Origin of the sequence: Aeromonas sp. 600479, assembly GCF_049175515.1 — a bacterium.
GTDB lineage: Bacteria > Pseudomonadota > Gammaproteobacteria > Enterobacterales > Aeromonadaceae > Aeromonas > Aeromonas veronii_A.
Genome location: NZ_JAAKVF010000009.1, coordinates 1 through 115,343 on the forward strand (window position 1 = coordinate 1; position 115,343 = coordinate 115,343).

Genomic DNA, 115,343 nt, shown 5'->3' on the forward strand with positions numbered 1-115,343 from the left:
CAATTAAGGCGGCTCAATGAATTGCTGAATTAACTGCTGCAACTAAAAGTTGCTTTGGTCACTTCATCAGACATTGAAAATCAAAAATTGTTTTTGATGCTCGATGCTGTGAGTGCCCACACAGATTGCTTGATTCAAATTGTTAAAGAGCGATGCAGCTTTTGGCTGCTGCGGGAGTGGCATTCTACTCAACCGCCTTCTCGAGTCAAGCCTTATTTTCAAAGGCTTTTCGAGGCTACCGACGAGGTTGTTTACGTTGCCGCTTGCCCTGTCGATGGAGGCGCATTATAGGGAGTGAATTCGTTCTGACAAGGAGATAATTGCAAAAAGATGGCTTTTGCTGTTCGTTCGCTCACAAAGCCACCAATCAGCATATTAAACCGGCGAAATCAGCTTACTGCAGGCACCTCAATAGCCAAATCAGGCTATCGGCCACGGTTTATCACAGCCCTCTCACTTCTTGCCCTTATCAGCATATCAGTTTTAATTGAACATTTGAAAAGCCAATTTATAATTAGCTTTTCAAATGTTCAATTAAGGTTTCGTCATGCATCAGATCCTGGATAGCCGTAAAGAGGAGAACATTGTTCCTCTGTTCCGCCTCGGGTTTCGGCCTTTCTTCCTGCTCGGCGCCTTGTTCTCAACATTGGCAATGCTGGGCTGGCTTGGGCAGCTCAATGGCTGGTTCGTCCTGCCGGGGATTGGCAATCCCATCTGGTGGCATGCTCACGAGATGTTGTTTGGCTTCGGAGCGGCAATTGTTGCAGGATTTCTGCTGACCGCAGTGCAAAACTGGACAGCTCACCCAGGGGTTAGAAGCTGGCCGCTTGTGCTGATCGTGGTGCTGTGGGCATTGCCGAGGGCATTGCTGCCCTGGTTGGGCGAGCACAATACCCTGCTGATGGCGGCAGATCTGCTCTGGCTGCCTCTTTGCGCCTGGTATCTGGCCAAACCGATTGTGGTCACCAGGCAGTGGCGCAACCTCTTCTTTGTGCCTCTGCTGGTCGTGCTGACACTGCTAAACGCCGCCAGCTGGCTGTGGCAGGCACAGTGGGCTGATATGGAACATCTGCTCATTACCACAGTGCTCTTGCTTACAACCCTGATCGCCGTGATGGGAGGACGAGTCATCCCCTTCTTTACCGCCAGGGCCACCGGGATGGAAAAAGCCGTCCCTATTCTCTGGCTGGAGCGCGCAGCTCTTGCCACGCTGTGGCTCACTCTGGTGAGCTGGCTGCTGCTGCCCACCCCATGGGCCACCAGCCTCTACCTGCTTCCTCTATATATAGTGGCGGCTGTTTTGCACTTGTGGCGCCAATTGCGCTGGCGACTGCCTTCCACTCTTGGACAACCCCTCTTGTGGTCACTGCACCTCGCCTACCTGTTTATTCCTCTCGGCCTGCTCGCCCTTGGTGCTCTGGCTGCCGGCCTACCCATCAGCCTGTCGCTGGCCAGCCACCTGCTCAGTGCCGGCTGCATGGGGACCATGATCCTGGGGATGATAGCCAGGGTCTCCCTTGGTCACAGTGGCCGGGCCTTGCAGGTAGGTCGCAGGATCCAGTACGCGTTCGCGCTGGTGATCATGGCGGCCCTGATCCGGGTCGTGATCCCGCTGCTTTGGCCGGCCCATACCTTGCACAGCTGGAACCTGAGCGGCCTGGCCTGGAGCCTGGCGTATGGCCTGTTTGTCTGGGTCTATGCTCCCATATTGACCAGCCCTCGGGCTGATGGGCGCCCAGGCTGACCCGGAGGCCAAGATCTGCTGGCCGGATAGTGGATAAGATTGTGGAAGATAGCCGGGGCCACCCCCTGATTGCGATAGCCATGGGGGCGGTCGGCCGCAAAACGCACCGCCTCCCCCTGCGTCAAGGAGTGCCACTCCTCCTCCACCAGCACTTCCATCTGGCCGTTGATGACGATGACATGCTCGGTCACTCCGGGTTCATGGGGTTCTGATTCTCGCTGATAACCAGGCAACAGTGTCAACTCAAACAATTCGAAACCAAAGCGCCTCTCATAGGGGAAGAGAGGCGCAACCTGCATACCCTCTCCCGCCGGCTGCTGGCGAATAGCATCGGCGGTGCGGTAGAGCACCTCGTTCTGCGCAGCAGGTGCAGGCTCGATGAAGCTGGAGAAGGAGACCCGAAATCCGGTCGCGATCTTCCACAAAGTGGCCACCGTCGGGCTCGATTCCCCTCGCTCAATCTGGCCCAGCATCGCCTTGCTGACGCCAGTCTCCCGCGCCGCTACATCCAGACTCCAGCCCAGTTCGCTGCGTAACCCCTTCAGACGTTGGGCCAGATGCTGATTCATCTCTTGCATGACTGCCTCTTTGTTGCGCTTGCTTGAATCGCCTTGTGCGCTATAGCGCACACCGATATAGTCTGGTGCAATATTGTACGTAATAACGCACAAACCGCCACAACCCCACAAGGACGTTATATGCCCTTTGCCCTTCCCCATCTGGTCGCCGGCTTCATCGCCGTGATGGTCGGTTATACCAGTTCGGTCATCCTGATCATTCAGGCAGCCACGGCAGCGGGGGCCGATGCTACCCAGCTCGCGTCCTGGTTATGGACGCTGGGTATCGGCATGGGCATCAGCTGCATCGGCCTCTCCCTCTATTACCGCATCCCCGTCTTGACTGCCTGGTCGACCCCGGGGGCCGCCCTGCTCATCACCAGCCTGGGTAACTTCACCCTGGCCGAGACCATCGGTGCCTTCATTATCTCTTCCCTGCTGATCACCCTGTGCGGCATCAGCGGCTGGTTCGATCGGCTGATGCGCCATATCCCGGCCCAGCTGGCGGCAGCCATGCTGGCTGGGGTATTGCTCAAGTTCGGGCTGGATCTGTTCAAGGTCGCCCCGGCAGCCCCCTTGCTGCTCGGCAGCCTGTTGCTAGCATTCCTGCTCGGCCGCCATCTCTGGCAACGCTATACCATGGTACTGGTGTTGGCAGTCGGCATCCTCATCTGCCTGTTGAGAGGAGAGCTGCAGCTTGACACCATTCACTGGCAACTGGCCGGCCCGGTCATGACCTGGCCAGAGTTTTCCCTTAGTGCCCTGTTCGGTATCGCTCTGCCACTGTTCATCGTCACCATGACCTCCCAGAACATGCCGGGCATTACCATTTTACGGGCCCACGGCTATCAACCCGCCACCTCATCTCTCATCACCTGGACCGGCCTGACCGGTCTGCTGCTGGCTCCATTCGGCGGTTACGCCTTCAACCTGGCGGCCATCACCGCTGCCATCTGCATGGGGAAAGAGGTAGATCCGGATGCCAACCGGCGCTGGCCCGCGGCAGTGTGGGCTGGCTGCTTCTATCTGCTGACCGGCTGTTTCGGGGCCACGGTGGCGGCGCTGTTCACAGCCTTCCCGGTGACACTGGTGACCTGTGTCGCCGGGCTAGCCCTGCTCGGCACCATCGGCAGCAGCCTGCACACCGCATTGCAACACGATGATACCCGTGAGGCTGCCCTGCTGACCTTCATCATCACAGCTTCCGGGATCAACCTGCTCGGCATCGCTGCCGCCTGCTGGGGACTGCTCATCGGCATGGGGCTCTATGGCATCCAAATTTATCGACAAAGGAATCAATTGGATCACAAACCGTGAACCATTCCACACTCTCCGTACAAAATAGTTCACAACTGAAACTAATTTTAATCTAGTGGCATCAGGCGGCATCTTCTTCCCAATTTGCCGCCTGTCAGGTTCATATAACGGAGAATAAAAATGAAAAATCAGGCTGTCTTGTTATTACTGGCCATACTGGGCGCCACGAGCGTCCAGGCTGCCGATACAGATCGGGAGCTGGCGCGCCAGCTCGCGCTACAACAGAAGAGTTTGCTGCCTCTGGTGAGCAATCCTCAGTACCAAAGCCCGCTGCCCGAGTTGTTGAAGAAAGCGCCCACCCGCCTTAAACGGCAAGCAACCGATGCCAATCAGGCAGCGATCGCCCGACAAGGGCTCGACGGGGAAGTGAAGCAGTTGATGCAGCTGCGACTGGCCAACCCGGAACAGGCTGCAGCCTTGCAACAGGGGGTTGAACCGCTGGTCGCTTATGTCCCGAGCGGTGATGAGAAGAGCTGGAGTGCCATCGAAGCGTTCGACAGCGCTGGCAATCCGGTCTATCTGGATGTCGACAAGGCACCGGCCCGACCCGTGCTCGTGGTCGAAGCAGATCCGGTGAAAGCCAAAAATGCCGGTCTGCAGGTGATGCGCAAGGCGTTTGCCGCAGCCGATATGCAGGCAGCCCCCCAACCCAAGGCTTCTGCCAGCACAGCTCCTCTCAAGACCAGCATTCTGAAAAAGATCAGACTGAAAGATGATCAGGAGCCCTGGCTGCTCGGTGCTGCCGAGGTTTATGCCGTCGTCGCCGGGGTCAACCCCAGTCGGGATGAACCCGTGGTCGATATCGTCGATATGCCCTACCTCGACTATGACAATACCGACTACACCCCCAACCAGATCCTGGTTTACTGGGATCGTTACCGCTGGGGTGCGGTTGATATCGTGATGATGGAGCAGGATGACAACGTCAACTACAAGGAGCTGGCCGACCTGCTGATTGAGGCGCTCAAGCTCGGCTTTACCGCTGGCGGAGTGCCGGAGGGACTCCCCTTCCTCGATCTGGGCGGTCGTATCGTCAAGGCGCTGCCCGACTCCTGGATGACCAACGACGATGACTATCTGGATACCTTCTACACCCTGGAGCAGGACCAGAGTTATCACCAGTATCCGGGAGCGGCAGGCAATGCCGTGATCGATCTCGAGCCGAAAGAGATCGCCCCGACCAGACCCTGACGGGTCGCCATAACAAAAAAGCCAATGAGCAACTCATTGGCTTTTTATCCCTCTGCCGATTACGGCTGACCTTTCGGTCGCACCCCAAGGGTGTGGCAGATGGCATAGGTTAATTCGGATCGGTTCAGGGTATAGAAGTGGAAATCCTTGACCCCCTCCTGACTCAGCACCCGCACCTGATCGATAGCGATACTCGCCCCCACCAGATTACGAGTCATCTGATCGTTCTCCAGCCCTTCAAAACGCTGATGCATCCAGCGCGGGATCTTCACGTTGGTGAAGCCGGCAAACTTGGCCAGGGTCTGGTAGTTGGAGACCGGCAGGATCCCCGGCACGATTTCGGCATCAATACCGATAGCGGCACAACGATCCCGAAAACGCAGATAGGTCTCCACATCGAAGAAGAACTGGGTAATGGCACGGTTGGCACCAGCATCGATCTTGCGCTTAAGGTTGAGCAGGTCCGACTGGGCGCTCTTTGCCTCCGGGTGGCCTTCCGGATAGGCCGCCACCGAGATATCGAAGTCAGCTTCAGCCTTGAGCAGGGCAACCAGATCGGTGGCATACATCTCGGGCTTCTCCAGCCCCTGAGGCAGATCACCACGCAGCGCCACAATATGGCGGATACCGCTGTTCCAGTAGTCGCGGGCAATGGTACGCAACTCGTCGCGGCTGGCATCGATACAGGTCAGGTGGGGCGCGGCAATCAGGCCGGTGCGCTCCTTGATATCCTTGATCACCTTGTGAGTACGGTCCCGGGTACCTGAATTAGCGCCGTAGGTCACGGAGACAAACTTGGGTTCCAGCACTTTCAGTCGCTCAATGGACTGCCAGAGCGTGTTTTCCATCCCTTCACTGTTGGGCGGGAAAAACTCGAAACTGACCGATATATCGCCATTCAAATCTGCCAGACTCTGGTTGAGCGCTTCAACCTGACGTGCACTGTGAAATCCCATCTGCTCTTCTCCCTGTCCTGCAATCCATCTGTCTACGTCAAAACGGATGTTTGGACGTCTAAACGTCTTTATATTTATGAGCAAAACGGGACAAAGTCAACAGGGAATTACCTCACATCCGATCTGACGAACTTCATATTTATAAAATTAACGGTACGTAACCGAACAGTGCCCATCCCAAAATCGCACCAGTCGAGTTATGATGAGGGCAGATCGTCCTGGACGTTCTGAATCTGCGTGTGATTGTTTGGCCGGAGGCTTCTCCGGCCCCTTTTCATCTATTTCCCACTCCTGCCGATAACAGAATGAGTCTTTGCAGGAGCATCATCATGGATACCCACCCCGGCTTTGCCACCGACTTGCTGTTCGATCGCTATCAAGGCGAGGTCGTTCAGCACGATCAGTTCTGGGCGGTTCGCACACCGGATGCTCCCGATTACTACTTCGGCAACTACCTGCTGCTCCCCACCCCACCGAGCGACCGTGACAAAGGCTGGCTGGAAGCCACATTTGATCAGCTGATCGGCCAGGATCCTCGAGTGCGCCACCGAACCTTTCAATGGCCACTGGTAGCCGGGCAAAACAGCCGGATCGCCGGTTTTGTCGCAACCGGATACCAATACATGGAGTGTGTGGTGCTGGCACTGGATAAGCAGAGCTGGCAACCTCATGGTGATATCAATAGCCCCCAGGCTCGCACCTTCGCCACTGCTGATTGGCCTGAATGGCTCGACTTCGAACTCCATGAGCGGGATGAGGGGTACTCGGAACAGAGCTATCTTCCGTATTTGCGTTCCCGTCAGGCGCTCTATCAGGCCATGATTGCCGATGGTCTCGGGGACTGGTGGGGGATCTGGCAAGAGGGGCAACTGGTCGCCAGCTGTGGTTTATTCTTTTGCGGCACACTGGGGCGCTTCCAGTTGGTGCGCACTCACCAGGCGTGGCGAAACCAGGGGTTATGCCGCCAGTTACTGAGTCAAGTGGCTCGCGCTGGATTGTCGCGCGCCAAACAGCTGATCATAGTGGCTGACGAGCACTACCATGCCCAGCGCATTTACCGCTCTCTGGGGTTTGCCCCGGTTGCCCGCATCGGCAGCCTCTGCCGCTGGCCACACGACACACAATAAAGCGATTCGCTCTGGCCGCAAACCATCAATAAAAGCGGGAGGCTGATGCCTCCCGCTTATCATTTATGCTGATGAGTTATTACTGCGAAGCCTCCAGCTCGTTCGAGAGTGCCTGCTCCACCTCATCCGACGGCGCCGGTAATGGCGCCGCGGCGGCTGATACGGGCTGCTCTGCGGGTGCTACCACTGCAGGCGCGTCACTGGTCGCTGGGGCTGCGGACACCTCAGTCGCCGGCGCTGAAGCCGAAGCAGGGGCAGGGGCAGGGGCAGGGGCAGGGACAACCGCATCACACTGACAATCCGCGCTCTTGGCCTTGTTGCCCTGATGAGGGGCATACCAGCTCTTCAAGCCACTTTCCAGTCGATCCGCGGCAGCCTTGGGCTCCATCTTGCCGAGCAACACAGCCTGACTCACCTCGGCCAGCTCATCCCCCAACTTGGGCGTACCACGGGAGAGGATCTGAGTCGCCACCCGAATGGTCGAGTCACACTGATCCCGCCACTCCATCATCTCTTTAGCCGCCGGATTGGTGACATCGAAGAAGTGGTTGGAGAGGGAAAAGAATCCAGGCAACGAGTTGGTATAGAGCTCGGCAAATTGCGGCGTCGTCAGCCACTGCAGGAAAGCCATCGCCCCCTCTTTGTTCTTGCTGGCCGGATTCATCCCCATACCGATATCGGTGTGGTCGGTAAAGAAACAGCCATCACCCTGTTTGGCCACCGGCGGGCGCATGACGCCAAAATCGACCTTGCCGGTGAAGGGGGCAATCTCCCAGGATCCTGCAACATAGAAAGCGGCCTTGCCGGAGGTAAACAGTTCGTTGCTGGTCGCATAATCGCGGCTCTCGGCCCCCTCGCCAAGGTAGGAACGCCAGCGGGCCAGCTCATCGAACACCTTCACATAATGCGGGTTATCCAACCGCTCCTGCCCGCCGATCAGAGCCAGACGGCCGTCCTCTCCCTTCCAGTAGTTGGGGCCAATATTCTGGAAACCCAGTTCGGAGGCAACCCAGCTCTCGGCACCGCTCATGGCCAACGGCACATAGCGCCCATCAGCCTTGATCTTGTCCAGCACGGCAAAGAACTGATCGCGGGTTTGCGGCAATGTCAGCCCCAACTCACTGAAGATCTTCTTGTTATAGAAGAAGCCATGGATAACCGACGCCATGGGTACACAGAAGGTCTGGGCACCGGAATCGGTCTGCCAGGGTGACTGGGCAAAACTCGGGAAGTTCTCCATCCCCGCCATCTCGGTCAGCTCGGCCAGATGTCCCGCCTTGAACAAGGCAAGCGAGTCATCAAACGGACGACAGGTAATGAGATCACCCGCCTTGCCCCCTTTCAGGCTCTCCCACAGAGTGGGCATGTAGTTGACGTTCTGCACCGGATGAAAACTCACCTTGATGCCGGGATGCGCCGCTTCAAACGCCGGGATAATCTTCTGCTCCCACAACGCCTTGTCATCGGTTCGCCAGCTTTCAATCACCAGCTCGCTGGCCATCAGCTGGCCACACAACAGGAGACTCAGGGCTCCAATCCACTTTTTAGACATAAGCCCTCCTAGACCTTGAAATGTGAGATCAATTGCTGCTGTTTGGCGACCAGGTCGGCCAGCACTTCACTGCTGCTGGCGGATTCGCGCGCCTCCCGCTCCGTTTCGTATGCCACATCGGCAATACCGGCGATATGACGAGCTACCCCCTGACTGACGGAGATCTGCTCCTGAGCGGCATGGGCCACCTGATCAGCCATCGACTTGATGGCACTCATCCGATCGGCAATCGATTGCAGCGCAACATCCATCTCGCGAGTCTGCTCGACACAGCTCTGGGTCTGCTCTTGGCTGCGCCCCATCACTTCAACCACATGCTTGCTGGAGCTTTGCAGGTTCTCAATCATCCCCTGGATCTCTTCGGTCGAGGTCTGGGTGCGATTGGCCAGCGCCCGCACTTCATCGGCCACCACCGCGAAACCGCGGCCGGCATCGCCAGCACGGGCGGCTTCGATGGCGGCGTTCAAGGCCAGCAGGTTGGTTTGCTCGGCAATACTGCGGATCACATCGAGAATGCTGCCGATATTGTTACTGAATTCCCCAAGTTTGTAGGTGATGCCGACAGCCTCCTCCATGGCGCCAGCCAGCTGCTCGGTGATCCGGCGAGTGGTGGCCACTTTCTGGCGACCATTGCGCGCCTCTTCGTCAGCCAGATCCACTTCCCGCTTGGTGCCATCGGTAGACCGGGCCACCTCGGTCGCACTCACTTCCAACTCGGTAATGGCGGCGGCTACCTGATCGGTCTGGCTCTTCTGCTCCTGCACCCGGGACATGGCCCGTTCGCTGATCTCGGCAGCGCGACTCGCCTCGTCCACCAGATGGCGGGAGCCCGCATTGATTTGGGAGAGCAGCTCGCCAGTCTTGCCCGCCAGCGTATCAATGGAGCGAGAGAGGCTGCCAAATTCGCAACTGCTGCGGTAGTTGATGCGCCGTGTCATGTCGCCGGCCGCCATGTAATCGAGCTCCTTGTTGATCATCTGCAACGGACGCTGAATGCTGCGTGCCGTGGTATAGCCGATCACCAGTGCGGCAGCAGCCGACATCGCGGCAACCACCAGGATCCAGAAGCTGGCACTGCTGACCGCCTCATCCGCATTGACACGGCTCTCGCTGGCGATGGCTCCGGCAGACTTGCCCATCTCATCGAGCAAATTGAGGCTGTTGACCAGACTGGCATCCAGCTGTTGATTCTGAGTAGCCAACGACAGCTCCAGTTGTTGGGCCTGACGCATGGTCGCCAGCAAGCCCTGAGCGCCGAGCGCCAGCTCCTGCATCCGATCCAGGTTGGAGACAAAGCGCGCTTTCACATCATCGGGCACCAGTACACGCTCCAGACGCTTGCGGGCCATCTCGATATCCTTGCTAAGTACCTTTTCCAGCTCGTTCAGGTCGGTTTTGGCATCGGCACGGCGGATATTCTTCAGATCGCGGGCGATCCCTGAGGTAATGAGTTCCGCCTTGTTGCGCATGGAACGCTTGCTGGCCGTCTGTTGCAACAGCAGATCAGCCGCCCACTGGTAGGTATCCTCAAGGCGGATAAATTCCATCTCCAGCTTGTGGCGCTGATCCAGTGCACTGACCCACTGCCTATGCTGGGCCAACACCTGATCCGCCAAGCCATAAAATTGGGTGGTGGCACTCTCGACCTGCTGGAAACGGGCTCGGGCATCCGCTACGCCGGTAAATTTACCCATCTCCTGACTCAGCCGGGCAAAGCGGTTCTGCTGCTCCTTGAACTGATTGGCCAACTGCGGCAACTGGGCGGCATCTTCACTGGTACGGTAGACCAGCACCCAGCGGTTACTATCCTGCAGTGCCCCCTTGAGGCCTGCGACAGCGACTACCAGCGGGGTTGCACGGTCAGATACGGCAGAGAGACCGTCATTTATACCCTTGATTTTAAAGGTACTGATCACTCCAAGCAGGATCAGCAACAGCAGCATCAACACGAATCCGGCGATGATCCGCTGCACGATAGATAAGCCCATGGAGACATCCTCACTCATTGGGGGAAGGTAAAGTGAACATAGTCACTATCGGCAGGGGTGGCGAATAACTGAAATAAAGCGGCAGGTATTTAATTGATTTGTATCGGGTTGGATCACAGTCCAGACAAAATCAGCCATACGAAAAAAGCCCGGCACAAGCCGGGCTGAAAGAGACGTACTTTGCTATCTTTCGCGGTCCGTTCAGAACCGCAGTCAGAATCATTAGAAGCGGTAGCCAACACCCACCATAAAGGCCATTGGGTCGACCTTGGTATTAATGGTGCCAATCGCTGTATGCACATCGGTATCGATATCCATGATCCAGGCTGAACCGTTGACAAACCAGCGGTCAGTGATCGCCATATCGATACCAACTTGTCCGGCAACACCCCAGGAGTCATCGACTTTGACATCGGTTCCTGACAGTGCACCACGACCCTCTTCATCAAAGAAGGTGGTGTAGTTCACGCCAATACCGACATACGGGCGAACCTTGCTTTGAGCATCGCCAAAATAGTACTGACCCATCAGAGTCGGCGGCAGATGCTTGATCTTGGCAACTTCAGCGCCACCTAGTTTGACTGAATGAGAGAAGGGGGTTGCAGCCAGCAATTCGACACCCCAGTTATCAGTAATCATGTAAGAGAGAGTCAATCCCAATTGCATGTTGTCATTAATTTCCAGCTCTACAGGCGTGCTGCTTTCCTGCGGCGATACAAATGCCAAACCACCACGAACCAGAATATCACCAGCCTGATGGGCCATGGCGAAAGGAGAGGTCACTGCAGCGGCAATCATCAGAGGAAGTAATTTTTTCATCACGTAATCCCTTTTTTTGTTTTCATTTGATGCTGTAAGCCCGCTGACTATATGCCTTTGTAAATGCAAAGTTATTGACTTGGAGCAAAGGTTGCACAGAAATAAATCGATTGGTGTGACATCTTTGCGCGCCATCCCAATCTCGTTGAGTCCCCAGACAACAAGCCGAAATACCTGTTTCGACAGGTTGTAACTACCCGCATCCAGAGACAAAAGGAGCAAACAAACCGCATCTTATTGCGCGGCAGAGCGGCGATTAATTGTTGTTAACATGGGCAAATCAGCGTATTTTTTGCGCCATACAAGTTACTGGGAAGTAATGGTTTATTTATGAAAAATGAGTCGAAATGGCAAAAGGTGGGAGCCTTTCTCGCGGCCGTGTGGGGAATCGGATCCTTTCTCTTTATCCTGCTCGGTTTTATTGTCGCCCTAGCCTATCTGGTATTGGTACGGCAGGGTTAATCCGGATTGACAGAGTGCAGCAGGGTGATATCTCCCCCTTCGGCAAGCTGTTCCGGAGTCTGGCCCATGCCCTCCGCAGAGAGGGTACCAGCATAGCCAAACCACCGATTTCGCCCGCCGACTTTGGCCTGGTACAGCGCCATGTCCGCCAGTTTGAAGCTGTGACTCCAGAATGAATCCGGACACTCCGGGTGCAACGGATAGCGGCAGAACCCCAGCGACACCGTCAACCAGAGTGGCGCATCCTCTCTGCCAAAGCGGTGCTGAGCGACACGCTGGCGCAGATATTCGACCCGCAATGCCAACTCTTGCTCGTCATCCACTTGTAGCAGCAACAAGAACTCCTCCCCGCCCAACCGGATGATCGGCTCGCGCTCTCCTGTCACCACCTTGCGCAGCAGATCCGCCAGCTGTTTCAGCACCAGATCCCCGATGTCATGGCCAAGGCGATCATTGATCCGCTTGAAATGATCCAGATCCAGCAGCAATAACAGACAAGGTTTAGCCCGGTTGGCCTGCAACCAACCATCGAGATAGCGACGATTGAAACAACGGGTCAAGGGGTCGGTGAATGCAGCCACCTCCATCTGGCTGGATTTTTCCAACAAATCATCGTGTTGCTGACTGACCTTGCCGGCCATCTCCCTGAACTTGCCGCTCAGGGTCGCCATCTCGGCGCTGCTGTCGATATAGGGGATCAAGGTGGCATCTGGCCGATCGCCAAAGCGTTGCAGCGCCGACACCAGCTGCTGCAACGGAGTAAGCACAATGCTGTTGAGCCGATACATGGCGATCATGACGCAGATAAAACTGATAAACAGCATGCCGATAAAGGTCCAGAGCGCCCCCTCCATGACGCCACTCAAGATCTTTCTCTCCTCCTCAATCACCAGAGTCAGCACCGGCTGGTTATCGCTGTTGAGCAGTCGCACCTCTCCCCTGAGCCGGGTGAGCCCAAGGTCGATCAGGCGATACGTTATTTGCGGTTTCAGTGGTTTGAAGGTAGCGGTGACATCCAGATTGGCGTGGGAGATCGCCAGAGGCAGCGCGGTACGCTCCGATACCTGCTCGAGATAGGCCTTGTCGAGCCAACGTACAACCAGCAAGAAACCGTTGAACGGTGCCGACTCGTCACTGTTTCTGATCGGCTGCCACGAGTACATCAGCGGCCCCCACTGGGAAGCACGGATCCCGTGCAGATTGATGCCCCCTTGCGCCACCGAGCGCGCCCTTAACTGCTTTTTCAGTTCATCCAAGAAGTAGGGAAACTGGTCCGGATTGATCCCCGGCGCATCGGGTAGCAGGGTGCGCGTCCAGATTTCGTATCCGGTGAGATCCATGAAGCTCATCAGGTTGAGACTAAAATCCCGCATCGGCATATCACTGAACAGGTTGGATTCGATGTACCCCCTGCTTTTGTTGTCCATAAAACGGTGACTGTCATCCCAGATGCCCCAATCCCGACTGAATGCATCCAGAGCGGCCACATCCGCCTGCACAGCCTTGGTCACGCGCAGCAGATGCTCCTTCATTCGCTACTCTTCAATCCGGCTGGCTGCCGGGATTTGGGCCCACGCCAGCAGGACCAGCAATAGCAAGATCGCCCCCAGCCAGATGGGGAACATGGAGTAAGCCAACTGATGATCGATGGTGCGCGAAGCCTGAGCCATAAACCGACATATCCATTGCAGTGATGCTGCGATGCCACGCACCGCCCGAAACCTCCACGCTCCCGATTTTCATCATAAAAAAGGGGCCCAAGGCCCCACGATTATAACGGTTTATCTCTCCAGCAGGGGCCGTAAAAAGCGTGCTGTATGAGACTCTTTATTGGTGCAAATCTCCTCCGGGGTCCCCGTCACCAGAATGCGGCCACCACCAGCGCCCCCCTCCGGTCCCAGATCGACGATCCAGTCGGCGGTTTTGATGACGTCCAGATTGTGCTCGATGATGACGATGGTGTTGCCGCGATCCCGCAGCTGATGCAGCACCTTGAGCAGTTGCTGGATATCGTGGAAGTGCAGCCCGGTGGTCGGCTCGTCCAGAATATAGAGGGTCTGACCGGTATCCCGCTTGGAGAGCTCCCGCGCCAACTTGACCCGCTGCGCCTCACCGCCCGACAGGGTGGTGGCCGACTGGCCAAGGCGGATATAGGAGAGGCCCACATCCATCAGGGTCTGCAGCTTGCGCGCCACCGCCGGCACCGGATCGAAGAACTCGCGGGCATCTTCCACCGTCATCTCGAGGATTTCGTGGATGTTTTTGCCCTTGTACTTCACCTCCAGCGTCTCGCGGTTGTAGCGCTTGCCCTTGCAGACGTCGCACGGCACGTAGACGTCCGGCAGGAAGTGCATCTCCACCTTGATGACCCCATCCCCCTGACAGGCCTCGCAGCGCCCCCCCTTCACGTTGAAGGAAAAGCGGCCCGGCTGGTAGCCGCGCGAGCGGGCCTCCTGGGTGCCGGAGAGCAGCTCGCGGATCGGGGTGAACAGGCCGGTATAGGTGGCCGGGTTGGAGCGTGGAGTACGGCCGATGGGGCTCTGATCGATATCCACTACCTTGTCCAGGTGCTCCAGCCCCTCCACGCTGCGATAGGGCGCCGGCGTGGATTCGGTGGCCTTGTTCAGCTCGCGGTGGGCGATGCGGAACAGGGTGTCGTTGATCAGGGTCGACTTGCCGGAACCGGAGACGCCGGTGACGCAGGTCATCACCCCGATCGGCAGATCCAGGTTGACGTTGCGCAGGTTGTTGCCGCTCGCCCCCTTGAGCTTCAGCCACTTGCCGGTAAGCGGAGTCCGCTCGGCAGGAATGGCGATCTGCTTGCGACCGGAGAGGTAGTCACCGGTGAGTGACTCGGGGTTATTGATGATCTCTTCCGGCGTGCCCTGGGCGACGATGGCACCGCCATGCACCCCGGCCCCTGGGCCGATATCGAGCACATGGTCGGCGAGGCGGATGGCATCCTCGTCGTGCTCCACCACGATCACCGTGTTGCCGAGATCTCGCAGGTGAGTGAGAGTCTTGAGCAACCGCTCGTTGTCACGCTGGTGCAGGCCGATGGAAGGCTCGTCCAGCACATACATAACCCCCACCAGACCGGCACCGATCTGGCTGGCCAGCCGGATCCGCTGGGCCTCGCCGCCGGAGAGGGTCTCGGCGCTGCGCGAGAGGCTCAGGTAGTTGAGGCCCACGTTCACCAAGAAACCGAGCCGCTCGACGATCTCTTTGAGGATTTTTTCGGCAATCTGGGCGCGCTGGCCGGTCAGATTCAACCCCTCGAAGAAGGCGAGCGCATCGCCGATGGACTGCTCGGCGATGGCCGGCAGGTTGCGGTTGTCGACGAATACGTGGCGCGCCTCCTCCCGCAGTCGGCTACCACCGCAGCTGGCACAGGATTTGTTGGCAATGTATTTGGAGAGCTCTTCACGCACCGAGTTGGACTCGGTTTCCCGGTAGCGCCGCTCCATGTTGTGCAGGATCCCCTCGAACGGGTGCTTGCGCACCACCACGTCCCCGCGATCGTTCATGTAACGGAACTCGATCTCGGTGCGACCGGAGCCGCGCAGGATCACCTCCTGGGTCTTCAGCGGCAGATCCTCCCACGGAGTCTCCAGATCGAACTTGTAGTGCTCGGAGAGGGATTTGAGCATCTGGAAGTAGTAGAAGCTGCGCTTGTCCCAGCCGCGGATAGCACCGTTGGCCAGACTGATGGCCGGATCGCCGATCACCTTGGCCGGATCGAAATATTGCTGCACCCCGAGGCCGTCGCAGGTCGGGCAGGCTCCGGCCGGGTTGTTGAAGGAGAAGATGCGCGGCTCCAACTCCGACATAGAGTAGCCGCACTCCGGGCAGGCGAAGTTGGCGGAAAAGGTCATGGGGGCGACCCCCTCCTCGCCGTCCATCGGCACTACCAGTACGATGCCGCCGGAGAGGGTCAGCGCCGTCTCGAACGACTCGGCCAGACGCAAAGCAAGGTCATCGCGCACCTTGAAGCGGTCCACCACCACCTCGATGGTGTGCTTCTTGTGCAGCTCCAGAGTCGGAGGATCTGAGAGATCACACACCTCGCCGTCGATGCGGGCACGGATGTAGCCCTGAGCCGCCAGATTCTCCAGCAGCTTGGTGTGCTCCCCCTTGCGATCGCGCACCACCGGGGCCAGCAGCATCAGCTTGCTCCCTTCCGGTTGGGCCAGTACCTGATCCACCATCTGGCTGATGGTCTGGGCGGCGAGCGGAATGGCGTGGGTCGGACAGCGGGGCTCACCGACCCGGGCAAACAGCAAACGCAGGTAGTCGTAGATTTCGGTGATGGTACCGACGGTCGAGCGCGGGTTGTGGGAAGTGGATTTCTGCTCGATGGAGATGGCGGGCGAGAGCCCCTCGATATGGTCGACGTCCGGCTTCTCCATCAGGGAGAGGAACTGGCGGGCATAGGCGGAGAGGGACTCCACATAGCGGCGCTGCCCCTCGGCATAGAGGGTATCGAACGCCAGAGAGGATTTGCCCGAACCGGAGAGGCCGGTGACCACGATCAGCTTGTCGCGGGGCAGGGTCAGATTGATGTTCTTGAGGTTGTGGGTGCGAGCACCCCGGACCACGATCTTTTCCATCTTGTTGCACGCTCGATACAGAAACCTGAGCGAGTCAGTATGGCATAGAGACTACTGGATGAATAGACAGGCATTATCTATCGCAGTTATCCTTTTTTACGATGGATAGCCCCTTCGTCACACCCTGACCAAGGCGGCGAGTTTGCCCACAATCCACACCAGCAAGCGCTCGCCCGCAGAGTGATCAACTGTTACTATTGGGGGCTAAACCTGAATCAGAACACGCGAAACGAGTACTCTGATTGCTGCAACGGTTATAGAAAAACCATGCTGTTCAATATGATAACGACATGGTCATGAAAAAAGCGCGGTAACTTATTTAGTGGGTCCAGGCCTTGCCTGACCGGAATATAAAGGTGGAAGAGAGATTATGGCCAGTCGAGGCATCAATAAAGTCATTCTGATCGGTAACCTCGGGCAAGACCCGGAAGTACGCTACATGCCGAGTGGCGGTGCTGTGACCAACATTACTCTGGCCACCTCTGAAACCTGGCGCGACAAGCAGACCGGTGAGCAGAAAGAGCGCACCGAGTGGCACCGCGTCGTCTTCATGGGCAAGCTGGCCGAAGTGGCTGGCGAGTACCTGAAGAAAGGCTCACAGGTCTATGTCGAAGGCAAACTGCAGACCCGCAAGTGGCAGGATCAGAGTGGCCAGGAGCGCTATACCACTGAAGTGCTGGTTGACAGCTTCACCGGCGTCATGCAGATGCTAGGTGGCCGTCCGCAAGGCGGTCAGGGCATGGGCCAGAACATGGGTGGCCAGCAAGGTGGCTGGGGTCAACCGCAGCAAGCCATGCAGCAGCCGATGAACCAGCCGCGCCCTGCGCCGGCTCCGCAGCAAAACATGCAACAGCAAGGTGGTTATAGCCGCCCGGCCCAGCAGCCGCAATCCGCGCCACCGGTCTATAACGAGCCGCCGATGGATTTCGACGACGACATTCCATTCTAAAAAGAACATGACAAAAAAGACCCTGTCAAATCAGGGTCTTTTTATTGGAACAAAGCCACCTGCTCAACTCAAGAGAGGTATAACTTTTAGTGGCCACCCATTTTACAGTGGCAGATATCCTCAACAGGAGCACTTTGTGAGAGGTGCGATGAAGCCTATTACCCTGTTCGTCCTGCTGCTGGCGAGTGTGCTCTCCGGAACATTGCTGGCGCAACCACTCAAAGTAGGGGTCAGCTTTGCGATCCCGCCTTATGTGATCGAACAAAATACCCGTGGTATAGAGCTGGACTTGCTGAAAGAAGCATTTGCCGGGAGTGGCTATGAACCCAGTTTTGAGTTTTTGCCACTGGAACGCACTTTCCGCCTGTTCGAGTCAGGCAAGCTGGACGCCATCATCAACGTCCGACCAGGCATGGTTGATCCTCTCTTTCTTACACGCCCCGTCATTACTTTCCATAACCGGATTTTCACCCTGCGCAGCAGCCAGGTCAGCACACTGGACCAGCTCTCCACCATGAGGGTCACCGCATTTCAGCGGGCAAGGATCATTTTGGGAGAAACCTTCGCCAACATGGTTAATCAGAATCCTCACTACGAGGAAGTAGCCAAACAACAGGTACAGGTTCATCAACTGCTGCGCGGTAGAGTCGATGCCATTGTGTTGGAAGAGCGGGTGTTCTACTACTATCTGGATCAGCTTGTTGCCTCGGGTCAGAGTGGCGAAAAATATGACCGCGATCAGATAAGACAGCTGGATCTCTTCTCACCAACGGTTTATCACTTTGCCTTTCGCGCGGCAGATGCCCGCAACCTGTTTAATCGAGAGCTTGAGAAGATGCACAGTGATGGTCGCTATCGGCAAATTTTTGCGGCATATGGCGCTATACCTTGAACCACAAACAAAAAAGCCAGCCGGTAAGGGCTGGCTTTGTACTGGCTCCGGAGGAACAACAGTAGGAGGAGCGTTACTTCATTGCGCTGCCGTTTTTCAGTTCTGCTTTCTGACGTTTGGCTTCGCGTTTCTCTTTCAGTGACATCTGCGGTTTTTTCTTGGCATCTTTGCCGTTGTGATGTTCTTTGTTACTCATCATCAAACTCCAAAAATGTTACCCAGACAGTTGGTTCCCAAGGGAGCCAGCATGCCATCCGAATTATCGACTTCAGTACGCTTGGCGCGATGGTGCAAGACCATCACCAGACCCAGCATACCCCCCAGTGGCATCCGGATCCAGTCTCATGGTCGGCCAAAAAATGCAGTGAGCTACTCCTGAGTGCCGAATCCAAACAACCTCGACAGGAAAGACCAAAAAAGAGTAATTCGCATTATTAAATGTTGTCATGCTTATATTAAGGCATCGCCTCCGAGATATTTTCACGGATAAATATAAATCCCTCTTGTTATTTATTGTCATTCAAGTGACCACTGTTTTAATAAGCATTCGCAATATCACTGGAAACATCAAGTTACAACTCTGAATAGCGTTATTTGCTGTCAGGTCGATATAATGCCCACCGCACCGAAATATCCTTTTATATGCAGGAAGCTGTGACATGAACAGAAAAACCAGGGCAGCCATGGTGTCGGTCTGCTCCAATATCAGCCTGATCACCATGAAAGTGGTGGCCGGTTTCGCCAGCGGCTCGGTCAGTATCATCTCGGAGGCGATCCACTCCGCCATGGATCTGGTGGCGGCCCTGATCGCCCTGTTCGCGGTGAAAAAGTCTGATCTCCCGCCTGATGAACGGCACCCCTATGGCCACGACAAGATTGAAAATGTCTCCGGCGTCATCGAAGCACTGCTTATCTTGCTGGCCGCGGGCTGGATCATCTTCGAAGCCGTCGACAAGTTGATCACCCCCAGTCCCATTGAGAGCATTGGCTGGGGCGTGCTGGTGATGGTGATCTCGGCGCTGGTCAACAGCGGCGTCTCGGCTTACCTCTACAAAGTCGCCCGAGAGGAGGAGTCGGTCGCCCTGGCAGCCGATGCGCTTCATCTCAAGGCGGACGTGCTCACCTCAGCTGGCGTGGCAGTCGGTCTTGGTGGTATCTGGCTGGCTGGCCTGTTTGGCCACTCCCTCGTCATCCTCGACCCGCTGGTCGCCATTGCGGTCGCCATCTTTATTGTCAAAGAGGCGATAAGTATGCTCAACGAGGCCTTCCAGCCGCTGATCGACCATAGCATGAGCCCGGAAGAGCTGGCGATGACCAGCCGCATCATCACCGAATGCTGCCCTGCCGCCAGCGGTTTTCACGACCTGCGCAGCCGTCGTGCCGGTCGCCGCCGCCATATCGACTTCCACCTCACGCTCCCCCCTGAGATGAGCATCAGCGAAGCCCACGATATCTGTGATCGCATCGAGCACGCCATCATGCAGCAGCTGCCCCACGCCATCGTGCTCATCCATGTCGAGCCGGAGGAGCAAGAGCTGCCCTCGCCGCTCGCCATAAACTGAAATGTGGCAAACAGGCGGGAAAGTAGCAGCGAAAGAACGGAAAGTTGGCACAAACCCGCATTTTTACTGCCGGAAAGCCGATTGCATAAGAAGTGATCGGCACAACTGTGTTAGGGTGTCTAACCACCCTGCCGCAGGAGCGCGCCGTGAAAAAGCTGGAAATGAAAGATCTGACCGAGGCCGAAAAGGCCGAGATAGCCTTGTTATTGCAAAAAGCACAAGCCAATGCAGACCACCAGCTGACCAACGGAGAGCGGAACAAGATCCGCGAAGAGGGTCGCCTGAAAATTGTGGCGGATCGCGCCGAAGCGGCAAAGGCAGCCTCCAAGCTGGCTCGCGAAAAAGCCAAAGAGCGCGCCAAGAATCAGGTACTGCCGGAAACCTTCAGCTGGATTGATTCGGTCAGCAACAAGTTTCGCAGCAAGCGCTGACCCCTTCTTGCAAAACGCCCGCAGGCACTTGGTGCCTGCGGGCGTTTGCATGTCTGGGCGATGCTCGATGATCCCGATTGGGCGCGGCCATTGATTTGCTTCTCAGTCGCTAATCGCAGCAGCTGAGAGGTGATTCACATTATGGGTTAGAGAGAACGCAAACTGACAATCCCCGTCTATCGCCATTTTTTCTTTTTCCTCATCTTTTTTGCCAGAACTGGCTACACAGTCAGGGGAAAAAAGCCGAATCTGACTTTCTACAGAATGGCATGTGTCTCGGATGCTTTTCCTATACCATTGAAATACATCATTTTTACTACGAAAAATGAGATTTCAGGCTGTTACAAAACATTAATATCGAGATAAAGTTTGCTTTAAAAATGAGAGCGTGTTTTAATCTTTCTCGATGGTTCGGCAGTTCAGACCTGATTATGTTAGGCAGTCATTTTAGTAAAGCAGTGATTAGTATAAGTGTTATCTTCGATAATTCTTATCAAATAATTCTCCTTCTTTAGTGCTCCCCATACGTATTGCTGACGAAAAATCAAAAATTGCCATCTAGATGGCATTCAACACTATTTAAGGAAATTATTATGTCTAACAAAATGACTGGTACCGTTAAGTTCTTCAACGCTGAGAAAGGTTTTGGTTTCATCTCCCCGGCTGACGGCAGCAAAGACGTGTTCGTACACTTCTCCGCTATCCAGTCCACCAGCTTCAAAACCCTGGACGAAGGTCAGCGCGTTGAGTTCACCATCGAGCAAGGCCAGAAAGGCCCGGCTGCTGCCAACGTAGTTGGTCTGTAATTCAAGCCGGAGCATGCTGCTGATGGCTCACGCCAACTGCTGACAGCTCTGCAAGAATTAAAAAAAACCCGCTTCGGCGGGTTTTTTGTTGTTTCCCGCATTTTCCTCACTGCTCTCCCCTCCCACCGACCGTTTGATCCCAGCCTTACACGCTCTCACCGCTTGAGTCCGACACAGAGCTTCGAATGGACTCGAAGTGTAAAATAATGACGAAAAAGTCAGGTTATCCGCTGCATTTGCCGCGAATTCTTGCTATTTTGCGCGCCACTAACGCAAACGATTTCCTTCACACTTTCAGGATTAGTTATGGCAAAGCAAGATATGGCCGCCCAGTCAGGGAACGGCGGCTTTCTGGACTCTTATTTTTCCATTTCTGCGCGCGGTAGTAGTGTGCGCCAGGAGCTGCTGGCCGGTTTGACCACCTTCCTAGCGATGGTCTACAGCATCATAGTGGTGCCGAACATGCTGGGTGCTGCCGGTTTTGAGCAGGGTCCCGTCTTCGTGGCCACCTGCTTGATCGCCGCCTTCGGCTCCCTGCTGATGGGTCTGTGGGCCAAGCTGCCGATGGCCATCGGTTGCGCCATATCCCTCACCGCCTTTACCGCATTCAGTCTGGTTCTGGGTCAGGGGCTGAGCATTCCGGTCGCCCTGGGCGCCATCTTCCTGATGGGGGTGCTGTTTACCCTGATCAGCGTCACCGGTGTGCGCCAGTGGATCCTGGATAACCTCCCCTCCGGCATCGCCCACGGCACCGGCATAGGCATCGGTCTGTTCCTGCTGCTGATCGCCACCAACGGCGTCGGCATGGTGATCAAGAACGAAGGGGCCGGCATGCCAGTGCAATTGGGTGAAGTCACCTCTTTCCCGGTCATCATGACGGTACTGGGTCTGGCTGCCATCTTCGGTCTGGAACGTCGCAAGGTGCCGGGTGGCATCCTGATGGTGATTATCGCCATCTCCATCCTCGGCCTTATTTTCGACCCGAAAGTGACCTGGCAAGGCTTCTTCGCCATGCCGAGCCTGACCGGTGAGAAAGGCTCACTGGTAGGCAGCATGGATCTGCTGGGCGCCCTCAATCCGGTGGTGATCCCCACCGTCTTGGCGCTGGTAATGACCGCCGTGTTTGACGCCACCGGCACCATCCGTGCCGTGGCCGGTCAGGCGGGCCTCATCAACGAACGCGGTCACATTATCAATGGCGGCAAGGCCCTGACTGCCGACTCCGTCAGCAGCATGGTGGCTGGCGCGGTGGGAGGTGCTCCGGCTGCCGTCTACATCGAATCCGCCGCAGGTACTGCAGCAGGTGGCAAGACCGGCCTGACCGCTGCGCTGGTCGGCGTGCTGTTCCTGCTGATGATATTCCTCTCCCCGTTGAGCTATCTGGTACCGGCTTACGCCACCGCACCGGCCCTGATGTATGTCGGTCTGCTGATGCTGGGCAACGTCACCAAGCTGGACTTCAGCGACTCGGTCGATGCCCTCGCCGGCATGCTGTGCGCCGTCTTCATCGTACTGACCTGCAACATAGTCACCGGCATCATGCTGGGCTTCGTGGCGCTGGTCGTTGGCCGCATCTTCGCTGCCGAGTGGAAGAAGCTGAACATCGGCACCGTCATCATCGCCCTGGCGCTGGTGGTCTTCTATGCCGGTGGCTGGGCCATCTAACCCGTCCGCATATTCCGGTTGTAGCGAAGGGCCCTGCGGGGCCCTTTTTCATGGCTGTGAGGCCGCTAACAGTTTCCCGCCCGTTTGCCCCACATCGTTTCAAATTGAAACACCAACCTCCCTTCAGCTGTTTCAAATCCGAACCAAATCACCCGTCATTTTTATCCCTTTTTCTGTCGTTAGACTGGCTCCATCAACCATCTGCCCACCCGAGCGGTGGCAAGCCAAGGAGTGAGCTATGAAGAAACTGATCAATGCCGTCGATGCTGTGGTCCGTGAACAACTGATGGGGATGGCAGCCGCCCACCCCGAGCTCAAGGTACGTATCGAACCCCACTATATCACCCGCGCTGACTCCCCCGTGATGGGCAAGGTCGCACTGGTCTCCGGCGGTGGCAGCGGCCACGAGCCGATGCACGGCGGTCTAGTAGGCAAGGGGATGCTGGATGGCGCCTGCCCCGGCGAGATTTTTACCTCCCCGACCCCGGATCAGATGTACGAATGCGGTCAGGCCGTTGATGGCGGCGCGGGCGTGCTGTTTCTGGTGAAGAACTACACCGGCGATGTGCTCAACTTCGAAACCGCGGTCGAGCTGCTACACGGCGACGGCGTCAAGGTCGGCTTCTCGCTGATCGATGACGACGTGGCGGTCAAAGACAGCCTCTATACCGCCGGTCGCCGTGGCGTTGCCACGACCGTTCTGTGCGAAAAACTGGTGGGGGCCGCTGCCGAAGCGGGCTATGACCTGACCCGCTGCGAGGCGCTGGCCCGCCGCATCAACAACCAGAGCCGCACCATCGGCGTTGCCACCCACGCCTGCACCGTGCCTGCTGCTGGCAAGCCCTCCTTCACCCTGGCGGACAACGAGCTGGAGTTCGGCGTGGGCATTCACGGCGAGCCGGGCATCGAACGCCGCCCCTTCACCGACCTCAATACCCTGGTGGATGACATGTTCAAGGAGCTTGCTGACAACACCCCCTATGGCCGCACCCTGCGTCACTGGGACAGATCCTCCGGCAGCTGGCAGGAAGAGCACACCTTTATCGAACCGCTCAACAAGGGTGATCGGGTCATCGCACTGGTCAATAGCCTCGGCGGCACCCCCATCTCCGAGCTTTATGGCGTCTATGGTCGCCTCGCCACCCTGTGCGAAGAGGCGGGCATCCATCTGGTGCGCAACCTGATTGGCCCCTACTGCACCTCCCTCGACATGACCGGCATCTCCATCACCCTGCTCAAGGTGGATGATGAACTGATGACCCTGTGGGATGCCCCCGTTCACACCCCCGCCCTGCGTCGCGGCTGCTAAGGAGAACCCATGTTAAGCAAGCATCACATCGTCAACTGGCTGCTCGACTGCGAACACATCTTTACCGAGCAGCGTGACTACCTCACCGCACTGGATACCGACATCGGCGACGGCGACCACGGCCTCAACATGCAGCGCGGCTTTGCCAAGGTGGCCGAGAAGCTGCCTGCGGTGGCGGACAAGGATATCGGTCAGGTGCTGAAAACCACCGGCATGACCCTGCTCTCCTCGGTCGGTGGCGCCAGCGGCCCGCTCTACGGCACCTTCTTTATCCGGGCGGCGGCCAGCAGTGACGCCTGTCAGAGCCTGAGCCTCAGCCAGCTGTGCAAAATGCTGAGTGACGGAGTCGAGGGGATCGTCTCTCGTGGCCGTGCCGAGCCGGGCGACAAGACCATGTGCGATGCCTGGTGGCCAGCGCTGGCCGCCCTGCAACAGGCGCAGCAGCAAGAGCTGCCGCTCAACGAGGCGCTGGACAAGGCGGTGGCAGCTGCCGCAGCCGGTACCGAGGCCACCATCCAGATGCAGGCCCGCAAGGGGCGCGCCAGCTATCTTGGCGAGCGCAGCATCGGCCATCAGGATGCCGGGGCCACCTCGACCCTGTTGCTGCTGACCGCCCTGCGTGACAGAGCGAGGTTGTGACATGATCGGAATCGTAGTTGTCTCTCACAGCGCCATGCTGGCAGCCGGATTGAAAGCGCTGGCCGACCAGCTCGGCAGCCCGGCCAGATTGCTGCTGGCGGCCGGGGTCGATGACCCCGACCACCCCATCGGCACCGATGCCATCGCAGTGATGAGTGCGATTGAAGAAGCGGACGACGGTAGCGGCGTGCTGGTACTGATGGACTTGGGCAGCGCTCTACTGAGCGCCGAAACCGCCCTCGAACTGCTGCCCCCCGAGTTAAGCGCAAGGGTTCAGCTCTGCCCCGCCCCGCTGGTCGAGGGTACTCTCGCCGCCGTGGTGGCGGCCGGTTCCGGCCTGACGCTGGATGAGGTAGCCGCCGAAGCGCTCGGTGCCCTTGGCCCGAAACAGGCGATGCTGCCTGCCAGTGCAGCGCAGGCCGCCACCGAGACAGCCCCTGTTTCCGACGACGGCTGGCTGCGCTGCGAGGTGGTGGTGGATAACCCCCACGGCCTGCATGTGCGCCCCGCCGCCCGACTGGTGGCCGCCCTCAAGCCCTTTGCCGCTGAACTCAAGCTGCAAAAGGGGGATAAAGAGGCCAATCCCCGCAGCCTGACCCGGCTCGCCATGCTCAACGTGCGTCAGGGCGACACGCTCACCCTGCTGGCGCGCGGGGAGGATGCCACCGCCGCACTGACCTGCTTCCAGCAGCTGGCCGACGAGCGCTTTGGCGACTGACGCCACTGTTTCAAGGGGCTGCACTCGCTCGCTGAGCCAGTGCAGCACCATTCAAGACGAAGGAGTCCCCGGCACAGCCGCCCCTTCGCCCCGATTCTTAATAGATAAAGAGAGAGGGATAGAATATGGACCGCATTATCATCAGCCCCAGCAAATACGTGCAAGGCAACGGGGCCCTCGCCAATATCGGCAACTACGTCAAAGCGCTCGGTAGCAAGCCGCTGATCCTGGCCGACGCCTTCGTCACCAAGCTGGTAGGCGATACCGTGGCCACCAGCTTCCACGGCGCGGGGATCAAGCCCGAGTTCGACTGCTTCAACGGCGAATGCTCCCGCCCCGAGATCGACCGCCTGCTAGCCCGCTGCCAGCAGACCCCGTTTGACGTCATCATCGGCATCGGCGGCGGCAAAACGCTGGATACTGCCAAGTCGGTCGCCTTCTACCAGAAGGTGCCGGTGGTCATAGTGCCGACCATCGCCTCCACAGATGCCCCCACCAGCGCGCTGGCGGTCATCTACACCCCGGAAGGGCAATTCAGCGAATACCTGATGATCCCGACCAACCCCAACATGGTCATCATGGATACCGGCGTGGTCTCCCGCGCTCCGGTGCGGCTGCTGGTCTCCGGCATGGGGGATGCGCTCTCCACCTACTTCGAGGCGCGCGCCAACAAGGTTTCCGGTTGCCAGACAATGGCCGGTGGCGCCTCCACGCTGGCGGCGCAGGCCATCGCCGAGCTCTGCTACAAGACCCTGCTGGCCGATGGTTACAAGGCCAAACTGGCGGTGGAACAGGGACTCTGCACCAAGGCGGTGGAGAACATCATCGAGGCCAACACCTATCTGAGTGGTATCGGCTTCGAGAGTAGCGGACTGGCCGCCGCCCACGCCATCCACAACGGTCTGACCCAGCTGGCCGAGTGTCACCACCTCTACCACGGTGAGAAAGTGGCATTCGGTACTCTGGTGCAGCTGGTGCTGGAGAACGCCCCGATGGCGGAGATCGAGACAGTGCTGGGTTTCTGCCGCTCGGTAGGCCTGCCGACCAACCTGCATATGATGGGAGTCAAGGAGCTGGATATGGCGCGCCTGATGGAGGTGGCCAAAGCCTCCACCGCCGAGGGCGAGACCATCCACAACATGCCGTTCAAGGTCACCGCCGAGGATGTGTTGGCGGCCATCGTCACCGCCCACCAGCTGGGGCTGTAACCACGCCACGACTGATCTAGCCATATAAGACGGCCCCGCATCTGCGGGGCCGTTTCATTTTCTACGGGTCGGTTCGCAACGGCTCGCCGTCAGCCGTGATAGTCGGCGGGATCGATCTCGAGCAGTTTGAGCCGCCGCCAGAGGGTGGTGCGACTGATGCCCAGATGCAGAGCCATCTGGCTCACCTGCCCCTTGCAAGCATGGGCGCAGCGCAAGATGGCTTGCCGCTCCAGCTCCGCCAGCGTGAGCAGCGGTTGCCCCACTACCTCGTCTGCCACCTGCTGATAGCCGTGCCGAATGGCGGCAGGCAGCGCCTCGGGCGGGATCGGCCCCTGACCGGCGTGAAGCAGCGCATGCTCGATGGCACTGCGCAGCTCCCCCAGATTGCCGGGCCAGGGGTAGGCGAGCAGGCAATCGAGGGCCGCCGGGCTGAACTGGCGTACCGGCTCGCGCCCCTGCGCCGCCAACTGCTGGCTGATCAGGCCCGGCAGATCCGCCGTGCGCTCCCGCAGCCCCGGCAGCCAGAGCTCGCACGCCTGCAAGGCATAGAGCAGCTGACGACCAAACAGCCCCTCCTGCACCAGCTGCTCCAGCGGGGCGCTGCTGGTGGCAATGATCCGCACCTTGAGCGGCAGGATACGGGCCGAATCGAAGCGCTGGATGCGGCCGGTCTTGAGCAGTTGCAGCAGCGCCGCCTGCATGGGGGCAGAGAGGCACTCCACCTGCTCCAGCACGAGCGTGCCGCCGTGGGCCAGCTCGAACTTGCCCGCCCGCTCCTGCCCCGCCTCGTCGGAACCCATCAGCTCCAGCGCCATCCGCTCGCTCGGCAGCGCCTGACAGTTGAGGGTAATGAGCGACCCGGCAGCCCGCTCGCTGCCAAAGTGGATCGCCTCCGCCAGCTGGGCCTTGCCCACCTCCTCCTCGCCGCGCAGCAGGATCGGCCCCTGACTCTGGGCCGCCTGCCGGGCGTAGCGCAGCAGCTTGCGCATGGCGCTCGATTCCCCCACCAGCGCCGACAGCTCGGGCACCGTCTGGCGCAGCTGGTGAATGGCCCGCAGCCGATCGACCGGGTGCAGCAGGGCGATAAAGCTGACCCCCTCCGGCCCCGGCAGCGGCTTGAGGCTCACCAGCGCATTGATAAACTCCCCCTCCTGAGCGCCGAGTCGTTCCAGCGTCACCTCCACATGACTCAGTGGCGTCTGCCCCTTGATGGCCAGCTGCAACCGCTGGGGCAGCAACAGGTGCTGCTCCAGCGGCTGGCCAAGACAGAGCGCCGGATCGAGCCGCAGCCGGTGTGCCGCCAGCGCGTTGAGGTAGCGCAGCCGGCCCTGGGGATCCCAGGCCAGCACGCCGTCATCCATGCCATCGAGCAGGGCGTACAGTTCGCTCAGGTGGTGCTGGGACTCCTGCATCAGGGTCTCCATCTGCAGCAGATGGGCCAGCTCACGCCCGGCACTGACGGTGAGCGCCAGATCGCCAGCGCTCGCCTCCTCCACCTTGCAAATCAACGCAATGATGGCGACCTGACGGCCATTGCTGTTGTAGACCGGGCTGGCGCAGCTGTGCCACGGGTGCAGGGTCTGATTGAAGTGTTGGGGGCCGCTGACGCAGAGCGGTACCCCCTCCAGCGCCGCCAGATTGATGGCATTGGTGCCGATGCGCCCCTCGCTGAAGAAGGCACCGGGGCCAAACCCCAGCGCCGCCAGCTCGCGCAGGGTGTCGGGGTGGCCGGTCTGGGCCAGCAGGCAACCGCTCTCGTCGGTGAGCAGCAGGGCGCAGGGGCGCCCCTCCATAAATTCGTAGAGATCTTCGAGGGCCATCTCGCCGGTGGTGAGCAGGTCGCGCTTGCGCTGGCGCAGGCTCTGCAAGGTCTGCCCCTTGGCGCTGTGGGGCGGATGCCAGAGGGTGGCACTGGTCTGGTGGGCGCAGCGCAGCCAGGATGCCTGCAGATAGTCAGGCCAGGCGAGCAGCGGCTGAAGGTCAGATGGCATGGTCACAGCAATATCCGGCAAGATGTGAGCCGACCATTTAACCACGCCAGCGCCCCCGATTCAGTGACCTGCCTCAGACGGTAGCAACGTTTAAAGACACCAGGTTGCCGCTAAGCGGCACGTACACTCCTGACTGCCCGCAGTACGCTCTGGCGCCCCTGCCAGTAGCCCTGTAGATAACCGGACTCCAGCTTGGATGGATCTCGGGTAAAACGGGAGACCGGAAAACCGGCCGGTGGTGCGATCACCTCGATCTCGCAATCGGCGGGTGGCGTCTCAATAAAATCGAGAGCCCGGTTATAGGCCACATCCCGTACCAGCATCGCCTGCGCCAGCGCTGGTTGAGTTTTCAGCAAGGCTTTGACCATCCAGCAGAAACGGGCCGGTTTCTTGCGATAGCCGCGGGGTTCAGAGAGCACCACCGTCATCCGCCGCGCCCCGCGCCGATAAGCCTCGATCACCGGGATTGAGTCACTGATACCGCCATCCGCCATGAGACGGCCATCGACACAGGGGGTCTCGTGCTGCACCACCGGCAGGGCGCAGGTAGCTGTCAGCACTTCATCCATATTGTCGGGGTACACAGGCAGGTAGACAGCCGCGCCAGTCGCCACCTCGGTGGTCACCGCATAGAAGGGAATACGACAGGCGGAGAAAGTGTCCAGGTCGAGGGGAAAGCGGTAGCGGCTAGTACGCCAGAGCCAGCTGACATCCACCAAATCCCCCCCCTTGACGAAGCGCAGCGGGTCGAGAAAGTCGCTGCTGCAAGCCAGTTCGGTGATGATGTGATGGCTGCGGCGCGGCTGCTCGCTCAGGTAAGAGACCAGATTGGTCGCGCCGGCCGAGACCCCCATGACGAAATCGAACGGGTAGTGGTGACTTTCCACGAAGGCATCTAGCACGCCGCTGGCGAAGATGCCGCGCATGGCGCCCCCTTCGACAATGAGTGCGCTGGTAGCAGAAGAGAACATGTGAAGGCTCCGTCAGCGGTAAAAAATTCGGGGCATACCCCGATCGGTGATGGACGCCTTCATGCTGGGCACCAAGACGCCTGCTGGACGGATAGGACAACTGGAGTGCGCCGATACCGTCAAGCGACTACCAGTATATGCAGCGAACAAACCTGCAAAAAATGAATTTAAATAATAAAAAACATTCCATTTAGGCATGATTTTTACTGTAAAAAGGCCAGCCGCAGGGCTGGCCGTGCGCTCAACTCACTCAGGGCAAACCGGGGCCGAAACGCCCCATCACCGGATCGTAGTGATAGGCGTCGTAATCAAAGTCGATCCCCTTGAGCAGGGGGTTGGGCAGCTCGAACAGCTTGCGCTCGTGGAGCCTGGCCCGCTCAAGGGAGGGTTTGAAGTGGTGCAGCCAGAGCCGCTGCAGCGAACCATCCTGCCACGCCAGTTTGAGCCCGGTCTGAATGCGCCGGATCCCCGCCTGATTCCCCTTGAAGGTGTAGAAGAGATGGAGGAAGGGGTAGTGCAAGGCGATACGCTGCTCCACGATGAGGCCGGCCACATCACGGTGCTGCTCCAGCTCGGCGAAGAGCTCGTTGGCGCCGCGGCAAAAGAGGTCGGCCCGCCCACGTGCCACCAGCTTGAACAGCCGCTCGTAGCCGTCCACCTCCTGCACTTGCAAACCGGCCGCCCGCAGAATGGCAACATCCTGCCAACCACGCCCCTGCACGTTCTGGTACTGCTTGAGCTGATCGAAGCGGGTCACGCTGGCAATCGTCTTCGCTTGCTGCGGACTGACAAAGCAGATGGGATAGCCGAGGATGCCGAGCTCCACCGGGAAGCGGACATAGTCGAGGGCCTCGCCGCTAGCGGGCTGTGGCGTATCGACGGCAAACAGATTGGGATAGAGATTGGTTTGCAGCACCTGTCGCAGCCGGATCCGGTTCATCGGCGGCGCCGCCCGCAGCTCGTAGTCACCGAAGCTGTCGCGGGTCTTCTCCAGCGCAAGTTGCAACAGGTCGCGAAAATAGAGGGTACGCAAGTCCCGGTCGCTCTCCGGGCTGATGTGGGTAAAAACGTTGCTCGCCCGTAGGGGACTGGCAAAGAGGAAGAGACTGCACAGCAGCAAGCAGGAAGCGAGGCGATGAAAGGTCATACTGCTCATCCCGGAAATACACGCTCACTAGAGTGTAGCGCCGGGACGAGCAGCCTTGTAAAGGGAAGCTCGGCCTACCAGAACATCCGGCCCAGCAGGGGCGCCAGCAACACGGTCACCATGCCGGCGATCATCATCACCATGCTGGAGACCACCCCCTCTTCGTTGCCCATCTGATAGGCCCTGGCGGTGCCGGCGCCGTGGGCCGAGGCACCAAACCCCGCCCCCTTGCCGAGACGACTGCGAATGGCCAGCACGGTGAGCACGCTCTCCCCCACCGCCATGCCGATGACGCCGGTCAGCACCACAAACAGCGCGGTGAGGTCGCTCTGACCACCGATGGCGCGGGTCGCCTCCACCGCAAACGGCGTGGTGATGGAGCGCATCGCCAGACTGCGTTGCAGCATGTCGGAGAGATCCAGCCAGCGGGCCAGCAGCACGGTGCTCCCCACCGCCATGATGACCGAGGCGACCACTCCGACCGACAGCGACAGCCAGTGGCGACGAATGAGCTGGCGGTTCTCGTAGACCGGCACCGCGAAGGCGACGGTGGCGGGGCCCAGCAGCCAGAGCAGCCAGTGGGATTCCGCCATGTAATCCTGATAGGGGATGTGGAACAGCAGCACCACGGCCACCAGCAGGGTCGGCGCCAGCAGCAGCGGCATCAGCGGCAGGATGCGCTTTTTGCCGTAGAGCCATTTGCTGGCGTAGTAGAAGAGCAGGGTGAGGGCGAAGCAGATCAGCCCGAGCAGGGTATCAGACATGACGACGACTCCGGCGAGCCAGTTTCAGTTCGAGGCGGTAAACCCGATCCACCACCAGCGCCGTGGTGCCGAGTACCAGCGTGGTGCTCACCAGCAGCACCACCATGATGCGCCACCCCTCCTGCAACAGCAGATCCTGATAGTTGACCACCGCGACTACGGCGGGCACGAAGAAGAGCAGCATCTCCGCCAGCAACCAGCGCGCACCGGCCCTGAACCACTCGGCCTTGACCACTCCGAGCAGGATGCAGGCCAGCAGCAACAGCATGCCGGTCAGGTTGGCGGGCAGCGGCAGGTGGAGGGTACGCACCGCGGTATCGGCCAGCAGCCAGATGGCTGCCAGCAACACAATCTGGAAGGGTGTCTGTAACCAGCGCAAGCAGAGGGCTTTCATGATCATCGTCTTTCTGTGAACCGGCTCACAGTATAGAGTTGAGCGAAACCTGCCAGAAATGAATTAAAATTATCGAATTCATGCCACATAGGCATACTTAATCCCGTAACCGCCAACACGAGTCGAGAGAGTCCATGGATATTCGCGCCCTGCGCTATTTTGTCGAACTGGTACGGGAAAAAAGCTTCACCCGCGCCTCTGAAAAGCTGTTCGTCACCCAGCCCACCATCAGCAAGATGATCCGCAATATCGAAGAGGAGCTGGGCCAGCCCCTGCTCAACCGGGAGGGGCGCCGCTTCACCCTGACCGACAGCGGTCAGGTGCTGTTCAACCGTGCCCAGACCATCTTGGCGGAGATGCAGCAGTTGGAGGCCGAACTGGCGGATCTGCAGAGCCTGCAACATGGTCGCCTCACCCTCGGCATTCCCCCCATGGTAGGTCACGTCTATGCGGATCTGATCCGCGCCTACCGCACCCGCTATCCCAAGGTGGAGCTGACCCTGGTGGAGTACGGCGGTCGCCGCATCGAACAGGCGGTGCTGGAGGGGGAGCTGGATCTCGCCATCACCATGCTGCCGACCAAAGAGGGGGGTGCCCTCAGCGCGCTGGAGCTGGATCAATACCCGATCCGGGTGGTGCTGCCTGATCAACCCCGCTGGCATGGCGACGCACCGCTGCGGCTGGAGTCCCTGCAGGAGGAGCCCTTCCTGCTCTATACCCAGGCATTTACCCTGAGTGAGCGGCTGGAGCAGGCATGTCAGGAGGCGGGCTTTGTGCCACAGGTGGCGGCGCGCAGCAGCCAGTGGGATTTTCTCACCGCCATGGTACGCAGCGGCATGGGGATCGCCTTCTTGCCGGAGCCGGTCTGCCACCGGCTGACCCCAGATGGTCTGGTGCTGCGGCCACTGGAGCCCGAATTGAGCTGGCGACTCGGGGTGATCTGGCCGAGCGAGCGCTATCTGTCGCGCACCGCCGAGGCCTGGCTGGCCCTCTGCCGCCAGCGGCAGGCACCTCAGTAATCGCCGAAGCGATCGGTCTGCGGATTGTAGAAGTAGGGGCGGTAATCGAAGCTGATCCCGTCGAGAAAGGGATTATCCAGCCGCAACAGTCGGCGCTGGGAGAGCTTGGCAAAGGCGATGGCCGGGCCAAAGCTCTTGCGCCACAGCGCCTGTAGCGAGCCATCCTGCCATGCCAGCTGCAACCCCCGCTCGACCCGCTGCAGCGCCTCGCGATTGTTGGGATTGGTGTAGAAAACCCGGGGCAGCGGGTAGTAGATCAACAGCGCGTCATCCACCAGCAGATCCGTCATATCCTTGTGGGTCAGCTGCTCGCTGCGCAGCTCGCTCACCCCGCGGCAGAAGAGATCGAAGCGGCCCCGCGCCACCATTTTGAACAGCTTTTCGTACCCCTCCACCTCCACCACCTCCATCCCGGCGTAGCGCAGGATATCCACATCCAGCCACCCCTTGCCCTGACCGAAGGTGAACTGCCGCAGTCCCTTGAGGTCGGTCACTTTGCTCACCGCCGCCTTTTGCTGCGGGCTGACAAAACAGATGCGGTAGCTGACGATGCCCAGATGGATGGGAAAACGGACATAGGCGAGCCCCAGATCCTCGCGGGTGCTGCTGTAGCTGTCCATCACAAAGAGGTTGGGGTAGCTGTCGAGCTGCATGCTGAGCCGCTCACGCGCCTTGGTCATGGGCGGTGCAGGCTCCAGCAGATAGTCGCCAAACTGGTCGCGGGTCTTGTCGAGGGCGAGCCGCAGCAGCTCCCGATCATAAGTGGTACGCGGATCCCGCTCGCTCTCCGGGCTGATATAGGTAAACCGGGTGGCCGCCTGTCCGGTCAGCGACAACATGCAGAGCAGAGCGGCAGCAAGCAGATGCTGGGGTGACATAAACCGCACCTTGGCTGAAGGGGTACTTTCAGTGTAGCCCCTGAGCGTGGCTGCTCGGCCCTGCCACCACCCGCGCTCTCCTCCCCTTTTCGGCCAGTTGCATCCATCAGCCTACTCCCCCACCGGAGGCGTGCTTCTGAGCGAGGTGGCATAACGCTGATAGGCAGCAGAGTCGCGCACCTGCTCGATGGCATCCCATACCTGCCGGCTTTGTCGGGGATAGGCCTGATAGAAGCGGTGAGAGAAGACCAGATAGTAGGGCTTCTCCACCAGCACCGGCGACAGCCGCTCGATGCGAGCCTGCAACGCGGGATGGGCCGCCAGAATGCTGTCGGCCACCTCGGTCTGGATGGCGGTCGCCTGCGCCCGATCCATCACCAGCTTTTTCAACATGATCAGCGGGTCACGGCTGGAGTCATCCACCTCGGCTCCCGCAGCCTGCAACAAGTCGACGATGGAAAATCCGGACTGGGCCGCAACCACGCCATTGACCCAGAGGGTGGTGCCATCCCACTGGCTCTTGCCCCCCTTGAGCTGGTAGAGGCTGTAGCTCTCGGTCAGCAGCCGCTTGGCAGGGTCGGGTTTGCCCTCACGCATGGGATAGACCCCCACTGTGGTCGCCCGCTCGACGCTGTAACTCATCTTGATGGCCGCATCCATCTGGCCACTGCTCACCTGAGAGAGGCAGCGTTTCCACGGTAGCGGCGTCAGCACGATCTCGGCATCAAGAGCGGTAGCAACCGCCTTGAGGTGATATTGCACAACCCCCTCCCCCGATTGCAGCAGCCAGGGGTAGGAATCACTGTTTTCAAAGCAGGTACGCAGCGTAAAGGCTGGGGTCGCACTGCCGGTGGCGGGCAGCAGCAACGCAATAAAGAGCAGATAGCGGGCAGATACGCGCATGGGCCATATCCTTGGCGGCATTGATCTCTCCCTTACTCTATCAGAGCCTGCGCACCTGATAACTCGGCTCAGGGCAGTGAACCGAAATCATCCGCCAGCGGGTTGTAAAGATAGGGACGATAGTCAAAACCGCCCTTGGGTAACTGCGGATTGCCGAGCCGGAAAATCTGGCGAGCACCCAGATTGGCAAACACCAGCGAGGGTTGGAAGTGATGGCGCCAGAGCCGCTTGAGCGAACCATCCTGCCAGGCCAGTTGCAGACCGCGCGCAAGGCGCTCGCGCTCCTGAACGTAGCGGGCATTGCTGTAGAACACGTGGATCAGCGGATAGAAAATGGCCAGATGGCGATCGACCGTCAAACCGGCCACCTTGCCCTGATGAGATTGCAACTCCGGCAGGATCTCGTTGGCCCCACGGCAGAAGAGGTCGATGCGCCCCCGCGCCACCATACGAAAGAGCGACTCGTAGTTATCCACCTCATGCACAGTCAGCCCTCCATGGCGCAGGATCACCGCATCCTGCCAGCCGGTGCCCACCCCTTGAGTGAAGTGGCGCAACTGATCCAGGGTGTTCACCCGCGCCAGCTCGGCAGCACGATCCGAGCCGACGAAACAGACCCGATAGCCGAGGATCCCCAAATCGATCGGGAACGGGATCGATATCACCTGATCCGCGCCCCCCTCCCCCTGATAAGGCCAGCTGTCGACAATAAACAGGGCGTTTTTGCCCTGCTCCTGTACCTCGATCCGCATCCGTGCCTTGTTCATCGGCAGGGAGTCCAGCAACTCATAGTCGCCATATTCGGGGCGAGTTTTCTCCAGCGCCAGCTGCATCACCTCACGGTAATAACGCATCCGCATATCCTGACTGTTTTCAGGACTGAGCAGGGTAAAACGGGTGGCAGCCAGCAAGGCAGAGGGGAAGAATAAACAGAGGTAAACGAGGTAAAGCAACAGAAGTCGGTACATCATGGCTGAACTCATACAACGGGGTTCACCCAGTATAGACTGGCATACTCCCCCTTGAGCACTGGGCAGTACCGGCTTGCGCGCCCGATCACAAGCGGAGGAAATCCGGGCCGCTACAGGCCCGGAGAGCAGGTTAATACCGTGCCCGGCACTACTCTTCGCCAATGGGCGCGGCGATCCACTTCATCAGCGTCAGCATATCCTGCGGTGCTACCCCCACCGAGAGGCCGCGCTTGCCACCGCTCACCAGGATCTCGTCAAACTGCAGCGCCGACTCGTCGAGCACAGTGGGCAACAATTTCTTCTGGGCCAGCGGGCTGATGCCACCCACCTTGTAACCGGTCAGCTTCTCCGCTTCCGCCGGTTTCATCATCTCCACCTTCTTGAGACCGGTCGCCTTGGCCAGCTGCTTCAGGCTGCACATGCCGGATGAGGGAACGATGGCCACCACCGCCTGCTTGTCGTGATGAGCAACCAGGGTCTTGAACACCTGCGCCTCCGGCAGCCCGAGCTGGGTCGCGGCATGCTTGCCAAAATCGTCGTGGGCTTCGCACTCGTAGGGGTAGAGCTTGTGGGGGATCTTGAGCTTCTTCAGCAAGTTGATGGCAGGAGTCATGATGGTTGCCTTGAATCGAATCGCATAAAAACAAGGCCAAACAGTCTGCGCCTGCATGGCGAGGGATGCAAGCCGGAGGGGAAATCTGTACCCATCACCGGTAATGAGTAGAGAGCAATGAACAAGGTGAATTGTGCTGCTTGCCGAATTAAACGCAGTACGAGTCAGGGCTAAAATCATTTCCCAGCCGTACAATGCGCTGCGCTTGCTGCACCCTACAAAATACAGTCCAAAACATGGGTGGGGTTCCCATCGAGCCGAATTCTGCTGGGCAACAAAAAACAAAGGGCGCCGTGTCGGCGCCCTTTGGCTTGATGGATATTGCTGAAGCCTGCTGGCTTGGGCTGGCTATCAACCGGTGTTGCGCATACCTGCGGCAATACCGGCGATGGTGACCATCAGCGCCTTGTCCAGCTCGGGGTGCAGGGTCTCCGGGTGGTTGCGGGAGCGGTTGAGCAGCTCGGCTTGCAGCACGTTGAGCGGGTCTGTGTAGGGGTTGCGCAGCTTGATGGACTCCTTGATCCAGGGCTGATCCTCCAGCAGATCCCCGCGCGGGCTCAGTTTCAGCACAACCTCGATGGATTCGGCGAGCTCCTGACGCAGCTGTTTGCCAAGGCCCCACAGCTCCTGCGGCACCAGACGGGTGTCGTAGTATTCGGCAAGCCAGACGTCCGCCTTGAGGAACACCATCTCCAGCATCTCGAGGCGAGTGCGGAAGAAGGGCCACTGGGCGCTCATCTCTTCCAACACCGCCAGCTTGCCGCCGTCGATCGCCTGTTGCAGCGCCTTGTGGGCACCGAGCCAAGCCGGCAGCATCAGGCGGTTCTGGGTCCAGGCGAAGATCCACGGAATGGCGCGCAGGCTCTCGACGCCGCCGTTAGGCTTGCGCTTGGAGGGACGGGAGCCGAGCGGCAGCTTGCCGAGCTCCATCTCCGGGGTGGCGGCACGGAAGTAAGGGACGAAGTCCGGATGACCGCGCACAATGCTTCGGTAGTGATCGCAGGAGTCGGCGGCCAGCTGTTCCATCACCTCGCGCCAGCACTCTTTCGGCTTGGGCGGCGGCAGCAGGTTCCCTTCCAGCACGGCGCTGGTGTAGAGCTCCAGACTCTTGATCGCCACTTTCGGCAGACCGAACTTGAAGCGGATCATCTCCCCCTGTTCGGTGGTACGCAGACCGCCGCGCAGGGATCCCGGCGGCTGGGAGAGGATGGCCTGATGGGCAGGCGCACCACCACGACCGACGGTACCGCCACGGCCATGGAACAGGGTGAGTCGGATGTTGTTGGCTTCGGCCAGCCCCACCAGGGATTCCATGGCGGCGTACTGGGCCCAGCCAGCGGCCATCATGCCCGCATCCTTGGCAGAGTCGGAGTAACCGATCATCACGTACTGACGGCCCTGAATGTAGCCGCGATACCAGTCCACCGAGAGCAGACGCTCCATCACGGCGGTGCCTGCCATCAGGTCATCCTGGGTTTCAAACAGCGGGGCGACCGGCATGCGGAACTTGCAGCCCGCCTCTTTGAGCAGCAGTTGCACCGACAGCACGTCGGACGGCGCACCGGCCATGGAGATGATGTAGATACCGAACGCATCGGGGTCGTGCTCGGCGATGACCTGACAGGTATCCAGCGTCTCGCGCACCTCGGCGCTCGGCTCCCAGTCGTGGGGAATGAGCGGGCGGCGAGAGTTCAGTTCGTTGAGCAGGAAGGCCTGCTTGTCATCTTCGCTCCACTCGGCGTAGTCACCCAGACCCAGATAGCGGGTCAGCTCGGAGAAGACCAGCCCGTGGCGCTCGCCATCCTGACGGATATCCAGCTTGACCAGATGGATGCCGAAACAGGCGACCTTGCGCAGCACATCCAGCAGCATGCCATCGGCGATGTTGCCCATGCCGCAGGCGTGCAGTGAGTGGTAGCAGAGCTCCAGCGGCTCGCGCAGCTGGGCGGTAGTCTTGACCAGATCCTGGCTCTCGCTCGCCTGACCCTGCACCTTGGCAGTGAGGTGCTCCTTGGTTTCGCGCAGCGCTTCACGCAGCTCGCGCACCAGTGCACGGTAGGGCTCGGGGTGATCGCCAACGCGAGCGCGCACGGCGTCGGTACAGTCGGACATGGAGAGCTCGGAGGTAAGCTCCTTGATGTCTTTGTAGAACAGGCTCACCGCCATCCAGCGACCCAGCTCCAGCACTTCGGCAGTCACCTTGGCGGTGACGAAGGGGTTGCCGTCACGGTCACCGCCCATCCAGGAGGTGAACTTGACCGGCGCGGCATCCAGCGGTAGCCGCACACCCAGATGGTGTTGCAGACGCTCGTCCAGATTGCGCATGAATTCGGGAATGGCGGGCCACAGGCTGTTCTCCACCACGGCGAAGCCCCACTTGGCCTCGTCGACCGGAGTCGGGCGCTGTTCGCGGATCTCGTTGGTGTGCCACGCCTGATTGATGAGCTGTTCGATGCGATTGAGGATCTTGTCCCGCTCGCGGGGCAGCAGGTCTGAGAGCTCCAGCGCCTCGAGGCAGTCGTTGAGCTGTACGTGCTTGTGGATCAGGGTGCGACGGGTCACCTCGGTGGGGTGAGCGGTCAGCACCAGATCGATATCCAGCTCGCGCACGGCCTGAATGATGGCCTCTTGCGACAGGTTGGACGCTTTCAGCTTATCGAACATCTGCTCCAGCGGATCCGGGGTGCAGACCTGCTCTTCACAGCGACGGGAGATGGTGTGGAACTGTTCCGCCACGTTGGCCAGATTGAGGAACTGGCTGAAGGCGCGGGCCACCGGCAGCAGTTCGTCATCGCTCAGGGTTCGCAGGGTATCGAGCAGACGTTCCCGGTCTGATTCATTGCCCTTGCGGGAGGACTTGGCCAATTGGCGAATGGTTTCGATCTTGTCGAGAAAGGCCTGACCCTGATGATCCTTGATGGATTTACCCAGCAGCTGACCCAGCATACCTACGTTGGCGCGTAGTGCGGCGTACTTTTCGTTCATTCCACATCCTTATCTTGTTGGTGCCTGACACCCATCCGGGGTGCTAGACGACCTCACTTATTGTTGTGCGATTACAACATATGCTCCGTCATCTTAGGGTGACAATCTACCCAGATTGTCTGCGCAAGGTCAAATAACAGGCCGATTCAGAACATGTATTTCCATCACCACTCCACAACCGGCTTGTTATGTAACTTACTTACAGTTTTTACGCCCCTTTCACCGTCGCCGCTACAGGCAAAAACGTCTGATCAGGTGTTGCAACACTGCGGTGGTCGGCTTGACGAAGGAGAGGTCGAGATACTCATCCGGCTGGTGCGCCTGGGTGATATGACCGGGGCCCATCACTATGGTCTGGCAACCAAGCTGCTGGATAAACGGCGCCTCGGTGCAGTAGTTGACCGACTCGGCGGCGCGGCCGCTCGCTTTCTCGGCTTCGCGCACCAGCACAGAGTCGTCGGCGCAGGCGTAGGCAGGAATGGGTTCATGCAGATGTTGCAGATGCAGGCAGCCCGGCTGGTGGATCTCGATGGGCGACAGCGCCTCTTTCAGCATCCCCATCAGCTCGTCCGGCCCCACCTGCGGGGTGGGTCGCAGGTCGATATGCAGCTCGCAGCAGCCGCAGATGCGGTTCGGGCTGTCACCCCCCTGAATGTAACCCAGGTTCAGGGTTGGCTGCGGCACGGCAAAGCGGTGGTCGGCGTAGCGATCTTTCAGATCCTGCTGCAAGCGCAACACCTGCCCCATCGCCTTGTGCATGATCTCCATGGCGTTGACACCGTTGGCGGGATCCGAGCTGTGACCGCTCTTGCCGGTAATGCGGATCGCCTCCGACATATGACCCTTGTGGGCCACCACCGGCACCAGTCCGGTCGGCTCGCCAATCACGGCGTAGTCGGGTTTCAATTCGGCCGCCGCGGCGATAGCGCGGGCCCCCGCCATGGTGGTCTCTTCATCGGCGGTAGCGAGAATGCGCAGCGGCTTGGTCAGCTTGGTGAGGTCGATCTCTTTGAGCGCCTCGACGATAAAGGCGAAGAAGCCCTTCATATCGATGGTACCGAGACCATAGAGACGGTTGCCCTCTTCGGTCACCTTGAAGGGATCCTTGCTCCACCCTCCTTCATCAAACGGCACCGTATCGGTGTGGCCTGCCAGCAGCAGACCGCCTTCCCCCTGACCAATCGTCGCCACCAGATTGAACTTGCCCGGCAGGTCGGGGAGCGCCGTTACCTCGCACTGAAAACCGAGCTGACCGAACCAGTCGGCCAGCAGCCGGATCACCGCCTCGTTGCTCTGATCCCACTTGGGATCCGTGCTGCTGATAGAGGGAATCGCAATAATATTCTTATAAAGTGAAAAAAAATCCAGATTGGCCATCAGCTCCTCCTTGCGTCCCCGGAATGTTTCTGTTAGAAAATACAAATGCAAAGTGAGTGCATGAATATTCTTTAATTTTACCTGAATATCTGGCTCATCAACAAAGGCTTCTAGTTGTAAGGGAAAGTTAATGTTCTGTCACCTGATCTATAACCGACGACACACACCCGCCTGAATCGCCCCTCCGCACTTGTTTTATCAAGACGGTGCACCGGGGTGAATGAACCCCATGCACTGCAGCTCCATGCTGTGAATCTCGAACTCTGACTTGGAATATTCAACATGCTTAACACCGTTATCGTCGGTGCCAGTGGCTACGCGGGAGCCGAACTGGCCGCACTGGTACAGAACCATCCACAACTCAAACTGTTCGGCCTCTACGTCTCCGCCGGCAGTCAGGATGCCCACAAGCGCTTCTCTTCCCTGCATCCCCAGTGGGTAGGCGCCCTCGATCAGCCGCTGCTGCCGCTGGACGACGATGGCATGACCCGGATCCTGACCCAGGCCGATCTGGTACTGTTGGCCACCGCCCACGAGGTGAGCGCCGAGCTGGCACCCAAGTTTCTCGCCAAGGGGCTGCCGGTGTTCGATCTCTCCGGCGCCTTCCGGGTCAAGGATCAGGGCTTCTACGACAGCTTCTACGGCTTCACCCACGACAGCGAGCAGTGGCTGGATCAGGCCGTCTATGGCCTGGCGGAGTGGAATGCCGATGCCATCGCTACCGCCCAGCTGATTGCGGTGCCGGGTTGCTACCCGACCGCATCGCTGTGCGCTCTCAAGCCGCTGCAGCAGGATGGTCTGATTGCCAAGGGGTGGCAGCCCATCATCAACGCCGTCTCCGGGGTTTCCGGCGCCGGTCGCAAGGCGGCCATCAACACCAGCTTCTGCGAAGTGAGCCTCAATCCCTACGGCACCTTCAATCACAGACACCAGCCGGAGATCAGCCATCACCTCGGCAAGGAGGTGCTGTTCCAGCCCCACCTTGGCAACTATGTGCGCGGCATTCTGGCCACCATCTATGTGCAGCTGGCGGACGGCGTCACCCCCACTCAGGTGGATCAGGCCTTCCTCAAGGCTTATGAAGGCAAGCCGCTGGTGCGCCTCACCGGCCAGATGCCCTCTATTCGCGGTGTGGCAAACACCCCTTACTGCGATATCGCCTGGCAACAGCAGGGCAACATGCTGGTGGTGGTCTCTGCCATCGACAACCTGCTCAAGGGCGCCGCCTCGCAAGCCATGCAGTGCATAAATATCAAATTTGGTTTTGAACCGGCCACCGGCCTGATTTAAGGACTTAGGAAGGATCTCGAACATGGACAAACAGACGTTGGTAATCAAGCTGGGCGGCGCCCTTATCGAGAACGACGAGGCGCTGACCGCCCTGTTCGCCACCCTCAAAACCTTTCTCGATGATCAGCACCGTCCGCTGGTGCTGGTGCACGGCGGTGGCTGTCTGGTGGATGACCTGCTCAAGGGGCTGGGCCTCACCTCCACCAAAAAGAACGGCCTGCGGGTGACCCCGTTCGAGCAGATCCCCTTCATTGCCGGGGCGCTGGCGGGCACTGCCAACAAGCAGATGATGGCCAAGGCGATCGCCACAGGTATTCCGGCGGTGGGGCTCTGTCTGGCAGATGGCGGCCTCTGTCAGGTGACCCAGCTCGACCCGGATCTCGGTGCAGTCGGCGAGTGCAAGCCGGGCAACCCGGCACTGGTGGCGGGCATCCTCGGTCAGGGCTTCCTGCCGGTGGTGAGCTCCATTGGCATCACCGCCGACGGGCAACTGATGAACGTCAACGCGGATCAGGCAGCCACCGCCATTGCCGAGGCCCTTGGTGCCGATCTGGTGATGCTCTCCGATGTGAGCGGCATCCTCGATGGCAAGGGCAAGCTGGTGCCCCAGCTCGACAAGCTGACCGCGCTGGATCTGATGGAGAAAGGGGTGATCCGCGATGGTATGGCGGTCAAGGTAGAAGCCGCCCTGCACGCTGCCGAGACCCTCGGCAAGCCGGTTTGTGTCGCCAGCTGGCGCTACCCGGATCAGCTGCTCAAGCTGCTGGCTGGCGGCGCGGTCGGCACCCAAGTGGCCATTTGATCTCCACCGGAACAAGGAACATCCGATGCAACATCTTCTGAAAGACAGTGATCTGAACAAAGCCCAGATCGAGGCGCTGATTGCGCTGGGCAAAGCGGTCAAGGCCGACCCGAAGAAGTACAGCCAGGCGCTGGCCGGCAAGAGCGTGGTCACTCTGTTCGAAAAACCCTCCCTGCGCACCCGGGTCACCTTCGACATCGGCATCGCCAAACTGGGCGGCCACAGCGTCTATCTGGATCAGCAAAACGGCGCGCTGGGCAAGCGGGAGTCGGTGAAGGATTTCGCTGCCAACCTGTCCCGCTGGTGTGATGCCATCGTCGCCCGGGTGTTCGATCACCAGACCCTGGTCGAGCTGGCAGAGCACGGCACAGTGCCGGTAGTGAACAGCCTGTGCAACCTCTACCACCCCTGTCAGGGGCTGGCCGACTTTATGACCATTGCCGAGCACTACGACGATCTGTCGAAGGTGAAGCTTGCCTACCTCGGTGATGGCAACAACGTCAGCCACTCTCTGCTGCTGCTGGGGGCGACCCTGGGCACCGACGTGACCCTGATCTGCCCGAAAGGCCACGGCCCGGATACCCAGATCTTCCTGCAGGCGCAGGCATTGGCGGCCAAGTCGGGGGCAACCATCCACATCAGCGATGACGTGGCGGATATTGAAGGGTTCGACGTGGCCTACACAGATACCTGGGTCTCCATGGGTGACAACACCCCGATGGAGCAGGTCAAAGACCTCTTTATGCCTTACCAGATCAATCAGGCCCTGCTCGACCGCACCGGCATTGCACATGTGCTGCACTGCCAACCGGCGCACCGGGAGCTGGAGATCACCTCGCAGGTGATGGATGGCCCCGCCTCCCTCATCATGGACGAGGCCGAAAACCGGATGCATATCCAGAACGCCGTGTTGCTGACCCTTCTCGGCAACAAGTAACGCGGCACTCAACCTGAATCACGACCCTTTTATTGAATCATCATGGAGAGAAGTAAAATGAGCGGAATCAACAAGATCGTACTGGCTTACTCGGGTGGACTGGATACCTCGGCCATCATCCCCTGGCTCAAAGAGCACTATGACGCCGAAATCATCGCCTTCGTGGCCGACGTCGGTCAGGAGCGCGACGATCTGGAAGGGATCGAGCAGAAGGCCATCGCCTCCGGCGCCACCAAGTGCATCATCAAGGATCTGCGGGAAGAGTTCGTCAAAGAGTACGTCTACCCGACCCTGAAGACTGGCGCTGTCTATGAGGGCACCTATCTGCTGGGCACCTCCATGGCCCGTCCGGTGATCGCCAAGGCGATGGTCGAGGCCGCGCTGGCGGAAGGGGCCGATGCCATCTCCCACGGTTGCACCGGCAAGGGTAACGATCAGGTGCGTTTCGAAGGTGCGGTCGCCGCGCTGGCGCCCCAGCTGAAAGTGATCGCCCCGTGGCGGATCTGGGACATGCGCTCCCGGGAAGATCTGCTCTCCTATCTGGAGACCCGCAACATCCCCTGCAAGGCGACCCTGAAGAAGATCTACAGCCGCGACGCCAACGCCTGGCACATCTCCACCGAGGGTGGCGAGCTGGAGAGCACCTGGAACGAGCCCTCCGAAGCGGTCTGGCAGTGGACCGTACCGGCCGAGCAGGCACCGGATCAGCCGGAGTACGTCAAGCTGACCGTGGCGCAGGGTGAAGTGGTAGCCGTTGACGACCAGCCGCTCAGCCCGCACCAGATCCTGATGACCCTGAACGAGCGTGCCGGCAAGCACGGCGTGGGCCGCATCGACATCACCGAAAACCGGATGGTGGGGATGAAGTCCCGTGGCTGCTACGAAACCCCGGGCGGTACCGTGATGGTCGCCGCGCTGCGCGCCGTGGAAGAGCTGGTACTGGATCGCCCGACCCGCGCCTGGCGGGAAAAGCTGGGTGCCGAGTTCTCCCATCTGGTCTATGACGGCCGCTGGTTCACCCCGCTGTGCAAGGCGATCCTCGCCTCTGCCAACGCCATCGCCGAAGATCTCGATGGTGAAGTGGTGCTGAAGATGTACAAAGGTCAGGTCACTGCGGTGCAGAAAAAGTCGCCGAACAGCCTCTACTCCGAAGACTTCGCCACCTTCGGCGCCGACGAAGTGTATGACCAGAGCCATGCCGAAGGCTTTATCCGCCTCTACACCCTGGCCAGCCGGATCCGCGCCATGAAGGAACAGCATCAGGCCATCGGTGGCGATCACACCCACGGTTAAGCAAGCGCGATAACCCGTTGATTCCGTTGAGGGGGCATGGCCCCCTCTTCTATAGGCCGAGGGCATGGCCCCTGAGCCATCATCGGCGGGTGTGACAAGAGCGGCAGCGCCCCGGCCGCTTCTGTGAGATAACAGGCTCGCAGAAAAACAGGGCACGATTTCAAGCTCGGTGGCCAGGGCGCCGCCGACAACGCATTCAAGGAGAGCAGTATGGCACTTTGGGGTGGACGCTTCAGTCAGGGAGCCGATAGCCGGTTCAAGCAATTCAACGATTCCTTGCGGTTCGATTACCGCTTGGCGGAGCAGGATATTCAGGGCTCCATGGCCTGGGCCCGAGCGCTGGTGAAAGTGGGCGTGTTGACCGCCGATGAGCAGGGCAAACTGCAACAGGCGATGGAAGTGCTGCTCACCTCGGTGCAGCAGGATCCCCAACAGATCCTGAGCTCGGACGCCGAAGATATCCACTCCTGGGTCGAGAGCGCGCTTATCGCCGCCGTCGGCGATCTTGGCAAAAAGCTGCACACCGGCCGCTCGCGCAACGATCAGGTCGCCACCGACTTGAAACTCTGGTGCAAGGCGCAGGGCGAGCTGCTGCTCGGCTCCATCACCGCCCTGCAGCAGGGGCTGGTCGCCTCCGCCCGTGCCAATCAGGCTGCCGTGCTGCCCGGTTACACCCACCTGCAGCGGGCCCAACCGGTCACCTTCGCTCACTGGGCGCTGGCCTATGTGGAGATGCTGGAGCGGGATTACTCCCGGCTGCAGGATGCGCTGAAGCGGCTCGACACCAGCCCGCTCGGCTGCGGCGCGCTGGCAGGCACCGCCTATGCCATCGACCGTGAAGCGCTGGCGCTGGACATGGGCTTTGCCGCTGCCACCCGCAACAGCCTGGATTCGGTCTCAGACCGGGATCACGTGGTGGAGCTGATGCACGTGGCGTCCCTCTCCATGACCCACCTGTCGCGCTTTGCCGAAGATCTCATCTTCTACAACACCGGCGAGGCGGGCTTTGTCGAGCTCTCCGATGCGGTCACTTCCGGCTCGTCGCTGATGCCGCAGAAGAAGAACCCCGATGCGCTGGAGCTGATCCGCGGCAAGACCGGCCGGGTGGTCGGCGCCCAGATGGGCATGCTGATGAGCCTCAAGGCGCTGCCGCTGGCCTACAACAAGGACATGCAGGAAGACAAGGAAGGGCTGTTTGATGCCCTCGATACCTGGCACGACTGCCTCGATATGGCGGCGCTGGTGCTGATCGATCTGAGGGTGAATGGTGAGCGCACCATGGCGGCGGCGCAGGGCGGCTACGCCAACGCCACCGAGCTGGCGGACTATCTGGTGGCCAAGGGGATTCCATTCCGTGAGGCGCACCATATCGTCGGTGAAACCGTGGTCTTTGCCATCAGCGTGGGCAAACCGCTGGAGGAGCTCTCCATCGGCGAGTTCCAGCGCTTCAGCCCGGTAATCGAGTTCGACGTCTACCCCAATCTGGAACTGGAAGCGACACTGGCCAAACGGGTTGCCAAAGGCGGCGTTGCCCGGGAGCAGGTAGAAGCAGCCCTGACTGCCGCCGAACAGTGGCTGGCCAAACGGGTGGGTTGATCGCGGTTGGTGATATGTGACGAGAGGGCTTAGGCCCTCTTTTTATTCCCCGGCTATCGCTTGATGTCCCTGCTGACGCAAGAATGGGCATCCGATGCGTTATGCATGGAAGCCAACTATCGATAAAGGAGTCTGCATGTATCTACCACCTTATTTCGCCACCGATGACCCCGAAGCTCTGCATAAACTGATGCAGGCACATCCGCTAGGAGCGCTGATCACCCACGGTGAGCGGGGGCTGGATGCGAACCATCTTCCGTTCGAACTGGACACGGAGAGTGGGAAGCATGGCGTCCTACGTGCCCATGTAGCCCGCAACAATCCGCTCTGGCAAGAGGCCAGGGATGGGGACGAAGTCCTGGTGATCTTCAAGGCTGCAGATGCCTATATCTCCCCTAACTGGTATCCAAGCAAGAAAGCGCATCACCAGCAGGTACCGACCTGGAACTACAGCGTTGTGCATGCTCACGGTCGCATCCAGATTCGCGACGATGCCCGCTTCGTACGCCGCCTGCTGGCAAATCTGACTCGTCATCATGAGGCCGGAGAACCGACCCCATGGAAAATGGCAGATGCCCCCCGAGACTATCTCGAGGCCAAAGTGGCTGCTGTGGTGGGAATCGAAATCGAGATAACTGGGCTAGTCGGCAAGTTCAAACTCAGTCAGAACAAGGAGGCAGCGGATCGCCAAGAGGCAGCTCACGCTTTGTACGCAAGAGGGCAGGTAGAAGTAGCCAGCGACATGGAAAACCCGCCATCACCTCCCTCATAACGTGTTAAACCAAAAACAGAAACGGCAACCCGAGGTTGCCGTTTTTTATTGCTTGCCACCGTTCACGCGCTGGCATTTAGCAGCTTGCCAACCCCATCTCCCTTGCCATTGGGCAGGGTCTGTTTAAAGGCGCCGAGCAGCTGATCGAGGTTGAGATGGCTGGCACCGAGGGAATCCTTGAGGGTATCGAGCTCGCTTTGCAGCGCATCGAGGCGTGTACTCTGGGTGCCGCTCGCCAGCTGATTGCGGGCGCTGTCGATGGCAGCCGTGAGGGATTGGCCACCATTCTCCTGCCCCAGGGTCTGCATCAGCTCCCCCATAAAGTGGTTGATGGCCGAGCGGTTTTGTTCGCTATCGGCATCCTTGATACCAAGTCGCTGGAACAGGCTCTGGACGGTCGGGGCTAGGTGCTCCTCCTGTACGGCAGGCTGCACGGGCTGGGGTTTGCTACTGCTGCCAAGCAGCTGGCTGCCCAGCTTGAGGGCGATCGAGGCAAGGGGAAGCAGGCTGCTGATCATGATATCTCTCCGCGACAACGACCCTTGATGGTGTTGCCAAGAGAAATGCATAAGCGGGGCCAGAACGATGAAAAAACGCCAGCCATAGCCAACTCATTGAGCAATCAAGCGATTTGAGTGACCGCCTCGTGCTTGGGCATGACAACTGAGGGCATCACAAGAGAGCCGGACGGCCAGCGGCTGCCGCTGCAGATCAAGGCGGCAAAGGGGTATTGCCGCAACGAACCGGAAACCGCAGGGCTACTCTTCGCTATATACCGGTACATGCCCGCCATCTCCTTGAACACATCATTTTTCATTCATGAAACTTATGGCTATTAAGATCATGTAAATTTTCTTATCTAAAATGTTCGCGCAAGATGGCTCTCAAACCGGATTTGCCGTTGCCGCTATGCTGGCCGGCAACCGCCTTCTCCCAGCCTCGTTCGTTTTATGGAGTCGCTATGTCCCTGATCACCCCCTATATCTCCCCCGAAGTCAGCCAGTTGGCTCCCAGCTTTCGCGCTCTGAGCATCACGGTGCAGGCCGCAGCCGTGGTTGACCCGAACGTGGGGGCACGCGCCCTTGATGAAGCCTGCACCGCCATGCTGACTGCCGATGTGCCGTGGGCAGAGGCGCATCTCGCCGCCTGGGGCGATCTATTCAGAAAGTTCGGCGCCAAGCCGCAGCGGACTCCCTGTTCCGCCGAAGCTCTGAGAAAACGGGTCGCCCGCGATGGCAACCTGCCCGCCATCGATCCCGTGGTCGATCTCTACAACGCCATCAGTATCCGTTACGCCATTCCGGTGGGGGGCGAAAACCTGCTTGCCTATGAGGGACTGCCGCGACTGGTGGTGGCCGATGGCAGCGAGCGGTTCGATACCATGAAGGGGGGCGAGCCGACCCACGAACCAGTGGAGCCCGGCGAGGTCGTCTGGCGGGATGACAAGGGGGTCACCTGTCGGCGCTGGAACTGGCGGCAGGGTGTACGCACCCGATTGAGTGTCGATTCGGGCCAGATGTGGTTCATTCTGGAGAGCCTGCCCGAGATGCCGCTGGCTGCGCTGCATGAGGCGGGGGAAAAACTGATCGCCGGGCTGCGGGAGATGATGCCGGAAGCGGTGATCGCACAGTGCCTGATCGGCCATAACGAATAGGCGAGTTTCGTCTGCAGGATACAGAGAGGGGCGCCGCAGCGCCCCTCTCTCTTTTCACTCTGCTCAGCCCAGCAGCATATAAAGCTGGTGTGCGGCCACCCCGGCGCACAAGCCGCCGACCGTATGGGCGACAATGGCGCGGGAGGTGAGATGGCGATAGCCGAGGGCATCGAGCATGGCGGTGTGGGTGCTCAAAAAGCCGCTCCAGCACATCCCCATGGCGGTAAACACCGCGACCTCGTTACCGGTGATCCACCCCTTGGCGATAAAGGGGGGCACCAGCGACATGGCGGCACCCACTGCGCCGAGCGAGGTAGCCGGGAAGGCGACCAGCTCCGGCTGCTGGAAGCCGAATAGCAGGTCAAACAGCCAGCCAGCCTTGGCAGCCAATACCGGCAGCAAGGCAACCCCCTGGAAGGCTTCACCGGTATAGCCCTTCTCCCCCGGGCCGAAGGTGAGCAGCATGACGAAGGTGCTGATGATCAGCACGCCCGGGATCACCGCCATCCCCAGCTCCACGCCGGATTTGCCGCCATCGAGCAACGAGTTGAGGATCCGCAGCCAGCCCGGCGCCGCCTCTTTACTGACCCCGACCTTGTGCCCCTTGGCATCCGTCGGCTCATCATCCAGCACCTCACCCACCAGCGGACGGATCATTCGCTGCATCAGTCGGGTAGAGACTACCGAGCCAACCAGAGCACCGAGCAGACCGATCAGCGCCGCGCTGGCGGTGGACTCGCCGCCCGGCAGTTGCAGGGTGGCCATAAAGGTGACCACGATCAGGCCCATCCCGAAGGCGGTACCGAAGTTGGTGAGCGACACCAGTTGCCACGGAGTGAAGCCCTTGCGAAAGCGGCTGTCCTTGGCAAGGCTGATCACCGCCGGGTTATCGGAGAAGAAGGTCATCAGCGCCGCCAGCGCGGTACGTCCCGGCAAGCGGAACACCGGCTTCATCAGGGGGGCCAACAGTACCTCCAGCAGGCGGATCACCCCGAATTCGCTCAGCAGCTGGCTGAGGGCGCCGGAAAGTACGGTGATCCCCATGATGAAGAGCACGGTATTGAGCAACAGCTGGTGAGCGGTATTGAACAGGGTGTTGACCATGGCGGAGAGGCCCATCTGGCTGCCGAGGTAGCCAAACAGGCTGCCCAGGATCAGCAGCACCAGCACGGGCTCAAGCCACTCGCGGATGGTGGCCAGTCGCCCCTTTGACTCTATAACTACTTGATTTTCCATATCTATCCTGCCGTCATTCTGTGCGTGTGTGATTGTTGTTATGGTAAAAAGTGGTATTGAACCAAAGAAAAAAAGCCCTTGTCTTGCGACAAGGGCTTTTCGGTTTGGCTCCTCCTGCTGGGCTCGAACCAGCGACCTGCGGATTAACAGTCCGTCGCTCTACCGACTGAGCTAAGGAGGAATTATTAGTGGTGCCCAGAGACGGAATCGAACCGCCGACACGGGGATTTTCAATCCCCTGCTCTACCGACTGAGCTATCTGGGCAAATGGTGCCGGCTACCGGAATCGAACTGGTGACCTACTGATTACAAGTCAGTTGCTCTACCTACTGAGCTAAGCCGGCACACTTTAAACCATTGTGCATGAACAAATTTTTATTTCATGGCACCAAAATTTGGTGCCCAGAGACGGAATCGAACCGCCGACACGGGGATTTTCAATCCCCTGCTCTACCGACTGAGCTATCTGGGCGTGGGCGCTATTAAACGGATTTTAAGGCGGATGGTCAACGGGAAATTTCACTTTTTGTCTCGTTCGTCTCTTTTTTGCGCAACATTGGCTATTTCTGCCACTTCCTTGGCACTGGCAGCACGTTTTCGCCCCCAGACTCTGGGTTCTTCCCCCTTAAGCAGGCGGGAGATGTTCTCGTGATGGCGGATCAGAATGAGGCAGGAGAGCAGGGAGACTGGCAGGGTATATTCGGGTTTGAGTAGATAGGTAAAGAGCGGCGTCAGCAGCACAGTAATAATGGAGGCCAGCGAAGAGTAGCCGCTCACCAGTAGCACCAGCAGCCAGGTACCGATCACCGCTCCTCCCATGGTAAAGCCGATGGGCAGCATGGTACCGAGCGCCGTAGCCACCCCTTTGCCGCCACGAAAATGAAAGAAGAGGGGATACATGTGGCCAAGACAAGCGGCAACCCCGATAAAGCCAAGGTAGACGGGTTTGATCTGCAGATACCAGGCGAGATAGACGGGAGCTGTCCCCTTGAGCACATCGAGCAGCAGTACCACCAGCGCCGCCATGCGCCCGCCGAGGCGCAGTACATTGGTGGCCCCCGGGTTGTGCGAGCCATGGTCACGGGGATCCGGCAGACCCGTGATCCGGGAAACCAGCACGGCACTGGATAGAGAACCACCCAGGTAGGCCAGAATAATCATCAAAATCGTCAGGGCCGTCATCTTGGTCGTTTTTACCACGATATGAATGGGGTATGATGCGGGCCACATTCTCTGGCGCTGGCTCGGGCTTGCCCAAAAGCGTGTCGCCCAAACCGACCGCGCGGCAAACTGCTTGCCGAGCCTGCATCCCTGCGCTGTCATCACAGCCCATCAAGAGTAAAGAAGAAGTACTGTCATGGACAAGGTGTTTATTCGCGGACTCGAAGTTTTGACCACTATCGGTGTATATGAGTGGGAGAAGGGCATTCGCCAGAAACTCTGTTTCGACCTCGAGATGGGGTTCGACAACCGTCCCGCCGCCGCAACCGACGATATCAATCTGGCACTGGATTATGCCGATCTCTCCAACAAGATTTGCGAGCATGTCAGCGGCAAGGTGGTCGAACTGGTCGAAACCATGGCCGAACAGGTTGCCATGCTGGTGTTGGCCGATGAGCGGGTGCAGTGGGTCAAGGTGACCCTCACCAAGCCGGGCGCCGTGCCCAATGCCGCCGGGGTCGGCGTCGAGATCCTGCGCCATCGCACGCCAGCCGCGAGCAGCAACTGATGACCACCATCTATATCAGCCTGGGCTCCAACATCGAGCGGGATCGCCATATTCGCGCCGGGCTCGATGCCCTGCACGCCGAATTTGGTGAGCTGCGGGTCTCACGGGTATTCGAGAGCGAGGCGGTCGGCTTCAACGGCCGCCCCTTCTACAACCTGGTGGCGGCTGCCGAGACCGATCTGCCGCTGACCACCGTCTGCCAGCGACTGCGGGCCATGGAGTTCGCCCACGGCCGCGAGCCGGATGCCAAGAAGTTCGCCCCGCGCACCCTGGATCTCGATCTGCTGCTCTATGGCGATCTGGTCTGCGACACCCCGCTGGTGCTGCCGCGCGGTGAAGTGCTCACCAACGCCTTCGTGCTGTGGCCACTGGCCGAACTGGCCCCCAATCTGCGCCACCCGGTCGATGGCCGCACCATGGGCGAGCTGTGGCAAGCCTATGACAAGGCCTCCCAGCAGCTGTGCCCCATTCCCTTTCACTGGGAAGCGTGCGAATTGCAGCATCACTGATCAACAAGGGCGCCTCACGGCGCCCTTGTTGTTTTCACGGTCAGGGTTGCTTATCACGGATAAGAAAGTGTCATTGGGCCTGACCCTGCGAGGCTGGCAGGATAGCACCCACTACAGGAGAACCTCATGCCACTCGATACCATTCACCATTTCAACTGCCAGCTACTGGCCGAACTGCCCCACCAGCGCTACGAGCACGAGCCCATCCTCGACTACGCCACCGATGAAAAGGTCAAGGCCCGCCTCGGCTGGCAGGCGGAGTTCAGCAAGACCCTGTTTCTCAAGTTCAAGGATGGCCGCTTCGCCCTGCTGCTGACCCACAGGGACGGACGGCTCGACAACAAGGCGGTCAAGGCCGCACTCGGTGCCAAGCCCTCCATCTGCACCGCCGAAGAGATGCAGGCGGAGATCGGCTGCCTGCCGGGGGCGGTCTGCCCCTTCCTGCCCCGTGCCGATATTCCGCTACTGGTGGATCCGCAACTGCTCAACCACACCGCCTTCACCTGGACTCCGGGCCACCCGGAGCAGACCTTTCTGCTGGCGACCGAGCATCTGGCCGAAGTGCTGGCGCAGCTCCCCTGCGAGGTCAGCTATCTGCCCGCGCCGACGGCGTAGCCCCATCGCGCGCCAGCTGGGCGAAGATGAGCGCCGCCAGCATGGAGAGCAGCCCGACACAGAGGTAGGTAAGATGGAACCCGGCCAGCCACTGGCCCTCGGCCACTAAGGTGCCCGCTGAGGTACCCGCCGAGAAGAGCCCGAGCAGGCTGGCGGCAATCGCCACCCCCAAACTCATGGAGAGCTGCATCACCACCGAGAGCAGACCGTTGCCACTGCTGGCCAGGGTCGGGCTGAGATCTTGCAGCGTGAGCGTGTTCATGGCGGAGAACTGCAGCGAGTTGATGGCGCCGAAGATCGCCAGCCAGCCCAGCAAGACCCAGTAGGGGAGCTGGTTATCGATGAAATAGAAGCTGGCGATCATCGCCCCCAGTAGCAGGGTGTTGCCGATCAGGATGCGGCGATAGCCCACCTTCGGAATAAGCTTGTTCACCAGCGTCTTGGTCAGCATGGCGCCAATCACGGTGGGGATCATGGTCATCCCCGCCTTGCTTGGCGAGAAACCGAGCCCCAGCTGCAAAAACAGCGGGGTGAGGAAGGGCATGGCGCCGCTGCCGAGGCGGGCAAACAGGTTGCCCCAGATGCCGATGGCAAAGGTGGCGGTCTTGAACAGGTTCAGACTAAAGAGCGGCTGCGGTGCATTGGCGGCATAGAGCCAGTAGCTCGCCATCGCCGCCAAGCCGAAGATCAGTGCAAACAGCGCCCAACCGGTGGAGATGCTGTGCTCCCCCAGCCCCTGCAAGCCGACCGACACCAGCACCATGCCGACGCTGAACATCACAAAGCCCTGCCAATCGAACCGGGCGGTCTGCTGCCGCAGCTCCGGCATAAAGTGCCAGCTGGCGATAAAGCCGAGCAACCCCACCGGCAAGTTGATGAGAAATACCCAGTGCCAGCTCGCCACTTCCACCAGCCAGCCACCGAGCGCCGGCCCCATCAACGGGCCGAGCAGCCCCGGGATGGTGACAAACGACATCACCCGCAGCAGCTCGTGCTTGTCATAGACCCGCAGCACCGCCAACCGTCCCACCGGCATCAGCAGCGCACCGCCAATCCCCTGAAGCACACGGGCGGCCACCAGCATGGAGAGGGAATTGGAGGCGGCACAGGCGAGCGAGCCGAGGGTAAAGAGCGAGATGGCGGCCAGATAGATGCGGCGGGTACCGAATCTGTCTGCCAGCCAGCCGGAGGCCGGGATCAGCAGCGCCACCGTCAGCATGTAGGCGATGATCACCGACTGCATCTGCAGCGGGCTCTCCCCCAAAGTCTCAGCCATGCTGGGCAGGGCGGTGTTGAGAATGGTGCCATCCAGCGCCTGCATAAAGAAACCGACCGCCGCCAACAGGGGCAGCCACTTGCGCTGGGCATCTGTCACTGTGTGGCTCATTGCCACCTCCATTATTTTTGCGGGGGAGCGGCGGCGGTCAGGAAGAGATCGACACAACTCAGGGTCCAGGCATCCTGCTCGGCAGCGCTCTGGGTCAACGGCAGACCCAGCTCACGGAGCATTCGCTCCTTGCCCTGCCACATCAGCAACAGCTGCAAGGCGGCCTGTTCACTGTCTTGATGGCAAAGCAGGCCTTGCTGCTTCTGCTGCTCCAGCCAGTTGGACAGCATCTCGGTCACATAGAGCGGGCCCGCCTCGAAAAAAAGGGTGGCCAGCTGGGCATCGTTGCAGCTGATGCAGGTGCGAAAGATATTGATGGCATCATCGCTCAGGATCAACTTGCGAAAGCTGCGACCAAAGGCAATCAGGCTCTCCCGCACATTGTTGCCACGCAGCAACACCTCCGGCATCAGCTCGCTGCTGACGCACTTGCTGCCCACCGCCTCGGCAAACAGCGACTCCTTGTTGGCAAAATGGCTGTAGACCGTCTGCTTGGAAACGCCCGCTTCACTGGCCACCATGTCCATGCTGACCAGATGCAGACCGTGCTGACAGAAGAGCCGCCCGGCAGCATCGAGGATCGCAGCCCGCTTCTGCTGACTACGGGGTGAAATGTTCATTTTTCCTCCACAATCAAACTGGACAGTCTAGTTTCGAAAAACTAGACTCACCGGTGTGATTTGATGTTATGTCAACCAGAGGATGATGTCATGACACTTTGCTTAATCCTGCTGGCGCTGTTACTGAGTGGCTGCAGCCCGGTCACAGAGTCAGAAGAAACACCCGCCCTGACCCGGGTAATCGCCCAGCCGCTGCAAGCCAGCGATCACTACCCGGTGCTGCACCGTTTCAATGGCCGGGTGATCGCTCCCGAGCACAGCCAGATAGGCTTCGAGCTGGCAGGGCGGATCGCCACTCTGCACAAGGGACGCGGAGAGCCGGTCGCGGCTGGCGAACTGCTGGCCACACTGGACACCCGGCTGCTGGCAGTGGAAGCCAAAGAGCTGGCTGCCCGGGCCGCCCAGAACGAGGCCGAACTGACCCTTGCCCGGCAGACGCTCGACCGACTCACCGCCCTGCGCCAGCAGCAGTTCAGCTCCCGTCAGGCGCTGGATGAACAGCAAGGCAAAGTCCGCATGCTGGAGGCAAGCGCCAACCAGCTGGCCGCCGCCCTCGAAGCCAACCGGGTCAAACAGGAGAAATCACAGCTGCGCGCCCCCTTCAACGGGATCGTAGTCAGCCGCGAGCAGGCATTGGGGGCCGTGGTGGCCGCAGGCCAGCCTCTCTTCTCCCTGACCCGCAGCGGCCAGTGGGAGGCCGATATCGGCGTGCCGGTGAAACAGGCCGAGACCCTGATCGTCGGCCAACACTACCCCCTGCAAAGCGGTGCGCAATCACTGGAGGGGCGCCTGCTTAATCTGGGGGTACAAGTGGACGGGCAGACCCACACCCGCACCGCCCGCTTCCAGCTGACACGGGGCGGCGAACAACTGGCAGAGGGGCAACTGATCACCCTGTTGCATCAGACCCGCGAGCCTACCCGCGCCTACGAGGTACCGCTCACCGCGCTGACCCAGGGATTGCGCGGCAGCTGGACCCTCTATCTGCTCAACGACGAAACGCCACCCCGGGTGGTCAGTCGGGACGTCACCCTGCAGCAGCAAGATGGCGAGCGGGCCTGGATCAGTGGTGCCCTGAATGGACAAGAACAGCTGGTGACCGATGGCCTGCATAAACTGGTGCCGGGCCAGCAGGTCACCCTGACCACCAGCGTGGATCATCAGGCGGCTCATCCGGAGCCACAGTCATGATCCGCCCGTTTATCGAGAATGGCCGCCTGCTGCTGTTGACGGTCGCGCTGTTGCTGACGGCCGCCCTTGCGGCATTGCAGACCCTGCCTAGAACCGAAGATCCCCAGCTCACCAGCCGTTTTGCCAGCGTGGTTACCCACTTCCCCGGGGCCAGTGCCGAGCGGGTGGAGGCGCTGGTGAGCGAGCCCATCGAGAACCGGCTGCGGGCCCAGAGCGAAATCAAGCTGATCGAGTCGAGCTCTCGCCCCGGCCTCTCCATCATCAATCTGGAGCTCAAGGATGAGGTCAGCGATGTCGAGCCTGTCTGGTCCAGAGTCCGTGATCGGCTGGCAGATCTGGCCGCCGGGCTGCCAGCCGGCGCCAGTGCCCCCAAGCTGGACGATGAGAAAGGCTATCCCTTCACCCGGCTGGTCAATGTGGTCTGGCGCGGGCCGGGCCAGCCGCAGCTGGATCGCCTCGCCCGCTACAGCGCCGAGCTGGAACGCCGGGCTCGCCAGCTGCCGGGCACCGAATACGTCGAGCGGGTCGGGGCACCACAGGAGGAGATCGAGGTGCGATTCGATCCCCTCGCCCTCAGTGCCAGCGGCATGAGTGGCGAACAGCTTGCCCAGGCGCTGAGTGGTGCCGATGCCAAAGTGGCCGCCGGGGAGTTGCAGGGCAGCCACAATCGCTTTCAGGTAGAGATCCGCGGTGCCCTCGATACCCTGGAGCGGATCCGCCAGATCCCGCTGCGTACCGGCGAGCAGGGCCAGACCCTGCGCCTTGGCGATCTGGCCGAGGTAAGACGTACCCTGCACCAGCCGGAGAGCCAGCTGGCCTTTGCCAATGGTGAACGGGCCGTGGTGGTCGGCCTGCGCATGGCACAGGATCACCGCATCGACCTCTGGTCGGCACGGGTCGATACCATGCTGGCCCAGCTGCAACAGGACTTGCCGGATAATATCGGCCTCGTCACCAGCTTCGATCAGCAGCGTTATACCGATCAGCGGCTCGACACCCTGCTCATCAACATTGTGCAGGGCTTCCTCATCATAGTGGCCGTGCTGCTGGTGACCTTGGGCGTCAAGGCAGCCATTATCGTGGCCCTGTCGCTGCCGCTTACCGTGGCGTTCTCATTCGCCTGCATGGACCTGATCAATCTGCCCATTCACCAGATGTCGGTCACCGGTCTGGTGGTGGCGCTCGGGATCATGGTGGACAACGCCATCGTCATGGCGGATCGGGTGCAGTATCAGCGCCGCCACGGCATGGCCATGAGTGCCGCCGCACTGGAAGCCATCGGCCACCTCTGGCTGCCACTGCTGGGCTCCACCCTCACCACCATGCTCGCCTTTATGCCGATCATTCTGATGCTGGGCCCCGCAGGCGAGTTTGTCGGCGGCATCGCCTGGGCGGTGATCTGCTCGCTGTTGGGATCCTACCTCATCGCCCACACCCTGGTGGCTGGCCTCGCCGCCCGCTGGATTGGCAGTGACCAGGGGGGACGCTGGTATCAGGATGGCTTGCACCTGCCCCGGGTGAGCGCCCGTTTCCAGCAGAGCATCGCCATGGCGCTGGCTCACCCCTGGCGCACCATGCTGCTGGTCAGTCTGCTGCCCCTGCTCGGTTTCTGGGTGGCGGGCAGCCTCACCGAACAGTTCTTTCCCCCTGCCGACCGGGACATGATCCACATCGAGGCCAGCCTCTCCCCACAGGCGAGCCTGGCGCGCACCCGCGAGCTGGCACTGGGGATCTCCGCCGAGCTGGCCAGCCTCCCCGAGCTGGCTCGTCAGGATTGGGTGGTGGGCGACAACGCCCCCAGCTTCTACTACAACCTGGTGCCCAGAAAACAGGGGCGGGCCGATTACGCCCAGGGGATGATCACTCTGCAGGATGCCGATGCTGCCGAGCGGCTCATTCCACAACTGCAGCAGCGGCTCGATGCAAAATTTCCCGAAGCACAGCTCCTGGTGCGCAAGCTGGAACAGGGGCCGCCTTTCAATGCCCCGGTCGAGCTGCGGCTGTTTGGCCCCGACCTTGAACAACTACACCGTCTGGGAGAGGAGCTGCGCAGTCTGCTCGCCAATACCCCGGCCGTGGTGCAGACCCGCGCCACCTTGCAGGCAGGGGCCCCCAAACTCTGGTTGCAGGTCGATGAGGAGGCCGCCCGACTGGCAGGCATGAGCCTGACCGATGTTGCCTCCCGGCTGGCGGGCGCACTGGATGGCAGGTTGGGCGGCACTGTGCTGGAAGGCACCGAGTCAATCCCGGTTCGGGTGCGACTGGCCGAGCCCTTGCGTCAGGATCCGGATGCGCTGCTCAATGTGCCGCTGTCGCTCACCGGCACCGGCCAGCAAGGGGCTGCCAATCTCACCTTGCGGGCACTGGCTAGTCCCGAGTTGCTGCCAAGCTGGGGGGAGATCAGCCGTCGGGATGGTGAGCGGGTCAATGTGCTGGAGGCCTATCTGGCGGTCGGCGTACTGCCGCAAACCGTGCTGGAGCAGGTCAAAGAGAGGCTGGCCGCCAAGGCGCTGGCGTTGCCGCCGGGCTATCGACTGGAGTTTGGCGGGGAAGCCGCCAAGCGGGATGAATCGGTGGGCAATCTGATGGCCCATGTCAGCCTGGTCGCCGTGCTGCTGGTGGCCGTGCTGGTGCTCAGCTTCAACTCGTTCCGGCTGGCAGGCATCGTCACCCTGGTGGCGATCCAGTCGGCGGGGCTCGGGCTGCTGTGGGTCTGGCTGCTGGGGTACCCCTTCGGGTTTACGGTGATCATCGCCCTGCTGGGACTGATGGGGCTGGCCATCAACGCCGCCATTGTCATTCTGGCCGAGCTGAAGGCAGACCCGCTGGCACAACAGGGCAATCTGCCGCAGATCCGTGATCTGGTGGCCGGTTGCAGCCGCCACATCGTCTCGACCACCATCACCACGGTGGGCGGCTTCATCCCGCTATTGCTGGGGGGCGGCGGCTTCTGGCCACCCTTTGCCATCGCCATCGCCGGTGGCACAGCGCTGGCGACCCTGCTCTCGTTCTACTTTGTGCCGGTGGCCTTTGTGCTGTTCAACCGCCGCCGTCCTGACCCGGTACAGGAGAGCTGCAACGCGCAAGATCAGTTGTCGGGCTGACCCAGCATGGCTTTGAGCCGCTCTTCCAGAGTGGGCTCAGGGGCCTTGAGGGTCGCCATAAAGAGCTGCTCGATACCGGCCTTGTCCTGACTTTTCACGATAAACACCAGTCGGGACTGGGCCTTGCCCTCCGGCCAGTCGCCCAGCGCCTGCAGCGGATAGAGCTGGCCGTGGACACCGTGGATCACCACCGGCTGGCTCTCCCCTTCCAGCTGCAAGATCCCCTTGAGGCGCAGCAGGGCATCGCCATACTGTGCCTGTACCGCATCGATCGCAGCCAGCAAGCGAGACGGCTTGAGCGGCTCGCCGATGCGCAAAGAGAAACTCTCGATGTTGCCGTGATCGAAGTGGGTGGGCGCCGCAGTGCCAACCTTGGCGGCGAACGGCTGCATCTTGGGCTGCATCGGTGACGCCAGCCCCTGCTTGGGGGATTCTGTGCGCAGCCAGGCCAGCAGCTGGCGCACATCGCGCCCGGCCGCTTCGTTGTAGGCGCCCAGCTTCTCCAGCACCTTGGGCGAAAGCTCGCCATTGGTCACCCGCTGGAGCGGCGCCGCCGGATTGAGTGCCGCCAGCTGGGCTTCGACCCGAGCCAGCTGCTCACCATCCACCAGATCCCCCTTGCTCACTACCAGCAGATCCGCCAGCGCCACCTGCTTCACCGCCTCATACTGGGCTGCCAACTGCTGCTCGATATGACCGGCATCCACCACGGTGACGGTGCCATCGAAGCGGTAGCGCTGGGCGATAAAGCCCTCTTCCCTCAACGTGAAGAGCACGGGGGCCGGATCGGCGAGGCCAGTGGTCTCGATAATGAGTCGCTTGAACGGTTTGATCTTGCGCTGGATGGCCTTCATAAAGAGCCCCTGCAACGCCTCCACCAGAGAGCCCTGCACCGAGCAGCAGATGCAGCCAGAGTCGAGCAGCATCACCTGCTCATCTACCTGCTGCACCAGATGGTGATCCAGCCCCACCGAGCCGAACTCGTTGATCAGCACTGCGCACTCGCCGAGCTCCGGCTGCTTGACCCAGTGGTTGAGCAAGGTGGTCTTGCCGCTGCCGAGAAAACCGGTCAGCAGGGTCACAGGGATACGGATATCTTGCATATCGGTCATGTCAGATCCTTACCGGTTGGCAAACAGGTCGCTGAGCCAGCGGTTTTCAAAGCGGCCATGGGGGTCGAGCTCGGCTTTCAACGCCACGAAGTCGTTCCAGCGCGGCAGCAGGGTCGGGAAGTCGTAGAGATCCATCGCCAGATGCTTACCGAAGTGGGGAATGCCACCGAGCGGCACCAGCAGTTGCTGCAGCTCGCGCATCTGCTCCATGGAGCCGTTGACGAAGGTGCCGTCCGCTGCCAGATAGACCAGAAAACCGATCCAGCAGACCGACTGGCCATAGGCAGCGCTGAGCCAGGCCTCGGAAGGGCCGGTGCAGCGCAGGATAAAGGGGTAGTGCAACACGCCCGGATTGGCCTGCTGCCACGCTTGCAGGGTCTCCAGCGCCTCGTTCATGCGATGCAGCGGCACCGCCACCTCGCAGTTGATCTGGGGGGCCGGGATCCCCTTGCAGAGGATCTGATAGACGTTGCCCACCAGATCGGAGGCATCCTTGAAGCGACGCACAGTCTCGAAGTGCTCACCGGCCAGCGCCTCATCCTTGGTGTCCTTCGCCATCTTTTGCAGGGTGGCATCTATGGTGGCGTTCATGCGGGCGTCGATATCACCATCCAGCATCAGCGGCTCGCTGCCACCGGCGCGGTAGCGGGCAACCTCCTCCTCGGAGGCGGGATCCACCAGCCAGATGTGGCTCTCGCCGGTCCAGGCAAACCACCAGCTCTTTACAAAGCCGTGCTCGCGATTGAGCCGCTCGTTGTGCTCCAGCAGGAAGGGGTAGTCGGTGGTGAACTTGGTGCAGCGCATGATGCGATTGGGCACGGTACGCAGGGTGACATCGAGCAATATGCCTAGCATCCCCATCCCCATCACGAAGGCACCGAAGCGTGGATCGGTGCGATCCACCCGGATGATGTCGCCATTGGCCAGCATCACCGTCAGGGCCTCCACCGCATCGCACAGGGCAGACTGGTGCAGCCCCTGACCGTGGGTGCCGGTGCTGAGGGCACCGCCCAGGGTCTGGATGCCGATAACGCCCGGGGATGCGGGCAGCATCCGCTCCATGGCGATGAGATCGGCGTAGACGGTATCGAGCGGCGTCCCCGCCTGATAGGTCACGGTATCGGCGGTTTTCGCCAACTGGCCGCGCAGGTGGTGCAAGTCCACCAGCAGTGCCTGACTGCCTTCGGTATAGACGCTGTGAATGGGCTCAAAAGAGAGGCCGGAGCCGATAAGACGCAGCTTGCGCTCGGGGTGTTCCCGCAGCAGCATTTGCAACTCGTCGCGGTTTTTCGGGCGCCACACCTGATCCAGCGCCCCGAGGGGATTGGTTCTCGACCAGTTGAACAGCACCTCCCGATTACCGATCGCCTTGATGCTGTGAAATGCCTGGAACTGAACCGTCATACCGCGCCTCATCTTTTACTGACGTCAAAATGAGCGCCGATTCTACCGAAAAGTGAGCCACAAGGCATGGAAAACAAGCCCCTGCACTCGAGGGGAGATAGGGAGAGAGCGCTCACCTACCCTTCCTGAGGGGAGCTTGACCGCCCGTCTGTCACCGATAGATCAGGTGGCGTTCGGGATGCCTCGTACCCCATCTGGCTGGCGGGTTTGTGCCTCTTCCGGCAGCAGCTCCTCGCAGAACTGGCGCAGCGGCATGGGGCGGGCAAACAGGTACCCCTGCAGATAGTCGACCCCTTTGGCCCTGAGGTAGTCAGCCTGACGCTCACTCTCCACCCCTTCCGCCACCAGCGCCAGACCGAGCCGGGTCGCCAGATCGATCACGTTGTCCACGATATGTTCCGAGAGCGACTCGGTACCGATGCGGGCGATAAAGGATTTGTCGATCTTGAGGTAATCCACATGAAACTGCTGCAGGTAAGCCAGGCTGGAGTGGCCGGTACCAAAGTCGTCGATGGCGAGTTTGACCCCCATCTCGTCCAGCTGGCGGAACAGGGAGAGGGTCTGGGGATCTGACATCAGCAGCTCCCGCTCGGTCAGTTCCAGCACCAGTACCACCTTGCCGGGAACAAAGTGACCGAGGAAGGCGCGACACTCGGCCAGCAGGGCAAAATCGTGGCAATGGGCGGCGCTGATGTTGAAGCTGATATGAAACCCGTCGGGCAACTGCTCCTGAGAGCGGTTCAACCGTGTCGCCACCTGCTTCATGATATGGGTGGTCATGGGGACGATCAGTCCCGACTCCTCCGCTTGCGGGATAAAGAGATCGGGCCGGATCACCCCTTCATTGACATGCTCCCAGCGCATCAGCACCTCGGCGCCCATCATCTTGCCGTCGTGGCTGGCAATCAGCGGCTGCAGGTAGGGAACAAACTCCCTGGCCCGCAGGGCACGTCGCAACTCATCTGTTGGCGAGCCGGGACGTCCCAGCACCCACCACACCAGCCAGGCCAGCAAAAGCGAGGAAACCGCCAGCCACGACAGCGCCACGTGCCGCGCGGCCCACAGCGACTTCCAGTAGACCGGCATGGCATAACCGGCATGGATGGTGAAAGGATAATGGGATGAGGTGAGGGACTGGCTGATTCCGCGATGGAGGGTGGGCGCCTCGCTCAGATAGCGGCCAGACTCATTGAGCCAGGCCGACCCCACCTGCAGATAAAGCGCACTGGATTTTCCGCTCATGGAGAGCATGAAGCTGAGCTGGGTACTGTCGATGGCACTCAAGGCGGCATCCTTGCCCTGCTCGGTGCGCACCACCAGCAGCGGGTGATTTTGCCGCACCCGGTTGCCACTCATCAGCAGCAGCTTGCGGCCGGTGTAGATGGAGCCGTCATCGGCATCATTGGCTTCACCAAACAGCGAGGTGCAATTGATGATGCCATTTCGCACCAGATTGACCGAACGCAGGAAAGGCTCGATGGCGACCTTCTTGCGCAGCACCAGCAGGTTGTCGCGACAGGGAGCATTCACCAAGGGCAGCACGGAGCGATTGGCCTGCTCCGCATGATCCAGCATCGACTCCATCAGGGTTCTGGCCTTGTGGGCCGAGGCGCTGGATTCCGCTTTCAGCTCCTGCACATAATTGCTGTGGATGAGCCAGCCTCCCACCAGCAGCGGCAGGGTAAAGACCAGCAAGGCACCGCCGAAGCGTAACCCGGTTCGGGAGAGATCGATCCTGAACAGAAACATAAAGAACCACGCCGCAATTCGTCAGGCCTGCCAACGCAAGCACCCAGTGAACAGATATCCACTTTCCCTCGATAACGATGCCTCATCATTACCGCACATAACCGAACAACATAACCCAAAGCGTTTATAAAACGAACCACCAAACAGGTGGTTGGATCTCTCTAGCAAGGATCGTGCAAACAATCTTCAAAAAAGACGGTGAATAACACACAAATAAATAATGCCGCGTAAATACGCGGCATTATTGGCTTCTTATTGCGCAAATCGCGCAAGAACTCCGTTAAACGGCTTGCTGCAGGATCACCGCATCGGCCTTCTTGGTGTAGGAGGCGATCTCGTTGAAGTTGAGGTAGCGGTAAGTATCTGCCGCAGTGGCATCGAGCGCCTTGGCGTACTGCAGGTACTCCGCCACAGTCGGGATCTTACCGAGGATGGCGGCAACGGCGGCCAGCTCAGCAGAGGCCAGATAGACGTTGGCACCTTTACCCAGACGGTTCGGGAAGTTACGGGTTGAGGTGGAGACCACGGAGGCCCCTTCCGCTACCCGCGCCTGGTTGCCCATGCAGAGGGAGCAGCCAGGGATCTCGATGCGGGCACCGACGCGACCAAAGATGCCGTAGTAGCCCTCTTCGGTCAGCTGATCCTTGTCCATCTTGGTGGGCGGCGCGATCCACATGCGGGTAGGCAGCTCGCCCTGATACTTCTCGAGCAGTTTGCCGGCGGCACGGAAGTGACCGATGTTGGTCATGCACGAACCGATGAACACCTCGTCGATCTTGTCGCCAGCCACGTCGCTCAGCAGACGGGCATCGTCCGGATCGTTCGGCGCACAGAGGATCGGCTCCTTGATGGTGGCCAGATCGATCTCGATGATCTCGGCATACTCGGCATCCTTGTCCGCTTCCATCAGGGTCGGGTTGGCCAGCCACTCTTCCATCCCCTTGATGCGACGGGTGATGGTGCGCACGTCGCCGTAACCTTCGGAGAGCATCCATTTCAGCATCACGATGTTGGACTTCAGATACTCGATGATCGGCTCTTTATCCAGCTTGATGGTGCAACCGGCAGCGGAGCGCTCGGCGCTGGCATCTGCCAGCTCGAAGGCTTGTTCCACTTTCAGGGTCGGCAGACCTTCGATCTCGAGGATGCGGCCGGAGAAGATGTTCTTCTTACCAGCTTTCTCGACGGTCAGCAGCCCTTTCTGGATGGCGGCATAGGGGATGGCATGGACCAGATCACGCAGGGTGATGCCCGGCTGCAGCTCGCCCTTGAAGCGCACCAGCACGGACTCCGGCATGTCCAGTGGCATCACGCCGGTAGCGGCGGCGAAAGCCACCAGACCGGAGCCCGCCGGGAAGGAGATGCCGATGGGGAAACGGGTGTGGGAGTCACCACCGGTACCCACGGTATCCGGCAGCAGCATGCGGTTCAGCCAGGAGTGGATGACGCCGTCACCCGGACGCAAGCTCACGCCGCCGCGGTTCATGATGAAGTCCGGCAGGGTGTGGTGGGTCTGTACGTCGATGGGCTTCGGATAAGCGGCGGTGTGGCAGAAGGACTGCATGGTCAGATCGGCGGAGAAACCGAGGCAGGCCAGATCTTTGAGCTCGTCGCGGGTCATCGGACCCGTGGTGTCCTGGGAGCCGACCGTGGTCATCTTGGGCTCGCAGTAGGTGCCCGGGCGAATGCCCTTCACGCCGCACGCCTTGCCCACCATCTTCTGGGCCAGGGTGAAGCCCTTGCCGGTATCGGCCACCGGCTGTGGACGGCGGAACACGGTGGAGAAAGGCAGACCCAGCGCTTCGCGGGCCTTGTCAGTCAGGCCGCGACCGATGATCAGCGGGATACGGCCACCGGCGCGCACTTCGTCGATCAGCACGTCGGTTTTAAGTTCAAACTGCGCCAGCACCTGTTCAGTGCCGTGTTTGCAGATCTTGCCGGCATAGGGGTAGATGTCGATCACATCGCCCATTTCCAGCTTGGAGACGTCCACTTCGATGGGCAGGGCGCCGGCATCTTCCATGGTGTTGAAGAAGATCGGGGCAATCTTGCCACCCAGACAGACACCGCCAGCGCGCTTGTTCGGCACGAACGGAATGTCGTCGCCCATAAACCAGAGCACCGAGTTGGTGGCGGATTTACGGGAAGAGCCGGTACCGACCACGTCACCCACGTAGGCCAGCGGGAAGCCCTTCTCTTTCAGGGCATCGATGGTCTTGATGGGGCCGACGGCGCCATCCTTGTCCGGGGTAATGCCGGGACGGGCGTTTTTCAGCATCGCCAGCGCGTGCAGCGGAATGTCCGGGCGGGACCAGGCGTCCGGTGCCGGCGAGAGATCGTCGGTGTTGGTTTCGCCGGTCACCTTGAACACGGTGACGGTGATCTTCTCGGCCAGCTCCGGGCGGGAGAGGAACCACTCGGCATCAGCCCAGGATTGCATCACTTGCTTGGCGTGGACATTGCCCGCCTTGGCCTTCTCTTCCACATCGTGGAAGGAGTCAAACATCAGCAGGGTGTGGGAGAGCCCCTTGGCGGCAAGCGGCGCCAGGGTGGCGTGATCCAGCAGGTCGATCAGCGGTTGAATGTTGTAACCACCCTGCATGGTACCCAGCAGCTCAACAGCTTCGGCGGCAGCCAGGATGGGAGAGTGGGCTTCGCCCTTGGCGACGGCGGTGAGGAAACCGGCTTTGACATAGGCCGCTTCATCAACACCGGGGGGAATACGGGAGGACAACAGCTCTTTCAGAAAGTCTTCTTCGCCAGCGGGCGGGTTCTTGAGAAGCGTTACCAGGGCGGCGACCTGCTCTGCATCCAGAGGTTTGGCAACCACGCCCTCGGCGGCACGTTCTGCGACGTGTTTACGGTATGTTTCAAGCACGACTAATTCCTCTTTGGTCTTTTTTTGGGGTTCGCCCACGCTCGCGGCGATCGTCCTTGCGGGACACCCCGTAGGGTGCTCCCCACTATATAAGTTTTAACGACTAATTAAAATCCAAACCCTGTTTACTTATTCACCACAAAATCGTAACCAATTAAACAGACTGGTATTTTTTGAAAATTAATTGAACGCCCTCAACCAGAGTTAACAAATTGGCATCATTTCAGCATTATTCGAACGTACTGCCCAATTGCAGATAGAAGACGTCATTGCCCCCCTCCGCCATGCCGTAGCCGAGGAACACAGGGCCGAGGAAGCTCTCCACCCCGACATAAAGCGAACCGGCGGTGAAGGAGCTCTCCAGACTGATATCCTCACCCTTGTTCCAGACCCCGCCCTGCTCCAGAGATCCACCCAGATAGAGCGGCATCTTGAGGGCACCGAAGTCGTTGTCCGCCACCCGATAGATGTAGCGCAGGCCACCAAACAGGCTGTAGCGACCGCTCAGCTGGTAGCGCTGGAAACCGGAGAGGCGGAACAGCCCGCCCAGATCCTGAATATGCAGCGGCACCACCTCTTCACTGCCCGAGCCTCCCCCTTCGAGGATCAGGTTGAGGCTGTGCCTGTCCCATGACCAGGGCTTGATCATCGAGAGCTGATAATTCCAGCCTTCACTGCGGCCATCTGCCGACTCGAGCCCATCCACACTGACGTGGGAGTGGCCCAGTTTCATGTCCCATTTCACCCCCTGATAGGGGAAATAGAGGCTATCCAGATTGTCGTGTTCAAAGCGGACATAGGGGCCCCACGCCGTGGCATCCATCTCCAGCCCCTTGAAGTTCTTCACATCAATCGTGCCCAGTTGTCCCTCCAATCCCATCGACAACCGGCTCCAGGGCTGGCGGTTCCAGCCCACTGCCAGATCGCCGCTGAAGAAGGAGTATTCGGAGTCGAGATAGCTTATCGAAACCGTCTCGGGATCCGGATTGGGGAAAAACAGGCGGCGCAGGGTCTGGTCATAGGCCAGACTCGCCTCACCATAGAAGGTCTGGGAGGGTTCGAGAGGGGTATAGAAATCGGTCTTGATATGTTTGGCCGTGCCCAGCGACGCCTCGGTCAGCCACTCGGCACCCCACTCGTTGACGTTGGTGAGGGTATAGGACATGCCGACGTTGTAGTTGGAGGTGTTCTCGAAGTCATCGGTGAAACCGAACTGGAAGTTGAGGTAGCCCGGCCCCCAGTTCTTCTCGCTGGCGTCCACCAGCAGCACGTTCTCACCATCACGCTCCTCCACCTCATAGGTGATGCGGTCAAAGGACTCAAGGGCATAGAGGCGGCGAATGCCCGCCTCCAGACTCTCGTTGGTCTGTACCTTGTCAGGCCGCACTTTCAGCATGGCGCGCACCGTCTCGTCGGAGAGGCGCGACTTGTTGATGATCTCCACCTTGTCGATGAAGTAGGCGGGCTGACCGCTACGCTCGGCACGGCGGCTCAGCTTCTGGTTGCGATAGGCGTTGTACTGCGCCTTGGTGAGCGACAGTTTATCGAGTTGCAGCGACACCTTGTCAGCCGCCGTCTCACCGATCTTGATCCCCTCCGGCATGCGGGCAAAGTCGGCGATCCCCATATCGCCAAACTCGGGGGCGATCAGTATATCCCTGGGCCCCATCAGCGCCTTCTGCTTGTCGGTGCCCACCTGGGTCATGTAGGTGGTGAGCTGGTCGATCATCGCCAACCCTGACTTGAGGGACTCCCGGGTACGCAGCTTGGCACCGATATCCACCGCAATCACCACATCGGCCCCCATCGCCTTGGCGACATCCACCGGCATGTTGTTGACGCTGCCGCCGTCCGCCAGGATGTGCCCCTCCCACTCCACCGGCTTGAGGGCGCCGGGAATGGACATGGAGGCCTGCATCGCCTTGGCCAGGCTGCCGTGATCCAGCACAAAGGGGGTGACCGTCTCCATGTCGGTCGCCATGGCGCGGTAGGGAATGGGGAGATCGTCGAAGCTCTCCTGCACCGGCAGGTTGGAGGTGGCCCCCCGCAGCAGGCTGGCCATAGATTGGCCCTGGAAGAAACCGTCCGGCAGCTGGGTGGTATCGCCATTCACCCCTATGTCGGTGCGCAGCTGATACTGCTCGTTCTGTTGCTTCTTGCGCAGCGACAGCTCGTCGCGGCCAACCTTGTCCTGATACCCCTTGTTCCAGTCGATGGCCAAGGTGGTGCGCTCCACCTCCTCGGCACTGAGCCCCATGGCGTACATCCCCGCCACATAAGAGCCCATGCTGGTGCCGACTATGATGTCTACCGGAATCCGTTTCTGCTCCAGCACCTTGAGGATGCCGATATGGGCAGAACCCTTGGCACCACCGCCACTGAGCACCACCGCAATTTTCGGGCGCTCCCCCTGTGCTGCCACAGCCAGCAGCGGGCAGGCCGCCAGCATCACCAAAAGCAGACGGGTCCATCCCGCACCTAAGCTGCGCATCATATTTTCCATATTATTCAGAGGGTCAGTCACCAAGGATGGCCTCTACTATAAGGGGCCCGGCAGTTAGCGCAACCGTCAATCCGCATCCCGCCTGTGCTGCATGGCGAAGGGGCACGCCGCCGCCCCTGTGAGCGCAAACGTAATCCGCAAATAAAGGGCTGCAAGCCTCATGGGTAGCGCCGCGCTGCCGCTAATATGAGCGTCGTCAATCTCAACCTTTTGAGCACCTTTATGCTGGCAACCCTCACTCTTAAACAGAAAATACTGGCCACGGTCACCCTGGCCGTGGTCGTCTCCTGCCTGCTGGTAGGCTACTTCAGCCAACGCTCGGCCCAGCAACTGATCGAAAACCGGATGTTCGAGCAGGAGCTCCCCAACCTGACCCAGCGGATCAGCAAGGAGATCGAGCAGGATCTCCACGGCATCGCCCAGGCCGCACGCCAACTGGCCACCGACCGCTTCATCCTCGACTGGGTGGATCGGGGCATGCCCAAAGAGCAGGAGCCGATCCTCATCAACCAGCTCAAGGATGTGGCCAACCAGTACGGACTGGTGACCGCCTCCTTCGCCGATCGCCAGAGTGCCGCCTACTACAACCAGGATGGCTTTCTGCGCAACCTGACCCCGACACAGGACGCCTGGTTCTATGACTACACCAAGAGCCAGAAGGAGATGACCCTCAGCATCTTCCGCGAGAGCAACGGCGAGGTGAAGCTGTTCGTCAACTTCCAGCAGCTCAACGGGCGCGGGCTGGCCGGCTTTGCCAAATCCCTCGATACCATGGTGACCATGGTCTCCAACTTCCGGCTGGAAGAGAGCGGCATCGTCTTTATGGTCGATGGCAGCGGCAAGGTGAAGCTGCACCCCGAGGCTAATCGCATCGAGCGTGACACACTTGGCAACATTGCCAGCGGTGATACCGGCAGCCTGCTGGCCAAACGCCCCTTTGCCGTCATCAACGCCGAAGTGAATGGTGAGCCCATGGTACTGGCCAGCAGCTATATCCCGCTGCTCGACTGGTATCTGGTAGCCCAGGTGCCGGCAGCCGAGATCTATGCCGAACTGGATCAGACCCGCAACGAGATCCTGATGATCTCGCTGGTCATCGCGCTGGCCATGGGGCTGATGGGGATGCTGCTGTCCGGCTCGGTCAGCCGTCCGCTCAATGAGCTGGCCCGCCTGTTCAAGGAGCTGGGTAGCGGCGATGGGGATCTTACCCAGCGCCTGAAAGTGGAAGGACGTGACGAGCTGAGTCAGGTCGCCACCGGCTTCAACAACTTCGTCGCCAAGATCCACGGCTCCATCGAGCAGGTGGCGGAGAACTCTCGCCAGCTCGCGGCCACTGCCAATGAAGTGGCAACCAAGGCCCAACTGACCCAGCACAACTGTACCGCCCAGCGCGACCGTACCGTGCAGGTGGCCACCGCCATCCACGAAATGGGCGCTACGGTGAGCGAGATCGCCGGTAACGCTTCGCTGGCAGCAGAAGTAGCCAGACAGGCCAACGATCAGGCCGATGCAGGGGCGGTCGTGGTGGCACAGGCACGCCACGGCATCGTCGGCCTCTCCGGCGAGATTGAGCAGGTGGCAGGGGTTATCGAGTCGCTGGCGAGCCAGACCGACTCCATCGGCAGCATCCTCGAAACCATCCGCAGCATCTCGGAGCAGACCAACCTGCTGGCACTGAACGCTGCTATCGAGGCCGCTCGCGCCGGTGAACAGGGTCGCGGTTTCGCCGTGGTGGCAGATGAAGTGCGCAATCTGGCCAACCGCTCCGCCGCCTCGACCGCCGAGATCCAGGGGATGATCAACCGCTTGCAGGAGCAGAGTGCCCGCGCCGTCAGCGCCATGGCACAGGGGCGCAACCAGAGTCTGGAGGTGGTGAGCCAGGCCGATGAGGCCAACGCCGCCCTCGGCCAGATCACCGCCCACATCACCCAGATCAACGACATGAATATCCAGGTCGCCACCGCCACCGAGGAGCAGTCCAGCGTGGTCGGCGAGATCAACCGCAACGTGGAAGACATCAACCAGCTCACCATGGAGACCGCCGATATCGCCCACCAGCTGACCGAATCGAGCCGCAGCCTGCAGCAGCTCTCCGGTCAGCTGGACAAGCTGGTTGGCAACTTCCGGCTGTAGTCTGCATCCCACTTATGAAGACTCACCTGAGGGCGCTGCGGCACCCTCTGTCATAGCCACGGCAAACGGTGACGCACGGCCATTCAACCGTCGTTATGCGGCTCTCGAAATGCCTCATAATCAGGGAAATATGAGGAGGAGTTATGGGCAAACTGATAGTGATGGTGTTGCTGGGAGGAGTGCTCAGCGCCTGCAGCAACGGGCCGGTGCGGGTACACGGCGCCGACGTGAGCGTAGACGATACCCGGATCCGGGTCAGTGACGGCAGTGGTGGCGGTTATGGCACCTTCTGCCCGCCCGGTCAGGCCAAGAAGGGGCGCTGCTAACCTCTTAGCCAAACCCGAAAACAAAAAGCCGCTCAAATGAGCGGCTTTTTCATGAAGATGGCAGAAGATTACTTTTTCTTCTTGGCCTTGGCGTTCGGCAGGTCGGTGATGGAGCCTTCGAACACTTCGGCAGCCAGACCCACGGACTCGTGCAGAGTCGGGTGAGCGTGGATGGTCAGCGCGATATCTTCGGCGTCAGCACCCATCTCGATGGCCAGACCGATTTCACCCAGCAGTTCACCACCGTTGGTACCCACGATGGCACCACCGATGACGCGGCCGCTCTCCTTGTCGAAGATCAGCTTGGTCATACCGTCGGAGCAGTCGGACGCAATGGCGCGACCGGAAGCAGCCCACGGGAAGGTGGCGACTTCGAAGTTCAGGCCCTGTTGCTTGGCTTCCTTCTCGGTCAGACCAACCCATGCCATCTCTGGCTCGGTGTAGGCGATGGACGGGATCACTTTCGGGTCGAAGTAGTGCTTCTTGCCGGCGATAACTTCAGCGGCAACGTGACCTTCGTGCACACCTTTGTGTGCCAGCATCGGCTGGCCCACGATGTCACCGATGGCGTGGATGTGCGCCACGTTGGTACGCAGCTGCTTGTCCACCTCGATGAAACCGCGTTCGGTCACGGCAACGCCAGCTTTCTCGGCATCCAGCATCTTGCCATTCGGCACACGGCCTACGGCAACCAGCACGTTGTCGTAACGAACCGGCTCGGCCGGGGCGTGTTTGCCTTCATAGGAGACGTACAGGCCGTCTTCGCGCGCTTCAACTGCGGTGACCTTGGTCTCCAGCATGATGTTGAATTTCTTGGCCACACGCTTGGTATAGATCTTGACGATGTCTTTGTCGGCAGCCGGAACCAGCTGGTCGGCAAATTCCACCACGTCGATCTCGGAACCCAGAGAGGAGTAAACGGTACCCATCTCCAGACCGATGATGCCGCCACCGATAACCAGCAGTTTGCCAGGAACGGTTTTCAGCTCCAGCGCATCGGTAGAGTCCCATACGCGCGGGTCATCGTGGGGAATGAACGGCAGCTTCACCGGACGGGAACCGGCCGCGATGATGGCGTTGTCGAAGGTCACGGTAGTCTTGCCGTCTTCCCCGGTCACTTCGAGCGTGTTCGGGCCGGTAAATTTACCCAAGCCGTTAACAACCTGAACTTTACGCATCTTGGCCATGCCAGCCAGACCGCCGGTCAGCTGGTTGATAACCTTCTCTTTCCACAGACGGATCTTGTCGATGTCGGTCTGCGGTGCACCGAAGACGATGCCGTGCTCGGCCAGCGCTTTGGCTTCTTCAATCACTTTAGCAACGTGCAGCAGCGCCTTGGAGGGGATGCAGCCCACGTTCAGGCAGACGCCACCCAGGGTGGAGTAACGCTCGACGATAATAGTATCCAGACCCAGATCGGCTGCACGGAAAGCAGCGGAATAACCGGCAGGGCCAGCACCCAGTACTACGACCTGGGTTTTGATTTCTTTACTCATCATGACCTCTTTGTCGTTCTTATATCCCCGGACAGCGCAGTCTTATACCGAAACGGGTGGCTGCAGCCGTGAAAAAAACGGGGCAAGTTTACGATCATGTTAATGAAATGAGAAGTAAAAAGGGCAGGCTCTGGGCCCGCCCTCTCACTTACAGGACCAGTCGACGAATGTCGGACAGCACACCGTTCATGGTGGTGATGAAGCGAGCCCCATCGGCACCATCGATCACCCGGTGGTCGTAGCTCAGAGCCAGCGGCAGCATCAGGCGCGGCGCGAACTCTTTGCCGTTCCACTTCGGCTTCATCTCGGACTTGGAAACACCGAGGATGGCCACTTCCGGCGCGTTGACGATCGGGGTAAAGCTGGTACCGCCGATGCCACCCAGGCTGGAGATGGTGAAGCAACCGCCCTGCATGTCGGCAGCGGTCAGCTTGCCGGCACGGGCCTTCTTGGAGATCTCGGCCAGATCGCGAGACAGCTCCATGATGCCCTTCTTGTTAACATCGCGCACCACGGGCACAACCAGACCGTTGGGGGTATCTACCGCCACACCGATGTGGATGTACTTCTTCATGATCAGCTTGCTGCCATCTTCGGACAGGGAGCTGCAGAAGCGCGGGTGGGCTTCCAGCGCCTTGGCGGCGGCTTTCAGGATGAACACCAGCGGGGTGATCTTCACGTCTGCCTTCTGCTTCTCGAGCATCGCATTCTGCTCTTTGCGGAACGCTTCCAGCTCGGTGGTATCGGCTTCGTCGAACTGGGTGACATGAGGGATCATGACCCAGTTGCGGTGCAGGTTCGGACCGGAGATCTTCTGGATGCGGGTCAGCTCGACCTCTTCCACATCACCGAACTTGCTGAAGTCTACTTTCGGCCACGGCAGTACGCCCAGACCGTTGCCACCGGCTACGCCAGCAGAGGCAGGAGCGGACTCGGCACGCTTGATGGCATCCTTCACGTAGGCTTGCACGTCTTCTTTGACGATACGGCCCTTGCGACCGGAGGCTTTCACCTTGGCCAGGTTGACGCCAAACTCGCGCGCCAGACGGCGTACCGCCGGAGATGCGTGCACGTAAGCGTCGTTGGCAACGAAATCGGTCGCAGCGGCAGTAGCCTGGGCAACCGGAGCCGGAGCAGCGGCAACAGGGGCTGCTGCGACCGGAGCGGCAGCTTGAGCAACCGGCGCGGCGGCAGGAGCAGCGCCAGCCACTTCGAATACCATTATCAGGGAACCGGTGGAGACCTTGTCACCCGCCTTCACCTTGATCTCTTTGACCACACCGGCGAACGGCGCAGGCACCTCCATGGAGGCCTTGTCACCTTCCACGGCGATCAGGGACTGGTCGGCTTCAACCTTGTCACCCACGGCAACCATGATCTCGGTGACTTCCACTTCGTCGCCACCGATATCCGGTACGTTGACCTCTTTGGCAGCGGCGGCAACCGGGGCAGCAGCCACAGGCGCGGCAGCTTGAGCCGGAGCAGCAACGGCAGCAGGTGCAGCGCCAGCTACTTCAAAGACCATGACCAGAGAGCCGGTAGAAACCTTGGCGCCAGCGGCAACCTTGATCTCGACTACGCGGCCTGCGAACGGTGCCGGTACTTCCATGGATGCCTTGTCACCTTCCACGGCAATGATGGACTGGTCGGCTTCTACCATGTCGCCCACGGCAACCATGATTTCAGTCACGTCCACTTCGTCGTCACCGATGTCCGGTACGTGCACATCTTTGCGCACGGCAGCGGCAGGTGCGACGGCCGGAGCAGCAGCAACCGGTGCAGCCACTTCAGCAGGGGCTGCAGCGCCTTCGGCTTCGAAGATCATGATCTGGGAACCGGTGGCAACCTTGTCGCCCACCTTGATCAGGATCTCTTTGACGATACCGGCTGACGGAGCCGGTACTTCCATGGAGGCCTTGTCGCCTTCTACCGCGATGATGGACTGGTCCAGCTCGACCTTGTCGCCCACGGCCACCATGATCTCGGTGACTTCAACCTCATCGGCGCCGATATCCGGCACCATAATCTGTTTGGACATTGTGCTTTATCCTCTTGCGTCGATCCGCGTGGCTGGCTGATGCCGCCACGCACATCTCGCGTTAACCGTTTTAAACCCTGGCAAGGTCGCGCCGCATGACGGCGCAACCCTTGATCCACTTACGCGTACAGCGGGTTGACCTTGTCGGCATCGATGCCGTACTTGGCGATGGCGTCGGCCACAACCTGCTTGTCGAGCTCGCCGCGCTTGGCCAGTTCGGTCAGAGCAGCAACCACCACGTAGAACTCGTTCACTTCGAAGTGACGACGCAGGTTGGCACGGCTGTCGGAACGGCCGTAACCGTCGGTACCCAGCACGCGGTAGTTCTCGGTCGGAACGAAGGCGCGAACCTGATCGGCGAAGGACTTCATGTAGTCGGTCGCAGCGATGGTGGCTTCGGAACCCAGTACCTGAGCGATGTAGGGTACGCGAGCTTCGGCGGTCGGGTGCAGCATGTTCCAGCGATCCGCGTCCTGACCGTCACGGGCCAGTTCGTTGAAGGAGGTGACGCTGAACACATCGGAACCGATGCCGTACTCGCTGGCCAGGATCTGGGCAGCCTTGCGCACGTGACCCAGGATAGAACCACAGCCCAGCAGCTGAACTTTCGCCTTGGCACCGGCTACGGATTCCAGCTTGTAGATACCCTTGCGGATGCCTTCCTCGGCGCCTTCCGGCATGGCCGGCATGGCATAGTTCTCGTTCAGGGTGGTGATGTAGTAGAACACGTTCTCCGGGTTCTCACCGTACATGCGGCGCAGGCCGTCCTGTACGATCACCGCTACTTCATAGGCGTAGGACGGGTCGTAGGAGATGCAGTTCGGGATGGTGTTCGCCAGGATGTGGCTGTGACCATCTTCGTGCTGCAGACCTTCGCCGTTCAGGGTAGTACGACCGGAGGTTGCACCCAGCAGGAAGCCACGGGCTTGCTGGTCACCGGCTGCCCACGCCATGTCGCCGATCCGCTGGAAGCCGAACATGGAGTAGTAGATGTAGAACGGGATCATCGGGCAATCGTTGGTGCTGTAAGAGGTCGCAGCAGCCAGCCAGGAGGACATGGCACCCAGCTCGTTGATACCGTCTTGCAGAACCTGACCCTGCTTGTCTTCCTTGTAGTAGGAGACGATGTCGCGGTCTTGCGGGGTGTACTGCTGACCGTGCGGGCTGTAGATACCGATCTGGCGGAACAGACCTTCCATACCGAAGGTACGGGCTTCGTCAGCGAGGATCGGAACGATGCGCTTGCCGATGGACTTGTCTTTCAGCATCACGTTTAGGGAACGCACGAACGCCATGGTGGTGGAGATTTCGCGCGCTTGCTCGCCCAACAGCGGGCCGAAGGCATCCAGCGCCGGGATTTCCAGCTTGGTGGTGCTTTCGCGCAGACGGGTCGGCAGATAGCCTTTCAGGGCTGCACGACGAGCATGCAGGTACTTGTGCTCTTCACTGCCCTCTTCGATCTTCAGGTACGGCAGATCGGCCAGCTGCTCGTCGGCCACCGGCAGGTTGAAGCGGTCACGCAGGTGACGCACGGAGTCCAGCTCCATCTTCTTGACCTGGTGAGCGATGTTCTTGCCTTCAGCCGCTTCACCCATGCCGTAACCCTTGATGGTCTTGGCCAGAATAACGGTCGGCTTGCCCTTGGTCTGGGTCGCCTTGTTGAACGCAGCGAACAGTTTGCGAGGATCGTGACCACCGCGGTTCAGGGCGAAGATCTCCTCGTCGGTCATGTCTTTGACCAGCGCGGCAGTTTCCGGATAACGATTGAAGAAGTGCTCGCGGATGTAGCCACCGTCGCGGGACTTCATGGTCTGGTAGTCACCGTCCACGGTCTCGTTCATCAGCTGGATCAGCTTGCCGGAAGTATCCTTGCGCAGCAGCTCATCCCACTTGCGACCCCAGATAACCTTGGTGACATCCCAACCGGCGCCAGCGAACAGGCCTTCCAGCTCGTTGATGACCTTGCCGTTACCGACAACCGGACCATCCAGACGCTGCAGGTTGCAGTTAACCACGAATACCAGGTTGTCGAGCTTTTCACGCACGGCAACGGTCAGGGCACCTTTGGCTTCCGGCTCGTCCATCTCGCCGTCACCCAGGAAGGCGTAAACGGTCTGCTCGGAGCAATCCTTGATGCCACGGTCGGTCAGGTACTTCAGGAAGCGAGCCTGATAGATGGCGGCGATGGGGCCCAGACCCATGGATACGGTCGGGAACTGCCAGAAGTCCGGCATCAGTTTCGGGTGCGGGTAGGAAGGCAGACCCTTGCCGTCTACTTCCTGACGGAAGTTGTCCAGCTGCTCTTCGGTCAGACGACCTTCAGCAAAGGCGCGAGCATAGATGCCCGGGGAGATGTGACCCTGGAAGTAAACCAGATCACCACCATCCTTCTCGTTGCGAGCACGGAAGAAGTGGTTGAAGCAGACATCATAGATGGTCGCAGAAGAAGCGAAGGAAGACATGTGACCACCCAGGTCCAGGTCTTTCTTGGAGGCGCGCAGCACGATCATCATGGCGTTCCAGCGGATGATGGCGCGAATGCGGCGTTCCATCTCCAGGTCACCCGGATAGTCCGGCTCATCGCTGGACGGGATGGTGTTGATGTAATCGCGATTTGCCTTGGCAGCCACGTCCACACCGCTTGCGCGGGCTTTCTCGGCCAACTGTTCAAGGATGAACTGAGCGCGTTGCGGACCCTCTTCACGCAGCAGGGATTCCAGAGAGGCAAGCCACTCCAGCGTTTCTATCGGGTCCACATCGTTCTTCAGGATATCAGACATGGCTGGTTCCTATGTTGTTGTGATTGCACGGCATTGCACGGCGAAGGGCGCAAGCATTCGACAATAAAGCCTTGTGGGATTAGTTTTCCTGCTGACGGATCCGACGCATGGATCGCTGGATCCGGCTGTCTTCCCTCTGCATATCCAACAAGGTGTCCTCGATAAAGGCCAGATGCTCATGACAAGCTGTTCTGGCCCGCTCCGGAGCCCCCGAAAGAATAGCCTCGATCAGATTCGCGCGATGGCGACGTATCTTAGCTACCACTCCCGGGCGGCGATTCAAAATCTCGTTATTCTGCAGAATGTTCTGCTCGAGCATCGGGCTCATGGCCCGCAGCAGGTGCAGCAGCACCACGTTGTGGGACGCCTCGGCCACCGCCAGATAAAACTGGGTGACGGCTGCCGATTCGGCCACCAGCGAGCCCGACTGGCCCGCCTCTTCAATGGTGATTTGTACCTGACGAATGCGCTCGAAATCAGACCCTGTTCCCCGCAAGGCCGCGTAGTAGGCACAGATGCCTTCCAGCGCGTGGCGAAACTCCAGCAGGTCATACCGGGCTTCCGGGTGAGTACTGAGCAGTTCGAACAGAGGGTCGGCCATCCCCTTGCTCAGGGCATTCTGCACATAAGTGCCGCCGCCCTGACGGCGATAAAGCAACCCGCGCGCTTCCAGCCGCTGGATGGCTTCGCGCAGGGAGGGGCGCGATACCTGAAACTGGATGGCGAGTTCCCGCTCGGGAGGCAATTTCTGCCCCGGCTGCAGGCTGCCTTCCAGAATCATCTGTTCCAGCTCGGCGACAATGGAGTCGGCCAACTTGGGTTGCGTAATCTTGCGATAGGGCATGAGGCTACTTTGTTAAATTGGTATTACCAATTTCATGGATGGGGCGAAAATTAGCAGAGGCCTTTTGAAAAGTCCACTCAAAAGATGATCTGAGTCAAGAATCACCCCCACCACTTAAGGGGTAAAGCAGAGGAAACATGATTTAGCTCATAGAAAATGGTCTGACCAATATTCTTGACCACGCTCACAAATAACATATGTGCAACCAGAGGCAAAATGGCCTGCCAGATCGGCAAGCCATTGATTTTAAAATCCAAACTAAATTTGAATATTTACTTTAGCTGTTTAGTAGTTGCCAGTAGTAATCCCACTGAAAACTGGCACCGGGATCCGTCTTGCGCCCTGGAGCTATGTCGCAATGACCGACAATTTTTTCGCGGGTAATCGCCGGATAGCGTTCTGAAATGGCTCGAGTGAGCCCTGCCAGTGCCCGATATTGAGCCTCGGTGTAGGGGGTCTCGTCGGTCCCTTCCAGCTCGATGCCGATGGAGAAGTCATTGCATGCCTCTCTCCCCTGCCAGCTCGAGATACCAGCATGCCAGGCGCGCTCACCAAACGGCACATACTGCACCAGCTCGCCATCACGGCGGATCAAGCAATGGGCCGAAACCCGCAACTGATGGATACCGGCAAAATAGGGGTGGGCATCGGGGTCGAGCCGCCCCATAAAAAGATCGTCGATAAAGGGGCCACCAAACTCCCCCGGCGGCAGGCTGATGCCATGCACCACCAGCAGGGAGATATCGTCCGGCACGGCCCGCTCGTTGTGGTGGGGAGAAGGCACCCGGCGCGCCTGCTGGCACCAGCCCGCTGCATCGATAGAGAAACAAGGTTGCGAAGGGAGTTGAGTCATCGGCTACTCGAGTTGGCTGATAAATGGCGAAAAAACGAAGATACCTGATAGGCAACCCGGCACCAACTCACTGAATCAACGGGAAATGGTATGTTAGGCTGAGTCATCTTCCGCTCGATATGGATGGGGTATGCAGCACACGGCACGCTGGATGTGGTTACTGGCCTGGCTCTCTTTGATGGGCCTGCTAACCCTCTATTTTCACACCCGCAACCAACCGAGCGGGACCGCCAGCGGCGAGCTGTTGCTGCGGGCCGACCAGAGCGGCCACTATCGTCTGGAGGGTGCCATCAACGGCCAACCAGTGCAACTGCTGCTCGATACCGGCGCTACACGCATCACCATCCCGCAGCAGGTTGCCGAGCGCCTCGGCCTGACGGCTCATGGCAGCAGTCAGGTCAATACCGCCGCGGGGCAGATCCGGGTCGGCAACGGCACCATCGAAACGCTGGCGATGGGGCCATTGACCTTGTACGATCTGGCCATCTTTATCAATCCGGCGGCAGACGGTGACGAAGTGCTGGTTGGCATGAACGCCCTCGGTCGGCTGGAGCTGGTTCAAAAGGAGCGGCAACTGCTGCTCAGACCCTTGCAGGAATAAGGCATGTTTCAACAGGATGTCAGCCGCGCCGTGCGCGCCGCACTACTCGAAGATCTGGGCGATGCCCTCACCACGCTGGACCAACCGGACGCCAGTGCCGATATCACCGCCCAGCTGATCCCGGCCGACCGGATGGCCAGCGCCCGGGTCATCACCCGCGAGGCCGGTGTGTTCTGCGGCCAGCCCTGGGTGGATGAAGTGTTTGTCCAGCTTGGCGGCGACGTGAAGGTGGAGTGGAAGGTGCAGGATGGGGAGGTGCTTTCCCCCAATCAGGAGCTGTTCCGCCTCCATGGCCCTGCCCGCATGCTGCTGACCGGCGAGCGCAATGCGCTCAACTTTGTCCAGACCCTCTCCGGCGTCGCCACCCTTACCGCCCGCTATGTCGCAGAGCTGGAGGGCACCGACTGCCGCCTGCTCGACACCCGCAAAACCATCCCCGGGCTGCGCACCGCCCAGAAATACGCGGTTACCTGTGGCGGCGGCAAGAATCACCGCATCGGCCTATACGACGCCTATCTCATCAAAGAGAACCATATCCTCGCCTGTGGCGGCATTGCCGAGGCGATTAGCGAGGCTCGTCATCTCAATCCGGGCAAACCGGTGGAGGTGGAAGTGGAATCATTGGCAGAACTGGAGCAGGCGCTGGCGGCCAATGCCGATATCGTGATGCTCGATAACTTCGATGTGGCCATGATGCGGGAGGCGGTCGCCATCAATCAGGGGCGCGCCAAGCTGGAAGTTTCCGGTAATGTGACGCTGGACACCCTGGCCGAGTTCGCTGCCACTGGCGTCGATTTTATCTCGGTCGGGGCGCTTACCAAGCATGTGCGGGCGCTCGATCTCTCCATGCGTTTTATCCAGCAGTGAGCCGAATTACCGGGACCTGAGCAAATACTCGACCTAACCGGATAAACAACTTGCAAAAGGCGCCATGGGCGCCTTTTCTTTATGCAGGATCCCTCGGCAAAGGAGTGTTAAGACGGACCCGATTCCGGCAATATAAAGAGCCATAGGAGGCCACTTCTTTTATGACACGCATCAAGTTTTTGCTAAATGAAAGAAGTGTGATTAACAAAATAGACAATCTCTGTTGCCACCCCTGACAGCTCGGATAAGATACTGACGTGCAGATGATTTTCCACCGGCACTTCCCAGGAACCAAGGATAAAAGGATATTTTTCATGAACAGTAAAATGAAGAAACAATCAGGCTTTACCCTTATTGAATTGATGATCGTGGTCGCGATCGTGGCCATTCTGGCGGCGGTAGCGCTGCCGGCGTATCAGAACTACACCAAAAAAGCCAAAATGACTGAAGTTACTGCGGCAACCGGAAAGTACAAGACTGCAATTGAAGTCTGCTTCCAAACCAAAGGAACAGCCTGTGCAGAAACAGATATACAAGCTAGTGGGGCAGTAACTGCGGGTAATGTCGAAACAGAAGTAGCCTTAGCTTCTGGTGTATGGACTATTACAGCAAGACCAGCCGCCCCAGCAAGCGGCGCAACATCCCCTCTGTCTCCTCTTGATGACAAAGATGAGTACACTCTGAAGAGTAACAATACGTCATCAACAGACACTATCACGTGGACTGGAGAGTGTTCGGAGCAGGCTGCTGACTATTGCCCAGCTAAATAAATGACATCTAGCCCTAATAGCGGCCTGGCGTTAAGCCTGGCCGCCTCTTCGCTTATTAGTGAGGAGGAGTCCCAGCGCTATCTGAGCCAGGCCAAGGCACAGCGTAAACCTTTTGTCACCTTTCTGATAGAAAACGACATCCTCGATAGCAAGGCGCTCGCCGATTTTTGCGAGCTGGAGTATGGGGTACCTCTGCTGGATCTTGCCGCCTTCGATTTGGCCGAGATCCCGCAGAAGTACCTCAATCAGAAGCTGATTGAGAAACACCACGTGCTGCCCATCTACACCCAGGGCCACACCCTCTATATCGCCATGTCGGATCCGACCAATGTCTCGGCGTTGGAGGACTTCGGCTTCAGCTTCGGGCTCCATACCGAGGCGCTGCTGGTGGAGGAGAACAAGCTCACCGCCGCCATCGGCAAGCTGCTGGAGAGCGAAAACGACGCCCTCGGCATGGAGGATATCGACGAAGCCGAGATTTCGGATCTCGAAGTCTCCGACGAGAACAGTCGACTGGACGAGAGCGTCAATACCGCCGATGACGACGCCCCCATCGTTAAGTACATCAACAAGATCCTGATGGATGCCATCAAGCGCGGCGCCTCCGACCTGCACTTCGAGCCTTACGAGTTCAAGTATCGGGTGCGCTTTCGCATCGATGGCATTCTGCACGAAATCGCCACCCCGCCGGTCAATCTGGCCAACCGCTTCTCTGCCCGCCTCAAGGTGATGGCGCGGCTCGATATCGCCGAGCGGCGGCTGCCACAGGATGGCCGCATAAAACTGAAACTGTCGCGCAACAAGTCGATGGATATGCGGGTCAACACCCTGCCCACCATGTGGGGCGAGAAAATAGTTATCCGTCTGCTCGACTCTTCGGCGGCCCGCCTCAATATCGAGCAGCTCGGCTTCGACGACCGCCAGAAGGCGCAGTACCTGCGTGCCCTCTCGAAACCACAGGGGATGATCCTGGTGACCGGCCCCACCGGCTCGGGCAAAACGGTCTCGCTCTATACCGGCCTCAATATTCTCAACACCACCGAGGTGAATATCTCCACCGCTGAAGATCCGGTGGAGATCAACCTGCCGGGCGTCAACCAGGTGCAGGTCAACCCCAAGGCGGGGCTCACCTTCGCCAGCGCACTGCGCTCCTTCTTGCGGCAAGACCCGGATGTGGTGATGGTGGGGGAGATACGGGATCTCGAAACCGCCGAGATCGCCATCAAGGCTGCGCAAACTGGCCACCTGGTGCTCTCAACCCTGCACACCAACTCGGCAGCCGAAACCCTGACCCGGATGATGAATATGGGGGTGCCCGCCTTCAATATCGCCTCTTCGGTCACCCTGATCATGGCCCAACGGCTGGCACGTAAACTGTGCGACCACTGCAAGGCGCCGGAGGTGGTGCCGGAAGCAGAGCTGCTGGAGCTGGGTTTTACCCCGCAGCAACTGGCAGCTGGCTTGCGGCTGTTCAAACCTGTGGGGTGCAAGGAGTGTTCGGGCGGCTATAAGGGACGGGTCGGCATCTACGAGATCATGCTAATGTCGGAGAATATCGCCAAATTGATCATGCAAGGCGCCAACTCCCTGCAAATTGCGGCAATAGCTCAGAAAGAGGGAATGCGCACCCTGCGTACTTCGGGACTGGAGAAGGCACGCCTCGGTGTCACCAGCCTGGCAGAGGTCAACAGGGTCACCACCAATTAAAACTCGCCAAGATGCGAGCAAGATGATTTACCAGCAAACGACCAGATGGTGCCAAGCCGTTTGAGGATATTTATCAGGTCAGATGGTTCAGGGACTCCCTGACCATCCGCCCAATTGCAGGATGCAAAGATGGCAACCCTAACGAAAAAGAACAATACCCCCAAAAAAGTCTTCGCCTACCGCTGGCACGGGGTTAATCGCAAGGGGCAGAAGGTCTCTGGCGAGCTGCAGGCTGACAGCATCAATACCGTCAAGGCGGAGCTGCGCAAGCAGGGGGTCAACGTCACCAAGGTGGCCAAAAAATCCCAAGGGCTCTTCTCCAAGGGTGGCGCCAAGATCAAGCCGATGGATATCGCCATCGTTTCCCGCCAGATCACTACCATGCTCTCCGCCGGCGTACCACTGGTACAGAGTCTGCAGATCATCGCCCGCAGCCACGAGAAAGCTGCCATGCGCGAACTGATGGGGGAGATTGCCGCAGATGTCGAAACCGGCACCCCCATGTCGGAGGCGTTGCGCCGCCACCCCCGCCATTTTGACGATCTCTACTGCGATCTGGTGGAAGCAGGAGAACAATCCGGTGCGCTGGAGACCATCTACGACCGTATCGCCACCTATCGGGAAAAGTCGGAAGCGCTCAAGTCGAAGATCAAGAAGGCAATGTTCTATCCCACCATGGTTATTCTGGTGGCCATCGTGGTGACTTCCATCCTGCTGCTGTTCGTCATCCCCCAGTTCGAGGATATCTTCAAGAGCTTCGGCGCCGAGCTGCCGGTGTTCACCCAGTTTGTCATCGGCATCTCACGCTTTATGCAGAACTGGTGGTATGTCTTCTTTGGCGGAGCTGCACTCGCCATCTTCCTCTATGTACGCGCCTGGCGCGCCTCCCAGAAGGTAAGGGACAATACCGACAAGTTTGTACTTACCATCCCGGTGGTCGGGATGATCCTGCACAAGGCGGCCATGGCTCGCTTTGCCCGTACACTCTCAACCACCTTCTCGGCCGGCATTCCACTGGTCGATGCACTCATCTCGGCGGCCGGCGCTTCAGGCAACTATGTCTATCGCACCGCAGTAATGGCCATTCGCAACGAGGTAGTGGCAGGTATGCAGATCAACGTGGCGATGCGCACCGTCGATCTCTTTCCCGACATGGTGATCCAGATGGTGATGATCGGCGAGGAGTCCGGCGCCATCGATGATATGCTCTCCAAGGTTGCCACCATCTTCGAGCAGGAGGTGGACGACCTGGTCGATGGCCTCACCAGCTTGTTGGAACCCCTCATCATGGTGGTGCTGGGGGTGCTGGTCGGCGGCATGGTTATCGCCATGTACTTGCCCATCTTCAAACTTGGCGACGTGGTGGGCTGATTCATCAGGGCATGGCGCCACAGCCATGCCATTCCCCTCATTTAATAACTGACGGTTGGTTATGACACTTCTTCTCGAGCTGGCTCACGGCTTGCCTTGGCTCTATTTCTCGCTGGTTTTTATCTTTTCCCTGATGATCGGCAGTTTCCTCAACGTGGTGATCCACCGCTTGCCCATCATGCTGGAGCGGGAGTGGCAGGCCGAGTATCGCAGCTACTTTTCCCCCGATGAGGAGGCCACTGCGCCAGAGCACTACAACCTGATGGTCCCCCGCTCCGCATGCCCTCACTGTGACCACGCCATCACTGCGCTGGAAAACATCCCGCTGTTGAGCTGGCTCTGGCTCAAGGGGCGTTGTCGCGACTGTCAGGCCCCCATCTCGGCCCGCTATCCGCTGGTGGAGCTGCTGACCGCCCTGCTCTCGATTGCTGTTGCCATGGTGATTACACCGGGCTGGGGCACGCTGGCCGCCCTGCTGCTGACCTGGGTACTGGTCGCCCTCACCTTTATCGATCTCGACAAGATGTTGTTGCCAGACCAGCTCACCCTGCCCCTGCTGTGGAGCGGGCTGCTGTTCAATCTGGCAGGTGGCTTCGTCCCCTTGGCTGATGCAGTGATTGGCGCCATGGCGGGCTATCTGGTGCTCTGGAGCCTCTACTGGGCTTTCAAGCTGCTCACCGGCAAGGAGGGGATGGGATATGGCGACTTCAAGCTGCTGGCGGCGCTGGGCGCCTGGCTCGGCTGGCAGGCGCTGCCCATAATTCTGCTGCTCTCATCCCTGGTCGGCGCCGTGATCGGCATCAGTCTGATCGCTTTGCACAAACACCATCAGAGTAAGCCCATCCCCTTCGGCCCCTACCTCGCCATCGCGGGCTGGATTGCCCTGCTGTGGGGCGATACCATCACCAACTGGTATCTCTCTACCCTGCTTTGAGCAAGAGGCTCCCATGTATGTAGTTGCTATCACTGGTGGTATCGGCAGCGGCAAGACCACCATCGCCAATCAGTTTGCCGAGCTGGGTATCGAGGTGGTGGATGCCGATGTGATCGCCCGCGAGGTCGTTGAGCCGGGCACCCAGGCTCTTGCCGCCATCGCCGACCATTTTGGCCCGGATGTGATTGAGCCGAGCGGTCAACTCGACCGCCGCACCCTGCGCGAACGGGTCTTCAGCGACCCGCAAGCCAAGACCTGGCTCAACGCCTTGCTCCATCCACTCATTCGCAGCGAGATGCAGCGCCAATGTGCTGCTGCCCGCTCACCTTACTGCCTGCTGGTGGTGCCGCTGCTGGTGGAGAACAAACTCACCGGCCTCGCCGACCGGGTGCTGGTGATCGATGTGGACGAAGCCACCCAGATTGAGCGAACCTGCCGTCGGGATGGCGTCAGCACCGAGCAGGCCAAAGCCATCATCGCTGCTCAGGCGAGCCGGACAGAACGGCTAGCTGTGGCGGATGATGTCATCGAAAACCACAATGACAGCGAAATGGCGATTAAAACGCGGATTTTGGCACTGCACGAGACATATCTGGCAATTGCCTCTCAACAAGCCCGCCAAGTGTGAGTACACTAGGCCGGTTTATGGCTGGCCAGGATTAGGCATGATTTACGATTTCCCCCTCAATGAAAAAAGCCGGACCTACCTGCGTCTGGAGTCCCTGTTTTCCCAGATCCGCGACAATCTGGAGAGTGAACAATCCTGGGCACATATCGCCTTCTTCAAGGGGCTGTTCGATCTGCAGGAGTTGCTGGAGCGTGGTGACCTGCGCGCCGACCTTATCAAGGATCTGGAGCGTCTCGGCCAGCGTCTGAGCCACTGGGCCAGCCTGCCCGACGTCGATCTGGAGCAGATCAAACTGATGCAGCAAGAGAGCAGCCAGCTCTCCCGCAACCTGCTCAATTCACCACGCCCGGGTGCCCGCCTGAAAGAGGATCGTCTGCTCGGCTCCATCCGCCAGCGTTTCTCCATCCCGGGTGGCCTGTGTGCCTTTGATGTGCCGCAGCTGCACCACTGGCTCGGAACCCCGGCCATCACCCGTCACCAGCAGATGCAGGGCTGGCTGAGCGATATCAATCTGCTGATGAATGCCATCACACTGCTGCTGCGCCTGTGGCGCGAATCAGGCAGCTTCAGTGAGCAGGTTGCGAGCAACGGTTTCTTCCAGGACACCGCCGAGAGCGCCGAGCTGATCCGCATCAAGCTGCCGGGCAATCTGTTCTGCTACCCGACCCTGAGCGGCCACAAGAACCGCTTCGCCCTGCGCTTTCTGCCCACCGCAGAACAGCCGATTGGCGACGTGCCGTTCCAGCTCGCCTGCTGCTAAGGAGGGCTTATGGTCACCAAGGTAAAGTGTCCAACCTGCCAGAGCGAAGTGGAGTGGGGCCCGCAGAGTCCGTTCCGCCCCTTCTGCAGCAAGCGCTGCCAGCTGATCGATCTCGGCGAATGGGCCGATGAAGAGAAGCGCATTCCCGGCGAAATCAACCCGGACCTGCTGCCGGAGCCGGAAGAGGGTGACCAGTGGCTATAAGCCTGCGGCCACTCGCCTCTGTAAAATGAAGAAAAAGGGCCAATTGGCCCTTTTTCATACTTGTTGATGACTACCGGCTCACGCCAGCAGGCCTTGAAGCCGCGCGACAATCGGACCGTTGGCATCGGGAAAGTGGTAGTTGTGCAGCTCGGCCACCGGCACCCATAGACACTCCTGCCCCTCCTTGCCGAACGGCTCGCCGCTGAAACGGGTCACCTTCCAGATATCCAGCAACACCTGCTTCTCGGGGTAGTCGTGCTGCAGCTCCATAAAAGGGGCACAATCCTGCACCCGGATGCCGATCTCTTCCCACAGCTCCCGATCCAGTGCGGTGAGCAGATCCTCGCCCGACTCGACCTTGCCACCGGGAAACTCCCAGCGATCACCCTGATGGCGATCGGAGGAGCGTCTGGCGATAAAGATATCGCCCCGTTCATTCTCGATGACGCCAACCGCCACCCAAATCCGTTTTTTCTGTTCCATCAATTACCTCTGTTCGCTTGTTGCCACCAATAACAAGGCGGGCACTTAGCCCGCCTGTTATGGCATAGCGTCGATCAGGTCAACTGACCGTGGCAATGCTTGTACTTCTTGCCGGAGCCGCACGGGCAGGGATCGTTGCGGCCAACCTTCTGCTCGTCGCGTACGAAAGTGGTGTGGCCCTCTTCGCCTGCGGTCTGTTCATCGGCCAGCTGGTTCTCGGCAGCGGCGTGGGTGTAGGTACGGGGAGCGGCTTCCGCCTGCTGGCGCTGCTGCTCTTCCATCGCTTCCACATCACGCTCCTGCACCTGAACACGGCTCAGAATGCTGACCACGTCGCGCTTGAGGGTTTCCAGCATCTGGGTAAACAGATCGAAGGATTCACGCTTGTACTCCTGCTTGGGGTTCTTCTGGGCGTAGCCGCGCAGATGGATGCCCTGACGCAGGTGATCCATGGCCGCCAGATGCTCTTTCCACAAACCATCCAGAGTTTGCAGCATCACCGCCTTCTCGAAGTTGCGCAGCACCTCTTTGCCAACCAGCTCCTCCTTGTGGGCATAGAGCTTGGTGGCTTCGTCCAGAATGCGCTCGCGCAGCTTCTCTTCGTAAAGCTTGTCATCTTCCGCCAGCCACTGCTGCAGCGGCAGATCCAGCGCGAAATCGGCCTTCAGGCGCGCTTCCAGACCCGGTACATCCCACATCTCTTCCAGAGACTGGGGCGGGATATACTCATCGATCACGCTGCCGTAGACATCATCACGGATAACGTGGATGGTCTCGGAGATGTCGTTGGTATCCAGCAGCTCGTTACGCTGCTCGTACACCACCTTGCGCTGGTCGTTGGCCACGTCGTCAAACTCCAGCAAGCTCTTGCGGATGTCGAAGTTGCGACCTTCCACCTTGCGCTGGGCATTTTCGATCGCCTTGGTGACCCAGGGGTGTTCGATGGCTTCGCCCTCTTCCATGCCCAGCTTCTTCATCATGCCGGTGACGCGATCGGAAGCGAAGATCCGCATCAGGGTATCTTCCATGGAGAGGTAAAAGCGGGAGGAACCTGGGTCACCCTGACGACCGGAACGGCCGCGCAGCTGGTTGTCGATACGACGGGATTCGTGACGCTCGGTACCGATAATGTGCAGACCACCGGCGGCCAGCACGGCATCGTGGCGCACCTGCCAGGCCGCTTTCAGCTCGGCAATCTGCTCCTCGGTCGGGTTCTCCAGCTTGGCGATCTCTGCCTGCCAGTTGCCGCCCAACACGATATCGGTACCACGACCGGCCATGTTGGTGGCGATGGTGACAGCACCAGTCTGGCCTGCCTGGGCAACGATCTCCGCCTCCATGGCGTGGAACTTGGCGTTCAGTACCTGATGCGGGATCTTCTCCTTGGTCAGGATGCCGGAGAGCAGCTCTGAGTTTTCGATGGAGACGGTACCCACCAGCACCGGCTGGCCGCGCTCCACACACTCGCGAATATCCTTGACGATGGCAGCATACTTCTCATTGGCGGTCAGGTAGACCAGATCGCCCATGTCCTTGCGCACCATCGGCTTGTTGGTCGGGATAACCACGGTATCCAGGCCATAAATCTGTTGGAATTCAAAGGCTTCGGTATCTGCAGTACCGGTCATCCCCGCCAGCTTGTTGTAGAGACGGAAGTAGTTCTGGAAGGTGATAGATGCCAGCGTCTGGTTCTCGTTCTGGATCTTCACCCCTTCCTTTGCTTCAACGGCCTGATGCAGACCATCGGACCAGCGACGACCCGGCATGGTACGACCGGTGTGCTCATCGACGATGACGATCTCGTCCTTCTGGACGATGTAGTCCACATTGCGCTCGAACAGGGTATGAGCACGCAGACCGGCGTTGACGTGGTGCAGCAGGCTGATGTTTGAGGCGGAGAACAGGGAGTCGTTCTCGTCCAGCAGCCCCTCTTTCTTGAGCAGCTCTTCCACGAAGATCTGGCCGTTTTCGGTCAGCAGGGCCTGACGGTTCTTCTCGTCCACCGTGTAGTGACCGTCACCGGTGTACTCTTCGGTGTCTTCCTTGTCCTGCTTGACCAGCAGCGGGATCAGCTTGTTGACGCGAATATAGAGCTCTGAGCTGTCTTCGGCCGGGCCGGAGATGATGAGCGGAGTACGGGCTTCATCGATAAGCACCGAGTCAACCTCGTCCACCAGCGCGTAGTTAAGCGGGCGCTGTACGCGCTGCTCCGGCGAGAACGCCATGTTGTCACGCAGGTAGTCGAAACCGAATTCGTTGTTGGTACCGTAGGTGATATCGGCAGCGTAGGCGTCACGCTTCTGGGACGCATCCATGCCGGGCACGTTGCACGCAACGGTCATGCCGAGGAAAGCAAACAGCGGACGGTTAGCTTCCGCATCACGCTTGGCCAAGTAGTCGTTCACGGTCACCACGTGCACGCCACGACCGCTCAGGGCATTCAGGTAGGCCGGCAGGGTCGCGGTCAGGGTCTTACCTTCACCTGTCTTCATTTCTGCAATGCGGTTGGAGTTCAGCACCATACCGCCGATCAGCTGTACGTCGAAGTGACGCATGCCGAACACCCGCTTGGAGGCTTCACGCACAGTCGCGAACGCTTCCGGCAGCAACTGCTCCAGAGTCTCGCCCTGCTCGATACGCTGACGGTATTCAGCCGTTTTGGCCTGCAACTCGGAATCGGAGAGAGCCTCGAACTGCGGCTCCATGGCATTGATCTGTTTTACAATTTTGCGCAAAGCCTTGAGCGTTCTGTCGTTCCGGCTGCCGATAATCTTGGTAAGCAGTGTGCTAATCATGGGTACCAACTATTTCTGGTTATAAAAGCGTTCCGTCACTGGAACTGAAGAAAAAAACCTAACCCCGGCTGGCACTGAGAAAGCGTGCGGGGTTGACCTGACGACCGTCTTTCAACACTTCGTAATGCAAATGGACACCGGTCGCACGACCGGTACGTCCCATCAAGGCAATCTTCTGACCCTGATCAACCATGGTGCCCACCTCGACCAGCAACCTGGAGTTGTGGGCATAGCGGGTGACAAGGCCATTGCCGTGATTAATCTCCACCATATTGCCAAATTCCGGATGACGGCCCGCCCAGCTGACAATGCCAGGCCCGGTGGCCAGAATCGGGGTTCCGGGTTTGCCACGGAAATCGACCCCTTTGTGCATCTTGGCACGCCCGTTGAACGGATCGACCCGTCCACCAAACCCGGACGAGACCCAAACTCGCTCTTGTTTGACTGGCGTGCCGGAAATAAAACCGGCATCGGTGATATGGTGATTCATGATGAAAGATTCAAGTACCGACAGCTGCTCTTCACGGCTGCTGAGCTGCTGGCTGAGGTGTTTCATCGAGGCTTGCAGCTCGTTGAGGCTCACTTCCAGATCTTCATCATAAGAAGGTCCGCCCATGGGGGGCAGCTCTTTGAAATTGAACTCGTCGGGGTCGAGATCGGCCTGCTCGGTCAATCGTTCGCCGAGGGCATTGAGACGGCCAAGCTGGCCTTGCATGGTGCCCACCTGAGCAGCCAACATTGCCAACTGTTCACGGGCTTCGTCGCCACTCTGGTCGACGGACTGTTGCTCGGCAACGGCAAGCGCTACTTCCAGCGCCTCCATTTTCTGGTGCCAACTCTGCCAAAGCCAACCACCACCAAGTGCCAACAGGGAGAGGAGAATACCGCCGACCCAGGCCAGACGTTGTTTGGGCAGGTGCAACTTGCGTCGCTGCTTGCCGTGGAGGATCAGGGTAATGCTCATAGAAATCAGTCTGCTCGGTCAGGTGCGGCCAAGAGCCTGCACGGGAAATAAAACCGGGAGATAATCGGTATTAAAGGATGGAGTAAACAAATGACGGAACGTCGGTGCGGAGAGAGGACCGACGTTCCGTTGCATAGCTATCAGGCCAGAACCAGACCGTTATCGTAGTAAGCGATAGGCGCTTTGTCGCCCTCACCCTCGAAGGTCACCAGTTCCCAAGCCTCCTGCTCGGCCAGCAAGGCACGCAGCAGTTTGTTGTTCAGGGCATGTCCGGTCTTGTAGGCACGGAACTCACCGATGATGCTGCGGTTACACATATAGAGGTCACCGATCGCGTCCAGCATCTTGTGCTTGACGAACTCGTCCTCATAACGCAAACCGTCTTCGTTCAGCACCCGATAGTCATCCAGTACCACGGCGTTTTCCAGGCTTCCGCCCAGCGCCAGGTTCTGGGAACGCAGGTACTCGATATCACGCATGAACCCGAAGGTACGGGCACGGCTGATCTCTTTCACGAAGGAAGCACCGGAGAAGTCCAGTACGCAACGCTGATTGCGCCCTTCAAAGACCGGATGCTGGAAGTCGATCTCGAGATCCATTTTGAAGCCGTTGCGATAGGGGTGGAATTCCGCCCACTTGTCGCCGTCTTCAACCCGGATGCTCTTCTTGATCCGCACAAACTGCTTGGCCGCATTTTGCTCACGGATCCCGACTTCCTGCAGCAGGTAGATAAAGGGATGCGCACTGCCATCCATCACCGGGATCTCGGGCGCGTCAACCTCGACATAGAGGTTGTCGATCCCCATCCCAGCCAGCGCGGCGGAGAGGTGCTCAATGGTAGAGACCCGGACACCGGCTTCGTTGACCAGAGCGGTACAGAGAACGGTATCGCGCACCTGATCGGCATTGGCTGGCAGCTCCACCACAGGATTCAGATCGGTACGCAAGTAAACGATCCCTGTGTTCACAGGTGCCGGACGGAATGTCATGGTGACTTTCCGGCCCGAATGCAGGCCGACACCAGTCGCCTGTACACTCGTTTTCAAGGTTCTTTGTCTAATCATGGGTGTACCCTAAACAGCTTAAAATCCGGACCAGATGGTCGTTGGCAGGCCATCTTAGCACATTCCTTAAGCAACAGACAAACAAGCCTCATCAGAGGCTTAGTCTGCCTGCTTGCGCAGGAACGCCGGAATATCCAGATAATCCGGTTCACGACGGGCTTGCGGCTCGGCGTTGACCACCTTGGCCGGCGCTTCGTCCATCACGCGGCCTTGCATCATGTCACTGACCAGCGGCTGACGCACCGGGCGCTCTTGCACCTGGCTGCTCTTGACTAGCGTGATGTCCGGCTTGCGCTCGGCACCGATACCGGTCGCAACCACGGTCACACGCAGTTCGTCGTGCATTTCCGGATCGATTACGGTACCCACTACCACAGTGGCGTTCTCGGAAGCGAAGGCCTTGACCGCGTTACCCACGGTTTCGAACTCTTCAATGGTCATGTCCATGCCAGCAGTGATGTTGACCAGGATGCCGCGGGCACCGGCCAGATCCACATCTTCCAGCAGCGGGCTGGAGATGGCTTTCTCGGCCGCTTCTTCGGCACGGTCATCACCGGAGGCAGAACCGGTACCCATCATGGCGGTACCCATTTCGCGCATCACGGTACGTACGTCCGCGAAGTCGACGTTGATCAAGCCCGGACGGGTGATCAGCTCGGCAATGCCCTGTACCGCACCAAGCAGTACATCGTTGGCCGCCTTGAAGGCGTCCAGCAGGGAGATGCCGCGACCCAGCACCTTCAGCAACTTGTCGTTGGGGATGGTGATCAGGGAGTCAACATTTTTGGAGAGCTCTTCGATACCGTGCGCGGCGAAGCCCATCCGCTTCTTCCCTTCGAAGGAGAACGGCTTGGTCACTACAGCAACGGTCAGGATGCCCATCTCGCGCGCCACTTCGGCCACGATCGGCGCAGCACCGGTACCGGTACCACCCCCCATACCAGCGGCGATAAACACCATGTCGGAACCGGTCAGCAGCTCACGCAGTGCTTCGCGATCTTCCATGGCCGCATCACGACCCACTTCGGGATTGGCACCCGCCCCCAGACCCTTGGTAATACCACTACCGATCTGCAGAGTGGTGTTGGCACTGGAGTTACGCAGTGCCTGGGCGTCGGTGTTGACGGTGATGAACTCGACACCTTCGATGTTTTGACGAACCATGTGTTCGACAGCGTTGCCGCCGCCGCCACCTACACCGATCACTTTAATGACGGCTTCGTCAGTGTGGCTATCCATAAATTCAAACATGTTGTCTCTCCGCTTTATTTGCCTGACTCAGCAAAATTCTTAGAACTCGCCACGCAGCCAGTTGCTGACCCGTTTGACCAGGCCACCGACGCTTGCCTTGGCGGCATATTCTTTGTTGCTACCTGTTGCCTGATGGGTACGGCCATACTGCAGCAACCCGACTGCGGTCGAGTACACCGGTGCCTGCACGTAATCACTCAGACCACGAATATTCATGGGCTCCCCTACCCTGACCTGACACTGGAAGATCTGCTCTGCACACTCCACAATGCCTTCAATCTGGGCAGCGCCGCCGGTCAAGACCACACCGGCTGCCAGCTGATGCTTGACCCCCTGCGCTTTCAACTCGCTTTGTACCCGCACCAGCTCATCATTCACCATGGAGAGCAACTCGGTGTAACGGGGCTCAATCACTTCAGCCAGTGTCTGCCGCTGCAGGCTGCGCGCCGGACGGCCGCCGACACTGGGCACTTCAATATTGTCTTCCTTGCTGACCAGACGACCGAGGGCACAGCCGTAGCGCACCTTGATCGCTTCTGCGTCGAGCGGCGGCGTACCGAAGGCGTAGGCGATGTCGCTGGTTACAGTGCTGCCAGCGTACGGGATCACCTTGGTGTGGCGCAGTGCGCCGCCGGTAAACAGCGACATGTCCATAGTGCCGCCACCGATGTCCACCACGCAGACCCCCAGCTCTTTCTCGTCTTCAGTCAACACTGCGTAGCTGGATGCCAGCGCAGAGAAGATCAGTTGATCGACCCGCAGCCCTACCTTCTCGACACACTTCTCGATGTTGCGAGCCATGTCGTTATGGCAGGTGATGAGATGCACCTTGGCCGCCATCCGCACGCCGGAGAGGCCGACCGGATTCTTGATCCCTTCCTGATAGTCGATGGCAAACTCCTGGGGCAGCACGTGCAGCACACGCAGCTCGTCGGAGAGGCGAACCGACTTGGCGGTGTGGATCACGTTGTCCACATCCTCCTGGGTCACCTCCTCATCGGAGATGGGCACCATGCCGGTCTCGTTGCGGCAGTCGATATGCTTGCCGGACAACCCCAGATAAACCGAGCTGATCTGGCAATCCGCCATCATCTCGGCCTCTTCCACCGCACGGCGCAGTGACTTGACCACGGAATCGAGGTCGTTGACCCCTCCCTTCTCCATCCCGCGGGAGGCGTGACTGCCCATACCGATGACGTTCAGTTCACCGTCCGGCAATACTTCCCCAACCAGAACCGCCACCTTGGTTGTGCCGATATCCAGTCCGACAATCAAATTCCTATCTGCGGTGTTGGTCATGCACTTTCTCTTCGCTCTTCTTCCAGCCAACTGCCACACCGGTATCGTATCGAAGATCCACATACGCAACCTGCGAACGGGGTTCGATAACCGGGAAGGCATCGATAAACCGCTGCAACCTGAGCGCTATGTCGTTACGCCCCAGAAACAGCTTGATATTGCCATCCAGGGTCAGTTCCCAGGCATGGCGGGGGGTCAGATTCACCCCCAACAACTTGTATCCCTTGGCCGCCAGCTGCGCTTCGTACTGCCGACTCTCTTTCAACACCATGGCGGCCTGGTCATCCGGCCCAGACAACTGCAACAGCGATGTCTTGACCCGATCCGGCGCACTGAACACCTTGCCCTTGGTGTTGACGAAGCGGTTGCCATTCCAGCGCGCCGCCACATCCTGTTCCGTCAGGTAAACCTTGATCTTGTTCGGCCACTTCTTGCGTACCGATACCGAGGCTACCCATGGCAAGGCATTAAGCCGTGCTTGCAATTCGTTGACATCCAACTCGAAGAAGTTGCGTGACTCGGCACCATCCAGCACGGCCAGTCGCAGCTCTTCGGTTTCCAGATACTGGTGTTGCCCCTGCAGCAACAGCTCGCTCATGGGCAACCGGTTGGCATCTGTCAGCCAACCTTTAACATCCAGCGCAGTCCGGTAGCAGCCCCATATCACCAGCAGGAAAAACATCACGCCTACGATGAAGCCGCCCTTGGTGCGCCCCTGTGCCCTTGCCTCCACCCGCTCGATCCCCGTGTAACGCGCTAAACCGGCCTTTTGACAGACCGGTTCGCCATTATATAGGCCCCGGCTTGGCGGTCAAAATACTCATTGGGCCCTCAGGCACCAGATTTCATGCTATCTATGCGCAATTTCATTTCGCCGAGACGACGGGCAAGTGCCCCAACGTTCCCCGCCCCCTGAGTCAGCACCAAATCCCCCTCACCAATCACGTCGGCCAGCACGACAGGTACGTCATCTGGCGTGGCGACGAAGATGGGTTCCAGGTTGCCACGCGAGCGAATGGAGCGACACAGAGCCCGTCCATCAGCCCCCGGGATCGGATCCTCACCGGCAGCATAAACCTCCAGCATCACCAGTACATCTACCTTGGAGAGCACATCTGCGAAGTCCTCGTAGAGGTCTCGGGTGCGGGTATAACGGTGCGGCTGGAACACCATTACCAGACGCTTCTCGGGCCAACCGGCACGAGCAGCGTTGATGGTGACCTTCACTTCGCTCGGGTGGTGACCGTAATCATCCACCAGCATGGCCTTGCCGCGCCCGGTTTCGAACTCGCCATACTGCTGGAAGCGACGGCCAACCCCTTCAAACTTGGCCAGCGCACGGATGATGGCCTCGTCGCTAACCCCGTCTTCAGTCGCGACAGCTATCGCCGCGGCAGCGTTCAAGGCATTGTGGATCCCCGGCAAGTTGAGGGTAACCTGCAGTTCGCCCGCCTCTTTGCGACGCACCCGGAAGCTGCTGTGGTTGGTGGTCTGGACAAAATCCAATACCTGCACGTCAGCGTCGTCAGAGAGACCATAAGTCAAGGTCGGACGAGCAATCTCCGGCAACATACCACGGATCACCGGATCATCGATGCAGACTACCGCCAGCCCGTAGAAGGGCAGGTTGTGCAGAAACTCGATAAAGGTGGCCTTCAGCCTGGAGAAGTCACCGCCGTAGGTGTCCATGTGATCCGCTTCAATGTTGGTCACGATAGAGACCATCGGCTGCAGATGCAGGAAGGAGGCGTCACTTTCGTCTGCTTCGGCAATCAGATAGCGGCTGCTGCCCAGACGGGCATTGGTGCCGGCACTGTTGAGCAAGCCACCGATAACGAAGGTCGGATCGCGGTCGGCTTCGGCATAGATGCTCGCCACCAGACTGGTGGTGGTGGTCTTGCCGTGTGTGCCGGCAATGGCGATGCCGTGACGGAAACGCATCAACTCAGCCAACATCTCGGCGCGACGCACCACCGGGATACGTAGCTCGCGGGCAGCCAGCAGCTCCGGGTTGTCCTGTTTGATGGCGGTGGAGACCACCACCACGCTGGCACCCTCGACGTGCACGGCACTATGACCGACAAAAATGTGGGCGCCCAGTCCTGCCAACCGTTCGGTCACTGCATTGCGACCCAAGTCAGAACCTGTCACCTGATACCCTTCGTTGGCAAGCACTTCGGCGATTCCGCCCATACCAGCACCACCGATGCCGATAAAGTGGATGCGACGCACGCGGCGCATTTCGGGGATCACAGTACGCAGTTTTGCCAGTTCAACCTTGGTCATAATCGTCTCTTTAGTCTGCCGCAGGCAATGTGCCGTCAAAGCGCGGCTGCACGGCGGCATCAATACATACAGGTACAAGGCTGCACGGTGTCACCGCTGCAACCTTGCTCATCAATCTTTACCACTCTGCCCACTGGCGAGCTGTTTGCACTCATCTGCAACCCGCTCGGCCGCATCTGTGATGGCAACGCGACGAGCCGCTTTCGCCATGTTAAACAGGGTCTCCCGGCGACCAGCCAGCCAGGTCAGGCGTGCCGCGAGTGAGGTTGTGTTCAGCTCGGACTGGGGCAGGAACTCGGCCGCACCGCCGTCGACCAGGGTCAAGGCGTTACGGGTCTGGTGATCATCCACCGCATGGGGAAGCGGCACGAAAATGGCTGCTACCCCGGCGGCGGCCACCTCGGATACCGTCAGTGCTCCCGCCCGGCAGACCACCAGATCTGCCCAGGCGTAGGCGCCAGCCATATCCTTGATAAATTCACTTACCTCGGCCTTGATACCGTGCTGGGCATAGGCAGCAGATACTGTCTCGGCATTGCCCTTGCCACACTGGTGACGCACCTCGATAGGCACACCAGCCGCAGCGACTGCAGCGGGTACCTGCTGGTTGAGCACGCGGGCACCCAGGCTACCACCAACGATCAGCAGATGCAGCGGCTCGGCTTCGCTGCGCAGCTGCGGATCCGGCAGGGCAACCACTTCGGGACGCACCGGATTGCCGACCACAGCGGTGCGGCGGCTCGGCGCGAAGGCGCCCGGAAATGCCATCAGCACCCGCTTGGCAATACGCGCCAGCAGCTTGTTAGTCATGCCTGCAGCAGCATTCTGCTCATGGAGCAGCAACGGGATGCCAGAGAACCAGGCAGCCACGCCCCCTGGACCGGAGGCAAAGCCCCCCATACCGAGCACCACATCAGGGCGAACGGTCTTGAGCACCTGACGCGCCTGCAAGATGGATTTGACGATACGATAGGGCGCCGCCAGCAGCCGCTTGATGCCGTTGCCACGCACCCCCTGAATATCGATAAAGGAGATGGGATAACCATGGGCGGGCACCAGCTCCGCCTCCATCCGGTCCGCCGTCCCCAGCCAGTGGACAGTCCAGCCCTGCTCCCTCAGTCGATCAGCCACGGCCAGACCGGGAAAGACATGCCCCCCGGTACCACCGGCCATCACCAACAGCGTCTTGCTCACTAAACCTCCCGCACCCGCGCCTGGGCAGTCGCCTGACGCAACTCAAAATCGATTCGAATCAACATGCTCACCGCCACTGTCATGATGATGAGACTCGAGCCACCGTAACTGACCAGCGGCAGGGTCAAGCCCTTGGTCGGCATCATGCCGCTGGCCGCGCCGACGTTGACGAAAGTCTGGAAACTGAACCAGATGCCGATACCGATAGCCAGATAGCCATCATAAAGGCGGTCGGCTTGCAGGGCGCGATGCCCCAGCTTCAACGCCTTGATCGCCAACGCAAAGATGAGACACAGGGCGCCCAGTACCCCAACGTAACCCAGCTCTTCGCCGAGGATCGCAAACACAAAGTCGGTATGCGCTTCCGGCAGGTACTCCATCTTCTGGATGGAGTTGCCGAGCCCCTCGCCAAACCAGCTGCCACGGCCAAACGCCATCAGCGACTGGGTCAACTGGTAGCCACTGCCAAACGGATCGGCCCAGGGATCCATAAAAGAGGTCACCCGACGCATCCGGTAGGGCTCGACGATGATCAGCATGATCACCCCGCCAAGACCGCCACCGATGAGGATCATGAACTGCCACAGTTTGGCGCCAGCCAGAAACAGCATGCCGAACGAGGTGACGAACATCACCACGGTCGACCCCAGATCCGGTTGCAACAGCAACAGGATCGCCAGCACCCCGAATACCGCCAGGGGTTTCAGGAAGCCAAGCCAGGCTTCACGCACCTCGTTCTGACGCCGCACCAGATAACCGGCCAGATAGACGAATAGCGCCAGCTTGCCAAACTCGGCCGGCTGCAGGTTGAACGGGCCCAGTGGCAGCCAGCGCACCGCACCGTTGACATTGCGCCCGACCACCAGCACCAGTACCAGCAGCAGAATGGCCAGCAACAGCATGGGTCCGTTGTACTCCTGCCAGCGCGCCATCGGCACCTGCAACACAAACCAGGAGATACCGAGCGCCATCACCAGAAACATGGCGTGACGCTTCACAAACATGAAGGGATCATCCCCCAGGGAGATCCCCTCCGGGATCGAAGCTGATGCCACGATCACCACCCCGACCGCCATCAGGGAGAGCGCCAGCAACACCAACTGCCGGTCATAGAGGCCGGCAGGGCGCGTCGGCAATAGCCAGCGCTGGAACAGACCTGCGGCTGCGCGAAGGGCATTCATAGCGCCATCACCATCTCGGTAAAGCGATCGCCACGCACCTCGAACGACTTGAACTGATCCAGGCTGGCACAGGCTGGCGCCAGCAGCACCCAGTCACCGGGCTTGGCATCGGCCGCCGCTTTGGCAACCGCAGCGGCCAGGTCGGCCACCCGTTCGGTCTGCTCGCCCAGAGCCAGCAGCACCTCGGCATCCTGACCGAAGCAGTACATGTGATCGATCTGGTTGCCCAGCAGCGCCTGGATCGGGCCAAAGTCCTGCCCCTTGCCCTGACCACCGGCCAGCAGCAACAGGCGCCCCTTGACCGATTCACGCACACCGGCAACGGCAGCTAGCGTAGCTCCCACGTTGGTGGCTTTGGAGTCGTTGATCCAGCGCACCCCGTTCACTTCGCGCACGAAACGGGCACGGTGGGGCAAGCCTTCAAAGCGGCGCAGCACGGTGAGCTGGGCAGCGCGGGGAATGCCGACCGCATCGCACAGCGCCATGGCGGCCAGCGCGTTGGCCTGATTGTGTGCGCCGACGATCTTCATCTCGTCCACCGCCAGCAGCGGCTCGCCGTGCAGGGTCAACCAGTAGCGGCCATCCAGCAGGCAGCGGCCATAGCCATTGCAGTCAAGACCGAAGCTCTGCCACACCTGACCCACATCGGGCAAAGTCTGGGGATCGTCGCGATTGACCAGAATGTGTTTGGAGTGCTGATGGATCTCCATCTTGGCGGCACGGTAGTCGGCCATACCCTGATAGCGATCCATGTGATCTTCAGAGAGGTTCAGCACCACAGAGGCGGCAGCACACAGGCTGTGAGTGGTCTCCAGCTGGAAGCTGGAGAGCTCCAGTACGCAGAGATCCATCGGCTGCTTGAGCAGCTCCAGCGCAGGCGTGCCGATATTGCCGCCCACGCCCACCTTGAGCCCGGCTTCGGCAATCATCTCACCCACCAGAGTAGTGACTGTGCTCTTGCCATTGGAACCTGTGATGGCGATGACCGGTGTCTCGGTCTCGCGAACGAACAACTCTATATCGCCGACTATCTGTACACCACACTCGGCAGCCGCTTTCAATTCAGGGGTAGCCAGGGCAATGCCCGGACTCGCTACAATCATGTGCGCCTGTTTGAGTCGCTCACCATCCAGCCCGTGAATGAGTTCCACCTCGGCAGGCAGTTGATCCTTGCCGGGCGGGTTGGCACGGGTATCCATCACCAGTGGCGTCACGCCACGGCCGAGGAAGTAGTCGACGCAGGAAAGTCCGGTTTTGCCCAATCCGATGATGATGACCATGGCCTTACCTCACCTTCAGGGTGGCAAGACCCAGCAGCACCAGCACGAGGGTGATGATCCAGAAGCGCACGATAACGCGCGGCTCCGGCCAGCCCTTCTTCTCGTAGTGGTGATGGATCGGCGCCATGCGGAAGATCCGCACGCCGCGCAGCTTGTAAGACCCCACCTGCAGAATCACCGAAACGGTCTCCATCACGAAGACGCCGCCCATGATCACCAGCAGGAACTCCTGACGGACCAACACGGCGATGGTACCGAGCGCGCCGCCCAGTGCCAGGGAACCAACGTCCCCCATGAATACTTGCGCCGGATAGGTGTTGAACCAGAGGAAACCCAGACCAGCCCCGACGATGGCGGTACAGACGATCACCAGCTCGGAGGTATAGGGCACGTAGGGAATGTGCAGGTAGTTGGCAAAGTTGACGTTACCGGTAGCCCAGGCGATTAGGGCAAAGCCCCCCGCCACCATCACGGTCGGCATGATGGCCAGGCCATCGAGACCGTCGGTCAGGTTGACCGCATTGGAGGTACCGACGATGACAAAGTAGGTCAGCACGATAAACATCAGGCCAAGCTGCGGCATCACATCCTTGAGGAAAGGCACCACCAGCTGGGTCTGTCCCTCATGGGTTGCAGTCGCATAGAGGAACACAGCCACCGCCAGCGCTACCGCGGATTGCCAGAAATACTTCCAGCGTGCGATCAGGCCGTCGGTATTCTTGCGCACCACCTTGAGGTAGTCGTCGGCAAAGCCGATGGCGCCGTAGGTACCCAGCACAAACAGCACCAGCCAGACATAGGGGTTGTCGAGGCGGCACCAGAGCAGCACAGACGTGAAAATCGCAGCAATGATCATCAGGCCACCCATAGTCGGGGTGCCCCGCTTGCTGAGGTGGGACTCGGGACCATCGTTGCGAATCACCTGACCGAATTTCAGGATCTGCAGGCGACGGATCAGGCGTGGCCCCATCCAGAGGGCAACCCCCAGTCCGGTGATGATCGACAGGATGGCGCGAAACGTCAGGTAGGAGAAGACGTTGAAGAAGGTGAAGTGCGGGGTGAGCAGTTCGGCCAGCCAGACTAGCATGTGGCTGACTCCTGATGGCCTTTGACCATCTCGACGATATCTTCCATGCGGGAGCCACGGGCCCCCTTGACCAGAATCGAAATTTCCTGATGTGTATTTATCATTTGCGCAAGCACTTCAAACAACGACGCCTTGTTATCGAAATGTCGGCCCACCGCGGCATCTGCGGTGTGGCGACTCTCTTCCCCCACTGTCAGCACGGCATCCAGACCGCGCTCGCGGGCATGACGGCCAACCCGGGCATGTTGCTCGGCAGACTCCTCACCCAGTTCCCGCATATCACCGAACACCAGCACCTTGAAGCCGCTCATGGCGGTCAGGGCATCGATGCCCGCCAGCACGGATTCCACGCTAGCATTGTAGGTATCATCCACCAGGGTCAGACCGCCCCAGCGCTGCACGCAGAAGCGCCCCTTGACCGGCGCCATCTGCTCCAGCCCCGCCTTGACGGAGCCGAGGGATGCGCCGAGGGCCAGACAGCCCGCGGCAGCAGCCAACGCATTGGCCACGTTGTGGCGACCTGGGATCGCCAGAGTCAGGCTCAGCTCGCCTTGCGGGGTTACCATCACGAACTCGGCGCAACCTTGTTCGTTGAGTACAAGGTTGCGCGCGTGGAACGGCTGACTCTGATCTTCGATGGAGAAGGCGCACTGAATGCCACGCTCACGCCACTTAGGCCAGAATTCGTTGTCGGCGTTGACGATGGCGGTGCCACCCTCGCTCAAGCCCTCAAAGATTTCGCTCTTGGCGTGGAACACCCCTTCCAGCGAGCCGAAGCCCTCCAGATGGGCCGCCGCCACGTTGTTGATGATGGCGGCATCGGGTTTGGCCAGTGAAGTAGTCCAGGCTATCTCACCCGGATGGTTGGCACCCAGCTCCATCACTGCAAACTTGTGTTGCGGTTCGAGGCGCAGCAGGGTGAGCGGCACGCCCACCTCGTTGTTGAAGTTACCAGCGGTGGCCAGCACCTCTCCTTCATGACGCAGGATGGCGGTGGCCATCTCCTTCACCGTGGTCTTGCCGCAGCTGCCAGTGATAGCCAGCACTTTAGGGTTGATGCGCTCACGCACCAGTCTGCCGAGATGGCCCAGCTCCTTGAGGGTATCGGCTACCACCAGTTGGGGAATGGCCAGCGGCAGTTCGTGCTCGACCAGCAGGGCAGAGGCCCCTGCAGCCAGCGCCTGATCGCAAAAGTCGTGGGCATCGAAGCGCTCGCCGCGCAGTGCAACAAACAGAGCGCCAGCACCCAGAGTACGGGTATCGGTGCTGACTGCAGTAATCTCGCCATCTTCACCAATCAGACGGGCATCGAGTACCTGCGCCAGGTCGGCAAGCCTGAGGGTCATCATTTGAATGACTCCAATAATGTGTGCAAGGCGGCAGCGACGGTTTCCCGGTCGCTGTAGTGCCGCTTGTCGGTTCCAATGATCTGATAATCCTCGTGACCCTTACCGGCCACCAGGATGATGTCCTGCTTGCTCGCCTGACCGATGGCCAGCGCAATCGCCTTGACCCGGTCGTGCTCCACCTGCACCGCAGCAGGATCGCGAAGACCCGCCACCATGTCGGCCATGATCCGGGCCGGCTCCTCGGTACGGGGATTGTCGTCGGTCAGGATCACGCGATCCGCATACTGCTCGGCCATGGCGGCCATCATGGGGCGCTTGCCGCGATCGCGGTCGCCACCACAGCCTACCAGGCACCAGAGCTGGCCTGTGCAGTGCACCCGCAGGGCCTGCAATGCCTTCTCCAGTGCATCCGGGGTGTGGGCGTAATCGACCACCGCCAGCGGCGTATCGCCACCGCCAAAACACTCCATGCGGCCGGTCACCGGCTGCAATTTCGGGGCAGTTGCCAGCAGCTCGTTGAAGTCATAACCAAGCACCAGCATCACGCCCATCGCGGCCAGCACATTGCTGACGTTGAAGCGCCCGAGCAAGGGGGCGGATAATACACCATTCCCCCAGCTGGAGTTAATCTGCGCGCGAAAACCTTGCTGGTGAAAATCGAGCTGCTGCGCCGTTAATTGACGGCCAGAATGGTGTTCAATCGGGCCATTAACGCTGAACGCCACCGCTAAGGGATATTTTTCGAGCCACTTGGCACCCAACGCGTCATCGCGGTTGATCACCGCATTCGACTCATCAACCAGCTGCAGCAACTGCTCTTTGGCCGCGCCATAGGCTTCCATGGTGCCGTGGTAGTCGAGGTGATCTCGGCTCAGATTGGTGAAAGCCGCGGCGGCAAAGGGCAAAGCTGCCACACGGTGCTGTACCAGACCGTGGCTGGAGACCTCCATCGCCACCAGATCCGCGCCCTGTTCTTGCAGCGCAGCCAGATTGGCTTGCACCTGCACGGCGCTGCCGGTGGTGTTTTCCGCTTCGATCAAATTGCCAAACAGGCCGTTGCCGATGGTGCCCATCACACCCGCCTTGCCACCCAGCAGGGTGCGCCAGTTGGCGACCAGCAGTGCCGTAGTGCTCTTGCCGTTGGTGCCGGTGATCCCGACCAGATCCAATTTTTGGGCTGGCTGATCGTAGAAATAGCCCGCAAGAGCAGAGAGGTGAGCGGGCAGATCCCGCATCCCGATACAGGGAACCGGAGTCGATGGTGGGATAAATTCACCATCCTCCTCAAACACAACAGCGGTCGCTCCCTGAGCCACCGCCTGTTCGATAAACCGTCTGCCATCCACCTGATGACCACGAATGGCCACGAAGAGCGAGCCGGGGCCAACCCGCCGACTATCCAGCTGGATATCGGTCAGGATGAGCGCCGGCGCCTGGATACCGAAGGGGCGCAGTAATGCATCAAGTGCGCGGGACAAGAGAAGCCTCCGTACGGGCAAGTTTGGTGGGCACCGCTGGCGGCACCGCATCGGGACGAATATTGAAGAGCTGCAGCACCCCGCCCATGGCCTCTGCAAACGGTGGGGTCGCCACGGCGCCGCCATAATAGGCGCTGCCTTTTGGCTCGTTGATCACCACCACCATGACGAAACGGGGATCACTGGCGGGTGCGAAACCGGCAAACCAGGCCATGTAATCCTTGCCATAGCCACCGGCGACGGCGACCTTGGCGGTACCACTCTTGCCACCGACCCGATAGCCCGGGATCTTGGCTTTTGGAATGGCGTTGTCGACCACATACTCCAGCGCCTGCAACATGGCAGCGGCGTTGTTGTGATCAATAACTTGCTCACCCTTGGGCGGCGTAGTCACCTTGACGATGGAGAGCGGCACCCGCTTGCCCTTGTTGGCCAGGGTGGCGTAGGCGGAAGCCAGCTGCAGCGGGGTGACTCGCAGACCATAACCGAACGAGAGGGTTGCCCGCTCGATATCGGACCAGCGACGACGCTGGGGCAGCATGCCGCTGCTCTCGCCCATCAGCCCGCTGCCGGTATCCATGCCGAAACCGAACATGCTGAGGGTATTGATCATCTCCTGCGCCGGCATCCGCAGCGCGATGCGCGACATACCGATGTTGGAGGAGTAGCGCAGGATATCGTAGAGGTTGGTCGCCTTGTGGATACTGACGTCCTTGATCTGCTTGGCACCGATAAAGAGCGGCCCACCGGGAATGAAATCTTTCCAGCTGGTGACCCCTGCCTGCAAGGCACTGAGCAAAATCAATGGCTTGACGGTAGAGCCCGGTTCGTAGGTATCGGTCACCACCCGGTTGCGTACCCGGAAGCTCTGATACTGGCCGCGGTTGTTCGGGTTATAGGAGGGGGTGTTGACCATGGCGAGTACTTCACCGGTCTTGATATCCAGCATCACCATGGAGCCGGAGGTCGCCTTGTTCTCGTCGGTTGCCCGCTTGAGGGCACGGTAGGCCAGAGCCTGCACCCGCTGATCGATACTGAGCTGCAGATCGTTGGCATTCTTGCCCTCTTTGACGATGCCAAGCCGCTCGATGACGCGCCCCTGACGATCCTTGCGCACCCGCATTTCGCCGGGCGTCGCCGTCAGCCACTCGTTGTAACTGCGCTCAATCCCTTCAATACCGCTGCCATCGATGTTGGTCACCCCCACCAGATGGGCACTGATTTCGCCGGTCGGATAGAAGCGGCGTGACTCGGGACGCAGATAGACGCCACCCAGCTTGAGCCCCTTGATATATTCCGCCACCGCAGGAGTAACCTGACGCTGCAGATAGACGAAGCGCTTGCTGGGGTTGGCGATGCGGTGTTTGAGGGTATTGATGTCGAGCTTGAGCACGGCGGAGAGCGCCAGCCAGGCTCGCTCATTATTGATGGCACCGGACTCGTGTACCGTCTTGGGATCGGCCCAGACCGCTTCGACCGGCACAGAAACCGCCAGCTGCTCGCCGTTGCGATCGGTGATCATACCGCGCACCGCCTGGGTAGAGGTGGTACGCAGGGAGCGCATGTCACCCTCCTGACGCAGACGATCCGGATTGATCACCTGGATCCAGGCCAGACGCAGGATCAGACCCACAAACGCGATGCCGATAAACACCGCAAGCGTGCGAAAGCGCCACGGATAGATCGATGGCGCTTTGGCAGCTTTGGCTGTAGCCTTGCGTTTCATGGTTGGGTAATTACCTTCTCGGTGGTCACCAGCGGACGACCCATTTGCAACTTGTCCATCGCCAGACTCGCCACCCGGGAGTGTTCAGCCAGGGTGCCCTGCTCCAGCAGCAGGTGGCGCCATTCGATATTGAGGCGATCCTCTTCCGCCATCAGATCGTTCTGCTTGGCCGTCAGACCACGGGTCATGTTGGTCACCAGGATCACGGCAAACGCGGTCACCAGCACGGCGACCGACAGAAAAATCTGCAGCTTGTGCCGCCAGAGATCGGCAACGATCTCCTTGGCCAGATGAACACGCACTTCGCTCATCGCTTACTCCGCTAGCCGTTCGGCAACCCGCAGCACCGAGCTGCGTGATCGGCTGTTTTCAGATACTTCATGATCAGAAGGCTTAAGTGCCTTGCCGACCGACTTCAATTTGCGACCGCCAGCCAGTTGGGCCTCGGTCAGCGGAATGCCGTAAGGCACTTCCGGCCCTTTTTCGTGCTTGCGGATGAAATGCTTTACCAACCGGTCTTCCAGCGAATGGAAGCTAATCACCGACAGACGGCCATGTGGTGCCAGCACTTCCAGTGCACCGTTGAGCGCGGTTTCGATCTCGTCCAGCTCGCTGTTGATATAGATGCGAATGGCCTGGAAACTGCGGGTTGCCGCATGCTTGCCTTTCTCCTTGCTCGGATTGACCCGGGCAATCATCTCCGCCAGTTGGCGGGTACGCACATAAGGCTCGGTCACACGGTCGTGCACAATGGCACGGGCGATCTTCTTGGCAAAACGCTCCTCACCGAAGGTCTTCAGCACCCAGGCGATGTCATCCACATCGGCCTTGGCCAGCCACTCGGCAGCGCTCTGGCCGGAGGTGGGGTCCATCCGCATATCGAGAGGACCATCTTTCATAAAGCTGAAGCCGCGCTCGGCATCATCCAACTGGGGTGAAGAGACCCCCAGATCCAGCAGGAAGCCATCCACCTTGCCCAACAAACCGCGCTCATCCAGATAGGAGGCGATACCGGAGAAGGGGCCGTGCACGATTTCGAAACGGGGGTCCTGGATCTTGGCAGCTTCGGCGATAGCCTGGGGATCGCGGTCGATGGCGATCAGGCGGCCATTGGGGCCAAGGTGTTGCAGGATCAGACGAGAATGACCACCACGGCCAAAAGTGCCGTCGACATAGATTCCGTCCGGCTTGATGGCCAGACCTTCAACGGCTTCGTGCAGCAGCACTGTGATGTGTTCAGCGGCTTGGGTCATTTATAAAGAGAAATCCTGTAGTCGTGGTGAGCTTGCCCAATCGTCCTCGGGCAGACCCAAGATGTCGTCATTGACCTGTTGCTGCCAGCGGGCTTCATCCCACAGCTCAAATTTGTTGAGCTGGCCCACCAGCATGATCTTCTTGTCCAGCCCCGCATGGTTGCGCAGTGGCTGGCTGAGCAACAGACGGCCATTGCCATCCAGCTCGCATTCGGTTGCATGTCCCAGCAGCAGTCGCTGCAAACGGCGTTCTTGCGGATTCATGCTGGAGAGGGTCTTGAGCTTGCGCTCGACCTCTTCCCATTCATTCAGGGGATAGAGCAGCAGACAGGGATGGGCAATATCGATGGTGCAGACCAGCTGGCCGTCGCTTTCGTCGCGCAGCCAATCACGGAATTTGGTCGGAATAGCCAGCCGCCCTTTACTGTCCAGGCTGATGGCATGAGCGCCACGCAACAAATTGCAGTCCCTGAAGGTGAGTGAGCAGGCAGATTGCCCCTCTAAAAACCACTTTGATCCACTTTTCCCCACCTTGAAGTTTAAGGACGTGCAGGGGGCTTTTCAAGCAAGGAGATGGGGCAGAGGGAACATATTGACGCAGCAATTGCATACTGCGGATTGAGTGGGTTGATTTTCCACAAGTTATTTGGCGTTAAACTCTGGTGATTAATTGAAATAAATGAATGGACTGAGAACACACACAATATGCGGGTGCGAACAACCATCCTGGGTTCTGTCACCATCTATCGCTACCATCGTGCTAAATACGAAACTATTCGATTGATTTAAAACATATAATTTCATTCAAAATGACAAGGCCGAAAATATCCTGCCAACGAAGCCATATTTTCTCATGCATAAAAAAGAGCCCCGCGATAAATCGCGGGGCTCTTCGGAATGAGGTCGGAGTCGGCCTGTAAGCCGGGTTCTGTACCGGGTTACCCCGGGTAGCAATCATTCCTCTAGGCCAGCAATCGCTCGCTGGCTCAAGCAACCTACCCGCCCCCAACGCGGGCCGCGCCAATAGGGGCCTATTTGGTCTTGCTTCGGGTGGAGTTTACCGTGCCACGAACTGTTGCCAGTCGCGCGGTGCGCTCTTACCGCACCCTTTCACCCTTACCTGATCCCTTGCGGGCCATCGGCGGTCTGCTCTCTGTTGCACTGGTCGTAGGCTCACGCCCCCCAGGCGTTACCTGGCACCCTGCCCTGTGAAGCCCGGACTTTCCTCCCCTCCGCCCGTCTGTCCCGAGGGACACAACGACGAAGCAGCGATTGCCCAGCCAACTCCGAGGCGCGGATTATAGCCTTGCGATACGCACGGGGTAAACCGGCAATTCCCGTTTACAGCCATTTATCGCGTTTTGGCCCCCCGTTTACAAGGTGAATGCTCGCAGATACAGAGGAGCGTGCTGGTCATAAAACAGTCTGGCGGCCTATTCCACCGACTCAATAGTGCTCGAGACCGTATTTGTAGAGGGCATTCTTCTTCACGCCGTGGATCTCGGCGGTCAGGGCGGCCGCTTTTTTCAGTGGCAACTCGGCCACCAGCAGACCCAGAGTACGGATCGCCTCGGCTGGCAGATCCTCTTCATCTTTGGCGGCGCCAGCCACCACCAGCACGATCTCTCCGCGGCAGCGGTTGTCATCCTCGCCAAGCCAGGTCAGCATTTCGGAGGCTGGCAGACCGTGGATCGACTCGAAGGTCTTGGTCAGCTCACGGCACACCACCACCTGACGCTCGCCGAGAATGCGAGCAATCGCTTCTACTGTATCCTGCACACGCCGCGGCGATTCGTAAAACACCAGCGAGCGGGTGTCTTCGATAACGGCTTGCAGACGATCATCCCGACCCTTGCTCTTGGCGGGCAAGAAGCCTTCAAACGCAAAGCGATCGGTGGGCAGACCGGCCGCGCTCAGAGCAGTGATAGCGGCACAGGGGCCGGGCAACGGGACCACCTTGACCCCGGCCTCACGACAGCGGGTGACCAAGTGATAACCAGGATCACTGATAAGCGGAGTGCCGGCATCGGAGACCAGCGCAACACTCTTGCCCTCTTTGATCCGACCGATCAGTACATCGGCCTTCTGCTGCTCGTTGTGATCGTGCAGGGCGAAGGTCGGTACCGAGATTTGGTAGTGATTGAGCAGGATACCGGTATGGCGAGTATCTTCGGCTGCCACCAGATCGACACTGCGTAAAATGTCCAATGCACGCTGGGTAATGTCCGCCAGATTGCCGATCGGAGTGGGGACTATATACAGGGTTGGGATGTCACTCATGGGATCTCCGAGTGCCCCGACAATTGTGTCGCCATATTGGCCCGTTTACACTATGGGGAACTTCAACACTGGTCGGGGAATGAACTTGAACCGGGTTACAAAACAGCTAAGTGTATCACGACTCTTCGGCATCATACTCGCGGCAGTACTGCTCGCCGCCTGTGCGTCGGAGCCCAATCAACCGTCAGGACAGTCAGGCATGCCCTCTGCGTTCTCCAATCTGACCAAGAATGCCCAGTGGTATCTTGAGCAGGTGGACCCGGCCAAGCCGGCCGAGGCCTTTACCTGGCAGATGCTGGCGGCACGCAGCTATCTGGCGCTGGGCCAGGCCAAACCGGCCTCGGCACTGTTCCAGCAATTGCAGAAGCAGGCCAAGGAGCCCGTTCAGAAGGCGCAGTTGCAACTGCTGCAAGCCCATCTGTTGCTGGCGCAGGGCCACGCCAATCAGGCGCTGATCCTGCTGGAAGGCAAACCTGAGGTGGTGCTGGATGCCGATACCCAGAAGGATTGGTATCGCCAGCGCGTAGTGCTGCAGCTCGACATCAACAACAAGTTTGGCGCAGCCAAGTCGTTGATTGCACTGGAGCCCTACCTCAATCAGAGCGAGCTGGCGACCAACCATCAGCAGATCTGGTCGTTGCTCAAAAGCATGACCCCTTCCACCCTGCAGGCGCTGGAAGAGGCTCCGGCCCCTGATGTGACCACCGGCTGGTTGCGACTGGCGGCACTGGTCAACGAGTTTGGCGCCCAGCCGAACCTGCTGGCCCGCCAACTGGCAGGCTGGAAGCGCGACTTCCCCAACCATCCAGCCCAGAAGGATATGCCGGCAGGATTGGGCGATCTGGCGGCCACTGCCAGCACCTCGGTGCAACAGATCGCTGTGCTGCTGCCCCTCTCCGGCAATCTGGAGCCGCAGGGTGCCGCCATCCGTAACGGTATGCTGATGTCTTATAAGGAAAATCAGGGGCAATTCACCCTGAACTTCTACGACACCCAGAGCAAGTCGACCGGCGAGCTTTACAAGCAGGCGATTCAGGAAGGGGCAGACATGATCATCGGCCCGCTGCTGAAAGACCGGGTCGAGGAGCTGCTCAAGGCCAATCCGACCGTACCAGTGCTGGCACTCAACGAGCTGGACAAGCCGGTCGTCAACGACACCACCTACTACTTCTCCCTCTCTGCCGCCGCAGATGCCGCGCAGGCAGCCCAGTACCTCTACACCCAGGGCTACCGCAAACCGCTGCTGATCGCCGCTCAGGGGCGGATCGGTTACAGCAGTATCAAGGCGTTCGAGCAGAGCTGGGCCACCCTGAGCCAGGACAAGCCGGTCGTCGCCACCTTCGGTGCCCGCAACGAAGTGCAGGGGATGGTCAAAAATGCCCTTAGCGGCCGCTCTACCGCCCGTGCTGGCGAGGTAGTGCAACTCTCTGATGCCGCACCGCGCAGCATCGATGCCGTTTATGTGGTGGCCAACAGCCTGGAAACCCGGATGATCAAGCCCTATGTGGATGTCTCGGTCAATCCGATGGGCAGCCTGCCCATCTACACCAGCTCCCGTGGCTACGACAGCGCAGCCACCGAGGTCGCCTCCGAGCTCAACGGCATGCATATCGCCGATATGCCGCTGCTGCTTGGCGGCTACGAGAAACAGCGCGAGCAGATCGCTCTGCTCTGGCCGCAGACCCAGGGTGACCTGCTGCGTCTGTTTGCCATGGGCTACGATGCCGTCAGCCTGGCTGAGAACCTCCAGCAGATGCGCAAGGTAGGTGGCATGCAGCAGGCCGGCATGAGCGGTCAGCTGAGCGTGGATGCCCAGGGCAATATCGTGCGGATGCTGAGCTGGGGTACTTACCAGAACGGCAAACTGGTCGACGAGAACGCCGTTCAGCAACTGGAGGAGCCCTCCAATGAAGGAACTATGGAAACGGATGCGCCAGCAGTTGCCGAGCCTGTTCCCCTCACCAACGAACAAGGGACAGCACTTTGAACAAGTCGCTGAACGCTGGTTGCAGGCACAGGGCCTGCAACCGGTAGCTCGCAACTACCGCTGTCGTGGCGGTGAAATAGATCTCATCATGCACCAGGGCCAGACCCTGGTGTTTGTTGAGGTGCGCTACCGGGCCACCGGTAGCCATGGCGGGGCCGCCAGCTCGGTCACCCACAGCAAACAGCGCAAGATCATGCTGGCAGCGCGCCACTATTTGAAGCAACATGCCATCAACGAGGCCAATCAGGCCTGCCGATTCGATGTGATTGCGTTCGAAGGTGACCAGCCAGCCTGGATCCAGAACGCATTTTAAGAGGACCCTATGACTGACCGCATCAAAGAGAACTACACCGAAAGCATCCAGACCAAGATAGCCGCCGCCGAGGCGCTGCCGGATGCCATCCATACTGCAGCCCAGATGATCACCATCTGCCTGCTCAATGGCCACAAGGTGCTGGCATGCGGTAACGGTCCTTCTGCCGCACTGGCGCAGCTGTTTATCTCCGAGCTGGTCAACTGCTACGAGACCCAGCGCCCCTCCCTGCCCGGTATGGCCCTGACCCCGGACATGGCGACCATCAGCGCCATCGCCACCGACCACGGTTTTGAAGAGGTCTACGCCAAGCAGATCCGCGCACTGGGCCAGCCTGGCGACATTCTGGTGGTCATCACCACCACGGGCAACAGCCGAAGCCTGATCAAGGCGGCCGAGGCTGCTCTCTCCCGCGACATGACCATTGTTGTACTGAGCGGCGGCGACGGTGGCGAGATGGCTGGCTTACTGGGGCCAAACGATGTGGAGATCCGAGTACCCTCTGCCCGCCGCCCCCGCATTCTTGAGGTCAACCTGTTGACCCTGCACTGTCTGTGTGATCTCATCGACCAGACTCTTTTCCCGCAACAGGAAGATTGAAACAATGAACAAGCAGATACTCATCCTTGGCCTGCTAGCCAGCTCCTTGCTATTGCAGGGCTGTGCTGCCGTGGTGGTTGGCGGAGCAGCTGGCACCGCCAAGGTTTCTGGCGACCGCCGAACCATGAGCGCCCAGTGGGATGACCAGAGCATCGAGCTGAAAGCAGCCAATCTGCTGGCCGACAACAAACCGCTCAGCGCAGCCAGCAAGATCAGCGTCTACAGCAACAATGGCCGTGTGCTGCTGGTCGGTCAGACACCTTCTGACGTTTACAAGCTGGAAGCAGGCAAGATTGTTGGCCGCATCGAGGGGGTCCGCCACGTCTACAACGAGTTACGCCTTGGTCAGCCAGTCAGCCTGACCACACGCAGCAATGACACTTGGCTCACCTCCAAGGTGAAAGCCGACATGTTCGGCACCAAAAACTTCGATAGCGCCAAGGTCAAGGTGGTCACCGAAAACGGCGAAGTATTCCTGATTGGTCTTGTCACCCGTCAGGAGGGAGAGCAGGCGGTCAACATCGCTCGCCACGTTAGCGGTGTGAAGCGAGTCATCAAGGCATTCGAATACGCCCAGAACTGATAATTATGGATATGAAAAACGCAGCCAATTGGCTGCGTTTTTTTATTTGATCACTTTCAGGGTCGGACGACCGCTTGGACGCGGAGGTTCCGGCTCTGGCTCCACCGGTGCTTCGGCCTGCTCCAGCCAGATATCGTAACCAGGCTCGGGGGGGAACAGGGTTCCCACGCCGTTCTCCCTAGCATGGATAGCCAGCACGGCCGCCATCGGGATATAGACCTGTTGGGATACCCCGCCAAAGCGGGCGCTGAAGCTGATTGCCTCATTATCCATGTGAAACTGCATTACGGCACGGGGCGCGATATTCAGCACAATCTGCCCGTCCTGAGCAAACTGCATCGGCACCATCACATGGGGAATGTTGACGTTGACCACCAGATGGGGAGTCAGATCGTTATCCAGCAACCAGTCAAAGAACGCCCGTAACAGGTACGGGCGACTCGGCGTCATTGTCGGTTCCATGCTCATACGCCAGCACGGATCTCGCGTTCGGCTTCGGTCAGGGAGGCCTGGAAGGACTCACGCTCGAACAGACGAACCATGTAGGCCTTCAGCTCTTTGGCGCCACGACCGGTCAGGTCGATACCCAGGCTCGGCAGACGCCACAGCAGCGGTGCCATGTAGCAATCCACCAGGCCAAACTCTTCGCTCATGAAATAGGGCATTTCACCGAAGATCGGTGCAATGGCGAGCAAGTTGTCACGCAGTTCGTTGCGTGCTGCTTCTGCATCGGTACCGGCCATGATCTTGTCAGCCAGGGAATACCAGTCCAGCTCGATGCGGTGCATCATCAGGCGGCTGTTACCACGGGCAACCGGATAAACAGGCATCAGGGGTGGATGCGGGAAGCGTTCGTCCAGATACTCCATGATGATGCGTGAGGTGTAGAGTGCCAGCTCACGATCAACCAGGGTCGGTACAGAGTTGTACGGGTTCAGCTCGGCCAGCTCATCCGGCAGATTGGCTGGATCAACCTGGCAGATATCCACGCTAACACCCTTCTCCGCCAGGACAATACGCACCTGATGGCTGAACATATCGTTGGCACCGGAAAACAGCGTCATTACCGAACGCTTATTGGCAGCTACAGCCATTGAACCCTCCCGTCATTAAAAAGCAGAAACGGCAATGAAGCATCTTGGTCTTCATTGCCGTGCATTATATTACCCGTATCTGGTCGCTTAGTGAACGTCGCGCCAGAATTCCTTCTTCAACAGCACAGTGAAGATGAAGAAGATCACGATGAAACCAAGCACCCAGAAGCCCATGCGTTCACGCTCCTGTTGTACCGGTTCAGCCGAGTAGACCAAGAAGTTTACCAGATCCAGTACCGTCTGATCATACTCTTCGTCATCCATTTCACCATTACCGTCAGATTTGATGCTGACAACCTGCTGGGTCTCGACTCCATCGACCGTGTGAGTGACGAACTCGGCACGGGGGGTTCCCTGCAACGGTTCCAACACATGAGGCATACCCACAGACGGGAACACCACATTATTCACCCCAAATGGACGAGTCGGATCCACATAAAAAGAACGCAGATAGGTGTAAATCCAGTCCGCACCACGTACCCGGGCAACCAGAGTCAGATCAGGAGGGGGAGCACCAAACCACTTGGCGGCATCCTTCTCGGACATGGCGCTCTTCATCAGATCACCCACTTTGGCGCCGGTGAAGAT

At 59.6% G+C, this 115,343-nt stretch carries 97 protein-coding genes, 4 tRNA genes, 1 other RNA gene and 1 pseudogene (1 of these 103 running past the window's edge); 42 read left to right on the forward strand and 61 right to left on the reverse strand.

All coding sequences use genetic code 11. The features are described from left to right. Nucleotides 1-547: 547 nt before the first annotated feature. The gene (locus G5149_RS11015; protein WP_216980027.1) at nucleotides 548-1,744 is read left to right on the forward strand and encodes an NnrS family protein; all 1,197 of its coding nucleotides are present in this window, start codon (nucleotides 548-550) and stop codon (nucleotides 1,742-1,744) included. On the opposite strand, the gene G5149_RS11020 is transcribed toward G5149_RS11015, so the two are convergent. Then, nucleotides 1,696-2,322 carry a helix-turn-helix domain-containing protein gene (locus G5149_RS11020; protein WP_216980026.1) on the reverse strand — a complete coding sequence of 209 codons (627 nt, stop codon included), beginning with the start codon at nucleotides 2,320-2,322 and terminating at the stop codon, nucleotides 1,696-1,698. The two genes, G5149_RS11015 and G5149_RS11020, sit on opposite strands and share 49 nt — an antisense overlap. 120 nt (nucleotides 2,323-2,442) lie before the next feature. On the opposite strand from G5149_RS11020, the gene G5149_RS11025 reads away from it, so the two are divergent. Then, the gene (locus G5149_RS11025; protein ID WP_421212443.1) at nucleotides 2,443-3,618 is read left to right on the forward strand and encodes a benzoate/H(+) symporter BenE family transporter; all 1,176 of its coding nucleotides are present in this window, start codon (nucleotides 2,443-2,445) and stop codon (nucleotides 3,616-3,618) included. Between the two features lie 120 nt (nucleotides 3,619-3,738). After that, nucleotides 3,739-4,809: a DUF3103 family protein gene (locus G5149_RS11030; protein ID WP_043851630.1), complete on the forward strand. Its 1,071-nt coding sequence runs from the start codon at nucleotides 3,739-3,741 to the stop codon at nucleotides 4,807-4,809. Between the two features lie 59 nt (nucleotides 4,810-4,868). On the opposite strand, the gene metF is transcribed toward G5149_RS11030, so the two are convergent. Further along, nucleotides 4,869-5,765, reverse strand: coding sequence for a methylenetetrahydrofolate reductase (gene metF, locus G5149_RS11035; RefSeq protein ID WP_005341548.1), 897 nt, complete (start codon nucleotides 5,763-5,765; stop codon nucleotides 4,869-4,871). 329 nt (nucleotides 5,766-6,094) lie between these two features. Here metF and G5149_RS11040 point away from each other — a divergent pair, with 329 nt between their 5' ends. After that, nucleotides 6,095-6,892, forward strand: coding sequence for a GNAT family N-acetyltransferase (locus G5149_RS11040; protein ID WP_236347945.1), 798 nt, complete (start codon nucleotides 6,095-6,097; stop codon nucleotides 6,890-6,892). A gap of 79 nt (nucleotides 6,893-6,971) precedes the next feature. Here the strand turns inward: G5149_RS11040 and G5149_RS11045 are convergent, their stop codons facing one another. From G5149_RS11045 to uvrA, 5 genes and pseudogenes are all read right to left on the reverse strand, one after another. Next, nucleotides 6,972-8,444, reverse strand: a complete 1,473-nt coding sequence (locus tag G5149_RS11045) for an ABC transporter substrate-binding protein (RefSeq protein WP_421212444.1) — start codon at nucleotides 8,442-8,444, stop codon at nucleotides 6,972-6,974. A gap of 8 nt (nucleotides 8,445-8,452) precedes the next feature. Further along, the gene (locus G5149_RS11050; RefSeq protein WP_337073376.1) at nucleotides 8,453-10,432 is read right to left on the reverse strand and encodes a methyl-accepting chemotaxis protein; all 1,980 of its coding nucleotides are present in this window, start codon (nucleotides 10,430-10,432) and stop codon (nucleotides 8,453-8,455) included. A 222-nt stretch (nucleotides 10,433-10,654) separates the two neighbouring features. Continuing rightward, nucleotides 10,655-11,251, reverse strand: a complete 597-nt coding sequence (locus G5149_RS11055) for an OmpW family outer membrane protein (protein ID WP_005340187.1) — start codon at nucleotides 11,249-11,251, stop codon at nucleotides 10,655-10,657. A gap of 458 nt (nucleotides 11,252-11,709) precedes the next feature. Continuing rightward, nucleotides 11,710-13,383: pseudogene (locus G5149_RS11060) on the reverse strand (diguanylate cyclase). A 111-nt stretch (nucleotides 13,384-13,494) separates the two neighbouring features. Beyond that, on the reverse strand, nucleotides 13,495-16,323 hold the full coding sequence (gene uvrA, locus G5149_RS11065; RefSeq protein WP_216980020.1) for an excinuclease ABC subunit UvrA: 2,829 nt from the start codon (nucleotides 16,321-16,323) through the stop codon (nucleotides 13,495-13,497). A 370-nt stretch (nucleotides 16,324-16,693) separates the two neighbouring features. Here uvrA and G5149_RS11070 point away from each other — a divergent pair, with 370 nt between their 5' ends. Both G5149_RS11070 and G5149_RS11075 read left to right on the forward strand, forming a co-directional pair. Then, a complete protein-coding gene (locus G5149_RS11070; RefSeq protein ID WP_005341559.1) occupies nucleotides 16,694-17,272 on the forward strand; it encodes a single-stranded DNA-binding protein in 579 nt (192 codons plus the stop codon). A 148-nt stretch (nucleotides 17,273-17,420) separates the two neighbouring features. Continuing rightward, on the forward strand, nucleotides 17,421-18,164 hold the full coding sequence (locus G5149_RS11075) for a substrate-binding periplasmic protein (protein ID WP_236347952.1): 744 nt from the start codon (nucleotides 17,421-17,423) through the stop codon (nucleotides 18,162-18,164). A 73-nt stretch (nucleotides 18,165-18,237) separates the two neighbouring features. Here the strand turns inward: G5149_RS11075 and G5149_RS11080 are convergent, their stop codons facing one another. Beyond that, nucleotides 18,238-18,363 (reverse strand): hypothetical protein, encoded by a 126-nt coding sequence (locus G5149_RS11080; RefSeq protein WP_019445191.1) that lies wholly within the window; start codon nucleotides 18,361-18,363, stop codon nucleotides 18,238-18,240. A 460-nt stretch (nucleotides 18,364-18,823) separates the two neighbouring features. On the opposite strand from G5149_RS11080, the gene G5149_RS11085 reads away from it, so the two are divergent. The 8 genes from G5149_RS11085 to G5149_RS11120 all read left to right on the forward strand — a co-directional run bounded on the left by G5149_RS11085 (nucleotide 18,824) and on the right by G5149_RS11120 (nucleotide 26,502). Further along, nucleotides 18,824-19,726 carry a cation diffusion facilitator family transporter gene (locus G5149_RS11085; protein ID WP_421212445.1) on the forward strand — a complete coding sequence of 301 codons (903 nt, stop codon included), beginning with the start codon at nucleotides 18,824-18,826 and terminating at the stop codon, nucleotides 19,724-19,726. A gap of 146 nt (nucleotides 19,727-19,872) precedes the next feature. Then, complete coding sequence (gene yjbD, locus G5149_RS11090; RefSeq protein ID WP_005340165.1) at nucleotides 19,873-20,157, forward strand: DUF3811 domain-containing protein; 285 nt, start codon at nucleotides 19,873-19,875, stop codon at nucleotides 20,155-20,157. A gap of 593 nt (nucleotides 20,158-20,750) precedes the next feature. Next, nucleotides 20,751-20,963, forward strand: coding sequence for a transcription antiterminator/RNA stability regulator CspE (cspE, locus tag G5149_RS11095; RefSeq protein ID WP_005316548.1), 213 nt, complete (start codon nucleotides 20,751-20,753; stop codon nucleotides 20,961-20,963). Between the two features lie 306 nt (nucleotides 20,964-21,269). Then, entirely contained in the window at nucleotides 21,270-22,628 is a 1,359-nt protein-coding gene (locus G5149_RS11100) for an NCS2 family permease (protein ID WP_216980017.1), read from the forward strand. Nucleotides 22,629-22,866: 238 nt separating this feature from the next. Beyond that, nucleotides 22,867-23,937, forward strand: coding sequence for a dihydroxyacetone kinase subunit DhaK (gene dhaK / locus G5149_RS11105; protein ID WP_421212446.1), 1,071 nt, complete (start codon nucleotides 22,867-22,869; stop codon nucleotides 23,935-23,937). A 9-nt stretch (nucleotides 23,938-23,946) separates the two neighbouring features. Continuing rightward, nucleotides 23,947-24,576, forward strand: a complete 630-nt coding sequence (gene dhaL / locus G5149_RS11110) for a dihydroxyacetone kinase subunit DhaL (RefSeq protein WP_021231630.1) — start codon at nucleotides 23,947-23,949, stop codon at nucleotides 24,574-24,576. Between the two features lies 1 nt (nucleotide 24,577). Beyond that, the gene (gene dhaM / locus G5149_RS11115; protein ID WP_421212447.1) at nucleotides 24,578-25,294 is read left to right on the forward strand and encodes a dihydroxyacetone kinase phosphoryl donor subunit DhaM; all 717 of its coding nucleotides are present in this window, start codon (nucleotides 24,578-24,580) and stop codon (nucleotides 25,292-25,294) included. A gap of 125 nt (nucleotides 25,295-25,419) precedes the next feature. Continuing rightward, nucleotides 25,420-26,502 (forward strand): glycerol dehydrogenase, encoded by a 1,083-nt coding sequence (locus tag G5149_RS11120; RefSeq protein WP_042032199.1) that lies wholly within the window; start codon nucleotides 25,420-25,422, stop codon nucleotides 26,500-26,502. Nucleotides 26,503-26,591: 89 nt separating this feature from the next. On the opposite strand, the gene dhaR is transcribed toward G5149_RS11120, so the two are convergent. From dhaR to G5149_RS11145, 5 genes are all read right to left on the reverse strand, one after another. Next, nucleotides 26,592-28,493, reverse strand: coding sequence for a dihydroxyacetone kinase operon transcriptional regulator DhaR (gene dhaR / locus G5149_RS11125; protein ID WP_421212448.1), 1,902 nt, complete (start codon nucleotides 28,491-28,493; stop codon nucleotides 26,592-26,594). A 110-nt stretch (nucleotides 28,494-28,603) separates the two neighbouring features. Then, complete coding sequence (locus G5149_RS11130; protein ID WP_337073380.1) at nucleotides 28,604-29,464, reverse strand: patatin family protein; 861 nt, start codon at nucleotides 29,462-29,464, stop codon at nucleotides 28,604-28,606. Nucleotides 29,465-29,714: 250 nt separating this feature from the next. After that, nucleotides 29,715-30,611, reverse strand: coding sequence for a hypothetical protein (locus G5149_RS11135; RefSeq protein WP_279498773.1), 897 nt, complete (start codon nucleotides 30,609-30,611; stop codon nucleotides 29,715-29,717). A gap of 74 nt (nucleotides 30,612-30,685) precedes the next feature. Continuing rightward, entirely contained in the window at nucleotides 30,686-31,375 is a 690-nt protein-coding gene (locus G5149_RS11140) for an LrgB family protein (RefSeq protein ID WP_005341581.1), read from the reverse strand. Continuing rightward, the gene (locus tag G5149_RS11145; RefSeq protein ID WP_279498774.1) at nucleotides 31,368-31,769 is read right to left on the reverse strand and encodes a CidA/LrgA family protein; all 402 of its coding nucleotides are present in this window, start codon (nucleotides 31,767-31,769) and stop codon (nucleotides 31,368-31,370) included. The genes G5149_RS11140 and G5149_RS11145 overlap by 8 nt, the downstream gene beginning before the upstream one ends. Before the next feature lie 134 nt (nucleotides 31,770-31,903). Between G5149_RS11145 and G5149_RS11150 the strand changes: the two genes are divergently transcribed. Further along, nucleotides 31,904-32,788, forward strand: coding sequence for a LysR family transcriptional regulator (locus G5149_RS11150; RefSeq protein WP_279498775.1), 885 nt, complete (start codon nucleotides 31,904-31,906; stop codon nucleotides 32,786-32,788). Here the strand turns inward: G5149_RS11150 and G5149_RS11155 are convergent. From G5149_RS11155 to argE, 6 genes are all read right to left on the reverse strand, one after another. Then, entirely contained in the window at nucleotides 32,782-33,666 is an 885-nt protein-coding gene (locus G5149_RS11155) for a transporter substrate-binding domain-containing protein (protein WP_279498776.1), read from the reverse strand. The two genes, G5149_RS11150 and G5149_RS11155, sit on opposite strands and share 7 nt — an antisense overlap. A gap of 111 nt (nucleotides 33,667-33,777) precedes the next feature. Further along, nucleotides 33,778-34,569: a substrate-binding periplasmic protein gene (locus tag G5149_RS11160; protein WP_279498777.1), complete on the reverse strand. Its 792-nt coding sequence runs from the start codon at nucleotides 34,567-34,569 to the stop codon at nucleotides 33,778-33,780. 68 nt (nucleotides 34,570-34,637) lie between these two features. Further along, nucleotides 34,638-35,540 (reverse strand): hypothetical protein, encoded by a 903-nt coding sequence (locus tag G5149_RS11165; RefSeq protein ID WP_216980009.1) that lies wholly within the window; start codon nucleotides 35,538-35,540, stop codon nucleotides 34,638-34,640. Between the two features lie 148 nt (nucleotides 35,541-35,688). Further along, the gene (ybaK, locus tag G5149_RS11170; RefSeq protein WP_005336092.1) at nucleotides 35,689-36,153 is read right to left on the reverse strand and encodes a Cys-tRNA(Pro) deacylase; all 465 of its coding nucleotides are present in this window, start codon (nucleotides 36,151-36,153) and stop codon (nucleotides 35,689-35,691) included. A gap of 351 nt (nucleotides 36,154-36,504) precedes the next feature. After that, nucleotides 36,505-39,138 (reverse strand): phosphoenolpyruvate carboxylase, encoded by a 2,634-nt coding sequence (gene ppc / locus G5149_RS11175; RefSeq protein ID WP_115522987.1) that lies wholly within the window; start codon nucleotides 39,136-39,138, stop codon nucleotides 36,505-36,507. 231 nt (nucleotides 39,139-39,369) lie between these two features. Further along, nucleotides 39,370-40,515 carry an acetylornithine deacetylase gene (argE, locus tag G5149_RS11180; RefSeq protein WP_421212449.1) on the reverse strand — a complete coding sequence of 382 codons (1,146 nt, stop codon included), beginning with the start codon at nucleotides 40,513-40,515 and terminating at the stop codon, nucleotides 39,370-39,372. A 282-nt stretch (nucleotides 40,516-40,797) separates the two neighbouring features. On the opposite strand from argE, the gene argC reads away from it, so the two are divergent. From argC to G5149_RS11210, 6 genes are all read left to right on the forward strand, one after another. Beyond that, nucleotides 40,798-41,805, forward strand: a complete 1,008-nt coding sequence (gene argC / locus G5149_RS11185) for an N-acetyl-gamma-glutamyl-phosphate reductase (RefSeq protein WP_110304444.1) — start codon at nucleotides 40,798-40,800, stop codon at nucleotides 41,803-41,805. Between the two features lie 22 nt (nucleotides 41,806-41,827). Further along, nucleotides 41,828-42,607 (forward strand): acetylglutamate kinase, encoded by a 780-nt coding sequence (gene argB / locus G5149_RS11190; RefSeq protein WP_101348150.1) that lies wholly within the window; start codon nucleotides 41,828-41,830, stop codon nucleotides 42,605-42,607. 25 nt (nucleotides 42,608-42,632) lie between these two features. Next, nucleotides 42,633-43,544, forward strand: coding sequence for an ornithine carbamoyltransferase (locus tag G5149_RS11195; RefSeq protein WP_201968011.1), 912 nt, complete (start codon nucleotides 42,633-42,635; stop codon nucleotides 43,542-43,544). A 57-nt stretch (nucleotides 43,545-43,601) separates the two neighbouring features. Beyond that, the gene (locus tag G5149_RS11200; protein WP_033115910.1) at nucleotides 43,602-44,837 is read left to right on the forward strand and encodes an argininosuccinate synthase; all 1,236 of its coding nucleotides are present in this window, start codon (nucleotides 43,602-43,604) and stop codon (nucleotides 44,835-44,837) included. Nucleotides 44,838-45,047: 210 nt separating this feature from the next. After that, nucleotides 45,048-46,433, forward strand: a complete 1,386-nt coding sequence (argH, locus tag G5149_RS11205; protein WP_421212450.1) for an argininosuccinate lyase — start codon at nucleotides 45,048-45,050, stop codon at nucleotides 46,431-46,433. Nucleotides 46,434-46,569: 136 nt separating this feature from the next. Beyond that, nucleotides 46,570-47,205: an FMN-binding negative transcriptional regulator gene (locus G5149_RS11210; RefSeq protein WP_216980006.1), complete on the forward strand. Its 636-nt coding sequence runs from the start codon at nucleotides 46,570-46,572 to the stop codon at nucleotides 47,203-47,205. Between the two features lie 62 nt (nucleotides 47,206-47,267). Here G5149_RS11210 and G5149_RS11215 read toward each other — a convergent pair whose 3' ends face one another. Next, nucleotides 47,268-47,723 carry a hypothetical protein gene (locus tag G5149_RS11215; RefSeq protein WP_201938577.1) on the reverse strand — a complete coding sequence of 152 codons (456 nt, stop codon included), beginning with the start codon at nucleotides 47,721-47,723 and terminating at the stop codon, nucleotides 47,268-47,270. A 443-nt stretch (nucleotides 47,724-48,166) separates the two neighbouring features. Between G5149_RS11215 and G5149_RS11220 the strand changes: the two genes are divergently transcribed. Then, nucleotides 48,167-48,859 carry a B3/4 domain-containing protein gene (locus tag G5149_RS11220; RefSeq protein WP_421212451.1) on the forward strand — a complete coding sequence of 231 codons (693 nt, stop codon included), beginning with the start codon at nucleotides 48,167-48,169 and terminating at the stop codon, nucleotides 48,857-48,859. A gap of 63 nt (nucleotides 48,860-48,922) precedes the next feature. Here the strand turns inward: G5149_RS11220 and G5149_RS11225 are convergent, their stop codons facing one another. The 6 genes from G5149_RS11225 to plsY form a co-directional block, all read right to left on the reverse strand. Beyond that, the gene (locus G5149_RS11225; protein WP_337073386.1) at nucleotides 48,923-50,095 is read right to left on the reverse strand and encodes a CD0519/CD1768 family membrane protein; all 1,173 of its coding nucleotides are present in this window, start codon (nucleotides 50,093-50,095) and stop codon (nucleotides 48,923-48,925) included. A gap of 105 nt (nucleotides 50,096-50,200) precedes the next feature. Further along, a tRNA-Asn gene (locus G5149_RS11230) sits at nucleotides 50,201-50,276 on the reverse strand. A gap of 8 nt (nucleotides 50,277-50,284) precedes the next feature. Further along, nucleotides 50,285-50,360 (reverse strand) — tRNA-Phe (locus G5149_RS11235). Nucleotides 50,361-50,363: 3 nt separating this feature from the next. Next, nucleotides 50,364-50,439 (reverse strand) — tRNA-Thr (locus G5149_RS11240). Nucleotides 50,440-50,491: 52 nt separating this feature from the next. Then, nucleotides 50,492-50,567 (reverse strand) — tRNA-Phe (locus G5149_RS11245). Nucleotides 50,568-50,614: 47 nt separating this feature from the next. Continuing rightward, a complete protein-coding gene (plsY, locus tag G5149_RS11250) occupies nucleotides 50,615-51,277 on the reverse strand; it encodes a glycerol-3-phosphate 1-O-acyltransferase PlsY (RefSeq protein ID WP_041233993.1) in 663 nt (220 codons plus the stop codon). 175 nt (nucleotides 51,278-51,452) lie between these two features. Here plsY and folB point away from each other — a divergent pair, with 175 nt between their 5' ends. The 3 genes from folB to G5149_RS11265 all read left to right on the forward strand — a co-directional run bounded on the left by folB (nucleotide 51,453) and on the right by G5149_RS11265 (nucleotide 52,948). Continuing rightward, nucleotides 51,453-51,824, forward strand: coding sequence for a dihydroneopterin aldolase (gene folB / locus G5149_RS11255; protein ID WP_005341634.1), 372 nt, complete (start codon nucleotides 51,453-51,455; stop codon nucleotides 51,822-51,824). Next, nucleotides 51,824-52,333 carry a 2-amino-4-hydroxy-6-hydroxymethyldihydropteridine diphosphokinase gene (folK, locus tag G5149_RS11260; RefSeq protein WP_040068957.1) on the forward strand — a complete coding sequence of 170 codons (510 nt, stop codon included), beginning with the start codon at nucleotides 51,824-51,826 and terminating at the stop codon, nucleotides 52,331-52,333. Before folB ends, folK begins: the two co-directional genes overlap by 1 nt. Before the next feature lie 126 nt (nucleotides 52,334-52,459). Continuing rightward, on the forward strand, nucleotides 52,460-52,948 hold the full coding sequence (locus G5149_RS11265; protein ID WP_005336108.1) for a YbaK/EbsC family protein: 489 nt from the start codon (nucleotides 52,460-52,462) through the stop codon (nucleotides 52,946-52,948). Here the strand turns inward: G5149_RS11265 and mdtD are convergent. After that, nucleotides 52,920-54,335: a multidrug transporter subunit MdtD gene (gene mdtD, locus G5149_RS11270; protein ID WP_167567079.1), complete on the reverse strand. Its 1,416-nt coding sequence runs from the start codon at nucleotides 54,333-54,335 to the stop codon at nucleotides 52,920-52,922. The genes G5149_RS11265 and mdtD overlap by 29 nt on opposite strands. 11 nt (nucleotides 54,336-54,346) lie before the next feature. Beyond that, nucleotides 54,347-54,955 carry a TetR/AcrR family transcriptional regulator gene (locus tag G5149_RS11275; protein WP_005355070.1) on the reverse strand — a complete coding sequence of 203 codons (609 nt, stop codon included), beginning with the start codon at nucleotides 54,953-54,955 and terminating at the stop codon, nucleotides 54,347-54,349. A 90-nt stretch (nucleotides 54,956-55,045) separates the two neighbouring features. Between G5149_RS11275 and G5149_RS11280 the strand changes: the two genes are divergently transcribed. Then, on the forward strand, nucleotides 55,046-56,146 hold the full coding sequence (locus tag G5149_RS11280; protein WP_421212452.1) for an efflux RND transporter periplasmic adaptor subunit: 1,101 nt from the start codon (nucleotides 55,046-55,048) through the stop codon (nucleotides 56,144-56,146). Next, entirely contained in the window at nucleotides 56,143-59,250 is a 3,108-nt protein-coding gene (locus tag G5149_RS11285; protein ID WP_421212453.1) for an efflux RND transporter permease subunit, read from the forward strand. Before G5149_RS11280 ends, G5149_RS11285 begins: the two co-directional genes overlap by 4 nt. Here the strand turns inward: G5149_RS11285 and G5149_RS11290 are convergent. The 5 genes from G5149_RS11290 to G5149_RS11310 all read right to left on the reverse strand — a co-directional run bounded on the left by G5149_RS11290 (nucleotide 59,235) and on the right by G5149_RS11310 (nucleotide 68,884). After that, nucleotides 59,235-60,362: a CobW family GTP-binding protein gene (locus tag G5149_RS11290; protein ID WP_421212454.1), complete on the reverse strand. Its 1,128-nt coding sequence runs from the start codon at nucleotides 60,360-60,362 to the stop codon at nucleotides 59,235-59,237. The two genes, G5149_RS11285 and G5149_RS11290, sit on opposite strands and share 16 nt — an antisense overlap. A gap of 9 nt (nucleotides 60,363-60,371) precedes the next feature. Beyond that, nucleotides 60,372-61,766 (reverse strand): D-arabinono-1,4-lactone oxidase, encoded by a 1,395-nt coding sequence (locus tag G5149_RS11295; RefSeq protein ID WP_421212455.1) that lies wholly within the window; start codon nucleotides 61,764-61,766, stop codon nucleotides 60,372-60,374. Nucleotides 61,767-61,928: 162 nt separating this feature from the next. Further along, complete coding sequence (locus G5149_RS11300; RefSeq protein ID WP_421212456.1) at nucleotides 61,929-63,515, reverse strand: EAL domain-containing protein; 1,587 nt, start codon at nucleotides 63,513-63,515, stop codon at nucleotides 61,929-61,931. A gap of 280 nt (nucleotides 63,516-63,795) precedes the next feature. Further along, nucleotides 63,796-66,393, reverse strand: coding sequence for a bifunctional aconitate hydratase 2/2-methylisocitrate dehydratase (gene acnB, locus G5149_RS11305; protein ID WP_421212457.1), 2,598 nt, complete (start codon nucleotides 66,391-66,393; stop codon nucleotides 63,796-63,798). Nucleotides 66,394-66,622: 229 nt separating this feature from the next. Beyond that, a complete protein-coding gene (locus tag G5149_RS11310) occupies nucleotides 66,623-68,884 on the reverse strand; it encodes a patatin-like phospholipase family protein (protein WP_421212458.1) in 2,262 nt (753 codons plus the stop codon). A 234-nt stretch (nucleotides 68,885-69,118) separates the two neighbouring features. Here G5149_RS11310 and G5149_RS11315 point away from each other — a divergent pair, with 234 nt between their 5' ends. After that, on the forward strand, nucleotides 69,119-71,029 hold the full coding sequence (locus G5149_RS11315) for a methyl-accepting chemotaxis protein (protein ID WP_421212459.1): 1,911 nt from the start codon (nucleotides 69,119-69,121) through the stop codon (nucleotides 71,027-71,029). 143 nt (nucleotides 71,030-71,172) lie between these two features. Continuing rightward, a complete protein-coding gene (locus G5149_RS11320) occupies nucleotides 71,173-71,355 on the forward strand; it encodes a hypothetical protein (RefSeq protein WP_216952195.1) in 183 nt (60 codons plus the stop codon). A 68-nt stretch (nucleotides 71,356-71,423) separates the two neighbouring features. Here G5149_RS11320 and lpdA read toward each other — a convergent pair whose 3' ends face one another. From lpdA to ampD, 5 genes are all read right to left on the reverse strand, one after another. After that, nucleotides 71,424-72,851: a dihydrolipoyl dehydrogenase gene (lpdA, locus tag G5149_RS11325; RefSeq protein ID WP_005341659.1), complete on the reverse strand. Its 1,428-nt coding sequence runs from the start codon at nucleotides 72,849-72,851 to the stop codon at nucleotides 71,424-71,426. A gap of 148 nt (nucleotides 72,852-72,999) precedes the next feature. Then, nucleotides 73,000-74,889, reverse strand: coding sequence for a pyruvate dehydrogenase complex dihydrolipoyllysine-residue acetyltransferase (aceF, locus tag G5149_RS11330; RefSeq protein WP_421212460.1), 1,890 nt, complete (start codon nucleotides 74,887-74,889; stop codon nucleotides 73,000-73,002). Between the two features lie 119 nt (nucleotides 74,890-75,008). After that, complete coding sequence (aceE, locus tag G5149_RS11335) at nucleotides 75,009-77,669, reverse strand: pyruvate dehydrogenase (acetyl-transferring), homodimeric type (protein WP_005341668.1); 2,661 nt, start codon at nucleotides 77,667-77,669, stop codon at nucleotides 75,009-75,011. 79 nt (nucleotides 77,670-77,748) lie between these two features. After that, complete coding sequence (gene pdhR, locus G5149_RS11340; protein WP_005341670.1) at nucleotides 77,749-78,513, reverse strand: pyruvate dehydrogenase complex transcriptional repressor PdhR; 765 nt, start codon at nucleotides 78,511-78,513, stop codon at nucleotides 77,749-77,751. 277 nt (nucleotides 78,514-78,790) lie between these two features. Beyond that, nucleotides 78,791-79,366, reverse strand: coding sequence for a 1,6-anhydro-N-acetylmuramyl-L-alanine amidase AmpD (gene ampD, locus G5149_RS11345; RefSeq protein ID WP_421212461.1), 576 nt, complete (start codon nucleotides 79,364-79,366; stop codon nucleotides 78,791-78,793). Between the two features lie 130 nt (nucleotides 79,367-79,496). Here ampD and G5149_RS11350 point away from each other — a divergent pair, with 130 nt between their 5' ends. From G5149_RS11350 to yacG, 9 genes are all read left to right on the forward strand, one after another. After that, nucleotides 79,497-79,967: a retropepsin-like aspartic protease family protein gene (locus tag G5149_RS11350; RefSeq protein WP_421212462.1), complete on the forward strand. Its 471-nt coding sequence runs from the start codon at nucleotides 79,497-79,499 to the stop codon at nucleotides 79,965-79,967. A 3-nt stretch (nucleotides 79,968-79,970) separates the two neighbouring features. Then, on the forward strand, nucleotides 79,971-80,834 hold the full coding sequence (gene nadC / locus G5149_RS11355) for a carboxylating nicotinate-nucleotide diphosphorylase (protein WP_421212463.1): 864 nt from the start codon (nucleotides 79,971-79,973) through the stop codon (nucleotides 80,832-80,834). 314 nt (nucleotides 80,835-81,148) lie between these two features. Next, nucleotides 81,149-81,604, forward strand: coding sequence for a pilin (locus G5149_RS11360; RefSeq protein ID WP_421212464.1), 456 nt, complete (start codon nucleotides 81,149-81,151; stop codon nucleotides 81,602-81,604). Next, the gene (gene tapB, locus G5149_RS11365) at nucleotides 81,605-83,311 is read left to right on the forward strand and encodes a PilB family type IVa pilus assembly ATPase TapB (RefSeq protein ID WP_216979990.1); all 1,707 of its coding nucleotides are present in this window, start codon (nucleotides 81,605-81,607) and stop codon (nucleotides 83,309-83,311) included. It begins immediately after the preceding gene. Between the two features lie 129 nt (nucleotides 83,312-83,440). After that, nucleotides 83,441-84,682 (forward strand): type II secretion system F family protein, encoded by a 1,242-nt coding sequence (locus tag G5149_RS11370; RefSeq protein WP_371178602.1) that lies wholly within the window; start codon nucleotides 83,441-83,443, stop codon nucleotides 84,680-84,682. A gap of 61 nt (nucleotides 84,683-84,743) precedes the next feature. Further along, the gene (locus G5149_RS11375; protein ID WP_421212465.1) at nucleotides 84,744-85,616 is read left to right on the forward strand and encodes a prepilin peptidase; all 873 of its coding nucleotides are present in this window, start codon (nucleotides 84,744-84,746) and stop codon (nucleotides 85,614-85,616) included. A 13-nt stretch (nucleotides 85,617-85,629) separates the two neighbouring features. Further along, a complete protein-coding gene (gene coaE, locus G5149_RS11380) occupies nucleotides 85,630-86,244 on the forward strand; it encodes a dephospho-CoA kinase (RefSeq protein ID WP_421212466.1) in 615 nt (204 codons plus the stop codon). Between the two features lie 37 nt (nucleotides 86,245-86,281). After that, complete coding sequence (zapD, locus tag G5149_RS11385; RefSeq protein ID WP_005336141.1) at nucleotides 86,282-87,004, forward strand: cell division protein ZapD; 723 nt, start codon at nucleotides 86,282-86,284, stop codon at nucleotides 87,002-87,004. 9 nt (nucleotides 87,005-87,013) lie between these two features. Next, nucleotides 87,014-87,208 carry a DNA gyrase inhibitor YacG gene (yacG, locus tag G5149_RS11390; RefSeq protein ID WP_005336142.1) on the forward strand — a complete coding sequence of 65 codons (195 nt, stop codon included), beginning with the start codon at nucleotides 87,014-87,016 and terminating at the stop codon, nucleotides 87,206-87,208. Between the two features lie 78 nt (nucleotides 87,209-87,286). Here the strand turns inward: yacG and mutT are convergent, their stop codons facing one another. The 20 genes from mutT to rsmI all read right to left on the reverse strand — a co-directional run bounded on the left by mutT (nucleotide 87,287) and on the right by rsmI (nucleotide 110,178). Beyond that, the gene (gene mutT, locus G5149_RS11395; protein ID WP_270692511.1) at nucleotides 87,287-87,691 is read right to left on the reverse strand and encodes an 8-oxo-dGTP diphosphatase MutT; all 405 of its coding nucleotides are present in this window, start codon (nucleotides 87,689-87,691) and stop codon (nucleotides 87,287-87,289) included. 74 nt (nucleotides 87,692-87,765) lie between these two features. Next, nucleotides 87,766-90,486, reverse strand: a complete 2,721-nt coding sequence (secA, locus tag G5149_RS11400; RefSeq protein ID WP_337073398.1) for a preprotein translocase subunit SecA — start codon at nucleotides 90,484-90,486, stop codon at nucleotides 87,766-87,768. A 58-nt stretch (nucleotides 90,487-90,544) separates the two neighbouring features. Then, nucleotides 90,545-91,354, reverse strand: coding sequence for a peptidoglycan DD-metalloendopeptidase family protein (locus G5149_RS11405; protein ID WP_367949402.1), 810 nt, complete (start codon nucleotides 91,352-91,354; stop codon nucleotides 90,545-90,547). A gap of 236 nt (nucleotides 91,355-91,590) precedes the next feature. Continuing rightward, on the reverse strand, nucleotides 91,591-92,514 hold the full coding sequence (gene lpxC / locus G5149_RS11410; protein WP_005336146.1) for a UDP-3-O-acyl-N-acetylglucosamine deacetylase: 924 nt from the start codon (nucleotides 92,512-92,514) through the stop codon (nucleotides 91,591-91,593). A 99-nt stretch (nucleotides 92,515-92,613) separates the two neighbouring features. Next, nucleotides 92,614-93,765 (reverse strand): cell division protein FtsZ, encoded by a 1,152-nt coding sequence (gene ftsZ, locus G5149_RS11415; RefSeq protein ID WP_005341691.1) that lies wholly within the window; start codon nucleotides 93,763-93,765, stop codon nucleotides 92,614-92,616. 39 nt (nucleotides 93,766-93,804) lie between these two features. Continuing rightward, nucleotides 93,805-95,064 (reverse strand): cell division protein FtsA, encoded by a 1,260-nt coding sequence (gene ftsA, locus G5149_RS11420; RefSeq protein WP_005341694.1) that lies wholly within the window; start codon nucleotides 95,062-95,064, stop codon nucleotides 93,805-93,807. Further along, nucleotides 95,045-95,797, reverse strand: coding sequence for a cell division protein FtsQ/DivIB (locus tag G5149_RS11425; protein ID WP_005341696.1), 753 nt, complete (start codon nucleotides 95,795-95,797; stop codon nucleotides 95,045-95,047). Before G5149_RS11425 ends, ftsA begins: the two co-directional genes overlap by 20 nt. A 98-nt stretch (nucleotides 95,798-95,895) precedes the next feature. After that, entirely contained in the window at nucleotides 95,896-97,350 is a 1,455-nt protein-coding gene (murC, locus tag G5149_RS11430) for a UDP-N-acetylmuramate--L-alanine ligase (protein ID WP_216979981.1), read from the reverse strand. 111 nt (nucleotides 97,351-97,461) lie between these two features. Beyond that, the gene (gene murG, locus G5149_RS11435) at nucleotides 97,462-98,544 is read right to left on the reverse strand and encodes an undecaprenyldiphospho-muramoylpentapeptide beta-N-acetylglucosaminyltransferase (protein WP_216979980.1); all 1,083 of its coding nucleotides are present in this window, start codon (nucleotides 98,542-98,544) and stop codon (nucleotides 97,462-97,464) included. After that, nucleotides 98,544-99,725, reverse strand: a complete 1,182-nt coding sequence (gene ftsW, locus G5149_RS11440) for a cell division protein FtsW (RefSeq protein ID WP_216979979.1) — start codon at nucleotides 99,723-99,725, stop codon at nucleotides 98,544-98,546. The genes murG and ftsW overlap by 1 nt, the downstream gene beginning before the upstream one ends. After that, nucleotides 99,722-101,005 (reverse strand): UDP-N-acetylmuramoyl-L-alanine--D-glutamate ligase, encoded by a 1,284-nt coding sequence (gene murD / locus G5149_RS11445; RefSeq protein ID WP_337073399.1) that lies wholly within the window; start codon nucleotides 101,003-101,005, stop codon nucleotides 99,722-99,724. The genes ftsW and murD overlap by 4 nt, the downstream gene beginning before the upstream one ends. A gap of 4 nt (nucleotides 101,006-101,009) precedes the next feature. Beyond that, nucleotides 101,010-102,092, reverse strand: a complete 1,083-nt coding sequence (mraY, locus tag G5149_RS11450; protein WP_337073400.1) for a phospho-N-acetylmuramoyl-pentapeptide-transferase — start codon at nucleotides 102,090-102,092, stop codon at nucleotides 101,010-101,012. Then, nucleotides 102,086-103,441 carry a UDP-N-acetylmuramoyl-tripeptide--D-alanyl-D-alanine ligase gene (locus G5149_RS11455; protein WP_421212467.1) on the reverse strand — a complete coding sequence of 452 codons (1,356 nt, stop codon included), beginning with the start codon at nucleotides 103,439-103,441 and terminating at the stop codon, nucleotides 102,086-102,088. Before G5149_RS11455 ends, mraY begins: the two co-directional genes overlap by 7 nt. Then, on the reverse strand, nucleotides 103,438-104,970 hold the full coding sequence (murE, locus tag G5149_RS11460; RefSeq protein WP_421212468.1) for a UDP-N-acetylmuramoyl-L-alanyl-D-glutamate--2,6-diaminopimelate ligase: 1,533 nt from the start codon (nucleotides 104,968-104,970) through the stop codon (nucleotides 103,438-103,440). Before murE ends, G5149_RS11455 begins: the two co-directional genes overlap by 4 nt. After that, nucleotides 104,903-106,645: a penicillin-binding transpeptidase domain-containing protein gene (locus G5149_RS11465; RefSeq protein ID WP_421212469.1), complete on the reverse strand. Its 1,743-nt coding sequence runs from the start codon at nucleotides 106,643-106,645 to the stop codon at nucleotides 104,903-104,905. The genes murE and G5149_RS11465 overlap by 68 nt, the downstream gene beginning before the upstream one ends. Beyond that, a complete protein-coding gene (gene ftsL, locus G5149_RS11470; protein WP_005336166.1) occupies nucleotides 106,642-106,956 on the reverse strand; it encodes a cell division protein FtsL in 315 nt (104 codons plus the stop codon). The genes G5149_RS11465 and ftsL overlap by 4 nt, the downstream gene beginning before the upstream one ends. A gap of 3 nt (nucleotides 106,957-106,959) precedes the next feature. Next, a complete protein-coding gene (rsmH, locus tag G5149_RS11475) occupies nucleotides 106,960-107,898 on the reverse strand; it encodes a 16S rRNA (cytosine(1402)-N(4))-methyltransferase RsmH (protein ID WP_216979975.1) in 939 nt (312 codons plus the stop codon). After that, on the reverse strand, nucleotides 107,899-108,357 hold the full coding sequence (gene mraZ, locus G5149_RS11480) for a division/cell wall cluster transcriptional repressor MraZ (protein WP_216979974.1): 459 nt from the start codon (nucleotides 108,355-108,357) through the stop codon (nucleotides 107,899-107,901). A 442-nt stretch (nucleotides 108,358-108,799) separates the two neighbouring features. Continuing rightward, nucleotides 108,800-109,186: RNase P RNA component class A (rnpB, locus tag G5149_RS11485), an RNA gene on the reverse strand. A 158-nt stretch (nucleotides 109,187-109,344) separates the two neighbouring features. Continuing rightward, nucleotides 109,345-110,178: a 16S rRNA (cytidine(1402)-2'-O)-methyltransferase gene (rsmI, locus tag G5149_RS11490; RefSeq protein WP_421212470.1), complete on the reverse strand. Its 834-nt coding sequence runs from the start codon at nucleotides 110,176-110,178 to the stop codon at nucleotides 109,345-109,347. 199 nt (nucleotides 110,179-110,377) lie between these two features. On the opposite strand from rsmI, the gene G5149_RS11495 reads away from it, so the two are divergent. Genes G5149_RS11495 through dolP form a run of 4 tightly spaced genes read left to right on the forward strand, consistent with a single transcriptional unit; the run spans nucleotide 110,378 to nucleotide 113,661 of the window. Further along, nucleotides 110,378-112,165, forward strand: a complete 1,788-nt coding sequence (locus tag G5149_RS11495; RefSeq protein WP_421212471.1) for a penicillin-binding protein activator — start codon at nucleotides 110,378-110,380, stop codon at nucleotides 112,163-112,165. Then, nucleotides 112,107-112,478: a YraN family protein gene (locus G5149_RS11500; RefSeq protein ID WP_216980256.1), complete on the forward strand. Its 372-nt coding sequence runs from the start codon at nucleotides 112,107-112,109 to the stop codon at nucleotides 112,476-112,478. Before G5149_RS11495 ends, G5149_RS11500 begins: the two co-directional genes overlap by 59 nt. Before the next feature lie 9 nt (nucleotides 112,479-112,487). Then, nucleotides 112,488-113,078: a D-sedoheptulose-7-phosphate isomerase gene (locus G5149_RS11505; RefSeq protein WP_005341724.1), complete on the forward strand. Its 591-nt coding sequence runs from the start codon at nucleotides 112,488-112,490 to the stop codon at nucleotides 113,076-113,078. 4 nt (nucleotides 113,079-113,082) lie between these two features. Beyond that, nucleotides 113,083-113,661, forward strand: coding sequence for a division/outer membrane stress-associated lipid-binding lipoprotein (dolP, locus tag G5149_RS11510; RefSeq protein WP_216979972.1), 579 nt, complete (start codon nucleotides 113,083-113,085; stop codon nucleotides 113,659-113,661). 42 nt (nucleotides 113,662-113,703) lie between these two features. Here the strand turns inward: dolP and G5149_RS11515 are convergent, their stop codons facing one another. From G5149_RS11515 to G5149_RS11525, 3 genes are all read right to left on the reverse strand, one after another. After that, nucleotides 113,704-114,129, reverse strand: coding sequence for a ClpXP protease specificity-enhancing factor (locus tag G5149_RS11515; RefSeq protein WP_041234002.1), 426 nt, complete (start codon nucleotides 114,127-114,129; stop codon nucleotides 113,704-113,706). After that, complete coding sequence (gene sspA, locus G5149_RS11520) at nucleotides 114,126-114,755, reverse strand: stringent starvation protein SspA (protein WP_005336279.1); 630 nt, start codon at nucleotides 114,753-114,755, stop codon at nucleotides 114,126-114,128. Before sspA ends, G5149_RS11515 begins: the two co-directional genes overlap by 4 nt. Before the next feature lie 87 nt (nucleotides 114,756-114,842). After that, on the reverse strand, nucleotides 114,843-115,343 hold the 3' portion of the coding sequence (locus G5149_RS11525) for a cytochrome c1 (protein WP_421212472.1). The gene runs 234 nt beyond the window's last position; the window shows 501 of its 735 coding nt (coding positions 235-735); the start codon falls outside the window, past its right edge; the stop codon is at nucleotides 114,843-114,845.

Excerpts from the sequence above, each read along its gene's own strand:
- G5149_RS11015 (WP_216980027.1), top strand. The coding sequence starts at position 548 with ATGCATCAGATCCTGGATAGCCGTAAAGAGGAGAACATTGTTCCTCTG.
- G5149_RS11020 (WP_216980026.1), bottom strand. The coding sequence starts at position 2,322 with ATGCAAGAGATGAATCAGCATCTGGCCCAACGTCTGAAGGGGTTACGC.
- G5149_RS11025 (WP_421212443.1), top strand. The coding sequence starts at position 2,443 with ATGCCCTTTGCCCTTCCCCATCTGGTCGCCGGCTTCATCGCCGTGATG.
- G5149_RS11030 (WP_043851630.1), top strand. The coding sequence starts at position 3,739 with ATGAAAAATCAGGCTGTCTTGTTATTACTGGCCATACTGGGCGCCACG.
- metF (WP_005341548.1), bottom strand. The coding sequence starts at position 5,765 with ATGGGATTTCACAGTGCACGTCAGGTTGAAGCGCTCAACCAGAGTCTG.
- G5149_RS11040 (WP_236347945.1), top strand. The coding sequence starts at position 6,095 with ATGGATACCCACCCCGGCTTTGCCACCGACTTGCTGTTCGATCGCTAT.
- G5149_RS11045 (WP_421212444.1), bottom strand. The coding sequence starts at position 8,444 with ATGTCTAAAAAGTGGATTGGAGCCCTGAGTCTCCTGTTGTGTGGCCAG.
- G5149_RS11050 (WP_337073376.1), bottom strand. The coding sequence starts at position 10,432 with ATGGGCTTATCTATCGTGCAGCGGATCATCGCCGGATTCGTGTTGATG.
- G5149_RS11055 (WP_005340187.1), bottom strand. The coding sequence starts at position 11,251 with ATGAAAAAATTACTTCCTCTGATGATTGCCGCTGCAGTGACCTCTCCT.
- uvrA (WP_216980020.1), bottom strand. The coding sequence starts at position 16,323 with ATGGAAAAGATCGTGGTCCGGGGTGCTCGCACCCACAACCTCAAGAAC.
- G5149_RS11070 (WP_005341559.1), top strand. The coding sequence starts at position 16,694 with ATGGCCAGTCGAGGCATCAATAAAGTCATTCTGATCGGTAACCTCGGG.
- G5149_RS11075 (WP_236347952.1), top strand. The coding sequence starts at position 17,421 with ATGAAGCCTATTACCCTGTTCGTCCTGCTGCTGGCGAGTGTGCTCTCC.
- G5149_RS11080 (WP_019445191.1), bottom strand. The coding sequence starts at position 18,363 with ATGATGAGTAACAAAGAACATCACAACGGCAAAGATGCCAAGAAAAAA.
- G5149_RS11085 (WP_421212445.1), top strand. The coding sequence starts at position 18,824 with ATGAACAGAAAAACCAGGGCAGCCATGGTGTCGGTCTGCTCCAATATC.
- cspE (WP_005316548.1), top strand. The coding sequence starts at position 20,751 with ATGTCTAACAAAATGACTGGTACCGTTAAGTTCTTCAACGCTGAGAAA.
- G5149_RS11100 (WP_216980017.1), top strand. The coding sequence starts at position 21,270 with ATGGCAAAGCAAGATATGGCCGCCCAGTCAGGGAACGGCGGCTTTCTG.
- dhaK (WP_421212446.1), top strand. The coding sequence starts at position 22,867 with ATGAAGAAACTGATCAATGCCGTCGATGCTGTGGTCCGTGAACAACTG.
- dhaL (WP_021231630.1), top strand. The coding sequence starts at position 23,947 with ATGTTAAGCAAGCATCACATCGTCAACTGGCTGCTCGACTGCGAACAC.
- dhaM (WP_421212447.1), top strand. The coding sequence starts at position 24,578 with ATGATCGGAATCGTAGTTGTCTCTCACAGCGCCATGCTGGCAGCCGGA.
- G5149_RS11120 (WP_042032199.1), top strand. The coding sequence starts at position 25,420 with ATGGACCGCATTATCATCAGCCCCAGCAAATACGTGCAAGGCAACGGG.
- dhaR (WP_421212448.1), bottom strand. The coding sequence starts at position 28,493 with ATGCCATCTGACCTTCAGCCGCTGCTCGCCTGGCCTGACTATCTGCAG.
- G5149_RS11130 (WP_337073380.1), bottom strand. The coding sequence starts at position 29,464 with ATGTTCTCTTCTGCTACCAGCGCACTCATTGTCGAAGGGGGCGCCATG.
- G5149_RS11135 (WP_279498773.1), bottom strand. The coding sequence starts at position 30,611 with ATGACCTTTCATCGCCTCGCTTCCTGCTTGCTGCTGTGCAGTCTCTTC.
- G5149_RS11140 (WP_005341581.1), bottom strand. The coding sequence starts at position 31,375 with ATGTCTGATACCCTGCTCGGGCTGATCTGCTTCGCCCTCACCCTGCTC.
- G5149_RS11145 (WP_279498774.1), bottom strand. The coding sequence starts at position 31,769 with ATGAAAGCCCTCTGCTTGCGCTGGTTACAGACACCCTTCCAGATTGTG.
- G5149_RS11150 (WP_279498775.1), top strand. The coding sequence starts at position 31,904 with ATGGATATTCGCGCCCTGCGCTATTTTGTCGAACTGGTACGGGAAAAA.
- G5149_RS11155 (WP_279498776.1), bottom strand. The coding sequence starts at position 33,666 with ATGTCACCCCAGCATCTGCTTGCTGCCGCTCTGCTCTGCATGTTGTCG.
- G5149_RS11160 (WP_279498777.1), bottom strand. The coding sequence starts at position 34,569 with ATGCGCGTATCTGCCCGCTATCTGCTCTTTATTGCGTTGCTGCTGCCC.
- G5149_RS11165 (WP_216980009.1), bottom strand. The coding sequence starts at position 35,540 with ATGATGTACCGACTTCTGTTGCTTTACCTCGTTTACCTCTGTTTATTC.
- ybaK (WP_005336092.1), bottom strand. The coding sequence starts at position 36,153 with ATGACTCCTGCCATCAACTTGCTGAAGAAGCTCAAGATCCCCCACAAG.
- ppc (WP_115522987.1), bottom strand. The coding sequence starts at position 39,138 with ATGAACGAAAAGTACGCCGCACTACGCGCCAACGTAGGTATGCTGGGT.
- argE (WP_421212449.1), bottom strand. The coding sequence starts at position 40,515 with ATGGCCAATCTGGATTTTTTTTCACTTTATAAGAATATTATTGCGATT.
- argC (WP_110304444.1), top strand. The coding sequence starts at position 40,798 with ATGCTTAACACCGTTATCGTCGGTGCCAGTGGCTACGCGGGAGCCGAA.
- argB (WP_101348150.1), top strand. The coding sequence starts at position 41,828 with ATGGACAAACAGACGTTGGTAATCAAGCTGGGCGGCGCCCTTATCGAG.
- G5149_RS11195 (WP_201968011.1), top strand. The coding sequence starts at position 42,633 with ATGCAACATCTTCTGAAAGACAGTGATCTGAACAAAGCCCAGATCGAG.
- G5149_RS11200 (WP_033115910.1), top strand. The coding sequence starts at position 43,602 with ATGAGCGGAATCAACAAGATCGTACTGGCTTACTCGGGTGGACTGGAT.
- argH (WP_421212450.1), top strand. The coding sequence starts at position 45,048 with ATGGCACTTTGGGGTGGACGCTTCAGTCAGGGAGCCGATAGCCGGTTC.
- G5149_RS11210 (WP_216980006.1), top strand. The coding sequence starts at position 46,570 with ATGTATCTACCACCTTATTTCGCCACCGATGACCCCGAAGCTCTGCAT.
- G5149_RS11215 (WP_201938577.1), bottom strand. The coding sequence starts at position 47,723 with ATGATCAGCAGCCTGCTTCCCCTTGCCTCGATCGCCCTCAAGCTGGGC.
- G5149_RS11220 (WP_421212451.1), top strand. The coding sequence starts at position 48,167 with ATGTCCCTGATCACCCCCTATATCTCCCCCGAAGTCAGCCAGTTGGCT.
- G5149_RS11225 (WP_337073386.1), bottom strand. The coding sequence starts at position 50,095 with ATGGAAAATCAAGTAGTTATAGAGTCAAAGGGGCGACTGGCCACCATC.
- plsY (WP_041233993.1), bottom strand. The coding sequence starts at position 51,277 with ATGACGGCCCTGACGATTTTGATGATTATTCTGGCCTACCTGGGTGGT.
- folB (WP_005341634.1), top strand. The coding sequence starts at position 51,453 with ATGGACAAGGTGTTTATTCGCGGACTCGAAGTTTTGACCACTATCGGT.
- folK (WP_040068957.1), top strand. The coding sequence starts at position 51,824 with ATGACCACCATCTATATCAGCCTGGGCTCCAACATCGAGCGGGATCGC.
- G5149_RS11265 (WP_005336108.1), top strand. The coding sequence starts at position 52,460 with ATGCCACTCGATACCATTCACCATTTCAACTGCCAGCTACTGGCCGAA.
- mdtD (WP_167567079.1), bottom strand. The coding sequence starts at position 54,335 with ATGAGCCACACAGTGACAGATGCCCAGCGCAAGTGGCTGCCCCTGTTG.
- G5149_RS11275 (WP_005355070.1), bottom strand. The coding sequence starts at position 54,955 with ATGAACATTTCACCCCGTAGTCAGCAGAAGCGGGCTGCGATCCTCGAT.
- G5149_RS11280 (WP_421212452.1), top strand. The coding sequence starts at position 55,046 with ATGACACTTTGCTTAATCCTGCTGGCGCTGTTACTGAGTGGCTGCAGC.
- G5149_RS11285 (WP_421212453.1), top strand. The coding sequence starts at position 56,143 with ATGATCCGCCCGTTTATCGAGAATGGCCGCCTGCTGCTGTTGACGGTC.
- G5149_RS11290 (WP_421212454.1), bottom strand. The coding sequence starts at position 60,362 with ATGACCGATATGCAAGATATCCGTATCCCTGTGACCCTGCTGACCGGT.
- G5149_RS11295 (WP_421212455.1), bottom strand. The coding sequence starts at position 61,766 with ATGACGGTTCAGTTCCAGGCATTTCACAGCATCAAGGCGATCGGTAAT.
- G5149_RS11300 (WP_421212456.1), bottom strand. The coding sequence starts at position 63,515 with ATGTTTCTGTTCAGGATCGATCTCTCCCGAACCGGGTTACGCTTCGGC.
- G5149_RS11310 (WP_421212458.1), bottom strand. The coding sequence starts at position 68,884 with ATGCGCAGCTTAGGTGCGGGATGGACCCGTCTGCTTTTGGTGATGCTG.
- G5149_RS11315 (WP_421212459.1), top strand. The coding sequence starts at position 69,119 with ATGCTGGCAACCCTCACTCTTAAACAGAAAATACTGGCCACGGTCACC.
- G5149_RS11320 (WP_216952195.1), top strand. The coding sequence starts at position 71,173 with ATGGGCAAACTGATAGTGATGGTGTTGCTGGGAGGAGTGCTCAGCGCC.
- lpdA (WP_005341659.1), bottom strand. The coding sequence starts at position 72,851 with ATGAGTAAAGAAATCAAAACCCAGGTCGTAGTACTGGGTGCTGGCCCT.
- aceF (WP_421212460.1), bottom strand. The coding sequence starts at position 74,889 with ATGTCCAAACAGATTATGGTGCCGGATATCGGCGCCGATGAGGTTGAA.
- aceE (WP_005341668.1), bottom strand. The coding sequence starts at position 77,669 with ATGTCTGATATCCTGAAGAACGATGTGGACCCGATAGAAACGCTGGAG.
- pdhR (WP_005341670.1), bottom strand. The coding sequence starts at position 78,513 with ATGCCCTATCGCAAGATTACGCAACCCAAGTTGGCCGACTCCATTGTC.
- ampD (WP_421212461.1), bottom strand. The coding sequence starts at position 79,366 with ATGACTCAACTCCCTTCGCAACCTTGTTTCTCTATCGATGCAGCGGGC.
- G5149_RS11350 (WP_421212462.1), top strand. The coding sequence starts at position 79,497 with ATGCAGCACACGGCACGCTGGATGTGGTTACTGGCCTGGCTCTCTTTG.
- nadC (WP_421212463.1), top strand. The coding sequence starts at position 79,971 with ATGTTTCAACAGGATGTCAGCCGCGCCGTGCGCGCCGCACTACTCGAA.
- G5149_RS11360 (WP_421212464.1), top strand. The coding sequence starts at position 81,149 with ATGAACAGTAAAATGAAGAAACAATCAGGCTTTACCCTTATTGAATTG.
- tapB (WP_216979990.1), top strand. The coding sequence starts at position 81,605 with ATGACATCTAGCCCTAATAGCGGCCTGGCGTTAAGCCTGGCCGCCTCT.
- G5149_RS11370 (WP_371178602.1), top strand. The coding sequence starts at position 83,441 with ATGGCAACCCTAACGAAAAAGAACAATACCCCCAAAAAAGTCTTCGCC.
- G5149_RS11375 (WP_421212465.1), top strand. The coding sequence starts at position 84,744 with ATGACACTTCTTCTCGAGCTGGCTCACGGCTTGCCTTGGCTCTATTTC.
- coaE (WP_421212466.1), top strand. The coding sequence starts at position 85,630 with ATGTATGTAGTTGCTATCACTGGTGGTATCGGCAGCGGCAAGACCACC.
- zapD (WP_005336141.1), top strand. The coding sequence starts at position 86,282 with ATGATTTACGATTTCCCCCTCAATGAAAAAAGCCGGACCTACCTGCGT.
- yacG (WP_005336142.1), top strand. The coding sequence starts at position 87,014 with ATGGTCACCAAGGTAAAGTGTCCAACCTGCCAGAGCGAAGTGGAGTGG.
- mutT (WP_270692511.1), bottom strand. The coding sequence starts at position 87,691 with ATGGAACAGAAAAAACGGATTTGGGTGGCGGTTGGCGTCATCGAGAAT.
- secA (WP_337073398.1), bottom strand. The coding sequence starts at position 90,486 with ATGATTAGCACACTGCTTACCAAGATTATCGGCAGCCGGAACGACAGA.
- lpxC (WP_005336146.1), bottom strand. The coding sequence starts at position 92,514 with ATGATTAGACAAAGAACCTTGAAAACGAGTGTACAGGCGACTGGTGTC.
- ftsZ (WP_005341691.1), bottom strand. The coding sequence starts at position 93,765 with ATGTTTGAATTTATGGATAGCCACACTGACGAAGCCGTCATTAAAGTG.
- ftsA (WP_005341694.1), bottom strand. The coding sequence starts at position 95,064 with ATGACCAACACCGCAGATAGGAATTTGATTGTCGGACTGGATATCGGC.
- murC (WP_216979981.1), bottom strand. The coding sequence starts at position 97,350 with ATGACCAAGGTTGAACTGGCAAAACTGCGTACTGTGATCCCCGAAATG.
- ftsW (WP_216979979.1), bottom strand. The coding sequence starts at position 99,725 with ATGAATGCCCTTCGCGCAGCCGCAGGTCTGTTCCAGCGCTGGCTATTG.
- murD (WP_337073399.1), bottom strand. The coding sequence starts at position 101,005 with ATGGTCATCATCATCGGATTGGGCAAAACCGGACTTTCCTGCGTCGAC.
- mraY (WP_337073400.1), bottom strand. The coding sequence starts at position 102,092 with ATGCTAGTCTGGCTGGCCGAACTGCTCACCCCGCACTTCACCTTCTTC.
- G5149_RS11455 (WP_421212467.1), bottom strand. The coding sequence starts at position 103,441 with ATGATGACCCTCAGGCTTGCCGACCTGGCGCAGGTACTCGATGCCCGT.
- murE (WP_421212468.1), bottom strand. The coding sequence starts at position 104,970 with ATGCGGTGCCGCCAGCGGTGCCCACCAAACTTGCCCGTACGGAGGCTT.
- G5149_RS11465 (WP_421212469.1), bottom strand. The coding sequence starts at position 106,645 with ATGAAACGCAAGGCTACAGCCAAAGCTGCCAAAGCGCCATCGATCTAT.
- ftsL (WP_005336166.1), bottom strand. The coding sequence starts at position 106,956 with ATGAGCGAAGTGCGTGTTCATCTGGCCAAGGAGATCGTTGCCGATCTC.
- rsmH (WP_216979975.1), bottom strand. The coding sequence starts at position 107,898 with ATGACCCAAGCCGCTGAACACATCACAGTGCTGCTGCACGAAGCCGTT.
- rsmI (WP_421212470.1), bottom strand. The coding sequence starts at position 110,178 with ATGAGTGACATCCCAACCCTGTATATAGTCCCCACTCCGATCGGCAAT.
- G5149_RS11495 (WP_421212471.1), top strand. The coding sequence starts at position 110,378 with ATGCCCTCTGCGTTCTCCAATCTGACCAAGAATGCCCAGTGGTATCTT.
- G5149_RS11500 (WP_216980256.1), top strand. The coding sequence starts at position 112,107 with ATGCGCCAGCAGTTGCCGAGCCTGTTCCCCTCACCAACGAACAAGGGA.
- G5149_RS11505 (WP_005341724.1), top strand. The coding sequence starts at position 112,488 with ATGACTGACCGCATCAAAGAGAACTACACCGAAAGCATCCAGACCAAG.
- dolP (WP_216979972.1), top strand. The coding sequence starts at position 113,083 with ATGAACAAGCAGATACTCATCCTTGGCCTGCTAGCCAGCTCCTTGCTA.
- G5149_RS11515 (WP_041234002.1), bottom strand. The coding sequence starts at position 114,129 with ATGAGCATGGAACCGACAATGACGCCGAGTCGCCCGTACCTGTTACGG.
- sspA (WP_005336279.1), bottom strand. The coding sequence starts at position 114,755 with ATGGCTGTAGCTGCCAATAAGCGTTCGGTAATGACGCTGTTTTCCGGT.